This window comes from Arthrobacter sp. NPDC092385 (assembly GCF_044755105.1).
In the GTDB taxonomy this organism is placed as follows: domain Bacteria; phylum Actinomycetota; class Actinomycetes; order Actinomycetales; family Micrococcaceae; genus Arthrobacter_D.
On the sequence record NZ_JBIVQL010000010.1, the window covers coordinates 1 to 115,343 of the forward strand.

Sequence of the window (115,343 nt, forward strand, 5' to 3'; positions counted from 1 at the left end):
CACCCGCTACGACAAGCTCTCGCTCACCTACCGCGGCGCAGCCGTCCTCAGAGCCATCACACTCTGGCTCCAAGCATTGGGAGACACGCCCTAGGCCTGGTGCACCAGCACAGGGGTTGATCCCCTGGCATGCATACGGAGAAGAACCCGCCACGGCGGGTTCTTCTCCGTTTAACGCTCCTGCCCCGTCCTGACCCAGCGGCCTGCCGGGAGGCCGGCTCGTCCGGCTTCCTCCACTTCGCTCCCCGGCGGCCGCAGGTTCGTTCCGCCGCGCCAGCAGTGGACCCGCCTCCCCGGGAACGGACCCGGAAGGGGGCGCGCCACGGCCCGGATGCATTGACCGTGGGGACTTGTGGAGTAAAGTGGGGAATATAAGAGCAAGGCAGCAACGCGCTGGGCTTGGCGGACTCAGAACAGGCGGTCAGGGATGTTCCTCGGAACTCACACCCCCCGCCTGGACGAGAAGGGCAGGCTCATTCTCCCCGCCAAGTTCCGGGAGGAACTGAGCGAGGGGCTGGTCCTCACGAGGGGCCAGGAGCGCTGCATCTACGTGTTCAGCATGAGTGAGTTCGAAAGGGTTCACGAACAGATGCGGGCGGCGCCGATCTCGTCACGCCAGGCGAGGGACTACAACCGCATCTTCCTCTCAGGGGCCTCGGACGAGGTGCCTGACAAGCAGGGCAGGATCACCATCCCGCCGGCACTCAGGACCTACGCGGGACTGGACCGGGACCTCGCGGTCATCGGGGCCGGAAGCCGCGCGGAGATCTGGGCTGCCGAGGCATGGGAGTCCTACCTGACGGAGAAGGAGACGGCCTTCTCCGAGACGGACGAGGATGCCTTCCCGGGCATCATCTGACATCACAGCAGGACCAGCAGGACACAAGCGCAGCAACGACGCGGGTGGGAACGTCTCCTTGGATGAGATCTCCAGCCGCCGGACAGGGTCCGCCACCTGGCTCCACTTCCCCGGAGCCAGGCGACGATCCACCGGCCGGATGGGGGTCTGATTCAAGAAGGCACATTCCTCCATGCAGCCTGCAGAACACCGAGACGAAGTATGACGAGCTGCAGGGAGGAGAGGGTGCATGCGCGGTGACCGGCCGACGGGCGAGCGACACATTCCCGTCCTCCGAGATCGCTGCGTCTCCCTCCTCGCACCGGCCGTCGCCGCGGCCGAAGCCGCTGGGCGCCGCGCCGTCGTCGTGGACGCGACGCTCGGCATGGGCGGACACTCCGAGAGCATGCTGGAACGCTTCCCCGATGCCCACCTCGTGGGGATCGACCGGGACACCGAGGCCCTGCAGCTGGCAGGGGAGCGGCTGGCTCCCTTCGCCGGCCGCACCGACCTCGTCCATGCCGTGTACGACGAGCTGCCCGAGGTGCTGGCGGACCTGGGCATCGACGGCGTCGACGGCGTCCTCTTCGACCTCGGTGTCTCGTCGCTGCAGCTCGACGAGCGCGACCGCGGCTTTGCCTATTCCTACGACGCGCCGCTCGACATGCGCATGGACACGAGCCGGGGCATCACCGCTGCCGAAGTGGTCAATACCTACGCCGCGGAGGACCTGCTGCGCATCATCCGCACGTGGGGCGAGGAGAAGTTCGCCGGACGGATCGCGACGGCGATCGTGCAGGCGCGCCGGACGGAGCCCGTCCGGACCACCGCCCAGCTCGTCGAGGTCATCCGCGGCGTCGTGCCGGCTGCGGCAGCGCGAACCGGGGGACACCCCGCCAAGCGGACGTTCCAGGCGCTGCGGATCGAGGTCAACGAGGAGCTGACCGTCCTCGAGCGGGCCGTACCGGCTGCCATCGACTCGATCCGTGTCGGTGGCCGGGTCGTCGCGATGTCCTACCACTCCCTCGAGGACCGCATCGTGAAGAGCGCCTTCACCGCAGGAACGAAATCCTCGGCGCCCGTCGGGTTCCCTGTGGAACTCGAGGAGCACAAGGCCTACCTCCGTTCGTTGACGCGCGGCACCGAGGCGCCCACCCCGGCGGAGATCGAAGAGAACCCACGCGCTGCCTCCGCCAAATTGAGGGCAGTCGAGCGAATCACGGCACGACCCGTCGACAGGAAAACCAGATGAGCCAGGCACTGACTGTTGAGAAGCGACACGGCGCTGTCACCTTCGCGGGGAGCGGTGCCCTCGCCGTCACTCACGAACGGCTGGCAGGAGGCTCCACCGGCGCGGTGCGGGAGACGGTGCAGAAGCCGCGTACGCCGCTGTCGGTCGTTCCGGCCCGGCCCACGCGCCGGCGCGTGCCGTTCGCGGTCTTCAGCCTCCTCGTGCTGGCTGCCGCCCTGGCTGCCGTCCTCATGCTCAACATCTCCGTGTCCGGAACCCAGTACGAACTGGTGCAGCTCCGGAACCAGCAGGTCGCCCTGAGCCAGCAGAACGAAGCGCTCGTCCTCGAGATCGAGGGCAGGGAAGCCCCGCAGAACCTCGCGGCCTCCGCCACGAAACTCGGCATGGTCTCCTCCCCGACCTTCGGGACCATTGAGTTAGGTTCGAAGAAGGTGACGGGCACTCCGGAACCTGCGAAGGAAGGCCCGAAACCCGAGGTCCTGATCTCCGCGCCCCACCTCGCCACCGGGCAGCCGGGTGCGGTAGCAGTGGAGGCGCCGGCGGAAGCAGGCATCGAAGCCGATGCCGACGCGAACGACGGCGTCGCGGCGGAGAGCGCAGCCGAGGCTGCGGACACCTCGGCGTCGGGAACGATCCCGGGCCCCGAGCAGGTCGGGTCCGACCGGTAGCAGGCAGCTCGCCCGCCGCCCCGCTACCCGCAGCACCCTTTGATCGACAAGGATTCCTCCGTGACCCCTGCACGCACCGGCAGCCCCGACAGCCTCCGCCTGGCCCTCGGATCGACCCGGCTCCGTGTGGGGCTGGCCTTCGTGCTGGTCCTGCTGATGGTCCTGGGCCTCCGCCTGTTCCAGCTCCAGGCCCTCGACCTCAACGGCATGGCGCAGGCCGGTCTGTCCAAACGGCTGACGAGCACCGCGGTACAGCCCATCCGGGGTTCGATCGTCGACATGAACGGCAAGTACTTCGCGCGGAGCGTCGAACGCTACGACATCGTCGTCGACCAGCGGCTGAGCGCCGTCGAGGAGTTCGACCGCACGGCGGCCGGCTCCGACGAACGCGAGACGGACATCCCCATCGATCAGGGATTCGACGAACTCTCGGCGGTCCTCGGGATCGACGCGGAGACCCTGAAGTCATCCATCATGGGGGACAAGAGCTTCAACTACGTGGCGCAGTCGGTGACGCCCGAGGTCAAGGACCGTGCCCTCGCCATCGGTATCCCCGGTGTCTACGCCGACATGACGAGCGTCCGTACCTACCCGGCAGGGCCGGTCGCCGGATCGATCATCGGCTACGTGGGTACCGACGGCGCCGCCCGGTCGGGGCTCGAGGTGTCCCTGGACGACCAGCTGACGGGTGAGGCCGGAAGCCGGACCTTCGAGATCGGTGGGGACGGCATCCGCATCCCGTACGCGACGAACGAGGACGTCCCTGCGGTGGACGGGCAGAGCGTGCGGCTGACCATCGACCAGGACCTGCAGTGGTTCGCCCAGCAGACCATCGCCTCCCAGGTGAAGGACTACGACGCGGAGTGGGGCAACATCGTCGTCGTCGAGGCGAAGACCGGTGCGATCCGAGCGATGGCCGAGTCGACCACCCTCGACCCCAACGACCCCGAGGCGACACCGGGGGACAAGCGCAGCCCGAACTCCGTCAGCGCGTCCTTCGAGCCGGGTTCGACGACGAAGGTCGTCACGATGGCCGCGGCGCTGGAGGAAGGACTGATCGAACCGACCTCGAAGTTCGTCCTCGAGAACCGGTACACGGTCGGCAACCAGACCTTCAAGGATTCGTCCGAGCACGAGACCGAGAAGCGGACCGCCGCCGGCATCCTCGCGAAATCGATGAACACCGGCACCGTGCAGATCGGCGAGAAGCTCACCAAGCAGGAACGCTACGACTGGCTGAAGAAGTTCGGGATCGGCGAGCCGCTCGGAACGGGTCTCGGCGAGGAGAACCAGGGCCTGCTGACGACGCCGGACCAGTGGGACGACCGCCAGCAGTACACCGTCCTGTTCGGGCAGGGCCTGACCCAGACGGCGCTCCACACCGCCATGGTGTACCAGACCATCGCCAACGACGGCGTGCGCCTCGAGCCACGCCTCATCGACGCGTACATCGATCCGGACGGCACGGAGCACGTGGTGCCCCAGGACGAGGGCACCGAGGTGGTGTCCGAAGGGACGGCCGCCGAGATGCGGAAGATGCTCGAGACGGTGACGCAGGAAGGCTCGGGCAAGTCGGGAGAGCTCGAGCAGTACCGCGTCGGTTCCAAGACCGGCACCGCGGAGGCGCCCAGCCCGACCGGCGGATACGACGGCTACACTCTCTCCTACGCCGGGATCGCGCCCATCGAGGACCCCCAGTACGTCGTCGTCGTCACGCTTCAGCGGCCCCAGGGAGACCTGTACTACCTCATTCCCGGCCAGTCCTTCCAGAAGGTCATGAAGCAGGTCCTCAATTCGAACAACGTCCCGGCCTCGACGACCAAGCCGGACATCTACCCGGTCGAATACTGACCCGGAGGCCAGAGCACAGTGCAACCGAACACCACGCAGGGAAGCGCCGCTTCCCTGATGCGACCCCGTGTCCCGCACCCGGTAGGACTGTCGGAGGCCCTCGACGCCATCGGGACGCTCGCCGGCCCCTCGGTCCCGCGGCAGCTGCCGACCGTCTCCGGCATCACGCTCGACTCGCGGTCGGTCCTCCCCGGCGATGTCTACGCCGCCCTGCCGGGGGCAACCCGGCACGGGGCCGAGTTCGCTGCGCAGGCCGTCCTCGCCGGCGCCGTCGCCATCCTCACCGACCCTGCCGGGGCGGAGATCGTGGGACGCCAGGCCACACCGGGTGCGGACGTCCCTCCTGTCGTCGTCGTGCCGGATCCCCGGCGCGCCGTGGGCCCGCTGGCCCGCGCCATCTTCGGTGGCCGACCGGACGACGACGCCTCCGCTCCGACGCTGTTCGGGATCACCGGGACGAACGGCAAGACGACCTCCACCTACTTCCTCAATGCGCTCCTCGAGGCGCTGGGGAAGTCCACGGGCCTGATCGGGACCATCGAGATCCGCGCGGGCGGCGAGGCCATCCCCAGTGCGCTGACCACCCCGGAATCGCCGCAGGTGCATTCCCTCCTCGCCCTGATGCGCGAGCGGGGCCTGGCGGCGGCCTCCATGGAGGTGTCCTCCCACGCGCTCGAGTTCGGTCGCGTGGACGGCGTCCGCTTCGACGTGGCCGGCTTCACGAACCTGACCCAGGACCACCTCGATCTCCACGGCACCATGGAGGACTACTTCGCCGTCAAGGCCGCACTCTTCACCCGCGAGCGCGCCCGCCGCGCGGTGGTGCTGGTCGACGACGCCTGGGGCCGCAGGCTCGCCGGAACCGCGGAGGTACCCGTCCTCACCCTGCGCACCCAGGCGGAGGCACCTGGGGATCCCTACCCTGCCGACTGGACCGTCACCGGCGTCGGGCAGAGCGGGCTCGGGCACGCCTTCGTCCTCCGGTCCGGCACGGGGGACGAGCTCCGGGTGCGCAGCGGCCTGCCCGGGACCTTCAACATCTCGAACGCGGCGCTGGCGACCGTCATGGTCCTTGCGTCGGGAGTTCCCGTCGAGGACGTCCAGGACGCGCTGGACACCCATGACCCGTTCACCACCGAGGTTCCCGGCCGCATGCAGCTCATCGGCGAGGCCCCGGCGGCGATCGTCGACTTCGCCCACAATCCCGATGCGCTCGAGCGCACGCTGGCGTCGGTGCGGCGGCCCGGGGGCCGAGTCATCTCGGTGTTCGGGGCGACCGGCCAGCGTGACGAGACGAAACGCCCGGTCATGGGTGCGGTGGGCGCGCGCCTGTCCGACATCCTCATCGTGACGGACGACGATCCCCACGACGAGGACGACGCCGTGATCCGCCGTGCCGTCCGGGAGGGCGCCGAGGCCGCCGTACGGGACGAAGGACTGGAGTGCGAGGTGCTGGAGGTGTTCCCGCGAGCCGATGCGATCGACCGCGCCGTCTCCCTGGCCACGGCATCGGACACCGTTCTCGTCGCCGGCCGCGGCCACGAGGTGTGGCAGGAAGTGAAGGGCATCAACCTCTCGCTCGACGACCGCGTGGAACTGCGGTCCGCGTTGACAAGGCATGGATTCTCTGGGCTTTCCGCGTCCGGGATAGAGTCCTGAACCGTCATGATTGAATTCAGCGCAGCCGAGATCGCGGCACTCACAGGAGGGGTCCTGGTCGGTACCGACCCCGCCGGTCCTGCCATCACCGTCACCTCCGCGGCCACCGACTCGCGCGAGAGCGTCCCCGGGTCGCTCTTCGTCGCGAAGCCCGGCGCGGAGTCGGACGGGCACCTGTTCGTCGAGTCCGCCTTCCGGCGCGGCGCCGTGCTCGCGCTGGCCGAACGGCCGGTGCCCGACGCCGACGGCGTCCCGTTCCCGTCCGTCGTCGTGCCCGACGCCGTCCTCGCGATGGGCGCGCTGGCCGCCGAGACCGTCCGCCGCCTGCGCGCCGCCGGAGACGTGACGGTCATCGGGATCACCGGCTCGGCCGGGAAGACCACCACCAAGGATCTCCTGGCCGGGATCCTCGCGGCCGAGGCACCCACGGTCGCGCCCCGCGGCTCCTACAACGGCGAGGTCGGCGTGCCGCTGACCGTCTTCGAGGCGGGGTGGGACACGCGGTACCTCGTGATCGAGATGGGCGCCACCAAGCCCCGCCACATCGCCTACCTGGCCTCCCTCGTGCAGCCGGACATCGGCGTCGTCCTCGGTGTCGGCTCCGCCCACGCCGGTGAGTTCGGCGGCGTCGAGAACATCGCCCTGGCCAAGGGAGAACTCTTCGAAGCGCTGGCACCCGCCGGCACGGCCGTGATCAACGCCGACGACGAGCGCGTCCTGGCGATGCAGGGCCGCACCGGGGCACGGAAGGCGTTCTTCACCTCGTCGGCCGATTTCCCGGCGGACGGCCACGACGTGGTGCGCGCGCGGAACAGCACGACGACGGCGGCTGGCAACCCCTCCTTCACCCTCGTCTTCCCGGACGGCAGCGAGCACGACGTCGTCTCCCCGCTCCTCGGCCTGCACCACACCGCGAACCTGCTGGCCGCAGCCACGGTCGCCTACGGGGTCGGCGTCGCCCCCGACCGCATCGCCGCGAGCCTGCGGAACCAGGCGGCCGCGAGCCGCTGGCGCATGGAGCGCACCGAGCGCGCCGACGGCGTGACCGTCATCAACGACGCCTACAACGCGAACCCCGAATCCATGCGGGCCGCCCTGCGGACCCTCGCCGAACTCGGGCGGGAACGGGGACGGCGGACCTGGGCCGTGCTCGGGGAGATGCTCGAACTGGGGGACCGCTCCATCGAGGAGCACGACCTGCTCGGCCGCGTGGTGGTCCGACTGAACATCTCGAAGCTCATCTGCGTGGGACCGAACACGCGGGCGCTGTTCAACGGCGCAGTGCTCGAGGGCTCCTGGGGGAGCGAGGCCGTGCACGTCGACGACGTGGAGGCGGCGGAACGCCTGCTGACGGCCGAACTCGTGCCCGGTGACATCGTCCTCTTCAAATCCTCCAACGGAGCCGGGCTGCGCTTCCTCGGCGACCGCGTGGCACACGCGCTGCCGGACGCGGCGTCCGGCGACCAGGCAGCCCACACGCCAGACCTCCCGAACGCAGACTTCGAGGCGGGCAGTGGACCTGACGCCTCCGGAAAGGCCCACCAGCCGTGATAGCACTCCTCATAGGCTCGGCCTCCGCGCTCTTCTTCGCGTTCGTCGGCACGCCCCTGTTCATCAGGCTCCTGGTGAACAAGGGCTACGGCCAGTTCATCCGCGACGACGGCCCCACCGCCCACCACACCAAGCGCGGTACCCCGACCATGGGCGGGGCCGTGATCGTCGGCTCGGTCCTGCTGGCCTACTTCCTGACCCATCTGCTCATGATGGCCACGGGATCCCCGGTCGGCGGGCCCAGCGCCTCCGGCCTGCTGCTGCTGTTCCTGGCCGCGGGCATGGGGCTGGTCGGTTTCGCCGACGACTACATCAAGATCTCGAAGCAGCGCAGCCTCGGCCTGAGCGCCCCGGCCAAGATCATCGGCCAGAGCGCCGTCGGCATCGTCTTCGGGGTCCTGGCCCTCAAGTTCCCGAACGCGGAGGGCCGCACACCGGCCTCGACGGCCATCTCCTTCATCCGCGACACCCCGATCGACCTGGCGTTCGCCGGGACGCTCGTCGGTGCGATCCTCTTCGTCGTGTGGTCCAACCTCATCATCACGGGGGCGAGCAACGGCGTGAACCTCGCCGACGGGCTGGACGGACTCGCGGCGGGAGCCTCCATCCTCGTCTTCGGCGCCTACATGCTGATCGGCATCTGGCAGAGCAACCAGAGCTGCGGCACACCCGGAGCCGGCAGTGTCTGCTACGAGGTGCGCGATCCGCTGGACCTCGCCCTGATCGCCGGGTCCATGTGCGGAGCGCTCGTCGGGTTCCTCTGGTGGAACACCTCGCCCGCGAAGATCTTCATGGGGGATACCGGATCGCTGGCCATCGGCGGTGCGATCGCGGGCTTCGCCATCCTGTCCCGTACCGAGCTCCTGCTGGTCATCCTGGCCGGACTGTTCGTCATGATCACGCTCTCGGTCATCATCCAGGTCGGCTACTTCAAACTCTCCGGCGGCAAGCGCGTGTTCAAGATGGCGCCGCTGCAGCACCACTTCGAGCTCAAGGGCTGGCAGGAAGTGACGGTCGTGGTGCGGTTCTGGATCCTCGCAGGACTGTTCGTCGCCGGCGCGCTCGGAATCTTCTACGCGGAATGGGTCGTGGGATGAGCCCGGCGGACGGCGTCGCGCCCCCCAATACCTGGGAGAGCCCGCGGCTGAAGGACCTCATCACCTGGGACGCGGACTGGGCCGGCCTCCGGGTCGTCGTCGCCGGTATCGGAGCCTCCGGTTTCTCCGCGGCGGACACCCTGATCGAGCTGGGTGCCGCCGTCGTCGTCGTCGACGGGAGCGCAACCGAGGAGAACGAGGCGAAGGCCGACACGCTGCGCATCGTGGGCGCGCGTGACGTGCTCCTCGGCTCCGAGCACGCCGCCGCACTCCCACGCGTGGACGGCGAGCAGCCCGACCTCGTGGTGACATCACCCGGCTGGCGGCCCACGCAGCCGCTGCTGGTGGACGCCGCAGCCTCCGGTGTCCCCATCTGGGGCGACGTCGAACTGGCCTGGCGCGTGCGGATCCGGGAGGGGCGCCGCACCGCGGAGTGGCTGACCATCACCGGCACCAACGGGAAGACCACGACGGTCGGCCTCACGGAGTGCATGCTCCTCGCCGCCGGGAAGCGGGCCGTCGCAGCAGGCAACGTCGGCACGCCCATCCTCGACGTCATCCGCGACCCGCAGGGCTACGACTTCCTCGCCGTCGAACTGTCGAGCTTCCAGCTGCACTGGGCCCACTCGATCTCGCCGCTCGCCAGCGTGTGCCTCAACATCGCCGAGGACCACGTCGACTGGCACGGCAGCTACGAGGCCTACCTCGCGGCCAAGGCCTCGGTCTACGAGCGGACCAGGATCGCCTGCATCTACAACGTCGAGCAGCGGGAGACGGAGGCGATGGTCGAGGAGGCCGACGTCGTCGAGGGCTGCAGGGCCGTGGGATTCACCACCGGCATGCCCTCCGTCAGCATGATGGGCGTTGTCGAGGACCTGCTGGTGGACCGTGCGTTCATCGAGCAGCGCAAGGACTCCGCCGCCGAACTGGCCTCTGTTGGCGAACTCGGCGAGGTCGTCCCGCGGCACCTGGTCGCCAATGCCCTGGCCGCGGCCGCCCTCGTGCGCGCCGCCGGCATCCCGGCGTCGGCCGTGCGCGACGGCATCCGGGCGTTCCAGCCGGGGGACCACCGCATCCAGGTCGTCGCGAACGAGGACGGCGTGCTCTGGATCAACGATTCCAAGGCCACCAACCCGCACGCCGCCTCCGCGTCCCTCGCCTCGTTCTCCTCCGTCGTCTGGATCGCGGGCGGCCTCTCCAAGGGCGTCTCCTACGACGACCTCGTCGCCGACCACGCGAAGCGCCTCCGCGCCGTCGTCCTGCTCGGAGCGGACCCCACTCCGCTCCAGGGGGCCCTCAGCCGACACGCGCCCGAGGTTCCCGTGTCCCTCCACCCCAGCCTTCACACTGGACGGGGGCCGACGAGCGGCGGGTCACCCGATCCGGTAGCCGGCGAAGCCCTGATGCAGTGGGCTGTTGCCGAAGCAGCGCGCCTCGCCCAGGACGGCGACACGGTGCTGATGGCTCCGGCAGCCGCGTCGATGGACCAGTTCTCCTCCTATGCGCATCGGGGAGCCGCCTTCATGGCGGCCGTCCGTGCGCGTGGCGGTCAGGGGACAACCGCGAAGGAGTCGTAATGGTGTCCACGCCAACCCGTCCCGGAGGACGCAAGCCCTCCGTCCGGCCGGCCCGGGCCAAGGAGGCGGGCCGGCCTGCCACCCCGGCCGGTGCGACCCCGGCGTCCGCCGCGACGAGTGCCGCCGCGAAGGCGCACACCGTCAAGGCCGGCGGGACGACGACGGCGGCGCACCCGGCGGAGACGGCGGAGCAGAAGCCGAAGGGCCTGCGCGCACGCCTGCGGCGCGGCTGGGTGCTCCTCGAGGGATCGGACCGCGCCCCCTCGGGTTCGAGCTACTACCTGATCCTCGGTGCCGCCCTCGCGCTCACGGCCATCGGCCTCATGATGGTGCTCTCGGCATCCTCGGTCGAGGCGATCTCCGAGGGCAAGGACACGTTCGATCTCTTCATCAAGCAGGCCGTCTGGGCCGGCGCCGGGCTCGTGCTGATGCTCGTGCTCTCCCGGCTCGGCCCCCGCGCCTACAAGGCACTGGCCTGGCCGAGCCTCGGCCTCGCCATCGTGTTGCTGGTCCTGGTACTCGCCATCGGCGTCGAGATCAACGGCAACAAGAACTGGATCCGGATCGGCAGCCAGACCTTCCAGCCGTCCGAGCCGACCAAACTGGCGCTGGCGCTGTGGTTCGCGGCCGTGCTGGAACGCAAGAAGGCGCTGATCAGGGACTGGAGGCACGCCCTGATCCCGGCCCTGCCGTTCGGCGGACTCCCGATCGGCCTCGTGCTGATCGGTGGCGACCTCGGGACCGGGCTGGTGCTCATGATGATCGCCGGGGCTGCACTGTTCTTCGCGGGCGCCCCCCTCAAGCTGTTCGCCCTCACGGGGACCGCCGCACTGGCCGGTTCGCTGCTGATGGTCGCGACGAGCTCCAACCGGGGCGGGCGCATCAGCGCCTGGCTCGGCCTCAACTGCGACGACGGGGCGGATCTGTGCCTGCAGTCCGACAACGGGTTGTTCGCCATGGCCTCCGGCGGATGGTTCGGCGTGGGGATCGGCCAGAGCCGGCAGAAGTGGAACTGGATCCCGGAAGCGCACAACGACTTCATCTTCGCCATCATCGGCGAGGAGTTCGGACTGATCGGCACGCTCGTCGTCGTGCTCCTGTTCGGCATCCTCGCGGTGGCCACCATCCGGGTGGCCCTGCGCTACACCGATCCGTTCGTGCGGATCCTCATGGGCTCGATCCTCGTCTGGCTGATCGGACAGGCCTTCGTCAACATCGGCATGGTCACGGGCCTGCTGCCCGTGATCGGGGTGCCGCTGCCCTTCATCTCCTACGGAGGGTCCGCCCTGACCTTCACACTCGCCGCCGTCGGCGTCCTGCTGTCCTTCGCACGCAAGATGCCGCACGCACAGGCACCGGTATCGGCGGACTCCCGAACCGCCACGCCCTCCACCCCAGGAAGAGACCACGCACATTCATGACACACCCCTCCACGCCTGAACGCGCGGTGTCGGTCGTCCTCGCGGGCGGCGGCACGGCCGGCCACATCAGTCCCCTCCTCGCGATCGCTGGGGCGATCGTCGACCAGCGGCCCGGTACCCGCATCACCGCCGTCGGGACGGAGGCCGGCATGGAGACGCGACTCGTCCCCGCCGCCGGCTTCGAGCTGCGCACCATCGACCGCGTGCCCATGCCGCGGCGCCCGTCGATCGACCTCGTCAAGCTCCCTGTCCGCCTCGTCCGCGCCGTCCGGCAGGCCCGCGTGATCGTGAGGGAGGCCGCCGCCGACGTCGTCGTGGGAGTGGGCGGCTATGTCTCCACGCCTGTCTACCTGGCTGCGTGGATGCAGCGCGTGCCCGTGGTGATCCACGAGGCGAACGCGCGTCCCGGCATCGCCAACCGGGTCGGTGCGCGTATCGCCTCACGCGTCGCCGTCGCCTTCGACGGCACCGGCCTCGCCGATGCCGTGCTGGTCGGGATGCCCATGCGGCGGAGCATCGCCGAACTGGACCGCGCCGCGAGCCGTGCTGCGGCCCGCGCCGCCCTCGGGCTGGAGCGGGACCGACCGACCCTCATCGTGACCGGCGGGTCGTCCGGGGCTGCGAGCCTCAACCGGTCCGTCGCCGCCGCCGTGCCCGCGCTGACCGCGGCCGGCGTCCAGGTCCTCCACATCACGGGGCGTGGCAAGGAGGTCCTCGGGGACGACGGCGACCGGCTCGCAGCGCCCGGCTACCACCAGGTCGAATACGTCGACGGCATGGAGCGCGTCTACGCGGCGGCCGACCTCCTGGTCGCCCGCGCCGGGGCTGCCACGGTGAGTGAGATCAGCGCCGTCGGCCTGCCCGCCGTGCTCGTACCGCTACCGCACGGCAACGGGGAGCAGAAGCTCAACGCCGCGGGACTCGTGGAGTCCGGCGGTGCCGTCCTGGTCGAGGACGCGGCCTTCACCGCCGACTGGATCCGGGCGAACGTCCTGACGCTGGTCACCGATCCCGCGCGGCTCGGCGCGATGTCGAGTGCGTCCTACGCGCAGGGCGTGCGGGACGCGGACCGCCGGATGGCCGGCCTGGTCCTCGAGGCTTCGGAGGGAGCACGATGAACGTCCCCCTGCAGGAACCCGTGCACTTCATCGGGCTGGGCGGCGCCGGGATGTCCGCCGTAGCACGCGTCCTCCTCGGCCAGGGACTGCGGGTCTCCGGGTCGGACGCCGCCGACTCCAGGGGCCTCCGCGCCCTGGCGGCCCTCGGTGCCGACGTGCACGTCGGGCACGCGTCCGGTGCCGTGCCGGCCGCAGGGACCGTCGTCGTGTCCTCGGCGATCCGTGCGACGAATCCCGAACTCGTCGAGGCCCGTCGGCGCGGGCTCCCCGTCCTGCACCGATCGCAGGCACTCGCCGCGGCGATGAACGGACGCCAGGCGATCGCCGTCGCCGGGACGCACGGGAAGACCACCACGACGGCGATGATCACCGTCCTGCTGCGGCAGGCAGGGCTCAATCCCTCCTTCGCGATCGGCGGCGACGTCGCGGCGCTCGGCGTGAATGCCGAGTGGACCGGCGGGGACGTCTTCGTGGCGGAAGCGGACGAGTCCGACGGTTCCTTCCTGAACTACACCCCGCGGATCGCCGTGGTCACCAACGCCGAGGCGGACCACCTCGACCACTACGGCACGGCCGACGCGGTGCACGAGGCGTTCCGGCAGTTCGCGCAGCGCGTGCCCGAGGACGGCCTGCTCGTGGCCTGCGGCGACGATCCCGGTGCTGCCGCGCTGGCCACCGGGGTGCCCGAGCCGCGCCGCGTCCGCACCTACGGGTACACCGGGACCGCGGACATCAGGATCAGTGACACCAGGGCCGTCGGCAGCACCACCAACAGCGTGCTCTCGTTCGCCGTCGACGGACTGGACGCCCAGCAGGAGCTGCAGCTGAGCGTGCCGGGACGCCACAACATCCTGAATGCCGCAGCGGCCTTCGCCGTGGCGCTGGAACTCGGCGTGGACCCGGCGGTCGCGGCCACGGGGCTCTCGCTGTTCTCCGGAGCGGCGCGCCGCTTCGAGGCACGCGGGGAGGGCGACGGCGTCCGCGTCTTCGACGACTACGCCCACCACCCGACGGAGGTGCGGGCGGCGCTCACTGCGGCCCGCACGGTCGCCGGGGAGCACCGCGTGCACGTGCTCTTCCAGCCCCACCTGTTCTCCCGCACGCGGGAATTCGCCGGTGGATTCGCCGACGCGCTCTCCCTCGCGGACACCGCGACCGTCCTGCCGGTCTACGCGGCGCGCGAGGATCCCGTCGACGACGTCGGGGGCTGGACGATCACCGACCTCATGCCGGGGTCCGGTGCGGCGTACGTGGAGGACCCGTCCGAGGCCCTGCGGCTCGTTTCCGGGCACGCGCGGGCCGGAGACATCATCCTCACCATCGGTGCCGGAGACGTCACGCAGTACGGCGTCCAGCTGGTTGCGCGGCTCCGGGAACGCGCCGTCGCTGCGGAACCGTCGGAGGGTACGGCGTGACGCCACGGAAGCCGCGCGTCACGACGCGCACGGCACCGGCTCGCGGCAGCGTGTCGCTGCTCGACCGCCAGGACGGAGCCCGGCCGCAGGGGAACGTCCTCGACTTCCCGGCGCGGAGGAGGTCGCACCGGCTGCGGAACGCCCTCCTCTCGGTCGTGGCGGTGGTCCTCGTCCTCGGCGGCGTCGTGGCCTACGTGGTCTTCTCACCCGCCCTCGCCCTGCGGGAAGTGGTGGTCGAGGGCAACTCGCTGGTCACGACGGCGGAGGTCGACGCCGCCCTCGCCCCCCTGATGGGGACATCCCTCACCAGGATCTCGCCCGAGAAGGTGCGCGGGCTGCTGGCCGACAAGGCGCCGATCGAGGACGTCGACATCGCCGCGGAACCGCCCTCGACCCTCGTGGTCACCGTTCGGGAGCGCGTCCCCGTCGCCGTCCTGCAGAACGGCGCCGAGTTCGTCCTCATCGATTCGGAGGGACGCCAGCTCACGAGCGTGGCGCAGCGCGACGACGTCAGGCTGCCGCTGATCGACGGCGGGACCAACGCGGTCAACTCCGAGGTCTTCTCGTCCATCACCGCGGTCCTGGCCGAGCTGCCCGCGTCCGTCCTGTCCCGGCTCAACAACGCCTCGGCGGCGAGTGTGGACTCCATCCGCCTGTCCCTGTCAGGGGACCGGAAGATCTTCTGGGGGAGCGCGGAACGCAGCGCGGAGAAGGCCGACGTGCTCGAGGCGTTGCTGGCGATGCCGGAGACCGACCCGCCGGTCAGGGAGTTCGACGTCAGCACCCCGGACCGGCCGGTCACCAGGTGACGGAAGCGCAGCGCATCCGGGCGACACGCCGCGCCGACACGCCCGACACGCGGTGTCGGGTCGTTGCAACGCCCGACGCATGCACTAGCGTCGGACATAGAAGTTACTTGACATAACGTTAACTCTCAACCTGAACGTTAACGTTATTGCAGGTGAAGGTTGAAGCCGGACCACCGGCAGCCCCCGTACAGCACACAGATTCGAACAAGGGACACAGGACGTGGCAGCACCTCAGAATTACTTGGCCGTCATCAAGGTCGTCGGCATCGGCGGCGGCGGCGTCAACGCCGTCAACCGGATGATCGAGGTCGGGCTCCGCGGCGTGGAGTTCATCGCCATCAACACGGATGCCCAGGCGCTGCTCATGAGTGATGCGGACGTCAAGCTCGACGTCGGACGCGAGCTCACCCGCGGCCTCGGCGCAGGAGCGGATCCGGAAGTGGGCCGCCGCGCCGCCGAGGACCACTCCGAGGAGATCGAGGAAGTCCTGCGCGGGGCCGACATGGTCTTCGTCACGGCAGGGGAGGGCGGTGGCACGGGTACCGGTGGCGCTCCCGTCGTCGCCCGCATCGCGCGGTCCCTCGGCGCCCTGACCATCGGCGTCGTCACGCGTCCCTTCACCTTCGAGGGGCGCCGACGCTCCAACCAGGCGGAGAGCGGTATCGACACCCTGCGCGAGGAGGTCGACACCCTCATCGTCATCCCGAACGACCGCCTGCTGTCCATCAGCGACCGCAACGTCTCGATGCTCGACGCCTTCCGGTCGGCCGACCAGGTCCTGCTGTCCGGTGTCCAGGGCATCACGGACCTCATCACCACCCCGGGCCTGATCAACCTCGACTTCGCCGACGTGAAGTCCGTGATGCAGGGCGCCGGCTCGGCGCTCATGGGTATCGGCTCGGCCCGTGGCGAGGACCGCGCCGTGAAGGCCGCGGAACTGGCCATCGCGTCGCCGCTGCTCGAAGCATCCATCGATGGCGCGCACGGCGTGCTCCTCTCGATCCAGGGTGGTTCCGACCTCGGGCTCTTCGAGATCAACGAGGCCGCCCGCCTCGTGCAGGAGGTCGCCCACCCGGAGGCGAACATCATCTTCGGTGCGGTCATCGACGACGCCCTCGGCGACGAGGCGCGCGTGACGGTCATCGCGGCCGGCTTCGACCAGGTCGACGCCACCTCGCAGCCGGCAGCCGCCGCCGCTCCCGCCAGCCGGCCTGCCGTCGCGCCGAGCGTCGGAACGGACCAGCGCCGTCTGGCCGGTGCCGCGACCGCGGGCCTCGGCGCCTGGTCGCAGCAGCGCGCGCAGAACGTCCAGGCCGTGCCCGCCGACTCGGGCTTCGACGTGGACCTTCCCGCCATCGTGGAGCCGGACCTGTCCGCAGGACGCTCGGACGACCTCGACGTCCCCGACTTCCTGAAGTAGTCCCGCAGTCCATGCACCCAGCCGCCGGTCCCGTACGGACCTCCCCGTTCTACTGGAACGCGGAGGTCCGTCCTGGTCTCCGGGTCGGCTTCACCTCCGCAGCCGCCGGGAACCTCGCCCTCCACGTGGGTCGGGACCCGGACCGGGTCCGGAGCAACCGGCTGGTGCTGGAAGCCTCCATGGGTGTCGCGGCAGGATCGCTGCGGTTCATGAGCCAGACCCACTCCGATCGCGTCGTGCTCGTCGGTGAGGCGGGGACGCGGGTCCCGGACGCCGACGGCATGGTCTCGCGCGACGGAACGGATGCGCTGGCCGTGCTCGTCGCGGACTGCGTGCCGATCGTCCTCGCCGATGCATCCGCCGCGGACGGCGGGACGGGGGCCACAGCCGTCGTCCACGCCGGGCGCGCGGGCGTGGGCAACGGGATCGTTCCGCGAGCCGTCCAGGTGCTGCGGGAGCAGGGTGCGCGGGAGCTCTCCGCGTGGATCGGTCCGTCGGTGTGCGGATCCTGCTACGAGGTACCCGAGGACATGATGCGGGCCCTGGCGGCGGAGTGTCCCGAGGCAGCCTCCCGCACGCGGGCCAATACGCCGGCGCTCGACCTGCCGGCGGCCGTACGCCGTCAGCTCGAAGGATCCGGAGTCGCGGTGGAGCAGGTGTACGGCGCGGGAACGGCCTGCACCCTGGAGAATGACGGGTTGTACTCGCACCGCCGTGAAGCGGGAGCCGGCCGCATCGCCGGACTGGTATGGCGCACGTGAACGGGCGGGGCAGCAGCCGGGAGCATGACGAGCGCGCCCATGACCTCGAGGCCCGCCTCACCTCGGTCCGGGCACGCATCTCCGCGGCAGCAGCCGCGGCGGAGCGTCCCGAGCCGGAACTGATCGTCGTGACGAAGTACTTCCCGGCGTCGGACGTGCGGATCCTCGCCGGACTGGGCGTGAGGGCCGTCGGAGAGAACCGCGACCAGGAAGCGGCCGCCAAGGCGGCCGAACTGGAGGACCTCGGCCTCGACTGGCACTTCATCGGGCAGCTGCAAACCAACAAGGCCCGGTCCGTCGTCCGGTACGCCCGGAGCGTGCACTCCGTGGACCGCGCTCCGCTGGTCGTGTCCCTGGGGAAGGCCGTCGCAGCGGAGCAGGAACGGCGGGCGGCTGCGGGCCTCGCCGCCCGTGCCGACCTCGACTGTTTCCTCCAGTTCGACCTCGACCCGGGAGCCGCATCCGGCGGGAGGGGAGGAGCCCATCCGGAGGAGGCCGCCGACCTCGCCGGAGCCGTGGCGGGGACTGCCGGTCTCCGGCTCGCCGGGGTCATGGCTGTCGCGCCGTTGGGCGCAGACCCGGCAGCGGCCTTCGGTCGCCTGCTGCGGATCGCTGAGACGGTGCGCGCCGTCGCACCCTCGGCTTCGGCCGTTTCGGCCGGTATGAGCGGCGACCTCGAGGAGGCCATCGCCGCCGGGGCGACACACCTGCGGATTGGTTCTGATGTCCTCGGTCCGCGTCCGGCCGTGGGGTAGCGTCTGAGCTAGAACGGCGGCACGACGGGCGGCCGGGTCTGCCGAGTGGGGCATGCCCCGGAACCCACCAATCCACTCTCTCAGAACAGGAGTCACCATGGCTGGCGCACTGCGCAAGACGATGATCTACCTTGGGCTCGCCGATGGTGATGAGCACTACGAGCCCGAAACGAAAAGCGCGCACAGCAGGAACGAGGAGTATTCAGTGGACTACGACCGCGACGAACGCCACCTGGAGCCCGCTCCCGCCGCCCGCGTAGCTCCCGCCGAGGAGTACCGCGCCCCCGTGACGCCGATCAAGCGCGCGCCGTCGTCCCGCGAGGACTCCGCGGCCCTGCGCCAGATCACCACGATCCACCCCCGCTCCTACAACGATGCCAAGCTGATCGGCGAGAGCTTCCGCGACGGCATCCCCGTGATCATGAACGTCACCGACATGGGCGAGGCCGACGCCAAGCGGCTCGTCGACTTCTCGGCAGGGCTGGTCTTCGGCCTCCACGGCAGCATCGAGCGGGTCACCAATAAGGTGTTCCTGCTCTCGCCGTCGTATATTGAAGTCCTCGGCGAGGACCTGAAGGCGAGCGAAGCACAGACCAGCTTCTTCAACCAGAGCTGAGCCCTGCGGCCTCCACGGTCGCGTTCGACCCCCTCAAGGCCCGAAGGACTGGAACCGCTCTGTGAGTTTGGTATTCGCACTGATCTACCTCGTACTGATGCTGTTCCAGCTCGCCCTGATCCTGCGCATCATCTACGACGCCGTCCAGGGCTTCGCGCGCGACTGGCGGCCGCAGAAGTCCGCACTGGTGCTCGCCTCGGGCGTCTACTCGGTCACCGATCCGCCCATCAAGGCACTCCGACGACTCATCCCACCGCTGCGCCTCGGCGGAGTGCAGCTCGATCTCGCTGTCCTGGTGCTCTTCATCGTGGTGCTGATCCTGATGTCCGTGTCTGCGGGTCTCGCGGACTAGCGTCCGAGTCCGTTTCGTGATGCAGTTCGAGAAGATATACGCTGATTCACAGTTCGGCGTGAATCGAGTAATTCATGTCCACAATTCGGTACCCGCAGCCATGTCCGCTTTTCCGGTGGGCGGGCTTCCAAGAGTATGAGGTGACCAGATGGCTTTGACGCCAGAAGACGTTGTCAACAAGAGGTTCCAGCCGACCAAGTTCCGCGAGGGCTACGACCAGGACGAAGTGGATGACTTCCTCGACGAGATCGTCGTCGAACTCCGCCGCCTGAACTCCGAGAACGAGGAACTGCGACGCAGGATCGGCGACGGTTCGTCCGACGCCACGCAGACCACGTCGGTGCCCGCACCGGTCGCGGCGAGCTCGCAGACCGAGGATGTCTCCACGGAGGCCAGGGCATCAGCAGTCACCACGACGGACGAGGAGCCCACGCCGGCTCCCGCGCCGGCCGCTCCTGCAGCGTCCACCGGAAGCGCCGAGTCCGCCGCAGGCGTCCTGGCCATGGCGCAGCGCCTGCACGACGAGTACGTCAACGCCGGTGTCGAGCAGCGCGACAAGATCATCGCCGAGGCGCAGATCGAGGCCAGCGGCCTCGTCAATGACGCCCAGGAGAAGAGCCGCAAGACCCTCGGGGACCTCGAGGAGCAGAAGAGCGTCCTCGAGCGCAAGGTCGAGCAGCTCCGTGGCTTCGAGAGCGACTACCGGGCGCGACTCAAGGCCTACATCGAGGGCCAGCTCCGCGACCTGGATGCCCGCGGTTCGCTCGCGTCCGACGCGACGGCCTCCTAGCAGTACATCCGGCCCGACCGTCGTCGGGCCCGCCATGGAAGGGCCGGTTGCCGGGGGCATGACCCCGGCAACCGGCCCTTCCGCCGTTACGGCCCCCGTAGCGGCACTTCCATCAGCACCGAGACCTTGGATGGACCGTGAACGAGCACCAGCCAGCCGACCCCACGCCCGAGCCGGACGGGGCAGGGGAGGCCGCGGAGGATTCCGTCGCACAGACCCGGCCCGGCGCCGAGCCCGGCGATGCCGGCAGGAACCCGGCGCGCTACGGCGTCGTGATGCTCCTGTGCACCGTCACCGCCTACGTATTCGACCAGCTCACGAAGTGGTGGGTCGTCTCGACCATGAGCGAGGGCCAGGTCACGCCCGTCCTCCCGCCGCTGCTCAACTGGCGCTTCATCCGCAATCCCGGCGCGGCCTTCTCGATCGGCACGGACTACACCTGGGTCTTCACGATCATCATGGTGGTCGTCGCCGCCGCGATCGTGCTGCAGGTGAGGAAGGTGGCGTCGTGGGGCTGGTCGGTGGCTCTGGGCCTGGTCCTCGGTGGTGCGCTCGGCAACCTCACGGACCGGCTCTTCAGGGAACCGTCCTTCGGCCAGGGGCACGTCGTGGACTTCATCGCCCTGCCGAACTTCGCCATCTTCAACATCGCCGATTCCGCCGTGGTCAGCGGGGTGGTGCTCATCTGCATCCTGACCCTGCGGGGGATCGGCATGGACGGCAGGCCCAGCGATGGCGGGCGGTCCGACGCGGCGACCCCGCCCGACGACGCCGCGGGTCCCACGACCGGAGACGGTCATGGCCGCTGAGCACCGGGAGGTCGTGATCGCGGACACGGACGGGGGAAGCCGCGCCGACGCCGCCCTCGCGCGGCTCCTGGAGGTGTCCCGGTCCGCGATCGCGCAGTGGTGCGCCGACGGGAGGGTGCTGCGCGACGGCGTCCGCCTCGCGAAATCCGACCGTGTCCGGAGCGGCGACCGCATCGACGTGGACCTGCCGGATCCCGAGGACAAGCACCGTGTGATCCCGGAGGCCGTCGACGGCATGGGCATCCTGCTCGACGACGAGGACTTCGTCGTCGTGGACAAGCCGGTCGGCGTCGCCGCGCATCCGTCGCCGGGGTGGGTCGGGCCGACCGTCGTCGGAGCCCTCGCAGCGGCCGGCTACCGGATCTCGACGTCCGGAGCACCCGAGCGCGTGGGCATCGTGCACCGTCTCGACGTCGGGACCTCGGGTGCGATGGTGGTCGCCAAGACGGAGCCCGCCTACACCGCTCTGAAGCGCGCCTTCAAGGAGCGGACGGTCGAGAAGGTCTACCACGCCGTCGTGCAGGGCCTCCCGGAGCCGCTGAAGGGCACGATCGACGCCCCCATCGGCCGGCACCCCCACCACGAGTGGCGCTTCGCGGTGATGGAGGGAGGCCGGGACTCGGTGACCCACTACGAGGTCCTCGAGGCCTTCGGCCGCGCGAGCCTCCTGGAGGTGCACCTCGAAACGGGCCGCACACACCAGATCCGGGTGCACTTCTCCGCGTTGCGCCACCCCTGCGCGGGAGACCTCACGTACGGGGCGGATCCGCGGCTCGCCGCCGAGCTCGGCCTCACGCGGCAGTGGCTGCACGCGCACCGCCTGGGCTTCGCACACCCCCGGACCGGGGAGCCGGTCTCGGTCACGAGTCCCTACCCGGTCGACCTCGCGTACGCCCTGACCGCCCTGTCGAACGGACTCGTGTGACACGCCGTAGCCACCTCGGACGATAGGTCCGGCGACGGCCCGTGGGGTGGGGGAGCACTAGACTTGTCCGGTGGCTACTCCTGCATCAACAGACTCGTTCGTCCATCTCCACAACCACACCGAGTACTCCATGCTCGACGGCGCGGCCCGCCTGACGGACCTGTTCAGCCACACCGAGGAACTCGGGATGAAGGCCCTCGCGACCACGGACCACGGGTTCGTCTTCGGGGCCTTCGACTTCTGGAGCAAGGCCAACAGCGCGGGTATCAAGCCCATCATCGGCGTCGAGGCGTACCTGACCCCGGGCACCGCGCGGAACGACCGCACGCGCGTCCAGTGGGGCGGCGGAGGGCGCGACGACGTCTCGGGCGCCGGCGCGTACACCCACATGACCCTCTGGTCCGAGACCACCGGGGGAATGCACAACCTCTTCCGGATGTCCTCGCTGGCGTCCCTCGAGGGATACCTCTACAAGCCGCGCATGGACCGCGACCTCCTGCAGACCTACGGCAAGGGCCTCATCGCGACGACCGGCTGCCCCTCGGGCGAGGTGCAGACCAAGCTCCGGCTCGGCCTCTACGACGAGGCGCGGCAGGCGGCATCGGACTTCCGCGACATCTTCGGTGCGGAGAACTACTTCTGCGAGCTGATGGACCACGGGCTCGACATCGAGCGGAACGTCAAGGCCGACCTGATCCGGCTCGCGAAGGAGCTCGGCCTGCCCCTCGTGGCCACCAACGACCTGCACTACACCCACGCCGAGGACTCCAAGGCGCACGCCGCGCTGCTCTGCGTCCAGTCCGGCTCGACCCTCGCGGATCCCAAGCGCTTCAAGTTCGACGCCGACGAGTTCTACCTCAAGTCTCCCGCCGAGATGCGGGCGATCTTCAGGGACTATCCCGAGGCCTGCGACAACACGCTGCTCATCGCCGAGCGGTGCGACGTCGAGTTCAACACCAAGGCCAACTACATGCCGCGCTTCCCGGTGCCGGAGGGGGAGAACGAACAGTCCTGGTTCGTCAAGGAGGTCGAGACGGGCCTGCAGTTCCGCTACCCCGCCGGCGTGCCCGACGACGTCCGCAAGCAGGCGGAGTTCGAGGTCGGCGTCATCACCCAGATGGGCTTCCCCGGCTACTTCCTGGTGGTCGCGGACTTCATCAACTGGGCCAAGAACAACGGGATCCGGGTGGGGCCGGGCCGCGGCTCGGGTGCGGGCTCGATGGTGGCGTACGCGATGCGCATCACCGACCTCGACCCGCTCAAGCACGGGCTCATCTTCGAGCGGTTCCTGAACCCCGAGCGCGTCTCCATGCCCGACTTCGACGTCGACTTCGATGATCGCCGCCGCTCGGAGGTCATCCGCTATGTCACCGAGAAGTACGGCGACGAGCGCGTGGCCATGATCGTCACGTACGGCACCATCAAGGCCAAGCAGGCCCTCAAGGACTCCTCCCGCGTCATGGGCTACCCGTTCTCCACGGGCGAGCGCCTCACGAAGGCCATGCCGCCGGACGTCATGGGCAAGGGCCTCGCCCTGGCGGACGTGCACAACAAGGACGCCAAGCGTTTCTCGGAGGCCGAGGAACTGCGCGAACTCCTGAAGACCGACGCCGACTCCGCGAAGGTCTTCGAGACGGCGCTCGGCCTCGAAGGGCTGAAGCGCCAGTGGGGCGTGCACGCCGCGGGCGTCATCATGTCCTCGGATCCACTGATCGACATCATCCCGATCATGCGCCGCGAGCAGGACGGCCAGATCATCACGCAGTTCGACTACCCCACGTGCGAGGGGCTCGGACTGATCAAGATGGACTTCCTCGGCCTGAGGAACCTGACGATCATCACGGACGCCGTCGAGAACATCAAGGCCAACAAGGACACCGAGCTCGTGCTCGAGGACCTGGAGCTCGATGACAAGGAGTCCTACGAGCTCCTGGCGCGCGGCGACACGCTGGGCGTCTTCCAGCTCGACGGCGGTCCCATGCGCTCGCTCCTGAAGCTCATGCGCCCCGACAACTTCGAGGACATCTCCGCCGTCCTCGCGCTCTACCGGCCCGGCCCCATGGGCGTGAACTCGCATACGAACTACGCGCTGCGCAAGAACGGGCTGCAGGACATCGAGCCGATCCACCCCGAGCTCGAGGGGCCGCTCGAGGAGATCCTCGGCGGGACGTACGGCCTGATCGTGTACCAGGAGCAGGTCATGTCGGCGGCGCAGAAGCTGGCGAACTTCACCCTCGGCCAGGCGGACATGCTGCGCCGCGCCATGGGTAAGAAGAAGAAGTCCGAGCTGGACAAGCAGCAGGCGGACTTCTTCGCGGGCATGAAGGCCAACGGGTACTCCCAGGCCGCGATGGACAAGCTGTGGACCGTGCTCGAGTCCTTCTCGGACTACGCGTTCAACAAGGCCCACACCGCGGCCTACGGCCTCGTCTCCTACTGGACGGCGTACCTCAAGGCGCACTATCCGGCGGAGTACATGGCGGCGCTGCTCACGAGCGTCGGCGACGACAAGGACAAGCTGGCGATCTACCTCAACGAGTGCCGCCGCATGGGCATCACCGTCCTGCCGCCGGACGTCAACGAGTCGAGCGTGAACTTCACCCCGGTCGGCAAGGACATCCGCTTCGGCATGGGGGCCATCCGCAACGTGGGTGCGAACGTCGTCGGCGCGATGGTCGGCGCGCGGGAGGAGAAGGGCGCCTTCAGCTCCTTCAGCGACTTCCTGCAGAAGGTGCCAGCAGTCGTCTGCAACAAGCGCACCATCGAATCCCTCATCAAGGCCGGAGCCTTCGACTCCCTGCGGCACCCCCGCCGGGCCCTGGCGATGATCCACGAGGAGGCCGTGGACTCCGTGATCGTCCTCAAGCGCAACGAGGCGGCGAACCAGTTCGACCTCTTCAGCGCGTTCGACGACGCCGGGGGCTCCGTGGGCGGCCTCTCCGTGGAGGTGCCCGACCTGCCCGAGTGGGACAAGAAGGACAAGCTCTCCTTCGAACGGGACATGCTCGGGCTCTACGTGTCCGACCACCCGCTGCAGGGCCTGGAGGGCATCCTCAGCCAGCACGCCGATTCCTCCATCCCGTCGATCATCAGTGAGGAAGGACCGGCGGACGGCGCCATCGTCACCATCGCCGGCATGATCACCTCCCTGCAGCGCAGGATCGCGAAGAACAGCGGCAACGCCTACGCCCGGGCCGAGGTCGAGGACCTCGCCGGCTCCATGGAGGTCATGTTCTTCGGCCAGGTCTACGGTCCGATCTCCGGCGTGCTGGCGGAGGACCTCATCGTGGTGGTCCGCGGACGCCTGCAGCGCCGGGACGACGGCGCCGTGATGCTCAACGCCCAGGAACTCTCCGTACCGGACCTCAGCGAGGGACACTCCGGGCCGGTGGTGATCTCGATGCTGCAGCACAAGGCCACCGAGACGGCCGTGACCGCGCTCGGCGACGTGCTGAGGACCCACCCGGGCACGAGCGAGGTGCTGATCCGCCTCAACGGTTCCCGCAAGGTCGAGGTGATGAAACTCGGCGTCGACCTGCGGGTCAATCCGACGCCGGGGCTCTTCGGCGACCTCAAGGTGCTGCTCGGCCCTGCCTGCCTCGACGCCTGAGCCGCGTCGGCGCCGGCTGGACCGCGTCGGCGCCGGCTAGATGACGTAGTCGGTGGCCGCCGGTGTGCCGTAGCTGCCGCCATGGTAGAGCAGGGGAGCGCCGTCCGGCCCGATGCTCGCTGCGACGACCTCGGCGACCACGACGGCGTTGTTCTCGAAGGACAGGCGCATGCTGATCCGCCCCACGAGCCAGCCGGCGACGTCCTTGAGGACGGGGACGCCCTCGGGCCCCGGTTCCCAGTGGTCGCCCCTGAAGCGGTCCTTCGTGCGGGCGAAACGGTTCGCCAGCCCCTCGTTCTCGGTGCTGAGCATGTGCACCCCCACGAAGTTGGTGTTCGCGACCGCCGGCCACGAGGAGGACGTCCTGGCCATGTTGAAGGAGAAGCGCGGCGGTTCGGCGGACAGCGAGGCGACGGACGTCGCGGTGAAGCCGTACGGGGCGCCGTTGTAGGTCGCCGTGATGATGGCGACGCCGGCGGCGTGGCGCCGGAACACCTCGCGGAAGGATTCGCCGTGCAGTTCGGGCGCTGGCTGCAGGACTGCTGGCGCGATGCTGGGGTTGTTCACGTGGTTCCTCCGGGGATCGACGGCGGCGGACAACGCGCTTGCGGACAGGCCCCCTCCGAGCGGAGGCCGTTCACGCTGCCATCACCACCCTAGGCGCGGTGCCCGGACGCAGGGCGGTTTGTTAATGTAGAAGTCATGCGCGCCAGCCAGGAGCCGGACACCGGTTCAAGCAACTATCCGCCTCCTGTCTACGCGGTGGCCGAGGACCGCCGGTCGGTCCCGCCGGCCGGCGTGTTCTGGTGGCTCGGTTCCACGATCCTGCTCGGTGCCGTGATCGGCGCGGCGTGGTGGCTCCTCGCCCCGACCGGGCGCCTCTTCGGGGATCCCGAGGTCGCCACGGAATGGGTGCTCCGCGACCTCACCCTCGCCGGGCTCGAACTCATCGCCGGCATCGCCGTCGGCGCCGTCGTCGCGATCCGCCTGAACCTGCCGGGAGTGGTGGCGCGCATCCTGGCCGCGCTCGGTGGATCGATCCTCGGTTCGCTCCTCGCCCTCGGGGTCGGCGAAGGCTTCGCCTACCTCTTCGGACCGCACGGGCGGGACGACCTGCCCGGTTCGGACTTCCTGCTGCGGTCCTACGGGGCCCTCGCGATCTGGCCGGCCGTCGCCGCCGTGATCATCTTCGCCACCGCCCTCATCGGCCTGGCGCGCCGAAGGACCTGATGCCCTCTCCGGCAGCATCCTTCCTGCAGCGCTCCCGATAGACTTCCAGGGTGACTCCAGCGCCCAGCACCTCCCCGACCGTCGGCTTCCGCACCATCGATCTCCGGGGGCGCAGCCTGTCCCCGGGTGACCTGAAGCGCGCGATGCCGAGGGCGGCGGCCAGTGCCCAGTCCTCGGAGGCCGCCGTCCAGGCGATCATCGACGACGTCCGCGCGCGCGGGTTCGAGGCGCTGGGCGACCTCGCCCGGCGGTTCGACAGCGTGGAGCAGGAACACCCGAGGGTGCCCGCGCACGTCATCGAGGCTGCTGCGGCGGGGCTCGACGACGACGTCCGCGCGGCCCTGCAGGAGGCCATCCGGCGTGCGCGCATCTTCGCGCAGGCACAGGTTCCCGCCGACGTCGAGGTGGAGGTGGCGCCCGGCGCCCTCCTCACGCACAAGTGGATCGCCGTGGACCGCGTGGGTCTCTACGTTCCCGGCGGGCTGGCCGTCTACCCGTCGTCCGTGGTGATGAACGTCGTGCCGGCGCAGGCCGCCGGCGTCGGATCGATCGCCCTCGCCTCGCCGCCCCAAAAGGAGTTCGGCGGCTGGCCGCACCCCGTCATCCTCGCGGCGGCCTCGATGCTCGGGATCACCGAGGTGTATGCCATGGGTGGCGCGCAGGCGGTCGCGGCCCTCGCGTACGGTATCCCGGACCCGTCGGGATCCGGCCGTGGGATCGATCCCGTCAACGTCGTCACGGGGCCGGGCAACGTCTTCGTGGCGACCGCCAAGCGCCTCGTCCGGGGCCGGGTCGGCATCGATTCCGAGGCCGGCACCACCGAGATCGCCGTCCTCGCCGATGCCACGGCGGACGCCGACCTCGTCGCGGCCGATCTCGTGAGCCAGGCCGAGCACGATCCCCAGGCGGCGTCGGTGCTCGTCACCGATTCCGAGGAACTGGCTGCCGCCGTCGTCAAGGTCCTGGAGGTGCGCGCGGGTGCGACGCGCCACGCCGACCGGGTGCGTACGGCACTGTCCGGCCCGCAGTCAGGGGTGATCCTGGTCGACGACATCGACCACGGCATCGCGGTGTGCGATGCCTACGCCGCGGAACACCTCGAGGTCCAGACGGCGGATGCCCGCGCCGTGGCGGGACGGATCCGCAATGCGGGTGCCGTTTTCGTCGGTGCCTACAGTCCCGTCAGCCTCGGGGACTACTGCGCCGGGTCCAACCACGTCCTGCCCACGAGCGGGACCGCGGCCTTCGCATCCGGGCTCAACGTCACCACGTTCCTGCGAGCGGTGCAGCTCGTCGACTACGATCGCGCCGCGCTGCACGAGGTGTCGTCGTCCATCGTCTCCCTCTCGCAGGCGGAGAACCTGCCGGCTCACGGCGAGGCCGTCACGGCACGGTTCCAGGGCCTGCCGCCCGGGGCCCCGGAATGAGCCCGGACACTACATCTGGTAATTACAGTGTTGTTGTTTCACCATATGTAGTCCTAAAATGGGCACGGCAAGTGTTTTCGAGGTGGAGGGGTAGCGATGTACTGTCCGTACTGCCGTAACCCCGACTCCCGCGTCGTCGACAGTCGCCTCGCGGATGACGGGTCCGCGATCCGCCGCCGCCGCCAGTGCCCCCAGTGCGGCCGTCGCTTCAGCACCGTGGAGACCACGAGCCTGAGCGTCGTCAAGCGCTCGGGTGCGGGCGAACCCTTCAGCCGGACGAAGATCATCAACGGCGTCCGCAAGGCCTGCCAGGGCCGGCCGGTGACCGAGGACGACCTCGCGCTCCTGGCGCAGGAGGTCGAGGAAAACGTACGGGCGAGTGGCGTGGCGGAGATCGACGCCCATGAGGTAGGGCTGGCCATCCTCGGACCGCTGCGGAAGCTGGACCAGATCGCCTACCTGCGCTTCGCGAGCGTGTACCAGGGCTTCGAGTCGCTCGAGGACTTCGAGGAGGCCATCGAGACCCTCCGCCGCCAGGCGAAGGACAACGAGCGGGTGCCCACCGGGGCGCAACGGCCGTTGACGGCGCACTAGCGCCCAGAAGACCCCGGTGGTGGCTGCGGAGGGGAAGCCGACGCCACCACCGGTTCCACCGTCCGCAGCGGCGTGGCAGGTGCCGGGGAACGCAGAAGCCCGGTACGGATCCGATCCGTACCGGGCTTCGGCGTTGCGGGCCTCAGGCCTTCGGCGTGAAGAGCAGTGCCGCCTGCAGGGCGGCGCCCACGATACCGGCGTGATTCTTCAGCTGTGCCGGGATGATGGGGGTGCGCAGCTGCAGCGACGGCAGGTACTCGCTGCTCCGCTTCGAGATGCCGCCGCCCACGATGAACAGCTCGGGGGAGAAGAGGAACTCCACGTGCGAGAAGTAGCGCTGGAGGCGGACGGCGTACTCGTCCCAGTCGATGCCGTCGCGTTCGCGGGCGACGGCCGAGGCCTTGGTCTCGGCGTCGTGCCCGTCGATCTCGAGGTGGCCGAGTTCGGCGTTGGGCACGAGCTTGCCGTCGAAGATGAAGGCCGAGCCGATCCCGGTGCCGAGGGTGATGACGAGGACGGTGCCCATCTTCCCCTTGCCGGCGCCGTAGCGGACCTCGGCGAGGCCGGCGGCATCGGCGTCGTTGATCACGTGGACGTCACGACCGAGGACCTTCGTGAACAGGGCATCGACGTCGGTATCGACCCAGCTCTTGTCCACGTTCGCAGCAGAGCGCGCGACCCCGTGCTGGATGATGGCGGGGAACGTGACTCCCACCGGCACTTCGGCGGGGGGGCCTTCGGGGCGCGAGGACAGTTCGGTGACGATCTGCGCGACGACGTCGGCCACGGCTTCCGGCGTCGCGGGCTTCGGCGTCGGGATGCGATACCGCTCGCCGATGATGACGCCCTTGTCCAGGTCGACGATGCCGCCCTTGATGCCGGTGCCGCCGATGTCGATACCGATGACGGTGGTGGGAATCTTCTTCGATTTCTTCTTGTCGGTGTCCTTGGCCATGATTCTCCGTCGAAGTGTGGGCCGGCGTGAGCCGGGATCGGGGTGGTGCGGTGTGCGGGCGCGGGTCCGCGGGCGGCTGCGTCAGGGCAGGGTCAGGATCTCCGCGCCGCGGTCGGTGACAACGAGTGTGTGCTCGAACTGCGCTGTCCTCTTCCGGTCCTTCGTGACGACGGTCCAGTCATCCGCCCACATGGTCCAGTCGATGGTCCCGAGCGTCAGCATCGGTTCGATGGTGAAGACCATCCCCGGCTCGATGACGCGGTTGTAGGCGGGAGCGGCGTCGTAGTGCGGGATGATCAGGCCCGTGTGGAAGGCTTCTCCGACGCCGTGCCCGGTGAAGTCACGGACAACACCATAACCGAAGCGCCTCGCGTAGGACTCGATGGTGCGTCCTATGACGTTGATCTCGCGGCCGGGCGCCACGGCGCGGATGGCGCGGTTCAGGGATTCCTGCGTGCGTTCGACGAGCAGGCGCGACTCCTCGTCGACGTCGCCGATGCAGAACGTGTAGTTCGTGTCGCCGTGGACGCCGTCCTTGTAGGCGGTGATGTCGATGTTCAGGATGTCCCCGTCCTGGATGACCGTCGAGTCGGGGATGCCGTGGCAGATGACCTCGTTGAGCGAGGAGCACAGCGACTTGGGGAAGCCCCGGTAGCCCAGGGTCGAGGGGTAGGCGCCGTGGTCGAGCAGGAATTCGTGGCCGATGCGGTCCAGGTGGTCGGTGGTGACCCCGGGCTCCGCGTGCCTGCCGACCTCCACGATGGCGGAGGCCGCGATCCTGCTGGCGACCCGGATCTTCTCGATCGTCTCCGGGGTCTTCACCTCGGATCCGGTGAACGGCGCCGGCGCCTTCCGGCCCACGTATTCAGGCCGGGTGATGCCCGGGGGAACGGGTCGCTGGGGTGAGACGGTGCCGGGGGTCAGGGTGCCGAGGGGAGCGGTGGCGGAAGACTGGGGCATACCCTTGATCCTATAGCGGGCCCCGGTGGGCGGCCGAAAGGCGGCGACGCCGTGATGGGCCGGTGACACCGGCCCTGCCCCGGATCTAGGAGGTCGACATGACGGAGTACTGGTTCAATGTGCGCACGCACGAGGTCGAAGAGGACCGGCAGTCGGACTGGTCCCAGCTGATCGGTCCGTACGCCACACGGGCCGAGGCGGAGAAAGCCCTCGAGAAGGTCCAGCAGCGCAACGACGCGTGGGACAAGGACGACGACTAGGACCGGTCCGGGCGGGTGCGACCCCGCTAGAAGGTGTGCTCCGGGCCGGGGAACGTGCCGTCCCGCACGTCGTCCGCGTAGGCCCGCGCCGCGTCCGAGAGGACCGTCCGCACATCGGCGTACTGCTTGACGAACGTGGCCTGCCTGCCCCCGCGGAGCCCGGCCATGTCCTGCCAGACGAGGACCTGGCCCGTCGTGCCCGGCCCCGCGCCGATGCCGATGGTGGGTACCCGAACGGCGGCATCCACCGCGTCCGCCGTCTCACCGGGGACCATCTCCATCAGGATGCAGAACGCTCCCGCGTCCGCCAGCGCGACGGCGTCGTCCACGATGCGCCGGGAGGCGTCGCCCCGGCCCTGGACCCGGTAGCCGCCGAGGGCGTGTTCGCTCTGCGGCGTGAAGCCGATGTGCGCCATGACCGGGATCCCGGCACGGACGAGGGCACGCACGGTGTCCGCATAGTCCGCGCCTCCTTCCATCTTGACCGCCTGCACCAGGCCCTCCTTGAGGAGGCGGACCGAGGACTCGACGGCCTGCTGGGGGGAGACCTCGTAGCTGCCGAAGGGCAGGTCCGCCACCACGAGCGCGCGCTTGGCCGCCGTGCTCACCGCCCTACTGAACAGGATCATCTCGTCCAGGGTGATCGGCAGGGTCGTGGCATGTCCCAGCACGTTGTTGGCGGCCGAATCGCCCACGAGGAGCAGCTCGATGCCCGCCTCGTCGAACACCTGGGCCGCGTACTGGTCGTACGCCGTCAGCATCGCGAAGTGCCTGCCCTGGTCCTTGGCCTGCTGCAGGTGGTGGATCCGGATCCGCCCGGGCCGCGCCGGGTGGGCGGCAGCGCCGGACCGGGGGGCCGCGGCCGCTCCCTCTCCGTAGGGTGCAGGCAGTTCGGCGGAAGTCATGGAACGAGACTATCGGACGGCCGGCGCCGCTTCCCGGCCCCGTCACGTCCCTCCCGGTACCCGATGATCGCTTCCTCGGAGGGCGCGTAACCGGGCGTTAACGTCGGCGCGCCAGAATGGACGGGGCCGCCACGCCTGATCCGCCCGTCCGGGTCAGTAGAGTGAGAACGGCAGGCCCACGCGCGCCCGGCGGCACCGTGGGTGCGCCGTGGGTGCCCCGAGCGGGCGCGCCGGACGCGCACGACGTCGGGCATGGACAGCCCGCAGCCCGAGAGGGCGCGGGTGACGAATCAAGGAATGAGGATGGTCATGGACCGGCAGCAGGAGTTCGTACTGCGAACGATCGAGGAGCGCGACGTCCGTTACGTGCGCCTGTGGTTCACCGACGTCGTCGGTTCACTGAAGTCCGTCGCCCTGGCTCCCGCGGAAGTGGAAGGGGCCTTCGAGGAAGGCCTCGGCTTCGACGGATCGTCGATCGAGGGCCTCGCCCGCATCTACGAGTCGGACATGCTGGCCCAGCCCGATCCGACCACGTTCCAGATCCTGCCGTGGCGTGGCGACAAGGAGCAGACGTCGCGCATGTTCTGCGACATCCTCACGCCCGACGGCCAGCCGTCCACCGCTGATCCACGCGGCGTGCTCAAGAAGACCCTGGCGAAGGCCGCCGACATGGGCTTCACCTGCTACACCCACCCGGAGATCGAGTTCTACCTGCTGAAGTCCGCCGAACTCGGCGCTGACGGGCAGCCCGTGCCCGTCGATTCCGCCGGGTACTTCGACCACGTGCCCGGCGGCGTGGCCCAGGACTTCCGCAGGACCGCCGTCGCGATGCTCGAGTCCGTGGGTATCTCCGTCGAGTTCAGCCACCACGAGGCCGGACCGGGCCAGAACGAGATCGACCTGCGGTACGCGGACGCACTGCAGACCGCGGACAACATCATGACGTTCAGGACGATCATCAAGGAGGTCGCGCTGACCTCCGGCAGCTACGCCACCTTCATGCCCAAGCCCTTCTCCGAGCACCCCGGCTCGGGCATGCACACGCACTTCTCGCTGTTCGAGGGCGACACCAACGCGTTCTTCGAGGCCGGCGCCGAATTCCAGTTGTCGACGACGGCGCGCCAGTTCATCGCCGGCATCCTCCGGCATGCCCCCGAGTTCACGGCCGTGACCAACCAGTTCGTGAACTCGTTCAAGCGCCTGTGGGGCGGCGGCGAGGCGCCCAGCTACCTCTCCTGGGGCCACAACAACCGCTCCGCCCTGGTCCGCGTTCCGCTCTACAAGCCCAACAAGGGCCAGTCCGCGCGCATCGAGTACCGCGGCATCGATTCGGCGAGCAACCCCTACCTCGCCTACTCGGTGCTGCTGGGCGCCGGCCTCAAGGGGATCGAGGAGGGCTACGAGCTGCCGCCCGCCGCCGAGGACGACGTCTGGAGCCTGACCCCGGCCGAGCGCCGCGCGATGGGGCACGCCCCGCTGCCCGCGAGCCTCCATGACGCGATCCGCGTCATGGAGGATTCGGAGCTCGTGGCCGACATCCTGGGGGAGCAGGTCTTCGAGAACTTCCTGCGGAACAAGCGGGCGGAGTGGCACGACTACCGGATCGAGGTGACCCCGTACGAGCTGCGCCGGAATCTCAACATCCTGTAGGGCCTGCTGGCAGGCCTGCTGCGATGGCTAGTGTTGGCGCATGAGCCTTAACCGCAAGCTGATCAGTTACGGCTTCACCGACCTCGAGAAGAGCCGGCGCTTCCTGGATGCGCCGGAGCTGCAGGGGCTGAACGACGACGACCTCTTCGACGGACTCGCGGTGGCAGCGAACCCGGACCAGGCGCTGCAGTCCTTCGTGCGGCTGCTGGCCGTGAACCGGAAGGCCGCCTCGGCCGCATTCTCCGACGACGGGCGGCGCGGGCCGTTCTTCCGGCTCCTGGGGGCGTCCGAGGCGCTCGGCGAGTTCCTCATGCGGCATCCCGAGCACCTGGACGTCGTGCGGCCCGGGCCTGCCGCACCGCCCGTCGTGGCACCCGAACAGGTCAGATCGGAGCTGCTCCGCTCCGTCGGTGCCGATCCTGCGGAGGACAACCCGGTGGCCGGCGTCATGGGCGTCGACGCCTACTGCGGGCTGAGGGTGGCCTACCGGCGGCTCCTGACGGACCTGGCCGTGCGGGATCTGTGCCACTGCTCGCCGGTCGACTACCTGCCCGTCGTCGCCCGTGAACTGGCCGACCTCGCCGCCGCGGCGCTGGAGGCCTCCCTCGCCGTCGCGCGGGCGGAGCTGGGCGAGGTGTACGGGCCCGACGCCGTCGCGCGGGTGAAACTGGCGGTCATCGCCATGGGCAAGAGCGGCGCCCGCGAACTGAACTACATCTCCGACGTCGACGTGGTGTACGTGGTGGAGGGCCAGGACCTCGACGACACGACCCTCACGCGGATCGGTACCGGACTGGCGTCCGGCATGTCCCGCGGCGTCTACTCACCGGGGCCGGAACCGGCGCTCTGGGAGGTCGATGCGAACCTGCGCCCGGAAGGCAAGGACGGGCAGCTCGTGCGGACCCTGCAGTCGCACGTGTCCTACTACGAGCGGTGGGCGAAGACCTGGGAGTTCCAGGCGCTCCTGAAGGCCCGGGCAGCCGCGGGCGATCCCGAGCTCGGCCGCCGCTACGAAGAAGCCATCGCTCCCTTCGTGTGGGCGTCGTCGCAGCGGGAAGGGTTCGTCGAGGCCGTCCGCGCCATGCGTCGCCGCGTCACCGACAACATCCCGCGGGACGAGGAGGCCCGACAGCTCAAGCTCGGACCGGGCGGGCTGCGCGACGTCGAGTTCACCGTCCAGCTGCTGCAGCTCGTCCATGGCCGGCTGGACGAGTCGGTGCGGGCCAAGGACACCGTCTCGGCGATCGGAGCGCTCAGCGCCGCCGGGTACATCGGCCGTTCGGACGCCCTGGACCTCGATGACTCCTACCGCTACCTGCGCGTCCTCGAGCACCGGATCCAGCTCATGCAGATGCGGCGGACACACCTCATGCCGGAGGACGAGACCGCGCTGCGCGCTCTGGCGCGATCGTCCGAAGGATGCATGGTCACCGTCCGGCCGAGCGCCCAGAGCCTCCACGACCGGTGGCAGCGCACCCGGCGGCTGGTGAAACGGCTCCACGAGTCGATCTTCTACCGGCCACTGCTCAACAACGCGGCGACGCTCCAGCCCGAGGACATCCAGCTGACGGCCGAGGCGGCCCAGGCCCGGCTCGCCGCCCTCGGCTACCAGGACCCGCGCGGCGCCATGCGCCACATCGAGGCCCTCACCGGCGGCCTGCGGCGGCGGGCGATGCTGCAGAAGCAGCTCCTGCCCATCCTCCTGGGGTGGTTCGCCGACGGCGTCGATCCCGACGCCGGCCTCCTCGGCTTCCGCCGCCTCAGCGAATCCCTCGGCGAGAGCCACTGGTACCTCGGTATGCTGCGCGATTCCAATGCCGCCGCGGAACGGCTCTGCGCGGTCCTCTCGAGCAGCCGCTTCATCACGGACCTGCTCGAGGTCTCGCCGGAGTCGACCCAGTGGCTCGGATCCGACACGGCCCTCGTCCCCGAGAGTTTCGACGACCAGTGGCAGGAAATCCAGTCGAAGATGAGCCGGCACCCCGAGCCGGGCGAGGCCATCCGGCTGATCCGGCTCATACGGCGGCGGGAACTGCTGCGCATCGCCATCGCCGACAGCTCCAACCTCCTGTCCCAGGCGGAGGTGGGGGAGGCGCTGGCCGACGCGGACCGCGCGGCAGTCCTCGGCGCGCTGCACGTCGCGGAGAAACAGGTGTTCGGGCAGGAGGACCAGCTCACCGACGTCGTCGTCATGGCGATGGGGCGGCAGGGCGGCCGCGAGATCACCTACGGCTCGGATGCCGACGTCATCTACGTCCATCGTCCCCTGCCGGGCGTGGACGAGGCGGCCGCCCAGCAGCAGGCCGAAGCGATCGTCGCCCGGTTGTCGGCCCTGCTCACCCAGCCGTGCAAGCCGGCGGTGCTCGCCGAACGGGTCCTGGAGATCGACGCGGCCCTCCGGCCGGAGGGCAAGCAGGGCGCCATGGTGCGCTCCATCGATTCATACCGCGAGTACTACCGGCGCTGGTCCCTCGTCTGGGAGGCGCAGGCGCTCCTGCGCGCACGGCCCCTCGCGGGCGACGACGGGCTGGCGGCCGAGTTCCTCGACCTCATCGACCCCGTGCGCTATCCGCAGCAGCTCGGTGAATCCGACGTCCGGGAGATACGGCGCATCAAGGCCCGCGTCGAGTCCGAGCGGCTCCCGCGCGGAGCCGATCCGTCGCGCCACCTCAAGCTCGGGCGGGGCGCCCTCAGCGACGTCGAATGGCTGGTCCAGCTCCTCCAGCTGCAGCACGCGCGGGCGATACCGGCCCTGCGGGTACAGTCCACGCTCGCGGCCCTGGACGTCATCGCTGCCGAAGGCCTCCTCCCGGTCGAGGATGCGGCTCTGCTGCGCGACAGCTGGAGCCTGGCGACGCGGATCCGCGCAGCGAACGTGATCTGGAGCGGTCGCGGTTCGGATGTGCTGCCCTCCCCGCGGCGGGACCTCGAGGCGGTGGCCCGATGGTGCGGATACGGACCAGGCAGCGGCTCGGAACTGGAGGAGGACTACCTGCGGATGACGCGACGCAGCAGGGCCATCTTCGAGCGGCACTTCTACGGGTACTAGGTCTTCCCGTCCCCGCCCGTCACCCTTCGGCGGCGGCGAGGCGTTCGGCGAGGACCGGCGTCAGGGACCGCATGAAGGTGCTGGTCACATGGTTGGCGTCGAAATAGACGTGAACGCCGCCGATCGCGGAATAGCAACGTCCGTCCGGACAGAACTGGTCCTGCAGGTCGAGGACCTCCACCATGGGCGAATCCAGGGCCAGGGCGGCATCGGCGAGGGGATCGCCCGCGAGTGCCTCCTGTGACGGCAGGGAGCACGCCAGGGGCGAAGAGGCATTGTCGGTCAGGCATGCGGGCCCGATCGTGCCCTGCGTGAGGGGGGTGTCACGCAGGACATAGACGCGGACACCGGCGTCGACCCAGGGGCCGATGCGGGCGGCGAAAGCGTCCCGGTACTGGCTGGCCTGGTCCCGACCCGAGCCGTCGTCGATCACCTCGCGCGCGCCGAAGGCCGAGACGAACACCGTGTCCGGCTTCTCCGCGACGATGCGGTCGGAGACCTCCTGGCTCCAGCCGAGGCACGCGTCCTGCGACGGTGCGTCGGTCGGCTTTCCGTCGAACTCCGTCCGACGCACGCCGACGTAGGGACAACCGCCGACGAGGCTCTCCTGCAGGTGCCATGAGGATTCCCTCGCCAGCGCGTAGAGAGCGGTCTTCCATTGCTCCGCGTGCGAGTCGCCCACGAGCCAGACGTCGGCGGTTGCGGGCTCGCCGCCGGCGAAGTCGCACGTACTCAGGCGGACGCCCCCACTGACCACGATCGGGTCCTCGGCTTCAGCGCATTCCTCACCGGTGAACCAGGGCGCCTCGTCCGGCCCGACGTTCGCGAGCGCCGGTGGACCGAAGGGATCACTGCAGTCCGGGGTGGAAAGGCTCTTCGCGCCGAAGCACGGACCACCCGAGATCGCATCGAGCGCCGCCTGCTGGCGGTTTCCTGCAGCGCCTGCGGAGACTGTCATGGCGATGGCGGTGAGGATCATCGCGAGCATGACCGACAGCAGGACCACCATGACCCTGCGGGTGCCGTAGCGGGCCACCAGTGTCGTCCTCGCGGGGTCCTCGACGAGGACCTTGCTCAGGAAAGCGAGCACGACCGTTCCCACCAGGAGCAGCACCGTGTCGAGCGGCCGGAGCTCCCGTTCGAGGACGGCCGGCACGAGGAGCAGGGCCGGCCAATGCCACAGGTAGAGGGAGTAGGAGATGTCGCCGAGATGCTGCACCGGACGTACCGCGAGGACCGAGTTGGGTGACCAGGAAGGATGCTGGGGGCCCGCGGCGATGATGAGGACCGTACCCACCACGGGGACGAGCGCCAGGTAGCCCGGGAACAGCGTCCGCTCGGTGAAGGAGACCGCCGAGAAGAGGATGAGGCCGTAGCCCACGTACTGCGCCACGCCGGCGAGCGCGAGCGTCGTGGGGACGGGGCGGGTCCTTCCGCTCCTCGGTGCACGGAGGACGATGAGGGCCCCCGCGGCGAACTCCCACGCCCGAGCCGGCGTCACGAAGTAGGCGGCGCTCCTGCTGGTGTACGTGATGTAGACGCAGAAGAGCAGCGAGAGCAGGAACACCAGGGCGAGCACCACCGTGAGCAGCGCGCGTTGCCGAAGGCGCCGGCGGGCGGCGAGGGTGAATGCGACGACGAGGAGGAGGGGCCAGACGAGGTAGAACTGCTCTTCGACGGACAGCGACCAGTAGTGCTGCATCGTCGACGCGGATTCCGTCTGCGCGGAATAGTCCACCGACTTGAGCGCCAGGACCCAGTTCTCGACGTAGAAGTTGGCGGCGAGTGTCTCCTGCGCGATTCCGGCCCAGCGGGTGAAGGGCAACACGATCCACGCAACGACGAGGGAGACGACGGAGACGAGGAGGGCTGTGGGAAGGAGCCGGGCCGCACGGCGGGCATAGAACGAACCGAGACGTATCCGTCCGGTGCGCTCGAGTTCGCCGAGAAGATGCTTGGTGATGAGGTACCCGGAGATGACGAAGAAGATGTCCACGCCCACGTACCCGCCCGGCAGCAGGCCCGGCGCGGCATGGTTGACCACGACGAAGGCGACGGCGAGGGCGCGCAGCGCCTGGATGTCCTTGCGCGGCGCTCCGCCCTTCGTCGCGCCGGTGCGGGCTCCGCCGGCCCGCGGCTGACTCCGTCGTCCGGCAGCGTCGTGGGTAACTGTCATCGGTTCTCCTGAGGGGCCGCAAGAGGAACATTCCGCCCAGGTTCGGTGACGTTGATCAAGGACATTTGCGGCCTCGACGAGTATACGAGCAGCGGCTGCCGTTCATGCCCATGGCGGATCGAAGAGAGCATCGGAGTGTCGGCCCGTCACGAAGGGACGGTCTTCCACCCGGAGACGGCGACGGCGGCCCCCGCACCGGGAGGCCGCCGTCGTCGTGCTGTAGTCAAACACCACGCTGCTGGACGCCGCAGTAGGGCTCGAACACGTGAGGGTGATTGAGCAGTGTTGAGAACCTCTGAGATCCGCGCCAGCACGGGAAATCTACAGGATGTGTCAGTGTCGGACTTGAAGCCTGTTGGTGCAGCGGTCGTCGTGTGGCCCGTTTCATCGACCCCCAGCGGGCTGGTGTCGCGGCTGCACGGTTCCGCCGGGGTAGATGAGCTTTGCCCACACCGGTGGTGCCTTTTCTTCCCCCCACTGCACGCCCTTCGTCGGTTCCGGCAGGGACTCGGGCTCAACGAAGCGATCCCGCGACGGCGGAATCCCATGCCGACCAGGACGAGGCGCTCCTTCCATTCGGCCGAGGCTCGCGGTCTCCTATGGCGAGAGCGCCCCACCCTCCTAGGGTGGGGCGCTACTCCAGGACGGCGCAGCCGTCGGGGTACGCGTCAGCGCACCTTTCCGACCTGGTCACCCCAACTGGGCACTGCGGGCTGGCCCGTCAGGGCATCGAGGACCTTCCTTGCTGTCTTCGTGTAGTCGCGGACGTCGAACTCGTCGCCGCGGTTGTAGGTCCTGCCGAGCGTGAAAGCGATCCGCTCGACCGTCTCGTCGTCCACCGTGACTCGATAGATACCCTGCTGGGCGTCGACGGCATCTGCGGCCGTGATAGCTGCAGCGATACGGTCCAGGGTGCCTGCGTCAGGGGCGCCAGTGAATGCGTCGAGAGCTGATGCCACTCGCGGGTCGAGGGGTGCTCGTTCGGTAGGAAGTTCGATGGTCATCCGGCTACCCTACGTTTGCGAACGGCAGTGAGGAGTGCTGCTCCTCCGTGTCGCCGAGCGCGGTTCGAGCGGATCCGCCGGCGTCGAGTGCGGCCCCACTGCGCTAAGCCGCCCTTCGCGGGGGTGCAGAGTCGCGCTCGAAAGCCAGCTTAATTCGTGACGATCACGGTCAGGAATCGCTTGGATTCCTCGCCTGCCCCGATCCTCTCGCGTTCACGCTCGGGCGCCCAGGTCATGATGCCGTACTCGCCCGTGGCAAGATCGGCGGATACGTCGATGTCGAAGGTGTAGGAGCCGTCTGGTCCGGTGTACACCACGACGGGTTCGGGCCTGGCCCCACCGCCAGGGCTCAGCAGGTTGTAGTCCGTGTTCGGCCTCGCGAAGAGAATGGAGATCATCTCGTCGGGCTCGTACCCGGTGCCGCCGATGCGCAGCAGCCCGGGAGGTACAGCGATGGTGGGTGCGGCCACTTCGGCAGGCTGTGGGTGCGCGACGCTCCGCTGGGCAGGGGATGGGTTCGTTACGTTTTGCGGCGGCAGTATGGCGGGGTCGGAGGGCTCGATCGAAGGTGAATCGATCGGCGCCGCGGGCAGCTCGGCTGCGGAGGATTCCGGCGTCGGAACCTGCACGGTTGGAGCGGTTTCCTGCGTTCCCTCGGACGCTTCGGACACCCTCGGGGATGGTGTTTCGGAAGTCGGCTGGGTCGACGCAGTAGCAGGGGCTGAAGACTCGGTCTCTGCGACGTTTTCTCCCCTGGCGTCCGTATCGGATGTGCAGCCGGACAGGAAGAGTGCCGCTATGGCGAGGGCCGAGACGGCCGTGAGTCTACGCAAGTGAGTCCCCTATGTTTCACCTTCGGGCGGCGCTGGGCCGCGGGGGAGTTGCTCCCCCTGGTTCGGACGCTACCGCCTGAGCAGCACACCGAACAGCACACCGAACAGCACGATCTGGTGACGGATGGGGAAAACCCCTCCCATCGGTGTGACGGGAGGGGTCTTCTCGTACTTTTTCCTGACTGTCAGCGGACTAGCCCGGCTTCTAGCCCGTTGCTTGGCTAGACGCCGTAGTAGAGCTCGAACTCGTAGGGGTTCGGGCGCATCGACAGCGGCAGGATCTCGACCTCGCGCTTGTACGCGATCCAGGTGTCGATCAGGTCCTGCGTGAAGACATCGCCGGCCTGCAGGAACTCGTTGTCGGCTTCGAGGGCCAGCAGGGCTTCCTCGAGGGACCCCGGTGCCTTCTGGATGTGCTTCGCTTCCTCGGCGGGGAGCTCGTAGAGGTCCTTGTCGATGGGCTCGGCAGGCTCGATGCGGTTCTTGATCCCGTCGAGGCCGGCCATCAGCTGGGCAGCGAACGCCAGGTACGGGTTCGACGAGGGGTCCGGCGCGCGGAATTCGATGCGCTTGGCCTTCGGGTTCGATCCCGTGATCGGGATGCGGATGCCGGCGGAGCGGTTGCCCTGCGAGTAGACCATGTTGACCGGGGCTTCGAAGCCCTTGACCAGGCGGCGGTAGGAGTTGACCGTCGGGTTGGTGAAGGCGAGGACGGCGGAGGCGTGCTTCAGCAGGCCGCCGATGTACCAGCGGGCCATGTCCGACAGGCCGGCGTAGCCGCGCTCGTCGTAGAACAAGGGCTGGCCGCCGCTCCACAGCGACTGGTGGCAGTGCATGCCCGAGCCGTTGTCGCCGAAGATCGGCTTCGGCATGAAGGTCGCCGACTTGCCCCACGCGTTCGAGACGTTCTTGACGATGTACTTGAACTTCTGCAGGTCATCCGCAGCGTGCGTCATGGTGGTGAACTTGTAGTTGATCTCCGCCTGGCCTGCGCCGCCGACCTCGTGGTGCGAGCGCTCGACCTCGAGGCCTGCCTTGTCCAGCTCGACGCAGATCGCGTCGCGGAGGTCGGCCTGCTTGTCCACCGGGGACACCGGGAAGTAACCGCCCTTGAAGGGGGTCTTGTTGCCCAGGTTGCCGCCGACTTCCTCGCGTCCGCTGTTCCACGGGGCCTCGATCGAGTCCACCTTGTAGAAGCTGCCCTGCGGCGAGGACTCGTACTGGACGTTGTCGAAGATGAAGAATTCCGCCTCGGGGGCGAAGAACGCGGTGTCCGCGATGCCGGTCGAGGAGAGGTACGCCTCGGCCCGCTCTGCAACGCTGCGCGGGTCGCGGTGGTAGGGGTCACCGGTGCGGGGGTTGACGATGGAGAAGTTGAGGGCGAGCGTCTTCTCCGTCCGGAACGGGTCGATGAACGCGGTCGTCACGTCGGGGATGAGCTGCATGTCCGATTCGGCGATGCCCTGGAAGCCACGGATGGAGGATCCGTCGAAGAGCTGGCCGTGCACGAAGAAGTCCGCGTCGACCGACTTGGCAGGAACGTTGAAGTGCTGCTGCACTCCGGGGAGGTCGGTGAACCGGACATCGACAAACCTGATGTCTTCGTCGGCGATGAACTTGAGGACCTCGTCCGCATTCTTAAACATCGATTCATGCTCCTAACGCATGGCTGGGGGAAACCCGGCGCCAGCGCGTGTCCCTGCACCGCACGGGATGTCACGAGCTCGGGCAGGATGGAACGCTGCCGCCGACTCGTTCCAACTCTAGGAGCGGGCAGTTTCCCGCTGGTGTCGTCTTTGTTTCCGGGACGTTACATGAGGTGAACTGCGCTCCCCACCCTAGCGCCTCCGGCAGTGCCCGGGCATAATGCGGGTGCCTGCTGCCGGGTAGGCTGGAAACGTGGTCAACAGAGAAGACATCGGTTCGTGGATGGAAGGCCCGCCGCCGTCGGGCAACCAGCAGTGGCCCGGTCAGAGGCTCGGGCGGCCGGAGTCCGGCCCCGGCTCGATCGCGCGGTTCGGTCCCAGGGCCGGCGCGCTCCTGATCGACTGGGTGCTGTGCTCGCTGGTCTCCGCCGCGTTCTTCGGCTACGACGGCTTCGCCACGCTCTCCATCTTCCTCGTGGAGCAGATCCTGTTCGTCGGGTTCTTCGGATACAGCATCGGGCATCGCCTGCTCCGCATGCAGGTCCAGACCCTCGACGGAAAGCCGGCCGGATACCTCACGGCGATCATCCGCAGTGTGCTCCTGTGCCTCGTCATCCCTGCGCTCGTCATCGACGTCGACCAGCGCGGACTCCACGACCGGGCCCGTGGAACGGGCCTCTTCCGCATCTAGATCCGAGCCCCGGCATGCGAAGAGCCCCTCCCGGAATCGGGAGGGGCTCTTCGCATGCCGACGGGAACGGGGCCGGTCACCGTCCGCGCATGGCCTTGCGGTCCGGCCGCGCCTTGAAGGGATCGACGCCCTTCGGGACGGGAAGCTTCGTGCCGAGGGCGGTCAGGCGCTTGTCGACCGCGTAGACCTCCTGCTTGGTCAGCGTCTTCTTCAGCTTCTGCACGGTCTTGGGGACCTTCGCGAGTGGAACCTGCCGGTCGCCCCGGCCCGTCTCGATGACATGCACCGGCACGTTCGGGATGATGCGGGCCATCTTGCGCTTCTCGCCGTCGACCAGCTGCTTCACCCGCGTGGAGGGTCCCTCCGAGACGAGGATGACGCCGGGGCGTCCCACCACGCGGAACACCGCGTCCTGGGTCCGTGGGTTCACCGCGACGGGCTGCTCCTGCAGGATCCACCCGCGGCGCAGGACGCTCAGGGCCGCGCCTGCGGCGCCCGGCTTCCCCTCGATCTGGGAGAACGCCGCACGTTCGGCTCGCCGGGACAGGATGAAGATCGCCGCGAGGAACGCGAGCGGGAGGGCGATGATCATCAGGGTGATGACGTTGTCGATCAGCAGGCCGATCAGCAGGCCCACCGCGATGATGCCCACGAACGCCAGCAGCATGAACCAGACGGCACTGGGATCATTGCGCCGCGTCATCTTGAAGACCTCGACGACCTGCTTCATCCGCCCGGTCTTCTTCGGCCCCTTCTCGGCTTTCGGCTTGCGCGAGAAGAGACGGCGTTTGGGCGTGGGTGAGCCGGAAGGATCGATCATGTGCGACATAGTGCTTCGATTCTACGGGATGAGATCGGCGGGGCTGCCGGTTCAGCTATGGCAGTGTGCGCGTGGGCGGCAGGGGATGCGTCAGCCGGCGAGGAGGGAGGAGGCTTCCTGCGATGCCGAACCGGATTCGTCGAGGTGCGCGAGTTCCGGGGGTAGCTCCAGGCCCTTCTTGCGCATGGCCCGCGCCCAGAGGCGGCCGGCGCGGTAGGAGGAGCGCACGAGAGGCCCGCTCATGACGCCGAGGAAACCGATCTCCTCGGCTTCCTCGCTCAGTTCCACGAACTCCCCGGGCTTCACCCAGCGATCGACCGGAAGGTGGCGCTCGCTCGGGCGCAGGTACTGGGTGATCGTGATGAGGTCGCATCCGGCCTCGTGCAGATCCCGCAGGGCTTCGGAGATCTCCTGGCGGGTCTCGCCCATTCCGAGGATGAGGTTCGACTTCGTGACCATCCCGCGGTCGCGACCCTGGGTGATGACGTCGAGCGATCGGTCGTAGCGGAACGCCGGCCGGATGCGCTTGAAGATGCGGGGCACCGTCTCGACGTTGTGGGCGAAGACCTCCGGGGCGGCGTCGCAGATGGCGGCGATGTGCTCGGGGCGGCCTGAGAAGTCGGGGATGAGGATCTCCACGCCCGTACCGGGGTTCATGCTGTGGATCTGCCGGATGGTCTCGGCGTAGAGCCAGACGCCCTCGTCGGCGAGGTCGTCCCGGGCCACGCCGGTGACCGTCGCATAGCGCAGGTTCATGGACTGCACCGACTGGGCGACCTTGAAGGGTTCGCTCCGGTCCAGCGGTTGGGGCTTGCCGGTGTCGATCTGGCAGAAGTCGCAGCGCCTGGTGCACTCGGAGCCGCCGATGAGGAACGTTGCTTCGCGGTCCTCCCAGCACTCGAAGATGTTGGGGCAGCCGGCCTCTTCGCAGACCGTGTGCAATCCCTCCTTCTTGACGAGGTTCTTCATGGAGACGAATTCCGGCCCGATGTTGACCTTGGCCTTCATCCATTCCGGCTTCCGTTCGACCGGCGTCTCGGCGTTCCGCGCCTCGATGCGCAGCATGCGGCGGCCCTCGGGTGCAAGGCTCACAGTGAAGCTCCTTCTGTGTCATGAACGGGACCGGCGGTGACGGCGGCGTCAGCAGGGTGGTCCGGGTGCGCGCCGGCGATGTTCCCGCCCACCAGCACCGCCTCATTGTTGCGCAGTTCGGCCTCGATGTGCGAAACGACCTCGGCGGGCGTGACGGTCCGGCCGCACTCGGCCGAGATGGACGTCACCCCGGCGTCGCTGATCCCGCAGGGAACGATCTGCTGGAAGGGTGCCAGGTCGTTGCTGCAGTTGACCGCGAACCCGTGCATCGTGACCCGGTCCCTGACCCGGATGCCGATCGCCGCGATCTTCCGTGCCGGCCGGTCGTCCGCCGCTGCCAGCCACACGCCGGAGCGTCCGTCGATCCTGATGCCCTCGATACCGAAGGGCCGCAGCGAGGAGATGATGACCTCCTCGAGGACATGGACGTATTCGGCGACCCTGGCGGGATCCCGCAGGGCGAGGATCGGGTAGCCCACGAGTTGCCCCGGACCGTGCCAGGTCAGTTTTCCGCCCCGGTCGACCGGGACCACGGCGGTTCCGTCGAAGGGGCGTTCGTGGTCCTCGGTGCGCTTGCCGGCGGTGTAGACCGGTGTGTGCTCGAGGAGGAGGACGGTGCTGGGTGCAGCGCCGCCGACCACCTGGGCATGGAGGGCCTTCTGCATCTCCCACGCCTGCGTGTACTCGATGTAGTCCGGGGCGAGGCCGACGCGCGACAGCACAAGAGTCATGATGCAAGCGTAATCCCGTGTGCCGACACATTCCTCATGGCGGGATCAGGGCCGGTTCCTCGACGTGCGGTCGTGAGCGGCCGTCCTGCCCGGGACGTCGAAGGTGGCACCGAGACGGACCAGGCGGCAGTCGCTGTCGGTCCGCCGCACCTCGAAGTGGAGCACGGGGGAGGCCGGGCCGGCCTGTGCCCGGAATCTCCAGAAGTCCGTCCTGAAGCCGCGTGCCCGCTGCAGGTCGTCTCCTCGTGGTGGAACGGGCAGCGCGCGCCACGTGGACCAGTGACGGCTCTCCCCGATGACGCGCCACAGCGTCCCTCGCCAGCGCAGGTCGAGGGGCTGTGCATCGCCGTCGATGTCCTGGAGCGTGAGTGCTACGGCCTCGTCGAACAGCCGCCAGGTGCCGACGTATTCGGACGTACTGGAAGTCATGGCATACCTGTTCCGCGAAGGAGGTGGGGGGTTAAAAATAGAACACATGTTCTATCGGATCAACTGGTCGGCGGTCATCCGGTAGAGCGCGCCTGTTGATAACGGAGAACGCGGCGACTCGGTGGCCTAGAACAGATACATGAGCGAAGCAACGCGTCCGGGGCAGGCAGGGCATCACCCAGGGTCCGCTCCGCGCGCTGCCGCGCCTGCACGGACGTCCCAAGAGCGGGGCCGGGAGCGCCCGGACGACGGCGAGGGGCGGCCCACGGTCCCGGGTCTGCGGGTCGGCCGACTGCTCGGACGCGGCGGCTCCTCCTCCGTCTGGCTGGTGACGGACGACGGCGACCAGCGGTTCGCGCTCAAGGTGGCGCAGGGTCGTCCGCCGGAGGAGAGCGCGGGCCGGACCCCGGCAGACGACGGCGGCAGGCGGGGCAGGCGGGCCGCGAGGGCCCCCGGAGAGGCCTCCCCGGGGGCGCCACCGGAACATCCTGAGCTGCATCCGGCAGCACCATCCGGCGCGGGCGCTGCGGACGAGGTAGCCGCGGAGCTGCGGCTGCTGCAGAGGTTCGCCCACGACCACCTCGTCGGGGTGCACCGCATCCTGGAGACCGATCAGGGCCCGGGCCTGCTCATGGATCTCGCTCCGGGGGGTTCACTGCTGGCGCTCGTGACCAGTCGCGGTCCGCTGCCCATCGCGGAAGTCGTCACCGCACTGGTTCCGATCGCGCAGGTGCTCCATCATCTCCATGGCGCCGGTGCCCTGCACGGCGACGTCACGCCGGGAAACATCCTGTTCACGCACGAGGGCAAGCCGCTGCTCGGGGACTTCGGTACCGGCAGGCTCCTCGGATCGGACCACGGGAGGCGGACGGGTACGCCCGGTTTCCTCGACCCGATCCGCAAGGATTCCTTCGACACGGGAGCGGACGTGTTCTCGCTGGCAGCGGTCTCCTGGTTCGCACTCACGGGACGCATCCCCGGGCCCACGGAGCAGAGGCCTCCGCTCGCCCGGATCATCCCCGACGTCCCTCCGCAGCTCATGCAGCTGGTCGAGGACGGACTGAGCTCCGATCGGGACCGCCGGCCCACGGCCGACCACTTCGCCCGCATCCTCATGTCCAGTGCCGCCCCGGAGCCGGTGAACCTGGTGCCCGCCGTCCATCCCAGCGTGCTGCCCGAACTCCTCACCCGGCGCACCGACACCCCGTCAGTCGAACGCGTACCGCGCCGGCGGCGACTGCTGCGTGGTGCGGCAGGTCGGGCACCGGGCAGGACGGCGGCCGCGCGCCGGCCTCCGTCGGCGGGGCGCAGGGCGTCGTCGGGCCGCCCGGGTACCGGTTCCGCCCGGTTCCGTCGGGGAGGGCAGGATGTCCGCGACGAGCCCGTCATGCGGCGGCGGTTCGCCGTCGCCGCCGGGCTTGCCGCCGTCGTCCTCCTCGTCGCAGGGATCGCGCTCACGCTCCGGGACATGCCCGGCCCGGCTGCGGGCGCCGGAAGATCGGCCGGGGAGGAGGCCTCCGGTCCGGCGACCAGCCTGGCCGCGCCTCGTCAGGCAGCACCGCAGGCAGCGGACGATGAGTCAAAAGGACAGGGGGCCGGTCGGCGGCCACCGGCGGAGGCCGCAGTACCTGAAGCAGCCGTCGAGGCCGCCCTGGCACCTGATCCCGTGATCGCCCTCGGCGGGCTGGCAGCGCTCCGCGCGTCGGCTTTTGCTGCGGCTGATCCCGCGGTCCTCGCAAGGGTCGACGTCGAAGACTCGCCTGCCATGACCGCCGACCGGGACGCCGTGGCCGCGCTCGCGGAATCGGGTACGAGCCTTCGCGACCTGTCGATCACCATCCGGGACGCGTCGCTGCTGGCCGAGGCGGATGTCGCGGCCCTGCCCGTCGGCGCCCTCACGGCGGCGTCGGCGCCCCCAGCCTCGACGGAGGTCGCACTGGTGAGGGCGACGGCCGCGCTCTCCTCGTACACCGAGACCGGGACGACGGCGGAAGCGCCGTTGCCGGGTGCCCCGCCCGGCCCGCTGATGGCAGCCGGACAGCAGGAACTGGTCTTCGTCCTCTGGGACGCCGGCGGCGGGTGGCGGATCCACTCCGTCGTCGCACCTCCCGCGTGAGGCCCGGCGATCAGGTGGAGGCCGGGGCAGCCTTGCCGGTGACGGTACTGCGGACCCACCGGGCGAGGGCTTCGGGCGTGGGCTGGTCGAACGCGAAACCCGCTGCGGTCAGGACCCGCGGTTCCATCCGCGCGCTGACCAGCAGGAGCTCGAAGCCGAGTTGCCCGATGACGGCCGTCAGGACGGGCGCGGGCACCCGGAACCACACCGGGCGGTGGAACGCCCTGCCGAGCCGCAGCGTGATCTCGTCCAGGGTCGCCGGTGCCGGGGCGCTCAGGTTGACCGGACCGGACAGGGGAGCGGTGAGGAGGAACTCGAGTGCGCGGACCTCGTCGTCGAGGCTGATCCATGGCCACCATTGACGGCCCGAACCGAGCGACGTCCCGGCGAAGAGCCGGATGGGGGTCAGGAGGTTGGGCAAAGCTCCGCCACCCTTCGCCATCACGATCCCGGTCCGGGCGAGCACCACGCGGACGGAGCCGGGAGCTGCCAGTGCCTCGGCTTCCCAGCGGCGGCAGATGTCGGCCAGAAGCGTTCCGCCCGAGGCCGAGCGCTCCGTCAGGACCTCGTCACCACGGTCTCCGTAGTAGCCGGACGCCGACTGGCTGATGAACACCTCGGGCGGATTCTTCGCCTTCTGCATCGCCTGGACGAGCGTCCTGGTCGGCAGGATACGCGACGAATACAGCGTCTCCTTGTAGCTCCTCGTCCAGAGCCCTCCCGCGATACCGGCGCCGGAGAGGTTGATGACGGCGTCGGCCCGTTCGACGGCGGCGACGTCGAGTTCACCCGCGGAGGGATTCCAGCGGATCTCCCCGGGGCCCTTGGGGGACCTGCGGACGAGGCGCGTCACCTCGTGGTTCTTCTCGAGCTGGCGGGTGAGGGCTGTTCCGATGGTCCCGGACGCGCCGGCGAGGAGGATGCGCATGATCCCATCGAACCACTTGTCAGGAGCGAAAGGTACCGCGCGCCCTGGGCCGCGGACTCCGGCCCGATGCGTCGTGCCTGGAGGCCACAGCGGCGCAAGGCGGTCGGCGACAGTGCGCAGCGGCCGGCCGGGGAACACCGACGCGGTGGCTAAGATCGACCAATGGTCTCCGATTACCTCCGTTATCCGCACGTCCACGGCACGAGAGTCACGTTCGTGGCCGAGAACGACGTGTGGATCGCGCCGCTCGACGGGGGCCGCGCGTGGCGTATCTCCGCGCTGCAGCTGCCGGCCCGAAATCCCCGGTTCTCCCCGGACGGCTCGACCATCGCATGGACCGTCGTCCAGGGCGGGGCGCCGGAGGTCGTGGCAGCGGACACCGACGGCGGAAGCTTCCGGCGGCTCACCTTCTGGGGTCACCAGAGCACCCGGGTGAAGGGCTTCACCGCGGCGGGGGAGGTTCTCGCCACCAGCGCCTTCCGCCACGAGGATTCGCGCCTGAGCTGGGCCTACCGGGTGCCGCTCGACGGTTCGGCGCAGTCCGTCCTGCCGCTCGGGCCGGTGGACGTCGTCGCCGAGGGGCCGGCCGTCGGCGACGGGAAGCCTGTGGTCATCGGCAGCGTCCTGACCCGGGAGCCGGCCTGGTGGAAGCGCTACCGCGGCGGTACGGCAGGCAAGCTCTGGATGGACGCCGCCGGCAGCGGGGAGTTCGTCCGGTTCCTTCCCGAGTTGGACGGCAACATCAGCGATCCGATGTGGGTGTCCGGCCGCCTTGCGTTCCTGTCGGACCACGAGGGCCACGGCAACGTCTACTCGGTCGACGGACGCGGGGGAGACCTGCGGCGCCACACGGACCACGACGAGTTCTACGTACGCCATGCCAGTTCCGACGGCACGGGGATCGTCTTCGAGTCAGCGGGTGCACTCTGGCATCTGCCGTCCCTCGACGGGGAGGCCGTCCGGCTGTCCATCACACTCGGATCCGCCTCCACCGCGCGGCGGCCGTACCCGCTCAAGGTGGAACGCCACCTCGGTGCCGCCGTGCCCACCCGGGACGGGTCGGCATCGATCGTCGAGGCGCACGGGACGCTGCACTGGCTGACGCACAAGGACGGTCCGTCGCGAGTCGTCGAGGCCGCGCCGGGTGTGCGTGCTCGTCTCGGCCGCCCGGTGGGTCGCTCCCGTGTCGCCTACATCGCAGACACCGACGGCGAGGAGGCACTCTACGTCCGTGACGTCTTCCTGCCCTCGACGGAGAGCACCGCGGCTCCGGGGCCGATGCGTGCCTGGACGGAGACCGGGCAGGGGGCAGCCGGCCGGGCCTCGGGAAGCGGCGACGCGGACGCCGATGGCCAGGCGGCGCTGCTCGACGCCCAGGCGTCCACCGCCGGCGGCGCGCTGCAGCGGATCTCCTTCGGAGGGCGTTTCCGTGCCTCCGCGCTCGCCGTCAGCCCGGACGGCACCCGCATAGCCGTGGCATCCGAGACCGGAGTGCTGGAGGTCGTGACGCTGGACGGCGGAGCGCGCCGAAGGATCGCCTCGACCGATCTCGGAGTCATCGAGGCCGTCACGTTCTCCCACGATTCCACGTGGCTGGCCTGGTCCGAGCCGATGGCCCAGGAAGGCGCCCGCAGCCGGATCCGGCTCGTGGCCGCCTCGGGCGGCGGGATCGTCGACGTCACCGATGGGCGCTTCCGCGACTGGTCGCCGACCTTCACCCGCGACGGCCGGTACCTCGCCTTCTTGTCGGACCGCAGCTTCGACCCGGTGTACGACACCCACCGCTTCGACCTGAGCTTCCCCGCGTCGACGAAGCCCTACCTCGTCGCGCTCGCGGCGGGGACGCCGTCGCCGTTCGGCCCGGGTGTCGCGCTCGGGGAGGAAGAGGCCGAGGAAGGGCGGCCGACGGATCCGGCAGCGGACGGCACGGAAGCAGCCCCGGCCGTCGTCGTCGATCCCGGTCTCCTGATGGCGCGCACCATCCCGCTGCCCGTGGCCCAGGGCACCTACGACGACCTGCGGGCGGTGGCCGGCGGACTGCTCTGGACAGCCAGTGACATCGGCGGCGTCACGGGCGACGGACGCGCCTCCTCCTCGGCGGACGGTCCGGCACGCCGGCTGGAGCGCTTCGACCTCGCCCGCAGGACGGTCGAGGTCCTGGCAGCGGACACGGACGCCTTCGAGGTCAGCAGCGACGGCTCGACGGCGGTCCTCACGTCCGCGGGCAAGGTCACGGCGATCCCGACCGACAGCAGGACGGATGCCGACTCGCCCAAGCACGTCGACGTGGCGCTCGGGCGCATCCGGGTCCTGCTCGACCCGGTCAGTGTGTGGAGGCAGGCCTTCGAGGAGGCCTGGCGACTGCAGCGGGACTTCTTCTGGACCGAGGACATGGCGGGGATCGACTGGGCCGCCGTGAGGGCCCGCTACCTGCCGCTGGTCGACCGCCTCGGCACCCAGGACGACCTCGCGGACCTCCTGTGGGAGCTCCACGGGGAGCTCGGCACCTCCCATGCGTACGTCGCCCCACCGCTCATCACGGAGCCGGGCGGCAACCAGGGCTTCCTCGGAGCGGACGTCGCACCCGCGGAGGGTGGATGGGCTGTCACGCGGGTCTTCGACACGGAGTCGTCGGACCCGCAGGCCGTGTCCCCCCTGAGCGCTCCGGGCGTGGCGGTCCGGGCCGGCGACGTGATCGAGGCGGTCGACGGCGTCCCTGTGCCGGCGGCATTCGGTCCCTCGGTACTGCTGACGGGGGCCGCGGGCGTCACGGTCGAGCTGACGGTCCGGTCCGGGGCCGCGAGCGACCCAGGGCGGCGCCGGGTCGCCGTCGTACCCCTCCGCAGCGAAGAGCGGCTGCGCTACCAGAACTGGGTCGCAGCCAACCGGGCGACCGTCCAGCGCGCTTCCGACGGTCGCTTCGGCTACCTGCACATTCCCGACATGGTCGCGAACGGGTGGGGTCAGCTGCATCGCGACCTCGACCGGGAGACGGCCCGCGACGCCCTGGTGATCGACGTCCGGCGCAACAGGGGCGGGCACACCTCGCAGCTCGTCGCCGAGCTGATCGGGCGCCGGGTCACGGCGTGGTCCATGCCGCGCGGGGAGGCGGCCGGCACCTACCCGGCGCACGCTCCCCGCGGGCCGGTGGTCGTCCTCACCGACGAGTTCGCAGGATCCGACGGCGACATCATCACGCAGGTGGCTAAGCTCCGCGGGATCGGGCCGGTGATCGGCACGAGGACCTGGGGTGGCGTGATCGGCATCGACGGCAGGTTCAAGCTCGCGGACGGGACCGGCGTCAACCAGCCGCGGTACGGGTTCCACGTCACCGGCGGAGTGGGGTGGGCCATCGAGAACCATGGCGTGGACCCGGATATCGAGGTGCCGTTCCCACCGCACGCCTACGCCGCGGGCGAGGACCCGCAGCTCGAGCACGGCGTCGATGTGCTGCGCGAGATGCTCGCCGAGATCCCCACCGACGTTCCTCCGGCGAAGGAGGGCTACCCGTCCCGCAGGCCGGCCCCGCTGCCCCCGCGCCCCCAGGACCTCCGGGGCTGACCCCGGCGGAACGGCCGCCGAAGAGCGCGGGAGAGCGCGGACGCAGAAGGACCCCGGGCGGCGCCCGGGGTCCTTCCGCTCGATACGGGAGTGCTCAGCCCTGCAGCGTCGCCGTCAGGGTGATGTCCTTGACGGCGGCGAGGGCCTGCGACACGGGGCAGCCCTCCTTCGCAGCCTGCGCCACGCGCTGGAAGTCCTCCTCCGACAGGCCGGGCACGGTCGCATCGAGCGTGAGGCGGATGGCCGTGATGCCGGTACCCGGCTGGAAGTCCACCTCCGCCTTGGTTTCGACGCGCTCGGGGACCTTGCCCTCCTCGCCCAGGGCATGGCTGAAGGCCATCGAGAAGCATGCGGAGTGCGCGGCGGCGATGAGCTCCTCGGGGCTCGTCTTGCCCTCGGACTGCTCGGCGCGGGCCCGCCAGGTGACATCGTACGTGCCGAGGCCGGATGAGTCGAGCGTGACCTGACCCGAGCCCGTGGGGAGGTCTCCACTCCAGACGGTGTGGGCTGTGCGAACGGTAGCCATGGTTCTCCTTGCTGTCTGACGGACGCGGAGATCGCATCCGGTACTTCACTCCCATCCTAGGGAGCGGCGGTACGGAGTTCCATCGGCACGGACCGTGCTCGCCAGGTGCGCCCCATCAGGGGTAAGGGTAGGTCGTGCGTGGCGAGGACGACAGAAGCCGCCTCCCTTCCGGGAAGCGGCTCCTGTCCGGCCTGGATCAGCCCATGGCCCTACAGGCCGAGGTCGGCCTCGAAGGCGCCGCCTTCGAGGCGTGCCTTGAGCGTCTGCAGGAAGCGGCCCGCATCCGCCCCGTCCACCAGGCGGTGGTCGTACGTCAGGCTGAGGTACATCATCGAACGGATGGCGATCGTGTCGTCACCATCGACCGTGACGACCACGGGACGCTTGACGATGATGCCCGTCCCGAGGATGCCGACCTGCGGCTGGTTGATGATCGGGGTGTCGAAGAGCGCGCCCGCCGACCCGATGTTCGTGATCGTGAAGGTGCCTCCGGAGAGCTCGTCCGGACCGATCTGCCCGTTGCGGGTCCGCGACCCGACATCCGCGATCTTCTTGGCGAGTCCCCCGAGGTTGAGGTTGCCGGCGTCCTTGATCACGGGGACCAGGAGGCCCTTCTCGGTGTCGACCGCGATCGCGAGGTGCTCGGCGTCGTGGTACGTGACTTCCTTCTTCTCCTCGTCGAAGGAGGCGTTCAGCTTCGGGTGGTGCTTGAGTGCCTCGGTGACGGCCTTGGAGATGAAGGGGAGGAAGGTGAGCTTCGCCCCGTTCTGCGCCAGGAAGGTGTCCTTCGAGGCCGCACGCAGCTTGGCGACGCGGGTCATGTCGACCTCGATCACCTGGGTCAGCTGGGCGGAGACCTCGAGCGACTCGCGCATGCGCTTGGCGATGGTCTGCCGGATACGGGGAGCCTTCTCGACGGTCCCGCGGAGCTTCGAGGGCTCGACGGCGGGAGCCGCCGGCCTGGACGGCGCTGCCGGTGCGGCAGCCGCTGGTGAAGCCTGCGGGGCTGCTGCGGGCTCGGCCTGCGGGGCGCTCTGGGCCTTCTGGGCCTCGGCCGCCTCCAGGACGTCCTGCTTCCGGATGCGACCACCGACGCCGGTGCCCTTGACCGCGGAGAGGTCGACGCCGTTCTGGTTGGCGAGGCGGCGTACAAGGGGGGTCACGTAGGCGGAGGCGTCGGACCCCGTGGATTCGTCCGACGCGGCAGGCTTCTCCTCGGCTGCGGCGGGCTCCGCCTCGGCCGCGGCGGACTTCGCCGCGGGGGCTCCGCTGGCGTCGTCGTCGGGCTCGGACGTACCGGAGGCACGTCCTGCCTCCTGGCCGGCGCCGGGCTTCTCGGTGGGGGCGTCGTTGCGCTCCTCTGACGGTGCGGCCACGAGCGGCTCTCCGGATGCGGCTTCGACCTTCTTCGGTGCTGAGGCGCCGGATCCGATGACGGCGAGCACGGCGCCGACCTCGGCGGTCTCGTCCTCGTTGACGCGGATCTCCTGCAGCTTGCCGGCGACGGGCGAGGGGATCTCGGTGTCGACCTTGTCGGTGGAGACCTCGAGCAGGGGCTCGTCGACCTCGACGTCGTCGCCGACGGCCTTGAGCCAGCGCGTCACGGTGCCTTCGGTGACGCTCTCACCCAGGGCGGGGAGGGTGACCTCGGTGCCTTCGGCCGAATCGCCGTCCGCGGGAGCGTCGTCCGTCTGGGGGGCCTCCTGGGCTGCCGCAGGCTCGGCGGCGGGCTGCTCGGGCTCGGCCGGGGCCTCCTCCGCGGCGGGGGCCGCGCTGCCTGAGTCGCCGCTGCCCGAATCACTGCTGCCGGAGCCGTCACCGATGCGCACGAGCGGCGCGCCGACCTCGGCGGTCTCGTCCTCGGCGACGAGGATCTCCTCGATCACGCCGGCGATCGGCGAGGGGATCTCGGTGTCGACCTTGTCGGTGGAGACCTCGAGAAGGGGCTCGTCGACCTCGACGCGGTCACCGACCTGCTTGAGCCAGCGGGTGACAGTGCCTTCGGTGACGCTTTCACCGAGAGCGGGCAAGTTCACGGATTCAGACATAATGCGCCCGTTTCTCCTTTGTAGATCGTTCCTTGGCAGCTGGTCGACGAGCGGGGCCCGTTCAGCTGGACGTGCTTGAAATTCCTGCTTCCGAGCTTAGTCCACGCCCTCGGGGCGTGGACCAAGCCGGATGGTGCTGTGCCTCTCAGCCGTGCAGCGGCTTGCCGGCGAGGGCGAGGTGGGCCTCGCCGAGGGCCTCGTTCTGCGTGGGGTGCGCGTGGATCAGCGGGGCGACGTCCTCGGGGTACGCCTCCCAGTTGACGATCAGCTGGGCCTCGCCGATCTGCTCGCCCATGCGCGAACCGAGCATGTGCACGCCGACGATCGGGCCGTCCTTCTCCCGGACGAGCTTGACGATGCCGCCGGTGCCGATGATCGAGCTCTTGCCGTTGCCGGCGAGGTTGTACTCGTGCGTCTCGACCCGGTCGTCACCGAACTTCTCGCGTGCGGCCTTCTCGGTGTAGCCGACCGAGGCGATCTCGGGATCGCTGTAGGTGACCTTGGGGATGTTGAGGTCGGCGACGACGACGGGCTTCAGGCCGCCGATCTCCTCCGCCACGAAGATGCCCTGCTGGAAGCCGCGGTGGGCCAGCTGCAGGCCGGGGACGATGTCCCCGATCGCGTAGATGTTGCCGACACCGGTGTGGAGACGCTCGTCGGTGATGACGAATCCGCGGTCCATCGTGAGCCCGGCCTCCTCGTACCCGAGGTTCTGCGTCACGGGCCCACGGCCGACGGCGACCAGCATGAGGTCCGCTTCGAAGGTCTTGCCGTCCTCGAGGGAGACGACGACGCCGTCGTCGTTCTGCTCGACGGACTTGAAGCGCGTGCCGGTGTTGAACTTGATGCCGCGCTTCTTGAACGCCCGCTCGAAGTTCTTGACGATCGAGGCGTCCTCGTTGGGGACGAGCGAGGGGAGCGCCTCGATGATGGTGACGTCCACGCCGAAGGACTTCCACACGGACGCGAACTCGCAGCCGATGACGCCGCCGCCGAGGATGATGGCGGTCTTCGGCACGAAGTCCATCTTCAGGGCCTGGTCCGAGGTGATGACCTTGCCGCCGATCTCCAGGCCGGGAAGGCTGCGGGAGAAGGAACCGGTGGCGAGGATGATGTGCTTGCCGGTGTAGGTGGTGCCGTCGACGTCGATGGTGTTCTGTGACGCGAGCTTGCCCGCGCCCTCGATGACGGTGATGCCCTTGGACTTGATGAGGCCCTGCAGGCCGCGGTACTTGCCCGCGATGATGCCGTCCTTGTACGCGTTGACCGCGTTCATGTCGATCGACTCGAAGGTGGCCTTCACCCCGTACTTCTCCGCGTCGCGGGCGCCGTCGGCGATCTCGGCCGAGTGCAGGAGGGCCTTGGTGGGGATGCAGCCGTTGTGGAGGCAGGTGCCGCCCAGCTTGCCCTTCTCGATGAGGCCCACGGTGAAGCCCAACTGCACCGCGCGGAGTGCAGCCGCGTAACCGCCGCTGCCTCCACCGAGTACCAGGATGTCGAATTCTTGCGCAGTTGCCGATCCGGCCACTTGAACGCTCCCTCGCGTGGTCTGTTGACGCGCAGGGCGCGTCGGTTGATAAATCTCTTGCTGATGCGGTCGCGGTGCAGGATGCACGTGCTCGATCTGCTCTCGTTTTTCACCCTATCCCCAGAACAAGCCGGCATCCACTTGAAGTGCATGTCGCATCCGCCGGAGGGCCCCGATGTGCGCAGCGTCACGTGCTGGTGCATACCGGCCGGGGACGGGGGCCAGGGGGCGCCGTGCCGTCACCGGCACGGCGCCCCCCTCGCTGCTAGGCGGTGCGTGCGAGGACGTCCTCGACGTAGGCCAGCAGGGTGCGGACGCCGACACCGGTTCCGGCCTTCGGGGTGTAGCCGTAGGGGGCGCCTTCATTGAAGGCGGGCCCGGCGATGTCGAGGTGCGCCCACGGGATCTTCTCCCCGTCGACCTGGCCGACGAATTCCCGGAGGAAGACGGCGGCGGTCATCATGCCGCCGTGACGCTCGCCGATGTTGGCGATGTCGGCGACCTGCGAGTCGAGGCTCGGGCGGAGTTCCTCGGGCAGGGGCATGGGCCAGAACTGCTCACCCGCGCGGTCGGCTGCGGCCTTCACGGCGTCGCGCACGCCGTCGTCGCCCATGACACCCGAGACGCGCGTGCCGAGGGCGATCATCTGGGCGCCCGTGAGCGTCGCGATGTCGATGATCGCATCGGGCGATTCCTCGCTCGCGGCGGCGAGGCCGTCGGCCATCACGAGGCGGCCCTCGGCGTCGGTGTTGAGGACCTCGACCGTGCGTCCGCCGTAGATCGAGAGGACGTCCTCGGGGCGCTGGGCGGTACCGGACGGCATGTTCTCGGCGAGGCAGAGCCATGCCGTGACCTTGGCGGGGAGGCCCAGTTCGGCGACCGCGAGCAGGGTGGTGAGGACGACGGCGGCGCCGGCCATGTCCAGCTTCATGGTCTGCATGCCGGCGGCCGGCTTGAGCGAGAGTCCGCCGGAGTCGAACGTGATGCCCTTGCCCACGAGGGCGAGGTGGACGGCGGACCGGGCGGGGGAGTACTCGACCTTGACCATGCGGGGCGGCCGTGAGGAGCCCTTCCCGACCCCGAGGATGCCTCCGTAGCCGTCCCGCTCGAGGCGCTTCTCGTCCATGACGGTGATCTTGACCGGAAGCCCGCGCGAGAGGTCCTTCGCGGCCTGCGCGAACGTCTCGGGGTAGAGGTGGCTGGGGGGCTGGTTCACGAGGGAGCGGGTGGCATTGACGTTCTTGCCGAGGATGATGGCGCGTCGGAACGCCGGGGCGAGGTCGGCGTCGTCGGCGGCGGAGGTGTGGACGACGACGTTGCGGACCGCGTCCCTGTCCTTCGCGGGAGCGACCGTGCCGTCCGGCTTCATGCCGGACTTGTGGCCCTCGTAGCTGTACGCGCCGAAGGCGGCGCCCTCGGCGACGGCGGTGGCGGCGGCGACGGTGTCCGCGGGGAAGGCGAGGACCACGGTGTCGAGGCCGGTCAGCTGGCGGACGGCCGCACCTGCGGCGCGACGCAGGGTCTCCGGGGCGAGCACGGAGTCGGGCGCGACGGGCCCGATGCCGGAGAGTACGAGGGAGTCCGCGCCGGTCTCGGGCAGGCCGGGGAGGCGGCGCACCTCGTCTGCGGCACCGCTGATGCCGAGCACCTGGAGGGAGTCGCCGAGGGCGCGCGCGGCCTTCGCGGGCAGCGGGCTGTCGAGCAGGACCGGTCCGTCCGCCCCCTTGGCGACCCCGATCACGAGCGCGTCGCTCGGAATCTTCCTGAGGTCCTTCGCGGAAGCGGTCAGGTGTAGTTCGGTCGTCTTGATCACGGAATCTGTCTCCTCGTGTCCGGATGGGTTGTCCAGATGCAGCAACACTCACGGTCTCCGGTATCTGGTGGTCCGGGAACCGTCCTGACGATCGTAGTCTCTGGCCCGTCGCCCACCGTGGCGCGTCTCCCGCTGTTCGCGGCACCACGGCTCCGGAATGAAGCCGATGCAGCCGGTGTTGGAACAGGCAGGACCCGACCGCCAGGAGAGAACCATGCTGGATCCACGAACCCTGTACAACACCGACGCCGACGTCTTCGACGACCCCGGGAGCAGGGGGCTGCCACTGCTGGTGAGCCTGACCGGCTTCATGGACGCGGGCCAGGTCGTCTCGCAGGTCAGCGAGGAACTCCTCGAGGTCCTCGAGCACGAGACGGTCGCCGAGTTCGACGCCGACCAGCTCATGGACTACCGGGGGCGCCGCCCCAAGATCACCTTCGTCGAGGACCACCTGACGGACTACCAGCCGCACCGGCTCGAGCTGCACCGCCTGCACGACGGCCTGGGCGAGCCGTTCCTGCTCCTCACCGGCGCCGAACCGGACCTGCAGTGGGAGCGGTTCGCGAGTGCCGTCGTCGGACTCGTCGAGGACCTGGAGGTGTCCCTCGTCTCCTGGGTCCACGCGATCCCGATGCCGGTCCCGCACACGCGCCCCATCGGCGTGACGCTGCACGGCAACCGGTCGGACATCATCGACGGCATGAACGCCTGGCGTCCCACCGCCGAGATCCAGGCCTCCATCGGCCATGTCCTGGAACTGCGCCTGATCGAGGCGGGGCACGACGTCGTCGGGCACGTGATCCACGTGCCGCACTACCTCTCCGAGGCCGAGTACCCGCCCGCCGCCGTGGCCGGACTCGAGTACCTGGGCGCCACCGCGCGGCTCGTGCTGCCGACCGATCGGCTGCGTGAGACGGGGCGCGACGTCGAGCGGCAGATCGCCCGGCAGGTCGGCAACTCGGCGGAGGTGCAGTCCGTGGTCGCATCGCTGGAGAAGCGGTACGACGAATACGCCGATGGCGCGGCCCGCCGGTCGCTGCTGGTCAAGGAGAACAGCGAGCTCGCCAGTGCGGACGAGCTCGGTGCCGCCGTCGAGGCCTACCTCGCGAGCCCTCAGGCGGAGGAGGAGTCCACCCTCCTGTGGGATACCGAGTTCCTCGGCACGACCCCGATCGACTACGGCAGCCGCGGCGACCGCGAGGAGCCCACGGCGCCCGAGGGACACGACGACGACGGCCCGTCCGGCCCGGAGCCGCGCTCCCTGGCGTAGTCGTCCCGGGCAGGACGCCGGTCACGCCGGGAGATCGCTGGTGACGCGGAGGAACCTCATCCCGTGGAAGGGGCGTCACGGTGGTCGTGGCCGTGTTCCCCGACCAGCTCGTGAAGCCCGGAAACCGCGTCAGCCAGCACCATGGTGGGGGACTGCACGATGAACGGCATCAGGAGGCGGTTCTCCTTGTCGAGATGCAGGGCGAAGATGCGCCGGATCGCGTCGCCGGCCACGGCGGCAGGAACACCGCGTGAACGGCGCAGCTCCTCGACGAGTGCCACGATGACCTTGTGCTCGCTCAGCATGCCGTCCACCAGGAGTCGTGCCTCGGGATCCGAGCCCGGCCCGCTGTACAGCGGACCCTCCTCCGCCAGCGCATGGGGGACGAGTTCGCCGGCACACCATCCCAGCAGGGCGCTCCGGGCCCTCTCCTCGGCCGCGGAATCCCTGGCTCCGACGGACTCCACCAGCGAGGCCGCCAGCCCGCTGAGCTCTTCCAGCATGGCGGCATGATGTTCCTCGACAGCCCGCATCGCCGCTGTTTCGGCTCCCGCGTCCTTGCGCCGGCTCATGGCCTCTCCCTGCGACAGTGCCTGCTGCCCGGAGGAACCGGCCGGCCGGCGATGTGACGTCTGCTGTCCATCGTAGGCCGGGACCACCGGCCCGCACCGGGTCTTTCGGCCCCTTCAGGGCCAATGGCCCTAACAGCCGTACCGGCGGAGGATCACACTGAGCGCGTCGGCACGGTTGGATGCCGGTTCCCGCGATCGTGCCCGGAAGAGCAGGTGCCAGATGAACAAGCCAATCGTGGTCGGAGTCAACGGGTCGGGCGGCAGTGAGGCAGCTATGCTGTGGGCGCTCCAGCGCGCTGCCCGGAACAAGTTTCCCGTCGTAGCCGTGCATGCGCTCGATGACCGGTGGATCTCGCCGGACTTCGCCTACCAGGACGTGATCAGGGAATCCGGTATGCAGCTGTTGCGGCAGGTCCAGGAGGATGCCGCCAAGAAGGAGCCCGACGTCGACGTCCGGATCAGGCTGGGGGAAGGGAGCCCGGCCTTCGTGCTGAAGGAGCTCTCCCGGGACGCCTCGATGGTGGTCGTCGGATCGCACACCCGCACCTGGGCTGATGGAGGACCCATGACGGATCGGGCGCTGCAGGTGGTCGCTGCATCGGACAATCCGGTGGTCGTCATTCCCGAGGGCCAGGGACCGGCGGGCACCGGAGTGGTGGTCGGGGTGGACGGCTCCGAGGAATCGCTTCAGGCGGTGGCGCTGGCGGCGGCGGAAGCCGACCGCGAGGGGGACGGGCTCACTGCCGTGCTGGCATTCCGGCGCCCGTCCTGGTGGGCTCAGCGCGGGATGCCCGGGAGGGGACTGGCCGAGTCGATCGAGGAAGAGGACAGGATCGTCCTGGCGGAGTCGGTCGCGGGCCTGACCGACATGTATCCGGACCTCGCAGTGCATCAGCGGTTCGAAAGGAACGAGGACCCGGCGAGGGCGCTGGTGGCAGCTGCTGCGCATGCCCGGCTGCTGGTCCTCGGCAGCCGTGGTCGCGGAGGCTTCAGCAGGCTCCTGCTGGGTTCCACCGCGCATGCGGTTCTGCAGCGGGTGCCGTGCCCCACGATCGTGACCCGCGTGCATGCCGTGAAGCATCAGGAATAGCCGCAGAAGAAGGGAGCTCCCGTGGGCTCCCTTCGCCGGGCCCGCCGTGCACAGGGGGTGGGAACGGGGCGTTCCGTGCGCCGCGCGATAATGGGGACGTGAATTCTTCGAGGGCGCTCCTGGTCTGGGCAGCAGGTGTAGCGGCCTACCTCGTCGCAGTCACCCAGCGCACCACCTTCGGGGTGGCCGGACTCGAGGCGACGGACCGCTTCGGCGCCTCCGCGTCCCAGCTGTCGGTCTTCACCGTGGTGCAGCTGCTCGTGTACGCGGGTCTGCAGGTGCCCGTCGGAGTCCTCGTGGACCGGTGGGGCCCCCGGGCGCTCATCGTGACCGGCGGGGTCCTGATGGCGCTCGGGCAGGCGCAGCTGGCCTTCGCGGACTCCGTCGGTGCGGGCATCGTCGGTCGGCTGTTCGTGGGAGCCGGGGACGCCACGACCTTCATCAGCGTGCTGAGGCTGCTGCCCGCGTGGTTCGAGCCGCGGCGGATCCCGGTCCTCACCCAGTGGACCGGCATCATCGGACAACTCGGCCAGGTGGTGTCGGTCGTCCCGTTCGTCGCACTGCTGGCGACCTTCGGGTGGCAACCGGCGTTCCTCTCGGCCGCGGCCCTCTCGGTTCTCGCCGTCGTGCTCTCGGTGGTCGCCATCCGCGACTCGCCCCAGGCGGGCGGCGAGCGTACGGCCCAGACCCTCCGGCAGACGGGAGTCTCCCTCGCGGAGGCGTGGAGACAGCCGGGCACGCGCCTCGGCCTGTGGTCGCACTTCACCATCCAGTTCCCGGGAACGGTCTTCGTGCTGATGTGGGGATACCCCTACCTGGTCCGCGCCGAGAAGGTCGGCGAGGGTGCGGCCTCGGCCCTCATGACGCTGTTCGTCGCGGTGGGCATCGCCTGCGGACCGCTCCTCGGCCGCTATGTCGGGCGCCACCCGCTCCGGCGATCGACGATGGTGCTCGCGATCGCCGCACTCATGGCCGGAGCATGGCTGTCCGTGCTGCTGTACCCGGGGCCCGCGCCCCTGCCGCTGCTGACCCTGCTGGTCATGGCGCTGGCCGTCGGCGGGCCCGGTTCGATGATCGCCTTCGATTTCGCCCGCACCTTCAACCCCGCCGCCCGGATGGGAACGGCGACGGGCATCGTGAACATCGGCGGATTCATGGCGTCCCTGCTGTCGATGTTCGTCATCGGCGTCGTCCTCGATGTCCTCCTCGGCAGCGGTTTCTCGGACGGTGACCTGTATGCGCTGCCGTCCTTCCGCCTCGCGATGGCGGTGCAGCTCGTGGTGCTCGCGACGGGTGTGGTGGCCGTCGTCGTCGCACGGCGAAGGGTGCGACGCCGCATGGCCGAGCAGGGCGTGGTCGTGCCGCCCCTGCGCGATGCCCTGGCCCGCGAGCGGCGCCGTCGGCGTGAACGGAAGAGCGCGCGGTAGCCCCAGGGCGGCGAGGCGGGAGGCTCCGTCGACCGCCGCGGCCCGGTGCGCCGCAGCGTTGTCCACATAGCCGCCCTGCACAGAGCGGACACGGCCCCGGGCTAGCAGGCTGTCCCGCATGTCATCTCCCACGAGCCCCGCGCCGGGCAGCCCCGCATCCCCGTCCTTCGCCGTCTCCTCGCCGGCCGACATCCTGTCCTACGTGCCGCACGCCCTCGGCTTCATGCCGGGTGAGAGCCTGGTCGTCCTGACCATGGCGGGCAAGCGGCTGGGCGCCACGCTGCGCGTGGATCTGCCTGCGCACGGGGCTGATCCCCTCGCATTCGCCGAAGGGGTGATGTCGTTCCTGCAGGGGGACTCCGAAGCAGACGGCGCCCTCGTGATCGTCTATACGCAGGAGGACTGGGAGGCGCTCACGCCACCTCCACGCGCGGCCCTGGTGCGATGCGTCGAAGCCGTCCTCGGCGCTGGGGCCCTTCCCCTCCGCGGCGGATGGTTCGTCTCGCGTTCAGGGTGGCGCGACTACTTCTGCAGCGACGGGGGGGTGCTGCCCATGGCCGGGGCACCCCCTCGACACCGTCGTGCACAGCGCACTCAATGCCGAGCTGATCTTCGGCGGGAGCGCCTTCGACGTGTCGGCTCCGGAGGCGGTCCTGCGTGCCGCTCCTTCGATCGCAGGGCCAGGCGTTGCGTCGCCGGAAGCGCTCAGGGCGGTCGAGGACGCGCAGGCGCACTACGCTGCCTGCTGCTCCGGCCAGTGGACGGCGGTACCCCAGTTCCGTGCCACGTCTGCCCTGTGGGACGCCGTCCTGCTGCAGCCGGAGGGCTTCGGCGTCGAGGTCGAACCGGAGGTGGCGGGCTTCCTGCTGGCGAGCATCGAATCGCGGACCGTCCGGGACTTCCTCCTCGCGAGCGCCTGCCTGGGTTCGGTCGCGGCCCTCGACGGCGCCGCACGCTGCGGCCTGCTCGAACCCGATCCGGCCGCCGTCGGAGCCGCCGGCAGCCCGGGTGGCTCCACGGCGTGGGTGCTGCCCGAGGTCCGCACCGCAGGCGGCCTGCGTAGCCGTGTCCGGGTGGCGCATGGCGGCCCGGCCGCATCGGAGGCTGTGACCGAAGCAGGGACGCGGCCCTCCCTGGAGGGAAGGCCGCACGAGGACGCGGCACTGCTGTACGCCGACGTCCTCGCCGGGCGCTACACGGGGGACATCGCGTGGCACCGCGTCGATGCGATGACCGTCATCCTCGCGCGGATCGCCGCGGTGTCCGACGGCGAGTCGCGCGCCGCGGCGCTGACCATGTCCGCTTGGTTCGAGTACGCGCGTGGACGAGGTTCACGGGCTGCGGTCTTCCTGGCTGCTGCGGAGGAGGCGGTGCCGGGGTACAGGCTCGCGCGCCTGCTCCACGAACTCCTGCGGCGAGGAGGACTGCCGGCCTGGGCGCGACGCCGCTCGACCGCCTGGACCTCCGGGGTGCCGGCCGCACCCCGGAGCGCCGTGCAGCCGTGGCCTGCGGGCGTGAAGCCGGCGTCGCGGGACGGGCTGTGAGCGGCAGTGGGCGGCCCGGTGATAATTTCCGGCGCGGCAGTGATCGTGAGACAATGAAGGTTGAGACCCGGTTGGGTCCGCGCACCAGAACACCGCCGAGTATTCCACGACGGCCGCCGCCCACGGGCGGTGTCCGGGGGAATAGCGAGGGCGACAGGACCGTTCCCTAGGGAACCGCCCCGTCGGTACCGTCTGGAGAAAACCGCGGACTTGACAGGGTCATAGTGGTGTTGTCCCTCTGATGGCACCGCACACCGCCGTACGAAAGGTTCTCTGTGTCGGTCAAGAAGACAGCAGCACCGGTGTCGACAGACGCCGGTACCACCACTACCAAGCGACGGGTAGCGGCCAAGAAGCCCGCCACGAAGGCTGCTTCCACCGCTGCGGCCGCGAAGGCTTCGACCTCTGATGCCCAGGGTTCGGTGGACACACTCGACGGAGCGGATCCCGCCGTCGATGCAGCCGTCGACGTCGATCCCGAGGACCTCAAGCCGGAGGCTGCCGAGGTCGGCACCACCACCGGTTTTGTCTACTCCGACGCCGACGACGACGACGCCCCGGCCCAGCAGGTCGTGTCCGCCGGCGCCACCGCCGACCCCGTCAAGGACTACCTGAAGCAGATCGGCAAGGTGGCCCTGCTCAACGCCGAGCAGGAAGTGGACCTCGCCCTCCGCATCGAGGCCGGCCTCTTCGCCGAAGAGAAGATCGCAGCGGACCCGGACATGGATCCGAAGCTGAAGCGCGAGCTCGAATTCGTCATCCACGACGGCAAGCGGGCGAAGAACCACCTGCTCGAGGCGAACCTCCGCCTCGTCGTCTCCCTCGCGAAGCGGTACACGGGCCGCGGCATGCTCTTCCTCGACCTCATCCAGGAAGGCAACCTCGGGCTCATCCGTGCCGTCGAGAAGTTCGACTACACCAAGGGCTTCAAGTTCTCGACCTACGCCACCTGGTGGATCCGCCAGGCGATCACGCGCGCCATGGCCGACCAGGCGCGGACCATCCGCATCCCCGTGCACATGGTGGAGGTCATCAACAAGCTGGCGCGTGTCCAGCGGCAGATGCTGCAGGACCTCGGCCGGGAACCGACCCCCGAGGAGCTCGCCCTCGAGCTCGACATGACGCCGGAGAAGGTCGTGGAGGTGCAGAAGTACGGCCGCGAGCCCATCTCGCTGCACACTCCCCTCGGCGAGGACGGCGACTCGGAGTTCGGCGACCTCATCGAGGACTCGGAAGCCGTCGTGCCGGCCGACGCCGTGAGCTTCACCCTCCTGCAGGAACAGCTGCACTCCGTGCTCGACACCCTTTCCGAGCGGGAGGCCGGCGTCGTGGCCATGCGCTTCGGGCTGACCGACGGCCAGCCCAAGACGCTGGACGAGATCGGCAAGGTCTACGGTGTGACGCGTGAACGCATCCGGCAGATCGAATCGAAGACCATGTCCAAGCTGCGCCACCCCTCGCGGTCGCAGGTGCTGCGGGACTACCTCGACTGACCACCGAACGCCACGAGGACGTCGGAGCAGGGCCCTTCCTTCGGGAGGGGCCCTGCCCCGTTGGCGGGAAGCAGACGGGACGCAGACGGGACGCAGGGGAGGGATCCGACGGTCCCCTTGCGCCCGCAGCCGCGCGGGGACGGCCAGCAGCCCGGAACGCAGAATGGGCCCCCTCCGAGGAGGGGGCCCATTCTCGTTCTTCAGCGCCTGTACACGGGGCGCTTGTCCTGGACGTGTGGGGTGCGGCGTCCGATGGTCAGTCGACGGCGACGGCCGGCTTCTCGTGAAGCCGCTGCGTCTCGTCCTGCCACTCCGAGGTGAGCGGCTTCAGGTTTGCTTCGACGGCGCGCGCATGGTGGCCGCAGAACAGAAGCTCTCCACCGGAGGACTGAAGGACTGCCCGCACGTAAGCCTGGGCGCCGCATCGGTCGCAGCGGTCCAGGGCAGTGAGTTCGCGAGTTGCTACTGCAGTGGTCATGAATGCCTCCTCATGTGGATCGTCTACTCATATAACCACTATTCGTCACCGTCCCTTCGCAGGCTTGGCCTCCTTTCGCTCCGGGCGTACCAGGGGTATGGGGTCGCTCGCGGTATGCGCCGCAGGGCCTGTCGGGACGAGCCTGCCGACCCGTGTCGGTGGTCCGTAATAAACTGGAGCAACTCTTCCCCGCCATCACCCTCCTGACGCCTGTCCTGGATCGTGCCCGTTCCGCCAAGGAGACCCTCCCGCCGTGACACCCCCCACCTCGGACTACACAGCCCGGCACCTCTCGGTCCTCGAAGGCCTCGAAGCGGTGCGGAAGCGTCCCGGAATGTACATCGGGTCCACGGACTCGCGCGGCCTCATGCACTGTCTCTGGGAGATCATCGACAACTCCGTCGACGAGGCCCTGGCGGGCTACGGCCAGAGCATCACCGTGATCCTGCACGCGGACGGCTCGGTGGAGATCCACGACGACGGCCGGGGCATCCCGGTGGACATCGAACCCAAGACTGGCCTGAGCGGCGTCGAGGTGGTGTTCACCAAACTGCATGCCGGTGGCAAGTTCGGCGGCGGCTCCTACACCGCCTCCGGAGGCCTCCACGGGGTGGGCGCGAGCGTCGTCAACGCGCTGTCCTCCCGCCTGGACGTCTTCGTCGACCGCGGCAGCAAGACCTACGCCATGTCGTTCCGCCGCGGTGAGCCCGGCGTGTTCAAGGACGGCCGGACGCCGTCGCCTGCCTCCGCCTTCGAGCCCTTCCTCGACGGCTCGCGGCTGGAGGTCGTCGGAACGGCCAAGCGTGGCGTGACGGGTACCCGGATCAGGTACTGGGCCGACCGCCAGATCTTCACCCCCGACGCGACGTTCTCCTACGAGGAACTGCAGACCCGTGCGCGGCAGACCTCCTTCCTCGTGCCGGGCCTGCGGATCGCGCTGCGGGACGAGCGGAAGCTGCCGGGCACGCCGGGGGAGACCGGACCGGTGGAGGAGGTCTTCCAGCACGACGGCGGGATCTCGGAATACGCCGAGTTCCTGGCCCTCGACGCGGCCGTGACGGACGTCTGGCGTTTCCAGGGGTCCGGCCGGTTCAAGGAATCGGTGCCGGTCCTCGACGAGCGCGGGCACAGCCAGATGGCCGAGGTGGAGCGGGACTGCGACGTCGACATCGCCCTCCGCTGGGGCATCGGGTACGAGACGACCGTCCGCAGCTACGTCAACATCATCGCCACCCCGAAGGGCGGAACGCACCAGAGCGGCTTCGAGCAGGCGCTGCTGAAGACCTTCCGCAAGGTCATCGAGGCCAATGCTCGCAAGCTCAAGGCAGGCAACGACAAGATCGAGAAGGACGACGTCTTCGCGGGACTGACCGCCGTCCTGACGGTCCGGCTCGCGGAGCCGCAATTCGAAGGCCAGACCAAGGAGATCCTCGGAACGTCCGCGGTCAAGGCCATCGTGGCGAGGGTGGTGGAGAAGGAGCTGCAGGCGCGCCTGTCCTCCTCGGCCCGCAACGACAAGGCGCAGTCGGCCCTCCTGCTGGAGAAGGTCGTGGCGGAGATGAAGTCGCGCATCTCGGCACGGGTGCACAAGGAGACGCAGCGGCGCAAGAACGCCCTCGAGACGTCGACCATGCCTGCCAAACTGGCCGACTGCCGGATCGACGATCCGGAGCGTTCGGAACTGTTCATCGTCGAGGGCGACAGCGCCCTCGGGACCGCCAAGCTCGCCCGGTCCTCCGACTACCAGGCGCTCCTGCCGATCCGGGGCAAGATCCTGAACGTGCAGAAGGCATCCGTGGGGGACATGCTGTCCAACGCCGAGTGCGCCGCCCTCATCCAGGTCGTCGGCGCCGGTTCGGGGCGGAGCTTCCAGCTCGATGCCAGGCGCTACGGCAAGGTGATCCTGATGACCGACGCGGACGTCGACGGAGCCCATATCCGTACCCTGCTCCTCACACTGTTCTTCCGGTACATGCGCCCGCTCGTGGAGGCCGGGCGCGTGTATGCGGCCGTCCCGCCGCTGCACAGGGTGGAGGTGGTCAACGGCGGCTCGAAGGCCAACGAGATGATCTACACCTATTCGGAGGCGGAGCTGACGCGCCTCCTGGCGGCGATGGAGAAGCAGGGCAAGCGGTACAAGTCCCCGATCCAGCGGTACAAGGGGCTGGGGGAGATGGATGCGGGACAGCTCGCCGAGACCACGATGGACCCGAGGCACAGGACGCTCCGTCGCGTCCGTATCCAGGAGGCGGAATCGGCCGAACGCGTCTTCAATCTGCTGATGGGCAGCGACGTCGCTCCGCGCAAGGACTTCATCATCGCGGGAGCCGCGTCGCTCGACAGGGACCGCATCGACGCCTGAGGGCACGGGCCGGCCGGCGCCGGCGGGGGATCACTGCCGCCTCCGGCCGGAGCCCTGCCAGCTCAGCCGAGCAGTTCGGGGGCGACCAGCAGGACGGGCGGCACCACCATCAGCATGCCGGCCGCGGACAGGGCCAGCCCCTGCTGAATGCGGTTCAGGGGCGGCAGGGGCGTGAGCAGGCGGCGGATCCGATGGGCGGTCGATCGGGCGTCGGTGATGCCTCCGGTGACGTCCGCCGCTCCGAGGGCCTTGCTCCGGCCCTCCTCGGCGAGGGGATCCTCGAGCGCATCGGGCGCCGAGGGGAGGGCCCCGGAGCCGACGATGGCGATGGCACGGATCAGCGTGGGTTCGTCGACATGGCGCAGGGCCTCGTCATCGGCCAGCATCTCGATCAGTTCGCTCACGGCCCGCTGCGCGAGCCGGGAGGTGGGGAGCCATGGGAGCGCCGACCGCCAGGCGGCGAAGGCCCACAGCAGGAGGTGGTGGCGCTGGTGGAGGTGCGCGTTCTCGTGCGTGAGGACGGCGTCGAGTTCGGCCTGGCTGAGGAGGTCCATGAGGCCGTCCGACATGACCGTCACCGACCGGGCGCCGCCGGGAAGGCAGTACGCCACCGGTGCGGGGTGGTTGATCACGAGCGTGGCCGGCTGGTCGACGGCGGGGGAGCTCAGCAGGTTGAGCATGTCGCGGTGGCGGCTCCGCTGCCGGCGGATCCGGACGAAGGTCAGCGCCAGGGTGAAGACGAGGTGCCCGAAGAGCAGGGTCGCCGCGCTGATCGCGAAGACATGGATCACGCCGAGGGTCTGCGCCGACTCGTCGTCGATCAGGATGTCGAAGAAGCCCGCTGACGCGGAGACGAGGTTGTCACCGAGGGGTTCCAGCCCCCACACGAGCATCGCGCCGATCATCGACAGGCCTCCCGCGAGGGCGATCGACTGCCAGAGCACCATCGCGGTGAACGGTGCGCGCGCGGGCCACGAAGCGCGCGACAGCGCGATGGGAGCGGGCCACGCGAGGATGATCGCGAGAGCCGCGAGCAGGTAGGAGGCCCAGAACACGGTCCGGTCAGCTGCCGCCGAGCAGCTTGCGCAGGGTCTCCGCCTCTGCCTCGGACACGCTGCCGATGAAGCGGGCGAGGACCGCCTCACGGTCCGGCGCGGTCACGAGCACCTCGTGCATGAGCTCGGCGGTGTGGTCCTCCCGGCTCGTCACCGACCTGTACCGATGGGGGCGGCTGTCGCGCTCCCTCTCGACGAGGCCCTTCTTCTCGAGTCGTGACAGCACGGTGAGGACCGTCGTCACGGCGAGTTCGCGTCCTACTTCTCCCGACGGCGCCTCCGCGATGGCGTCCCGCAGCTCATTGGCGGTCATCGCCTCCGGTGTTGCCCACAGGAGGTCCATCACTGTGCGTTCGAGGTCTCCGAGCGTTGCCATGTTCTTTCCTTCGATCAAAACGTGATCCGCGTCCTTCCGGGCCCGGATCCGCTCCCGCGGGGAGCAGTGAAGCGTGGTGCATCTAACGTACAGCGTTACGCCGGACATTTCTACTCTGTGTAGAAACCGATCCGCACTTGTTCTACGATAGGTAGAAGAACTTCTTCTACGACGCGTAGAAGTTCCGTCGACGCCGACGCCAGGCGCTGCTGAAAGGGCCCGATGGAAGCCTTGGAAATTGCCAGGTGGCAATTCGGAATCACCACTGTGTACCACTTCCTCATGGTCCCGCTGACCATCGGGCTGGGGCTCCTGGTCGCGATGATGCAGACCATGTGGCACCGCACGGGCCAGGAGCACTACCTCCGCATGACGAAGTTCTGGGGGAAGCTCTTCCTCATCAACTTCATCATGGGCGTCGCCACGGGCCTCGTGCAGGAGTTCCAGTTCGGCATGGCCTGGAGCGAGTACAGCCGCTTCGTCGGGGACGTCTTCGGGGCGCCCCTGGCCATGGAGGCGCTCCTCGCCTTCTTCGTCGAATCGACCTTCCTCGGCCTCTGGATCTTCGGGTGGAACCGCCTCCCGCGCGTGATCCACCTGCTGTCCCTCTGGGCCGCCGTCCTGGCGTCCGTCTTCTCCGCCTATTTCATCCTCGTGGCGAACTCGTGGATGCAGCATCCCGTCGGCGTCGAGATGATCGACGGCCGGCCGGTGATGGTCGACGCCTGGGCGGTGTTCACGAACAACACCGCACTCGTCGCCTTCCCGCACACCGTCTTCGGAGCACTCGCGGTGGCCGGCGCGTTCCTGCTGGGCATCAGCTGGTACCACCTGTGGAAGCGGCGCCATGACGGCCTCGACACCGTCGCCGCGGACGGGACCGTCGTCGTCGGTGGCCGGGGTGGCGCCAGGGACACCGTGGACCACACAGTATGGCTGCGCTCCGCGCGGGCCGGCGCCGTGGTCGCCATGATCGCCTTCGCCGGCACCGGGATCACCGGTGACCTGCAGGGCAAGCTCATGTTCGACCAGCAGCCCATGAAGATGGCGGCCGCGGAGGCCGCCTGCCATGACGGCACGGGCTTCTCGATCCTGTCCGTCGGCAACCTCGGCGCCCAGAGCTGCGACGACATCACCGCGGTGATCGAGGTACCGGGCGTGCTGTCCTTTTTGGCCAATGGCGACTTCACCACCGAGGTCAAGGGCGTGAACACCCTGCTGCCCGAGTACCAGGAGAAGTACGGCACCACGCTTCCGGACGACCCGATGTACGGCGAGCGCGCCGGCACGGAGATCGACTACCTGCCCGTCATGGAGGTCACCTACTGGGGCTTCCGCATCATGATCGGCTTCGGCGCGATCGCCGCAGCAGCCGCTGGCGCGGCCCTGTGGGTCCTGCGGAAGGGAACCGTCCCGGAGTCGCGGTGGCTCATGCGGCTCGCGGTGTTCGGGATCCTCGCCCCCTTCGGCGCCAACTCCGCGGGCTGGATCTTCACCGAGATGGGCCGGCAGCCGTTCGTCGTCGCGCCCAATCCCGACCCGTCGGGCATCGACAGCGTCTTCATGTTCACCGCGGCGGCGGTCTCGCCCGGTGTCTCCCTGGCGGAGCTGGTCGCCTCGCTCGTCGTGCTCACCGCCGTGTACGCCGTCCTCCTCGTCGTCGAGGTGAAGCTGCTCTTCACCTATGTCCGCGGCGGCACCGCATCCGCCATGCCCGAGCTGGTCCACGCCGGTGACGACGCGTCCGGGCCGGACGGCGGCAGGAAGGACGACGGCGACGTCCTCGCCTTCGCCTACTGACCGGCCCGCCCGGCTGCCGGCCCTCCGGCCGGGCAGCCGGCGCCGAACCTCCCCTCTTCCTCACCGCTCCGATCGAACGGAAGGCTCTCCCATGACCGAGGCCCTGCCTACCCTCTGGTTCGTCCTGATCGCCGTGCTGTGGGCCGGCTACCTGTTCCTCGAGGGTTTCGACCTCGGGGTCGGGATGCTCATGAAGCTCATGGCGCGCAACGACACGCAGCGCCGTGTCCTCCTCAACACCGTCGGCCCCGTCTGGGACGGCAACGAGGTGTGGCTGGTGACGGCCGTCGGCGCCATGTTCGCCGCCTTCCCGCACTGGTACGCCTCCCTGCTGTCGGCGCTGTACCTGCCGTTCCTCCTCGTGCTCCTGGGCCTCATCTTCCGCGCCGTCGCCTTCGAATGGCGCGGCAAGCGGAACAGCGACGCGTGGCGCAACCGCTGGGACTGGGCGATCGCCCTCGGGTCCTTCATCGCCGCGGCAGGAATCGGCGCGGCCCTCGCACTCACGACGACGGGACTGCCGCTCGACGCCAACGGCGACCGCGTGGGCGGGCCCTTCGCCTGGGCCACCGCCCCCGCACTGCTCGGAGCGGCCGCCGTCGTGCTGTTCTGCCTCGTGCATGCCGCGGCGTTCGTCGCCCTCAAGACGGAGGGCGGGGTGCGCGGCCAGGCGGACCGCCTGTTCCGCCGGCTCCTGCCCGTTGCGATGATCCCCTTCCTGGGGTGGGCGCTCCTCGTCCAGCTCACCACGGGCTCGGTGGTCACGTGGCTGGTCGTCGTCCTCGCCGTGGCGGCGTTCAGCGCCTCCTACCGCTGGTCCCTCGCAGGGCGCGACGGGCGTGCCTTCGCTGCACTCGGAACCGGGATGCTCGCGCTCGTCGGATCGATCTTCGGTGCCGTCTTCCCTGTCGTCCTGCCCTCGACCCTCGACGCGGCGTTCGACCTGACCGTCGCCAATGCCTCGTCCTCGCCCTACACGCTCGGCCTGATGAGCATCGTCGCCTGCTTCGGGGTACCGCTTGTCCTCGCCTACCAGGCGTGGACATACTGGGTCTTCCGTCGGCGCGTCTCGGAGGCCAGCATCCCCGCGGCACACGACGTCCCAGCCCTGTGAGCGGAGCCACCAGGACAGCCATGCCCGAGACACGACAGCTCGCACCGCCCACGGACCACGCTGCCGCCCGGGAGGCCCGGGCCGTCTCCCCGATGGCGGCGCTGAGATCGGGCGGACCGGCGGGAGCGGCAGGTTCGACGTCGGCCGTGTACCTCCTCGGAATCCTCGCCGCCGCACGCGCAGCGGGCCTGGTCCTCATGGCGCAGGCCCTCGCGCTCGGCATCGCCTCCGTGGCCGCGGGATCTCCCGACGTCCGGGCGGTCCTCCTCCAGGGCGCGCTCGGCGCCGGCCTGCGCACGGTCGCGGCCTGGGGGCAGGACGCGACCGCGGCGCGCCTCGCCCTCGGGGTCAAGGAACGCATGCGGGAGGCGGCACTGCTGCGCGTCCTCGATGACGGCGGCACCACGCGCGCGGCCGCCGGCGGCCAGGGATCCCTCGCGGTGCTGCTCACGCGCGGGCTCGACGGACTCGACAGGTACTACACGCAGTACCTGCCCGCGCTCATCACCTGCGCGGTGGTCCCGCTCCTGGTCGGGGCGCGGATCCTGGCCGCCGATTGGGTCAGCGCCCTCATCATCGTCCTCACGGTGCCGCTCGTGCCGGTCTTCATGGCGCTGATCGGCCTCCACACCCAGGAGCGCACACAGGCGGCCGCGGCCGCGCTCGGCCGCCTGTCCGACCACCTGCTCGAACTCGCCAGGGGACTCCCCGTCCTCGTGGGCCTCGGCCGCGCCGCCGAACAGACGCGGGCCCTCCGTGACATCGCCGGCGCCTACAGTGCCCGCACCATGACCACGCTCCGCACGGTCTTCCTCTCGTCCCTGGCACTCGAACTCATCAGCACCATCTCGGTCGCCGTCGTCGCCGTCTTCGCCGGGGTCCGGCTGATCCACGGGGACCTCGGCCTGGAGACGGCCCTGATCGCGCTCATCCTGGCGCCGGAGTGCTACGGGCCCCTGCGCGACGTCGGTGCCGCCCACCACGCCAGCGAGGACGGCGAGGAGTCCGGCGCCCGCGTCCGTGCGGTGATCGACGCTCCCGCGGCTGCCGAAGCCGTCCCCGGACGGGCGCCGTCCCCGGCCCGGTCAGCCGGGGTCCCGGGCAGCATCGCCGTCACGGGACTGACGGCGCGGTACGACGGCGCCCTCCGGCCCGTCGTCGAGGACGTCACGTTCATCCTCGAGCCCGGCTCCGTCACCGCCCTGCGCGGAGCGAGCGGGTCCGGCAAGTCCACGCTCATGCGCGCGCTGGCCGGGGGAGCGGCGGTTCCGGCAGGTCTCCGGCTGGAGGGGCAGGTGACGGGGCTCGAGGAGGGCGTCGTCGCCTGGGTCCCGCAGCACCCCGAGCTCCTGATGCAGACCGTCGGGGCCGAACTCGCCCTGTACGGCGGTCCCGGGACGGACTCCGTGGCCGTCGAGGACCAGCTCGCCGCCGTCGGTGCCGCTGGGCTCGCCGACCGTCGGGCCGGAGAGCTGAGCCCCGGCGAACTGCGGCGCGTCGCCGTCGCCCGCGCGCTGCTCAGGGCGCAGGACCCGTCGGTCCGCCTCCTCCTGCTCGACGAACCGACCGCGCACGTGGACGAGGGTGCCTCCGAGGCGATCCGCTCGGCCATCGGGGCGCGCCGGCCGGGTCTCGCCGTCCTGCTGATAGCGCACGACGACGAGACGGCCGCCCTGGCCTCGGCCGAGGTCCGGCTCGGCGTGGAGGCCGGGACGGAGGCAGGATCGGCCTCCGGCAGCGATGCGCCCTCGCTCCACGCACCCGTAGCGTCCCCGGCGCCGGGCACCGCCGCCGTGAAACCCCTCGACTCGTCCGCCCCGGCACCCGCCGCGGACCGTGCCCCACGACATGCGGACCCCGCCGGTGCGGACGGTCCCGCGCTGCGACCCTCCGCCGTCGGCCCGGTGGCCTGGCTCCGCCCCGCCCGCGACGTGCTGGCCCTCGTCCAGCCGTGGGACCGCCGCTTCCTCGCGGCCGCGGTGCTGGGCCTCGGTGCCTCCGGTTTCGCGGTCGCCCTGACCGCCCTGAGCGGCTGGCTGATCGTCCGGGCCGCTGAGCAGCCCCCGATCCTCTACCTGCTCACCGCCATCGTCGGCGTCCGGTTCTTCGGCATCGGGCGATCGCTCCTGCGCTACGAGGAACGCCTCTGGCTGCATCGGGCCGTCTTCCACCGCGCGGATGACACCCGGCTGCGGCTGTGGACGGGCCTGCTCCGGGCGGGACGCTCGTGGCGCACGATCGCCCGCGGCTCCGGCGGCATCGAGCGGCTCGTGGGCGATATCGACGAGCTGCGGGACCTCTCCTCGCGTGCCCTGCTGCCCTTCGTCACGTCCGTCCTCACCGGGCTCGCCGCACTCGTCGCCACGGCCCTCCTGCATCCTGCCTCCCTCGGCTGGCAGGCTCTCGCCGTGGGTGCGGCCCTCGTCGTCGCCCCCGTGATCGCGGTGGTCCGCGAGCAGGCGGCCGGGGCTGCGGCCGTGCAGGTGCGGGCCGACGCCCTCGAACGCATCACCAGCCTCCTGCGCGCCGCGCCGGATCTCAGGGTGAACGGCGCCCACCGCGCGGCCCTCGACCTGACGAGGCGGCTCGACGAGCGGGCGGCTACGGCAGCCGGACGTTCGGCTGCTGCTGCGGGGGCCTCGACGGCGGTGATCGTCGCCGCCTGCTGTGCTGCCTCCCTCGGCATCCTGGTCACCGCCGCCGGCCTGCCGGCGGACCTCACGGCCGTGCTGGTGCTCATGCAGCTCGCGCTGATCGAACCGTTCGTCGCCGGAGCCTCAGCCGTGCAGCACTGGGGCCCGCTGTCCACGGTCTCGCGTCGCATCCTGCCGAGGCTCGGCCCCTCCCGGGACTGGCGGCAGGACACCGGCACGAGCGGGGACCGGTCGGTCGCCCCCGTGCGGACGATCGAGCTGCAGGGCGCCGCGGTGGGCTACGAGCCGTCCCGGCCGGTCGTCGCCGACGTGGACCTCGCCCTGGTGCCGGGGCGCTGGACCGCCCTCACCGGACCCTCCGGCAGCGGCAAGTCCACCCTGATCGGGGCATTGCTGGGATTCCTGCCGCTCGAGGAGGGCAGGCTCCTCGTGGATGGCGTGCCCGCTGCGCCCGGGAGCGTGCCGCGCATCGCCTGGTGCCCCCAGGAGGGCCATCTTTTCGATTCCAGCCTCCGCTCCAACCTGCAGCTCGCCCGGTCGGCCGGAGACCCCGCGACGGAGGAGGAGCTCGAGTCGGCCGTCCGCGCCGTGGGACTGTCGGGGATGGTGGCCGGCCTCGAGCACGGGCTGGATGCTCCCGCAGGAGCCGGAGGATCACGCCTCTCCGGCGGGCAGCGGCAGCGCCTCGCGGTCGCCCGCGCCCTGCTCACCCGGTCCGGCGTCGTGCTCCTCGACGAGCCCACCGCCCACCTCGATGCCGACGGCGCCCGCTCACTGCTCGAGGACCTGCGGGCCGGGCTGTCCGGGCACGCCGTCCTCCTGGTCACCCACGACCGCGACGAGGCGGCGCTGTGCGATGAGGTGGTGGCGCTGGACGCTTCTCCGCGCGCCACCGTCACCACCGGAGCAGCAGGCCACACCTGATCGCGGCCCGCGGCCCGGAGGCTCGATTCGCAGGAATCAGGGCAGGCGCACCTGCCCTGCCATACGCTGGAGGGATGACGCCCGAGACACCCCGACAGGACGCCGTCCCCGCCAGTGGGCAGGGCCCGGATGCGCCGCCCCTGCCCGGAATCCTGCGGTGGCGGCCGCTCGGCTACGCGGACATCGACCCCTGGCTGGCGCTGATCCGTCGGATCGCCGTGCAGGACGAACCGGACTGGGTGGAGCAGCGCGCCGACCTCGAGCAGGCGCTGCGGGCGTCGAAGAACGATCCGCGCCGGGACACGATCGCCGGGTTCGACGGCGAGGGCGTGCCGCGCGCCTTCGGGCGCCTGTCGATGAACCCCGGCTCCTCCCTCGTGCACGGGGCCGGCGGTGTCGACCCCGCATGGCGCGGGCGCGGGATCGGACGTGCCGTCCTCGCCTGGCAGGCGTGGCGTGCGGCGATGCGGCTGCGGGAGACCGGTCGGACCGACGGGACCTTCCGCAACTATGTCGAGGAGCGCAATGCCTCGCACCTGGCGCTGCTCAGGGCGAGCGGCAGCACCATCGTCCGGTACTTCACCGAGATGACCAGGCCGCTCGATCAGCCGATCCCCGATCTGCCGTTCCCCGCCGAGCTGAGACTCGTGAGCTTCGCCGAGGGTACCGATCGCACCATCGCCGAACTCGTCCGCCTCGCGCACAACGACGCCTTCCAGGACCACTGGGGGAGCGAGCCCCGCGACCAGGAGTCCTGGCAGTTCACCGTCAGCCACCCTGAATTCCGCGCGGACTGGAGCCTCGCGCTCCTCGATCCGGCGAAGGGCGAGGTGGTGGCGTACCAGCTGGCCAGCTACGACCCCGATTCGAAGGAACTGCTCGGGCACTCCGAGGGGTACACCGACCTGCTGGGTGTCCGGCGCAGCTGGCGGGGGCGCGGGCTCGCACCGGCGCTGCTCGCGGAGGCGATGAGGCGCTATCGCGCTTCCGGCATGGAGAACGCGGGACTCGGCGTCGACACCGAGAATCCCTCCGGGGCCCTGGGCCTGTACGAACGCATGGGGTACGTGCCGACCCAGCGTTCGATCGTCTTCGACCTCCCGCTCACGGCGCCGGCCGGGTGACCTGTCCCGGCCGCACGCGCCGGCCCTGCCCCCTCGGGCCGCAGCAGTTACAGCAGCGTCCCCTGGGCGTCGTCGTCCCCGCCCGGTCCTGAGCGCACGGGGTCGGCCGAGCCCTCTCCGGTCCCCCTGCCCACCCCGGATCCGGCGGTGGTGCCCGTGGCGGGGCGCGGTGCCCGGACGAGGCCGAGCAGGCTCGGACCGACGGCATCGATCTGCTGCGTCAGGGGAACGCCCGAGCCGTCGCGCCGCCCGTGTTCCGTGGGCAGCGCCCGGGCCACGCCGTTGGCCGACGCCGCGCGGGCGGGTCCATGGCCCGCCCAGGCGAGCGAGAGGGCTTCCTCGCCGCGGAGGAACCGGTGCGCCCGCACGCCCGCCGTGGCCCGGCCCTTGACGGGGTACTCGGCGAACTCGGTGACCTTCGCCGAGCCGGCGGAGGTGCCCGGCAGCGCGTCGCCCGCCGCGGTGACCGTCACCACCACGCCCTGGTCGTCCTCGGGAGCGACCGCCCCGAAGTGCAGGACCGCGTCACCTGCTGTCAGCTTGATACCGGCCATGCCACCGGCCGTCCGGCCCTGCGGGCGCACCGACGCCGCCGGGAAGCGCAGCAGCTGCGCCAGGCGCGTGATGAAGACGAGGTCCTCGGAGTCCGGGGCGCAGGCGATGCCCACCACCTTGTCCTTCGGCTTGAGGGCGATGACCTCCCAGTCGTCCCGGTTCAGCGGATACTCCGGCTGCACGCGCTTCACCACGCCCTGCGACGTGCCGAGGGCCACCACCGCGTTGAGCGGCGCCAGCCCCACGAGGCTCTCACCCCGTTCGAGGGTGATGAACTCCGACGACGGCACCCCGCCCGCCAGGTTCGGCACGCCGGCGGTGGGCGGCAGGGAGGGCATGTCCAGGACCTGGAGGCGGATCATCCTGCCCGCGGAGGTGACGGCTCCCACTTCGCCGCGGGCCGTCGAGGGGAGCACGGACCGGAAGGCGTCGTGCTTGATCCGCTGACCGTCACCCAGGGGCTGGCGGTCGGAGGTACGGGCGAGCTGTCCGGAGGCGGAGAGCAGGACCCAGCAGGGATCGTCGGCGATCTCGAGCGGCATCAGCGCCTTCGCGCCCTTGCCGGCAGGAGCCGGCAGCACCGACCCCTTGAGCGGAGCGGCGGCCTCCGACTCGAGCAGCACCGTGCGCCGCGGCGTGGCGAACTGCTCCGACAGCTCGCCGAGCTCGTCGGACACGAGCGTGCGGAGCCGTTCCTCGGACCCGAGGACGGCCTCGAGCTCGGCGATGTCGAGCCGGAGTTGCTCCTGCTCCTTCTCGAGCTCGATCCGCGAGTACTTGGTGAGCTGGCGCAGCCGGAGTTCCAGGATGTGGTTCGCCTGGATCTCCGAGAGGTCGTAGATGGACATGAGCCTCGTCCGCGCCTCCGAGGACTCGTCCGAGGACCGGATGATCTGGATGACCTCGTCGATGTCGACGATCGCGATGAGCAGGCCCTCCACGAGGTGCAGGCGGTCGAGCTTGCGCTGCAGCCGATAGGACGTGCGACGGCGCACCACCAGGATCCGGTGGTCGACGTAGACCTTCAGCAGCTCCACGAGTCCGAGCGTGCGCGGCTGCCCGTCCACGAGGGCCACGTTGTTGATGCCGAAGGAATCCTCCATCGGCGTGAAGCGGTAGAGCTGGGCGAGCACCGCGTTGGGGTTGAAGCCGTTCTTGAGCTCGATCACCAGGCGCAGGCCGTGCATGCGGTCCGTCAGGTCGACGATGTCCGAGATGCCCTGGAGCTTCTTGGCGGTGACGGCGTCCTTGATCCGCTCGATCACCTTCTCCGGACCGACGGTGTAGGGGAGTTCCGTGACCACGAGGCCCGTGCGCCGGGCCGACAGCTGCTCGACCGTCACGGTGGCGCGGGTCTTGAAGGAGCCCCGCCCGGTCGCGTAGGCGTCCCGCACGCCGTCGAGGCCCACGATCTTGCCGCCGCTCGGGAGATCGGGTCCGGGAACGAAGCGCGTCAGGTCCTCGAGGGAGGCGTCCGGGTTCGCGATGAGGTGGCGTGCCGCCGCGACGACCTCGCCGAGGTTGTGCGGCGGCATGTTCGTGGCCATGCCCACGGCGATCCCGCTGGCGCCGTTGACGAGGAGGTTGGGGAAGGCCGCGGGCAGCACTTCGGGCTGCGTGAGCTGGTTGTCGTAGTTCGGGACGAAGTCGACGACGTCCTCGTCGAGGTGGTTCGTCATGGTCAGGGCGGCAGCGGCCAGGCGGGCCTCGGTGTACCGCGCCGCCGCCGGGCCGTCGTCGAGCGACCCGAAATTGCCGTGCCCGTCGATGAGGGGGAGCCGGAGGGAGAAATCCTGGGCCATGCGCACCATGGCGTCGTAGATGGCGCTGTCCCCGTGGGGGTGGAGCTTTCCCATGACCTCGCCGACGACGCGCGCGGACTTCACGTGCCCGCGGTCGGGGCGCAGCCCCATGTCGGTCATCATGTAGAGGATGCGCCGCTGGACGGGCTTCAGGCCGTCGCGTGCGTCGGGCAGCGCACGGGAGTAGATCACGGAGTACGCGTACTCCAGGAAGGACTCCTCCATCTCGGCTTCGACGTCGATGTCGATGATCTTCTCGGTGAAATCCTCCGGCGGGGCGGAGTTCTGGCGCCTGGCCATGTGCGTGGCGGTTCCTCAACAACTCGGGTGTGCGAAGCGGGTGGTCGGCGGGCATCCGCGCGCCGCGGACGGTTCCGGCCGCGGTTCGACCCATGGCCGAGGGGATGCCGACTACCCTGAGTCTATGGTGGCGGACGGACAATACCCGGAATATTGGGAGGCTGATGTCGTCCTGCGTGACGGCGGGACGGCTCACCTGCGGCCCATCTCGCCGCTCGACGCCGACGCGGTCCAGGCGTTCCACGTCCGCCAGTCGCAGAATTCGATCTACCTGCGGTTCTTCACGTACAAGGCCAAGCTCAGCGCGAAGGAGCTCAAGCGCTTCACCGAGGTCGACCACCGAGACCGCGTCGCCTTCGTGATCACGCGCGGCGAGGACATCATCGGGATCGGCCGCTACGACCGCCTGGACGATCCGCTCGAGGCCGAGGTCGCGTTCAACGTCTCCGACTACCACCAGGGCCGGGGGGTCGGCTCCATCCTGCTGGAACATCTCGCCGTCGCCGCCCGGGAGAACGGTATCCACCGCTTCTCCGCGGAGGTCCTGCCCGAGAACCGCAAGATGATCACCGTCTTCGCGGAGGCCGGCTACGAGGTCGAACGGCACTTCGACGACGGCGTCGTGATGCTGAGCTTCGACATCGACCCCACGCGCAGGTCGCAGGCCGTGATGGAGGCGCGCGAGCACCGGGCCGAGGCGAGGAGCATGGCGGAGCTCCTGACGCCGTCGTCGGTCGCCGTGATCGGCGCGAGCCGCGAGTGGGGGACGGTGGGGTACGAACTGCTGGAACACCTGATCGACGGCGGCTTCACGGGACGCGTGTACGCCGTCAACCCCGAGGCCTTCGAGCTGAACGGCATGATCTCCCATGCCTCGCTCGCCGAGGTGCCGGAGCCGGTCGACCTCGCCGTCGTCGCCGTGCCCCACGAGCAGGTGGACGCCGTCGTGGACGAGTGCGCGCGCGCAGGGGTGAAGGGACTCCTCGTCGTGACGGCCGGCTACGCGGACGGCGACGGCGACGGGCTCGCGCGGCAGCGCGCCCTCGTGCACAAGGCCAGGGCGCACGGCATGCGCGTGGTCGGGCCGGCGTCGCTCGGCCTCGTGAACACCGACCCCGCGATCCGGCTGAACGCGTCGATGGCGCCCGACCTGCCCCAGCGCGGCGCCCTGTCGCTGTTCAGCCAGTCCGCCGGCCTCGGCGTGCTCCTGTACGCGAGCGCACGGCGCCGCGGCCTCGGGGTCTCCTCGGTGATCTCCGCAGGCAACCGCGCTGACGTCTCGGGCAACGACGCCATGCAGTTCTGGGAGGACGACCACACCACCCGCGCCGTCGGGCTGTACTTCGAATCCATCGGCAATCCGAGGAAGTTCTCGCGCATCGCCCGTCGCCTCGCCAGGACCAAGCCGGTGATCGTCGCGAAGTCCGACGTCACGGGGCTGCAGCTCCCGCCGGGCCACGCCGTGCGCACCACGCAGGCGCCTCCCGGGGCGCTCGACTCGATGCTGCGGCAGTCCGGCGTCATGAGGGTCGAGACGACGGAGCAGCTGATGGACATCGCGCAGATCGTCGCGAGCCAGCCGCTGCCGCAGGGCCCGGGCGTGGCCGTCTTCAGCAACTCCTCCGCGCTGGGCAAGGTGGTGGCCGACGGCGTCGTCTCGCAGGGGATGACGGTCGCCCGGCTGGACGCCGACCTCCAGCTCGACACCGGGCAGTCCGTCGCCCTGCCCGCCCTCGCTGCGACGGTGGCGGATGCCCTCCGCGACCCGGCGGTCCACGCCGCGGTCGTCACCACACTGCCCGCCCGGGGACTGACCGCCGACGCCGTGGCCGCCTGCCTGCAGCAGTGCGCCGAGCAGGCAGGCAAGCCCGTCGTCGCCTCCTTCACCGGGATCCTCGACGCGGGGCTGCAGCTCGACGGACTGGTCGCTGCCACCGCACCGTCGTCGTCCCCGTCCGCGAGTGCGCCCGATCCGGCGGACGAAGGGCCTGAGCCCGTGCGCGTGCCGCTCGACGGCGCAGCGTCGGGGTCCCGATCGCGGCCGGAGTCCGCCGGACCGGCACCCGAGGAGTCCAGCCCGGTCCTTCCCCTGCAGCGCGGACTGCCGTGCTTCCCGAGCCCCGGTGCGGCGCTCGCCGCGCTCGGCGCCGTCGTCCGGTACTCGCAGTGGCGCACGCGCGACCACGGCGAGTTCCTCGACCCCGAGGGCGTCGACGCCGACGAGGCCGTGCGCGTGCTGGCGGCCGTCCGGGAACGCGTCTCGGACGTGGAGCTCACCCGCCTGACGCCGGACGAGTGCGGTGCGCTGCTGGGTGCGTACGGCATCATCCTCCTGCCGTCGGCGCGCTTCACCTCGGTGGACGAGGCCGTCGCCCAGGCCGAACGCCTGGGGTGGCCCGTGGCGCTCAAGACCATGGACGAGCACCTGCGGCACCGGCTCGACCTCGGCGGTGTGCGGCTGAGCATCGACAGCCCCGAGTCGTTGCGGCGCAACATCGCGCAGATGGAGAAGGTGCTCGCACCGTTCGGCAGCTTCGGGATGGAGGTGCAGTCCATGGCGCCGTCCGGCCAGGCCTGCAGCATCCGTGCCATCGAGGACCCCCTCATGGGCCCCGTGGTGTCCTTCGGCCTGGCCGGCGACGCCGTCAACCTGCTCGACGACTGGGCCCACGGGGTACCGCCGCTGAGCACCGGGGACATCGCGGATCTGGTCCGGGCGCCGCGCGCATCGCGCAAGCTCTTCGGCTACCAGGGCCTGCCCCCGGCCGATGTCGCGGCGGTCGAGGACCTCGTGGCCCGCGTTGCCCTCCTGAAGGACAACCATCCCGAGATCGCGAGGCTCGACCTCAACCCGGTCCTCGTCGCGGCGTCCGGCCTCACCGTCCTGAGCGCGGCGATCGACGTCGGCAACCCGCAGCGCCGCACGGACAGCGCCCGCCGCGCCATGCGCGACTGACACCGGGAGACGTCGGCAACCCGCAGCGCCGCACGGACAGTGCCCGCCGCGCCATGCGCGACTGACACCGGGAGACGTCGGCAACCCGCAGCGCCGCACGGACAGTGCCCGCCGCACCATGCGCGACTGACACCGGCTGGTTAGGCACAACGCCGCCCGGTGGGGGAAACTGGGGGCATGACCCCATCGCTTTCCGCGCAGTGGCGTGACCTCGATGCATCGCTCGAGCGGGCAGGCTTCTATCCTCGGCTCGTGGCCGACGTCGTCCACGACGCCCTCGACGGACGCGAGCCGCTGTCCCATGTGGCCCACCTGGAGACGCACTTCGAGCGCACCGAGGTGCACCGGCACATCACCGTCCTGGTGCTCACCGAGGACATGCTGGTGATCACGCACGTGGACGACCAGCAGCTCGACGACGCCGGCGAGCAGGTCATGGCACAGGTCTCGACGGAGTCCGTCCCCGTCAGCCAGATCCGCTCGGTGGTCCTCAGCTACCTGTACGCCCAGCCGCAGGACTACAAGCCCAGCGACCAGGTCCGTGAGATGACGCTCGCCATCGCCTGGTCGGGAGGGCAGCGCCTCGACATCGGGCCCGCCAGCTGCGGCGACCCCCAGTGCGACGCCGACCACGGCCTCACCGGCACGGTGGCACAGGAGGACATCGTGCTGCGCGTCAGTGCCGAGGCCGACGGCGTCCAGGCGGTGCAGAACGCGAAGGGGTTCGCCCGTGCCCTGCGGAAGGTCAACACTGCGAGCCCGGCGTCCGGCGGATATGTCGCCGCTCCCGAGACGACGCCGCGCCGCCAGCCCGGATTCGGCGGACGGTTCAACCGGGCGCACCACCAGCGGTAGCGGTTGATGGCTTTCCTGCACACGGAGCCCCTTCCGGCTCCGCCGGCGTACGGCGTGTCCACCGTCGCCGAGGTGATGACGAGTTCGGCTGCCGCCCTCGGCGTCGACGGCTTCACCAATGCCCTGTCACTGCCCGCTTCCCGTCGCATCGCCGTCGTGATGGTGGACGGCCTCGGCATGGCGCTGCTCCGGAAGTATGCGGCGCACGCGCCGTTCCTGCGGGAGAGCCTCGACTCCGCCCGCATCCTCTCTTCCGCGTTCCCGTCGACCACCGCGGCGTCTCTGGCGAGCCTGGGGACCGGCCTCGAGCCGGGGCAGCACGGCATGGTGGGCTACGACGTCCTCGATCCCGCCCAGGGCCGCGTGGTGAACATGCTCGGCCGGTGGGACGCCGGAGTGGACCCGCTGGCCTGGCAGCCACACCCCACGGTGTTCGAGAGGGTGTCCGACCACCTGCCCGTGGTCACGGTGAGCCAGCCCCGCTTCGCGGAGTCGCCGATGACCCGCGCGGCGCTGCGGGGCGGGAGCTTCGTGGGAGCGAGCACCATCCATGCGCGCATCGACGCCGCCGCGGAGCACCTCGCCAGGGTGCCGGCCATGCTCATGTACTTCTACGTCAACGACCTGGACAAGGCGGGCCACCGGCACGGCATCGACTCCCCGGAGTGGGTGCGCACGCTGGAGGACCTGGACGCCGCACTCAGGCTCCTGGCCCGCCGGGTGCCGTCCGACACGCTCCTGCTTCTGACGGCGGACCACGGCATGGTGGACGTCCCGCCCTCCCAGCGCATCGACTACTCCGAGCGCGCGGACCTGCTGGAGGGCGTGGCCCAGACGGGTGGCGAGCCCCGCATGCTCCACCTGTACCTCGACGCCGGGCTGTCGGCGGACGCCCGCGGGGCGCTGGCCCTGCGCTGGCACGAAGCCTTCGGCTCGCGGGCCTGGATCCTCACGCGCGAGGAAGCGATCGACCACGGGTACTTCGGTGCCGTCAGTGCTGCCGTGCTTCCTCGTATCGGTGACCTCCTCGTCCTGGCCCGCGAAGGGATCGCCCTCATCGACGGGCGGCGCGGGCAACCCGCGGCCTTCGAGATGGTCGGACAGCACGGTTCCCTCACCCGGGCTGAGCGCGACATTCCGCTGTTGACACTGAAGAAACCCGCCGGCGGCCAGCGCCGGGGGAGCAAGGGGACCCGCCGTGGCTGAGCTGTTGTTCTTCTCCGGGACCATGGACTGCGGCAAGTCGACCCTCGCGTTGCAGATGGACCACAACCACAAGGCCCGCGGGCGGCGCGGGATCCTCTTCAGCTCGCACGACCGCGCCGGCGCATCGATGATCTCGAGCCGTCTCGGACTGCAGGTCCCGGCCGTCGAGGTCTTCCCCGACACCGATTTCTGGCTGGAACTGACGCTGCGCCAGACCATGGGTGCGCGGATCGACTATCTCATCTGCGACGAGGCGCAGTTCTACACCACGGACCAGATCGACCAGCTGGCACGCATCGTGGACGAGATGGACATCGACGTCTTCAGCTTCGGCATCACCTCGGACTTCCGCACGCGCCTCTTCCCCGGCTCGCAGCGCCTGATCGAGCTCGCCGACCGCGTGCAGGTGCTGCAGGTCGAGGCCCTGTGCTGGTGCGGCAAGCGGGCCACCCACAACGCCCGGACGGTCGACGGCGTGATGGTGGTCGAGGGCGACCAGATGGTGGTGGGCGACGTCGACCAGCCGCTGGACCAGGATTCCGCCGCGACTCCCGCAGCTGGTGCTGACCTGCCCGGAGACGCGGATCGCGAGCAGGCCGTCGGCTACGAGACACTGTGCCGACGCCACCACATGCGCCGGCAGACCTCGAGGACATCGCCGTCGCTCTACTCCAACGAGGTGCCGCTCCCGTTCGAGGAGCGGACCGCTCGCCAGGTCGGAAGCGGTGCGACGCAGTTGCAGGGAGCCGATCCCGGAGCCGGCGGCGCCTGAGCCCGCTCCGGTCGTGCCGCACACCGCGTAGCCGGGTCGTGGAGCCAGGTGGTGGAGCCGGGTGGCGCCTGGGAGCGCGGGAAGGCCGCGTCCGAAGGGCCTGGTCCCGCGCTAGTCTCCCTTGCGCCCGAAGACGATGTCGTCCCAACTCGGCACGCTGGACCTCTTCGGCTTCACGCGGCGCTCGGGACCCGCCTCGGCGGCGTCCTTGCCGGGCGCCGTCCCCGTGTCCTTCCCTGAGTCCTTCCCTGAGTCCTTGCCCGTGTCCTTGCCCGTGTCCTTGCCCGTGACCTTGTCCCGTCCCCTCCCCGGGGTCCGCCCAGTGGTCCGTGCCGCGTCCCGGGACGCCGCATCCCGGGGTGCGTCGCCCGCGCCCGTGTCCGCCCTGCCTGCAGCGGGGGGCTGCAGCCGGGGCGTGGGCTGCGCGAAGATGCTGATCTCGCGCGTGTCGGTGCTGACGCCGTCGTACAGCTTCGGCGTGCCGTCCTGGTTGTGCGTGGGCTCCGCGCCGTCGTCGAGGAGGTCGTCCTCCGCGGCGCGAGGCGCCAGCGACAGGCCCGGCACGAGCACGTCCTGTTCCTCGGGAGCATCGGTATCCGCGCCGTCGTCGTTCCTCGGGTGCGCTGCGGGGATGCCGCCCCGCGACAGCAGCTCGGCGAGGGCGTCGTCGCCGTCCTCGTCGGCGCCCAGGCGCTGCCCGCGCCGCGACCGCAGGACGTCCAGCAGACCGTCCTGGTCGGCGTCCGTCGGTTCCGGCGCCTCGTCCTCCTTCTCCGCCTCGAAGTCGAAGACGCGGTCCGCCACGGCGCTGAGCCGGCGTGAGGGGAGGGGGCCGTCGAGCGGCTCCAGTTCGCTGAGCACCTGGGCCCACCGGTTGCCGTTCGTGACGGTCTTCCGCGTGGGGTTGTAGGTCCACTGCGCGGGCGGCTGCTCGCCGAGATCGACGGTCGAACCGTCGGGCAGGTCGAAGGAGGCCTCCACGTGCCAGGAGCCGTCCTGGCGGCGCCACGAGTCCCATTCGAGAGAGGCCGGATCGATCCCGTAGCTCTGCACGCGGAAGGCGACCATGTCGCCGAGCAGTGCCGGGCTGTCCCCGAAGGCGGAGCGGTAGCCGTCGTGGCTGGGAAGCGGTGTCGCCACCTCAACGCGCTGCGCGAGGTAGGCGACGTAGTCGCGCTCGGCACGGACGGGGCCCTCGTAGCGCTCCACGTGGGCGAGGTCGAGGCCCGATTCCGCGGCGACCTGCTCCGCCGTCGCCCCGGAGCGGATGCGCGACTGGATGTCGCGCGGCGTCAGGTGGACCGGCGTCTTCGCAGGCTTGTGGCGGGGCTCATCGGGCACGGCGGGCGCAGGTGCCATCGGCGCTCCGGCCGCCCGGGTGCTCGCGGCGCGCAGCGCATCATCGATGGGCAGCCGATAGGGCGCGCCCTGCTCGCCGCTCAACAGCAGATGTTCGCCATCCTCATGGACACCCACCAGGCGTAACTCCTGCATCAGATCCTCCAGCCGACAATAATTCCTAGGGGAAACTTTGCCATTGAATGGCAGCCTTTCCTACTACGCGGTAAGGCGTGGCGGGCGGCGCAGCAGGAGCGGGCACAAATCCGGGCTTCCCAGCGTTGTCGCAGCCGGAAGGGCACTTGCCGGTACGGCCAGACATGATGGAGCGTGAAAAGACAGGTATGGCACGAGATGACCACGCGTCGCGCAGGACGGGCGACGACGGCGCAGACACCCGCAGCGGCGGGCTCCAGGAGCGCAGTCCGGTCCAGCAGACCGCTCCCGGGACGGCATTCACGGATGTGTTGATCGACGACGACGAACTCGAGGCGGCCGATTCCTTCGACCTGCCCGGCGCGGATCTCTCCAGCGAGGAGATCTCGGTGCAGATCCTCGCGGCGCAGGCCGACGAGTTCACCTGCGCCTCGTGCTTCCTGGTCCGCCACCGATCGCAGATCGCCCTCGACCGGGGCGGGCAGCTGTACTGCATGGACTGCGAGGGCTGACGGGCCTCGGTCCCGATCCGTGGGCGGGGACGATCAGCGTGCGAGCGCCGCGACGAGGCGCTCGGGAGTACGGGAGGACGCGAGCCAGTAGGGCGTACGGTCCTCGGGATCGGTGACCTCGATCTTCACCACGGGCGAGATCCAGCCCCGGATGCAGAGGTAGGCGAGCCCGTGGAGGCCGGGGCCGCGCTGGTGGGTGGCGTCCTCCCCGGTGAACCACTCCACCGCCCCGAGGTACTTCCGCTCGATGCTCGCGCGCCCGACCGTCAGGGTCGTGCCCGTGACGGTGATGCGCGGGGTCGACAGGATGAGCAGGGTGAAGACGATGATCGCGACCACGATGGCGGCTCCGTAGCCGACTTCCATCGAGATGGGCGCGAACATCACGATGGTCGCCGAGGAGAAGCCCGCCGCGATGAGCCAGATCCAGGGCGAGGGCCACAGCCGCTCCTCGTACAGGACGGCCTGGTCTGGTGAGTTCTGGGGTGCTTCCCCCGGCGCGCTGGACATGACACCAGCATTCCACCAATTGCGTGCGGTCTCATCCCGGCCGCCACGGCGCAGCGCGCCGGGCAGGGGCACCGACGCGCCCTGGCAGGCACGCGCGAACCTCCGCCGAGGGCGGCCCGAGGGCGGCGGAGGCGAGCCGAGGAACTGTCAGCTGCCGCTCCGCCAAAGGCGCTAAAGTGGGGGGCTGGTAACCGGATAGCTTGCGTGGGAGATGCGGTCAATGGGTACACAGCAGGACCTCCCGGTCCAGATCTTGATGCTCGACGACGGTCTCGAGCCACCTGCCTACGCCACCGACGGCGACGCGGGTGCGGACCTGCGCACCGCCGTCGACGTCGTCCTCGCGCCGGGCGAGCGCGCGCTCGTCCCCACGGGGCTGGCCCTCGCCCTCCCGCGCGGCTACGTGGGCCTCGTCCACCCGCGCTCGGGCCTCGCCGCACGGCACGGCGTCACCATCGTCAACGCCCCCGGCACCATCGACGCCGGGTACCGGGGCGAGGTCAAGGTGTGCCTCCTCAACACCGACCGGAACGAGACCGTCCGCTTCACGCGCGGGGACCGCGTCGCCCAACTCGTCATCCAGCGGGTCGAACACGCGGTGTTCGAGATCGTCGGGGAGCTGCCCGAGAGCGTGCGCGGTGCGGGTGGATTCGGCTCGACCGGGGGTCTCGCCACCGCGGGCCCCCATTCCGCCGCCGCTCCGGCACCGCTGCCCCTCACGGGCGGCTGACGGCGCCCCGGGGCAGGAGGCCCCGGAATGCTCCACCGAAGATCGCACCTACTCGAGCACGAAACCCAGGAAAGGAACCCGGACATGGCTTTTGGGCGCCTCAGGAAGAAGAAGCAGGACGAGGCCGGGGCCTCGGTCACGGAAGACGCGGCGGCGCCAGGCGAGGAAGCGGAACCCGCCCCCGAACCGCAGGAGGCTCCCACCGACGCTGCTGCGGAGGAGGGCACCGGAGACACCGTTCCGGCGCCGCCCGCTCCACCGGCCGGCCACGTCTCGAGCGCGGATTACGACCGCGCCACGCTCGGACCGTTCGACGTCTCGGAGCAGGACACCGGGAGCGGCTACATCGATCTCGGTGCCCTTCGGATCAACGCGACCGAAGGGCTGCAGCTGCGCCTCGAGGTCGAGGAGCGCAGCAAGCGCGTGATCGCCGTGACACTGGACCTAGCGGGCTCAACGCTGCAGCTCCAGGCGTTCGCCGCACCCAAGACGGAGGGGCTCTGGGACGAGATCCGGGAGCAGATCGGCACGTCGGTCGGCTCCCAGGGCGGGACGGTCGAGGAACGGCCCGGCCGCCTCGGGACCGAGCTCCTCGCCAAGCTGCCTGCTCAGACACCGGACGGACAGGCCGGCTACCGCGTGGCCCGATTCGTCGGCGTCAACGGTCCGCGCTGGTTCCTCCGCGGCGTGTTCGGCGGACCGGCCGCCCTCGAGCAGGGCGCCGCGGCACCCATCGAGAAGCTCTTCCGCAGCGTCGTCGTGGTGCGCGGCGACCACCCGCTTCCTCCGCGCGAGCTGCTGCAACTCCGCCTGCCGAAGGACGCCACGGCCGGCCCGCCGGCCGCGGCGACACCCGCGCGTCCGGATCTCAACCCGCTCGAGCGCGGCCCCGAGATCACCGAGACCCGCTAGTCCCCCCATGCCAGCGCGGCAGTACGCACCCGGAGCCACCGGTCCCCAGGGGCCGGTGGGCCGGTCCGTACCCGCGCCGCACCGTGCTGCAGCGCCGTCGAAGCACGCGGCTCCACCGCCGACCGTGCGCACGGTGGTCCCGGAGGCACTGCCCGAGCGTGGCAGGATCAAGGCGCGCGGTGTCATCGACAGGATCACCATCGCACCCGTGACGGCCTCGCCGTCGTTCTCGGTCCTCGCCAGGATCGACTGGAACGGCACGCCGGAGGACGTGCGCATCGTCTGGATGGGCCAGCGGCGCGTCCCGGGCATCGAGGCCGGAGTGGCCCTGCGGTTCGAGGGGATGCTGAGCCGGGTCGGCGGCACCCCCACGGTGTACAACCCCCGTTACGAGATCATCGGCCGCCCCGAGGAGTACGAGTGAGGAACCCGACATGAGCCATCCGACGGACGAGCCCGGAGCCGTTCCGGATCCTGCGGACGGTGCCGGCCCGGCAGCCGGGAACCAGGGTGGGCGGCAGCCGGGACCGACGGCGGCCGAACTCGCGACGCAGTATGCGGCGAGGTCCGGCGTGCGGCGCGACGACGACGGGCGGATCGACGTGTTGTCCTCGATCGGCGGCGTGCAGGGCCTGGCGGAGAGCATCGCGCCGGGGCTGGTCTTCACGGTCCTCTTCACCTTCACCATGGACCTGCGGATCTCCCTGATCGCGGCACTGGCGGTCTCGGCGGTCTTCACGGCCATCCGGCTCGTCTCACGGACACCGGTCACGCAGGCCCTCGCCGGGCTCGTCGGCGTCGCCTTCTGCGCCTTCGTGGCACTGCGTACGGGCAACGCGGAGGACTTCTTCCTCCCCGGTTTCTTCATCAACGGCGCGTACATCGTCGCGATGGCCGCATCGGTCCTCTTCCGCTGGCCCTTCGCGGGCCTGATCTTCGGGTTCATCCGCAACGAGGGCGTGGAGTGGCGGAGGGACCCGGCACGCGTGCGTGCCTATTCCACCGCGACCTGGATCATCGTGTCCGTCCTGGCGCTGCGCCTCGTGGTGCAGGTACCGCTCTACCTCGCGGAGAACGTCGCAGCCCTCGGCTCCACGCGCGTGGCCATGGGGCTGCCGCTGTACGCGCTCGGCCTCTGGCTCGCGTGGATCGTCTCGCGTCCGCGCGTCCGGGCCGATACGTCGGGCTCCGTCGGCACCGGCTCCGGCGGCATCCTGCCGGGGAGCTAGCGGGGGTCTTCGTCGCTGCGTGCGGAGAGGGCCACCCGCAGTTCGTCCTCGGCCGCGATGGCCGCGAGGAAGAACATCTCGTCGCCGCCCTCCACCACGTCGTCCGGGCTCGGGGTGACGGGGGAGTCGTCCCGCAGCACGGCCACGACGGCGCAGTCCTCGGGCAGGAGGATGGAGCCGATCGTCCCGCCGACCAGCGGCGAATCCTGCGGAACCGTGAATTCGACGATCGAGGACACCCCGGTCTGCAGCGTGAGCAGGCGCACCAGGTCGCCGATCTCCACGGCTTCCTCCACGAGCGCCGTCATGAGGCGCGGCGTGTTCACCGCCACGTCCACGCCCCAGGAGTCGTCGAACATCCAGTCGTTCTTCGGGTTGTTGACCCGCCCGACCGTGCGGCCCACGCCGAACTCGCTCTTCGCGAGCAGCGACACCACGAGGTTCACCTTGTCGTCGCCCGTCGCGGACACGACGACGTCGGCCTCGTCGAGGCGTGCGTCCTTGAGGGTCGTGAGCTCGCAGGCGTCGCCGATCAGCCACTTGGCGCCCTTCAGCCCGCTGCGCCCGATCGCCTCCGGTTTCTCGTCGATGAGCAGGATCTCGTGCTTGTTGCCGAGCAGTTCCCGGGCGATCGAGGACCCGACGCTTCCGGCCCCGGCGATGACGACCCTCATGGCTTCTCCTCTTTCGGCGCGGCGGCGAGGATGCGCGTGATCTCGTCCGTCGCCGTCGTCTTCATCATGGCGTGCAGGATGTCGCCCTGCTGGTAGCTGGTCTCCGCCGTCGGCAGGATGCCCTCCCCGAAACGGGTGAGGTAGGCGATCCGCACGCCGCTGGCGGCCTCGATGCTGCGCAGCGAGCGGCCGAGCCAGGCATCGCTCACGGCGAGTTCGGCGAGGATCAGGCGGCCCGAGGTCTCCCGGAAGTCGCCGTTGATGGTCTGTTCGGGCAGGATGCGCCGCAGCACCTGGTCGGCGCTCCACCGCACGGCCGCCACGGTGGGGATGCCGAGGCGCTGGTAGATCTCGGCGCGTCCCGGGTCGTAGATGCGCGCCACGACGTGCGGGACGTGGAAGGTCTCCCTGGCCACGCGCGTGGCCAGGATGTTGGAGTTGTCCCCGCTGGACACCGCCGCGAAGGCGTACGCGTTCTCGATCTCCGCGTACTTGAGGGTCTCCCGGTCGAAGCCGACACCCGTGACCTTGCGCCCGCCGAACGAGGACCGCAGACGGCGGAAGGCGCGGTCGTCCTGGTCGATGATCGCCACCGAGTGACCGGATTCGTCGAGTGTGTGGGCGAGGCTCACGCCCACCCTGCCACATCCCATGATCACAAAATGAGCCACCGGGGGCACCCCTGATTCCTGGTCTAGATCCTGCTGTTCCCTGCTGTTCCCTGCCGTACCAGCACCAAGCCTAGTGGCTGTCGATCCGCGTGGACGCGCTAGTGTTTGGGCTGTGCTGACATTTCTCGAGGCCGTCAAGCGGGTGCTGGTGGGCAAGCCCTTCGCCAGCGACAGGCTGAGGAACAGGAGCCTGCCCAAGCGCCTCGCCATCCCCGTCTTCTCCGCGAGCGCGCTCTCCTCGGTCGCCTACGCCCCGGACGAGATCCTCCTGACCCTCGCCCTGGCGGGAGTGGCATCGGTCGCCATCTCACCGTGGATCGGCCTCGCCGTCATCGCCGTCCTGCTCGTCGTCGTCGCCTCCTACCGCCAGGCCGTGCACGCCTATCCGTCGGGCGGCGGCGACTACGAGATCGCCCGGCGGAACATCGGCCCCCGCGCCGGCATCACCGTCGCGTCCGCCCTCATGATCGACTACCTGCTCACCGTGGCCGTCTCCGTCTCGGCCGCCGCCCAGTACGTCGTCTCGCTCGCCCCGTCTCTGGAGGACGTGCGCGTGCCGCTCGCCGTCGTCGGCGTCGCCCTCCTCGTGCTGCTCAACCTCCGGGGGATCACGCGCGGTGTCCGGGCACGCGCCGTGGTGACCTACGCCTTCCTCGCGGGGATCTTCGCCCTGTGCGCCACGGGGATCGTCCAGGCGCTCACGGGAGACCTCGGCCAGGCGCCGAGCGCGCAGTTCGAGATCGTCCCCGACGCCGCCCTCGATGCGGGCCTCGTCGGCCTGGCCGGTGCTCTCCTGATCCTGCGCGCGTTCTCGGCGGGCGCCGCGGCGCTGACGGGCCTCGAGGGGCCCGGCTCCAACGTGCCGCGCTTCCAGGCCCCCCAGGCCCGGAACGCCGCGACGACGCTCCTGGTCCTCGGCGTCGTCTCCTCCGCGATGCTGGCCGGCGTTCTCTACCTCGCCAACGCCACGCGAGTGCACGTGGTGCAGGATCCATCGGCACAGCTGCTGCTCGACGGGCAGCCCGTACCCGAGGACTACATCCAGGCACCGGTGGTCAGCCAGCTGGCGCGGACCGTCTTCGACGCGGCTCCGCCGGCCTTCTACCTCGTCGTCGCGGCGACGGCGCTCGTGCTGATGCTGGCCGGCCATGCTGCCTTCAACGCGTTCCCCGTCCTGGCCTCCATCCTGGCCAGGGACGGCTACCTGCCGCGGCAGCTGCGGACCAGGGGGGACCGGCTGACCTTCAGCAACGGCATCCTCGCGCTCGGCCTGGGGGCCGTGGTGCTCATCCTGGTCTTCCGGGCGGACGTCACCGCCCTGGTACAGCTGTACATCGTGGGCGTGTTCGTTTCCTTCACCGGGGGCCAGTTCGGGCTGATCCGGCACTGGAACAGGACCCTCCGCAGCACCGTGGGCAAGCAGGAGCGCTGGCGGATCCACAAGTCGCGCGCCATCAACTCGCTGGGTTTCGGCCTCACCGCCGCCGTCCTCGTCGTCGTCCTCGTTACGAAGTTCGAATACGGGGCGTGGATCGCGGTGCTGGCCATGGCCATCCTGTTCGCCGTGATGCGCAGCATCAAGAAGCATTACGACGCGGTGGCGGAGGAACTCGCGATCGACGACGCCGTCCGCCTGCGCGCCCTCCCGTCCCGCGTGCACGCCGTGATCCTCGTCTCACACGTCCGGAAGCCCGTGCTGCGGGCCCTCGCCTTCGCGCGCGCCTCGCGACCGTCCCGCCTGGACGCCATCACCGTGGACGTCGACCCGGAGCAGACCCGCCGCACCCTCGCCGACTGGGAGAAGTACGAGATCCCGGTGCCCATCACCGTCCTCGCCTCGCCCTACCGCGACACCATCACGCCGATCCTCGAGTACATCAAATCCATGCGCCGGGACTCACCGCGGGATCTGATCGTGGTCTACATCCCCGAGTACGTGGTGGGAAGGTGGTGGGAGCAACTGGTGCACAACCAGACCGCCCTGCGCATCAAGGCGCGCCTGCACTACGTGCCGGGGGTCATGGTCGCCAGCGTGCCGTGGCAGCTCGCGTCCTCCGACGCGGCCCAGATCTATCAGGACCTGAAGTAGGAAGACACCATGACCGACCAACCAGCCGCTGACCCGTCCACCGCCAGGCCGGAAGAGGCCCTTCCGGCCGGCACCGTCCACACCGGCGGTCCGGCCGGCACCGCGGAGCTGACCGTCGAGCGGCCGGCACACGGCGGCCACTTCGTGGCCCGGCACGAGGGCCGCGTGGTGTTCGTGCGGCACGCGCTGCCGGGGGAGCGGGTGCGCGTGCGTTTCACCGAGACCGACGACGACGCCAGCTTCTGGCGCGCCGACGTCGTCGAGGTGCTCGAGGCGTCTCCCCACCGGGTGCCCCACCCCTGGCCCCTCGCCGATGCCCTGAAGGCCGCAGCCAAGGGACGGTCCGCCGTCGGCGGCGCCGAGTTCGGGCACATCGGCCTGGACGAGCAGCGGCGCCTGAAGGCCGCGATCTTCGAGGAACAGCTGTCGCGCCTGGCGAAGACCGAACGTCCGGTGGTCGCGGAGCCCGCTCCGGGCGAAGCCGACGACGGCCTGGGCTGGCGCACGCGCGCGGCCTTCGCGGTCGACTCCGCCGGCCGCCTCGCGATGCACCTGCACCGCTCGCACGAGGTGCTCCCGGTCCGGGAGATGCCGCTGGCCGTCGCGGCCGTCAACGACCTGCGCCTGTGGACCCTGGACCTCAGCGGCATCGAGCGGGTCGACGTCGCCGTGCCCTCCGGTGGGGGAGAGCCCCTCGTCCTGCTGGTGCCCGCTGCCGGGACCTCCCCGCGCCGGGTCGCAGCCGTGGCGAACTCGATCGACGGCGCGTCGGTGGGCGTGCTCGAGCCGGAGTCCGGCGCGGTGCAGCGGATGACAGGGCGGACCTGGCTCCAGGAGAGCGTCCTGGGGACCGACTACCGCGTCACGGGGGCCGGTTTCTGGCAGATCCACCGCGGAGCGCCCGAGGCCCTGGTCTCCGCCGTCCTCGACGGCCTCCAGCCCGCGGCCGGGGAGCGCCTCGCCGACCTGTACGCAGGTGCCGGTCTGTTCACCGTGCCGCTCGCCCGCGCCGTGGGGCCGGAGGGTGCCGTGCTGTCGGTCGAGGGGTCCCCCGGGACGAGCCGCGATGCCCGCCGCAACCTGCACGGCCAGGACCAGGTGGCCATCGTGCAGGGCCGGGTGGACGCCGTGCTCCGACGCTGGAGCGAACCCCTCGACGCCGTCCTGCTCGACCCGCCGCGGGCGGGAGCCGGGAAGAAGGTCGTCCGGCAGATCGTGGAGGCCCGCCCGAGGGTCGTGGGCTACGTGTCCTGCGATCCGGCGTCGTTCTCGCGCGACCTCGGCTACTTCCTCGCCGCCGGCTGGTCCCTCGACACGCTGCGGGTGTTCGACCTCTACCCGCACACCCACCACATGGAGTCCTTCGCGCGCCTCCTGCCGCCGCCGGCCTGAGCGAGGACCGGCCCGGTCCGGCGGAGGGTGCCGCCGATGGCACCCCCTCCGGACCCCGAACGTTAGAGTTAATGGAATCGAGGGCGATCTCTCGCCACGCCGAACGAACCGAGGAGGCGCCGATGGGACTCTTGGAGACGATCCACGGCCCGCAGGACCTGAGCAAGCTCAGCGAAGCGCAACTGGCCGCGCTCGCGAAGGAGATCCGGACCTTCCTGGTCAGCAACGTCTCACGCACCGGCGGGCACCTCGGCCCCAACCTCGGGGTCGTCGAGCTCACGCTCGGCATCCACCGCGTCTTCGACTCGCCGCGTGACAGCGTCATCTTCGACACCGGGCACCAGTCCTACGTGCACAAGCTCGTGACCGGACGCCAGGACTTCAGCACCCTGCGCCAGCAGGGCGGGCTGTCCGGCTATCCGTCGCGGGCCGAGTCCGTGCACGACGTCGTCGAGAGCTCCCACGCCTCCTCCTCGCTCTCCTGGGCGGACGGCATCTCCCGCGCGCGGGTGCTCAACGGTGAGGGCGACCGCTACACCGTCGTGCTCGTCGGCGACGGTGCCCTGACAGGCGGGATGGCCTGGGAGGCGATCAACAACATCGCCGCGGACAAGCGTCGGCGGGTCGTGATCGTGGTCAACGACAACGGCCGTTCCTACGCCCCGACCATCGGCGGCGTGGCGGACTACCTCGCCTCCCTGCGTCCCACCCTCGACTCCGTGCGGACGCACCGCCGCTACGAGCGCACCCTCGACTGGTTCAAGCAGCGCATGCTGAACGGCGGCACGGTCGGCGAGTTCAGCTACAAGAGCCTGCACGCCATGAAGAAGGGCATCAAGGACTGGTGGGCGCCGCAGGGGCTCTTCGAGGACCTCGGCATGAAGTACGTGGGTCCCGTGGACGGCCACGACCCGTCCGCCGTGGAGCAGGCTTTGCAGCTCGCCAAGAACTACGAGGGGCCCGTGATCGTCCACGCGATCACGGAGAAGGGCCACGGTTACGCCCCGGCCCGTGCGCACGAGGCCGACCAGTTCCACGCCGTCGGCATCATCGACCCCGAGACGGGTGAGCCCGTCGGCGCCGGCGGCCAGCAGTCCTGGACCTCCGTCTTCGCGAACGAGATCGCCGACATCGCCGACGAGCGCCCCGATATCGTGGGCATCACCGGCGCCATGCTCATCCCGGTCGGCCTGCACCGCTTCGCCGCCCGGCACCCCGACCGCGTGTTCGACGTCGGCATCGCCGAGCAGCACGCGCTGACCAGTGCCGCCGGCATGGCCTTCGGCGGCCTGCACCCGGTGATCGCCCTCTACGCGACCTTCCTGAACCGCGCGTTCGATCAGCTCCTGATGGACGTCGCCCTGCACAGGGCGGGCGTGACGGTGGTCCTCGACCGCTCCGGCGTCACCGGGCCCGACGGCGCGAGCCACCACGGCATGTGGGACCTGGCCATGCTGCAGGCCGTCCCCGGGCTGCATCTCGCCGCTCCGCGCGACGCCTCCCGGCTGCGTGAGGAACTGCGCGAGGCCGTCGCCATCTCCGACGCCCCCAGCGTGGTCCGCTACTCCAAGGGGTCCGTCGGCGCGGAGGTCGAGGCGATCGAGCGCCTCGACGACGGCGTCGACGTACTCTCCCGCAGGCCTGCCGGCTCGAGCTCCAACGACGTCCTCATCGTCAGCGTGGGGGCGATGAGCGAACTCGCGCTCGATGTGTCCAACAGGCTCGGGGCGCAGGGCATCAGCTCCACCGTGATCGATCCCCGCTGGCTCCTGCCGGTCCGCCGATCGGTGATCGACCTGGCCGCCGAGCACCGCATCGTGATCGTCATCGAGGACGGCGTGCGCGCCGGCGGTGTCGGCTCGAGGATCCGCCAGGAGATGCGCTCGGCCGGCGTCGACACGGCGCTCAACGAGGTGGGCCTCCCGGTCGAGTTCCTCGACCACGGTTCGCGGAACCAGGTCCTCGAGCGCGTGGGCCTGACCGCCCAGAAGATCACGCACGACGTCGTCGCGCAGGTCCTGGGCACGAAGGTCCCGGTCGCCCGGCCGCTCGCCGGCGACCATGCACCCGCCACGGGGCAACTCCCGAAGCACTGATCGTCGGTACCGTCCACGGCGGGAACCGCGGACGGTACTGCGCGTGCGTGGTCGTCGGCCCGTTCCCGGCGGGTCCGGCCCGACCGGGGCCCCTTCCGGAAGGCGATGTGAGACAATGGCGAAGGCTGGCGGGGGAACCACATTCTCGCGCCGGTCCAGTGACAGGCTTCCGTTCCACGAGCGATGCTTCCGTCCTACCGAGTCCGCCACGTCGGCGGAAGGAGGCGGAATCCGCTGGCGGGACCCACCGTCCATACGGGCGGCTGAGTTGGAAAAGCGCCACTGGTCGCCGAGTGATTCCGCACCCCAATGCCGGTGTGACCTCGGACGACATGACAACGACTTCCGGTCAGCCGCCGGGCGAAGGGCCCGCGGCCGGCCGACATACCGCCCTGAAGGGCGCTGGAATGTGGACGGTGCCGCAGGGGCTTGGAGCGAGTACCCATGGATCAGTCAGAACAGCAGGGGAACGAACAGAACGTCGCGGAAGCATCCGCTGCCGTGCAGGAACCCCAGGAGCAGGTTGCTCCGGTGAAGGCGCCGCGGAAGCGCCGCACCGCCAGCGCACCGGCCGGAGCGCCACCCAGGGTGCCGGAGCCGTCGCCCGAGGCGGCGGCCGCCGCCGAGCCCGTCCGCAAGAGGGCCACCAGGGTCCGTAAGCCGGTCGTCGTCACCGACGAGACCGCCGCCGAGGCTCCCGCCGGATCCTCCTCCCCGTCCGACGACGTGCCGACAGGTGTCACGGCTGGTTCGCCGGCCGGGTCCGACGCCGCGCCGGCCGCTCCCGCCCGCGCGCCCCGCACCCGCCGTCGTGCCGCCACGGCCGAAGCCGGCCCCGCCCGCCCGGTCGAGCAGCCCGCCGTCGCAGAGCCCGCCGTCGCAGAGACCGCCGCCGGTGCACCAGTCCCCGTCCCCGCCCCCGAAGCGGCGACCACCGAGGCCCTGCCTGCACCAGGAGACGCTGCGACCACGGACAGCACGGAGGCCGATGCATCCTCCGCCGAGAAGCCGGCACGGACTCGCCGCACCTCGACCAGGACCCGCACCCGCAGGGCGTCGGAGCCCGTGCAGGCCGAAGGCGCCGTCCAGACCGATGGCGCCGTCCAGGCCGACGGGACACGCTCCGCCGCCGCCGTCGACGCCGCCGCAGCACCCGATGCCGCTGCCCCTGCCGACCGCACCGCACGACCGGCCTCCGAACCCGCCGCCGGCTCCACCTCGGCCGCCGCCGAGGAACCCCAGGAATCGCCCGGTGCCGCGCCCGAGGACGCCGCTCAGGACGAATCGGAGCCGGAGAACCGCTTCGACCCGTTCGCCGTCCCCGAGTCACCGCTCTCCCTGCTGTTCCACGCCCCGGACCTCACCGCCGTCGCCGTGCCGTCCGTCAGGATCGCGCCGTCCCCGGAGGAGGACACGGAGGAGGAGGAATCCGAGGAGTCCGGCCGCCGGTCGCGTCGGAGCCGCCGCAGCAGGAACCGCACCCGCGGCGACGCGGGCCAGGCTGAAGCGGGCCGGGTGGAAGCAGAGACGGACGAGGCCGACGCCGAGGGCTCCGACGAGCGCCCGCGCTCCAGCGGACCGGAGGACAGCGCGGGAGTGACCTCACGCCGTCGCCGCCGTCGTCGTCGCGGCGACCAGGATCTCGAGCTGTCCGGCGGCGAGGACGACGACCCGCCCAACACCGTCACCCGCGTGCGCGCTCCGCGGCAGGCCAGCGAGCCCGTCTCCGACCGCGTGACCAGCGTCCGCGGCTCCACGCGGCTCGAGGCCAAGAAGCAGCGCCGTCGCGAGTCACGGGACACCGGCCGCCGCCGCCAGGTCATCACCGAGGCGGAGTTCCTTGCGCGCCGCGAGTCCGTGGACCGCCAGATGATCGTGCGCCAGCGCGACGACAGGATCCAGATCGGCGTGCTCGAGGACGGCATCCTGGCCGAGCACTTCGTGTCGAAGACGCAGCAGGACTCGCTGATCGGCAACGTGTACGTGGGCAAGGTGCAGAACGTGCTGCCCAGCATGGAAGCGGCGTTCGTGGACATCGGACGCGGCCGCAACGCCGTGCTCTACGCCGGTGAGGTCAACTGGGACGCTGCGCGCCTCGAAGGCCAGCCGCGCCGCATCGAGCTCGCGCTGAAGTCCGGCGACCCCGTGCTCGTGCAGGTCACCAAGGACCCGGTGGGCCACAAGGGCGCCCGGCTGACGAGCCAGATCTCGCTGCCCGGCCGCTACCTCGTGTACGTGCCCGGCGGCTCCATGACCGGCATCTCGCGCAAGCTGCCCGACGTCGAGCGCAACCGCCTCAAGCGGATCCTCAAGGACCGCCTGCCCGAGAACGCGGGCGTGATCGTCCGGACCGCGGCCGAGGGTGCCAGCGAGGAGGAGCTCACGCACGACATCAACCGGCTGCGGGCTCAGTGGGAGGAGATCGAGCGCAAGGCGGGCTCGACCAAGACCCTGGCGCCCGAGCTGCTGTACGGCGAGCCCGACCTCACCATCAAGGTCGTCCGCGACGTCTTCAACGAGGACTTCTCCAAGCTCGTCGTCTCCGGCGAGGAGGCCTGGGACACCATCGAGGCCTACGTCATGTACGTGGCGCCGGACCTCGTCGGCAGGCTCGAGAAGTGGACGAGCGACGAGGACATCTTCGCGGCCTCACGCATCGACGAGCAGATCTCGAAGGCACTGGAGCGCAAGGTCTTCCTGCCCTCGGGCGGTTCGCTCGTGATCGACCGCACCGAGGCCATGACCGTGGTCGACGTCAACACCGGCAAGTTCACCGGCAGCGGCGGCAACCTCGAGGAGACCGTCACCAAGAACAACCTGGAGGCGGCCGAGGAGGTCGTCCGCCAGCTGCGGCTCCGCGACATCGGCGGGATCATCGTGATCGACTTCATCGACATGGTCCTCGAGGCGAACCGCGACCTCGTGCTGCGCCGCCTCGTCGAGTGCCTCGGCCGGGACAGGACCAAGCACCAGGTCGCCGAGGTGACCTCGCTCGGGCTCGTGCAGATGACGCGCAAGCGCATGGGCACCGGCCTGCTCGAGGTCTTCGGGGAGGACTGCGAGCACTGTGCGGGCCGCGGTGTGGTCACGCACATGGAACCCGTGGAGCACCGCAGCCACACGCCTGTGCAGGACCAGCAGCAGGCGCGCCAGGAGAAGATGTCCCGGAGCGAACGCAAGCGGAACCGGGGCCGGGGCGGACAGCAGGAGGACGCCGCCGTCGTCCAGCCCGCAGCGCCCGTCGCGGAGAGCGCCGACCGTGCAGCGAAGGCGGAGGCAGCCCGTGCGGCACTCGCGACCATCGCGGCCGCCACGCACCACGCCCACGAGGAGCCGGCCGGGGAACCGGACGCTCCAGCGGACATCCAGGTGACCGAAGCCGTCCTGACCATCAACGGCGAGACGGTGACGCTGCCCCGTGCGGACAACCGCCGCCAGGAGGTGCAGGACTCCCAGGAGGCGCCGTCGACACGCCTGACGCTGGACAGCCTCAGCGAGGCGTTCAACAGGAAGCCGGCAGCCGATGGCGCCGGTGCAGGTGCCGATGCGCCCGCGCCCGCCCCCGCGCCGCAGTCTGTCGGGTCCGTGCCGCAGGCAGGCGAGCCCGCGCCGGAGGCAGGCGAGTCCGACGGCGGGAAGGCGCCGGAGCTTCCGGTGGCCGCACCCGCTGCGGAACCGGCCGCAGGACCGGCCCGCCGCACGCGTCCGCGCCGGCGGGTGGCGCGCAGCGCCCAGGGTGCAGCGGACACGACGATCGAGACGCAGGCTCCCGAGGCGCCCGCCGAGCACTCGGGGACGCGGCACGTCGCCAAGGCTCCGGCCCTCGCGCGGAGGCCTGAGCCGTCCGCAGCCGAGCCCCTGATCTTCGGCGTGGGTGTGCCCGCCTCGGAGCTGTAGGAACACCGGGACCGCCCCGTCCCGTACGGGCCGCGAAGGCCGGAGTCCGAGAGGACTCCGGCCTTCGCCGTCTGCAGCCGGGCCGTGCCCGCTGCTATAGGCTGGATCCCGACACGGGGTGCCCTGCCGGATGCAGGGCTGAGATCAAACCCGTCGAACCTGATCTAGTGGGCGCGCGGCGCCCGAGGCCTAGCGGAGGGATGTCGCCATGGAAACTGCCCGTGCATCGAGGAGCTCACGCTCCAGGATTCCCAATATCCTCAGCATCGCCGGTTCGGATCCCAGCGGCGGCGCCGGTATCCAGGCGGACATCAAGAGCATCAGCGCCGGCGGTGGCTATGCGATGGCCGTCGTGACGGCGCTGACCGCGCAGAACACCCTCGGCGTCACCGGAGTGCACACCCCGCCCGTGGCATTCCTGCGGCAGCAACTCGACGCGGTGGCCGGCGACGTCGCCATCGACGCCGTGAAGATCGGCATGCTCGGCAGCGCCGGCATCGCCCGCTGCGTCGCCGAGTGGCTCGACGACGCCCGTCCTCCCGTCGTGGTGCTCGATCCCGTCATGGTCGCCACGAGCGGCGCCCGGCTACTCGACGACGACGCCGTGCGCGCCGTCGTCGACCTCGCCCGCCGTGCCTCGCTCGTCACCCCCAATATCGCGGAACTCGCAGTGCTCGTCGGAGCCGGGCAGGCGCGGTCCTGGCCCGAGGCACTGGAGCAGGGCAGCGCCCTCGCGGAGCAGCTCGGCACGAGCGTGCTGGTGAAGGGCGGGCATCTGCCGGGGGAGCGGTGCCCGGACGCGCTCCTCGTCCCCGGGACGGACGCCGCGGACGCCCTGGTCTTCGACGGCCGGCGGGTCGGGACGACGAACACGCACGGGACGGGATGCTCCCTGTCGTCGGCCATCGCGACGAGGCAGGCCGTGGGAGGGGACTGGTCCCAGGCGGTGCGGGAGGCCAAGTTCTGGCTCGAGGGGGCACTCGAGGCCGCCGACCTGCTCGACGTCGGGAACGGCAGCGGGCCCGTCCACCATTTCCACTCCGCCCAGGATCCGCGCATGCTGCAGCGCTTCACCGATCTCGCCTGGCGGGACACCGCCGCGATCCGCGGGGAGATCCTCGGGCTCGGATTCGTCGCCGGGATGATTCGGGGCAGCCTGCCGGCAGCGGACTTCGCCTACTACCTGCAGCAGGACGCCCTCTACCTCAGGGAGTACTCGGGCGTGCTCGCCCGGGCGGCAGCCATGGCCCCCTCCGAGGACGAGCAGCTGTTCTGGCTGGCCTCCGCGACGTCGTGCCTGCGGACCGAGGCCGAGCTCCACAGGACGTGGCTGGCGCGGGAGACGGGCTTCCGCTTCGGCGAGGGAGCAGCCGGTCCCGTCACGCGCGCCTACTGCGACCACCTGGCGGCCGTCGCCGCCCGCGGCTCGTACGCCGAGCTCGTCGCGGCCGTGCTGCCGTGCTTCTGGCTCTACGCCGCCGTGGGCGACCACGTGCAGGAGAAAGTCCGTGAAGGCGACCATCAGGAGCCCGGCCACCACGGCGGAGACCACCCCTATGCGGAGTGGATCGCCACCTACGCGGACCCCGCCTTCGCGGCGGCGACGGCGCAGGCGAAGCAGATCGTGGACCGCGCGCACAGGAGTGCCTCGGCAGCCGGCAAGGATGCCATGCTGAGGGCGTTCCGATGGTCCGCCGTGTACGAGCGCGATTTCTTCGACGCTCCTCGGGTCCACGGCCCGGGCGCCGCGCCCCGGCCCGCTGATTTGCGGGAAGACGCCGTACTGGCGTAATCTGGACCCTCGGTGCACTCGCCTGTTAACCGGCATGTCCGGCGGCAGCAGCGCAGGCCTTGCAGACTGTGCAGTCAGCAGACCGTGCAGGTTGTCCATCAGGCACGAGCAGCTCCCGGGCTGCGGTGTCGAGGATACGCGGCGCGGGCTCGGCACGAGGAGCAACCTCCCGGATTGCTGCCGAGGCGCACCCAGGTTTTTTCATCAGAAGTCAAGAATGTCGAGAGAAGTGAGTTCCCAAGTGGTGTACGCGATTGTCCGCGCAGGCGGCCGCCAAGAAAAGGTTTCTGTAGGAGACCTCGTTACCCTTGACCGCGTCACCGGTCAGGCAGGAAGCACGTTCAAGCTCCCCGCCCTCCTTCTGGTAGACGGCGCCAAGATCACCTCCGCAGCGGAGGACCTCGAGAAGATCACCGTCACTGCCGAGATCGTCGAGAATCTTCGTGGACCGAAGATTGTCATCCAGAAGTTCAAGAACAAGACCGGCTACAAGAAGCGCCAGGGTCACCGTTCGGAACTGACCCGCGTCAAAATCACAGGCATCGCGTAGTCCCTTCGGGCTACCGATCGGTTCCGCAAGACACTTCAGCGAAGGCAGGCATAACTCATGGCACATAAGAAGGGCGCAAGCTCCACTCGCAACGGTCGCGACTCGAACGCTCAGTTCCTCGGCGTGAAGCGCTTCGGCGGCCAGGTCGTCAAGGCCGGCGAGATCATCGTCCGCCAGCGCGGCACCCACTTCCACCCGGGCGCCAACGTCGGCCGCGGCGGCGACGACACCCTGTTCGCGCTCGAGGCAGGTGCCGTCGAATTCGGTACCCGTCGCGGACGCAAGGTCGTCAACATCGTAGGCGCCGCAGCAGAGTAATTCTGCCGGCGCACGATGCACCAAAGCATTCGGGTGGGGTGAGCCTCTACGGCTCGCCCCACCTTCTTTTAAGCCGGCCAGACCCGGCACAGTGAAGCATTTGTAGAAGGAGACCAACGTGGCGAGCTTCGTTGACCGCGTAGTCCTGCACGTATCCGGAGGCACGGGTGGCCACGGCTGCGTGTCCGTCCACCGCGAGAAGTTCAAGCCCCTCGGTGGGCCCGACGGCGGCAACGGCGGCGACGGCGGCGACGTCATCCTCCGGGTCGACCACCAGACGACGACCCTCCTCGACTACCACCACGCCCCCCACCGGCATGCCACGAACGGCGGCAACGGGATGGGCGACTGGCGCGGCGGCAAGAGCGGCGAGACCTTGATCCTCTCCGTCCCCGACGGCACCGTCGTCAAGACGAAGGACGGGGAGGTCCTCGCGGACCTCGTCGGTGAAGGTACCGAGTTCGTGGCGGCAGCAGGCGGCCAGGGCGGTCTCGGCAACGCGGCGCTGTCCTCCCAGAAGCGCAAGGCCCCCGGCTTCGCGCTGCTCGGCATCCCCGGCGACGAGCGGGACGTCGTCCTCGAGCTGAAGTCCATCGCGGACATCGCCCTCGTCGGCTTCCCATCGGCCGGCAAGTCGAGCCTCATCGCAGCGATGTCGGCCGCGCGCCCCAAGATCGCCGACTATCCCTTCACCACGCTCGTGCCCAACCTCGGCGTCGTCGAAGCCGGTTCCACCCGCTTCACCATCGCGGATGTCCCCGGACTGATCGAGGGTGCCAGCGAGGGCAAGGGCCTCGGGCACCACTTCCTGCGCCATGTGGAGCGCTGCGCGGCCCTCGTGCACGTCCTGGACTGCGCCGCCCTCGAGACGGACCGCGATCCCCTGAAGGACCTCGCGATCATCGAGGGCGAGCTGGAGAAGTACTCGGTCGACATGAGCTTCGCGGGTCCCGACGGCGACGTCGTGCCCCTGAACGAGCGGCCCCGGCTGGTCGCCCTCAACAAGGTGGACGTCCCCGACGGCAAGGACATGGCGGAGTTCGTCCGCCCCGAGCTCGAGGCGCGCGGCTACCGGGTCTTCGAGGTGTCCGCCTCGAGCCACGAGGGACTGCGCCAGCTCGGCTTCGCCATGGCGGAGATCGTCGAGGCTGCGCGCAAGGCCGTGGCCACCGCGCCTCCGAAGGTCGAACCTCCGGTCCTGCGGCCCCGCGGAGTCAACGCGGCCCCGTTCCGGATCCGCCACGAGGAGAAGGACGCCCTGCCGCTCTTTCGCGTCCTCGGTGAGAAGCCCGAGCGCTGGGTCAAGCAGACCGACTTCACCAATGACGAGGCCGTCGGCTACCTCGCGGACCGCCTCGCCAAGGTCGGCGTCGAGGAGCAGCTCTTCAAGTCGGGTGCCAAGCCCGGCGACACCGTGGTGATCGGCGAGGGCGACGGCGTCGTCTTCGATTGGGAGCCGACCATGATGGGCGGGGCCGAGCTCCTTGCCGGGCCGCGCGGCAGCGACCTGCGCCTGGCCGAGTACGTTCGGCCCACGCGCGAGCAGAAGCGTGAGGAGTACCAGGAGCGCAAGGAGGCGAAGGCCGCGGCCCGAGCCGATCTCGAAGCGGACCGCAAGGCCGGCGTCTGGACCGAATCGGTGCAGAACCGCACGCAGACTGCCCCTGCCCGGCAGGAAGCAGACGCCGAGTCCGGGGAGTAGGCGCGCGTGGTTGCGGACCAGCCCCGGCAGCCCCTCGCGTCCCGGTCGGGGCTCGCCACGGCGGGGCGGATCGTCGTCAAGGTCGGTTCGTCGTCGCTGACCTCCGTCACCGGGGGGATCTCGGGTGACGCCCTCGTCGGGCTCGCCGATGTCCTCGCCCGACGGCGCACGGGTGGCACGGAGGTCATCCTGGTGTCCTCCGGGGCGATCGCCGCGGGACTGGCGCCGCTCGGCCTCGCGCGCCGTCCGTCGCAGCTGTCCACCCAGCAGGCGGCGGCGAGCGTGGGACAGGGCCTGCTCATGGCCCAGTACTCGCAGGCCTTCGCGGCCCACGGCGTCACCGTGAGCCAGATCCTGCTGACCGCCGAGGACCTCGTCCGCCGCTCCCACTACGCCAACGCGCACCGTGCGATGGAGAGGCTGCTGAACTTCGGCGTCGTGCCCATCGTCAACGAGAACGACACCGTGGCGAGCCACGAGATCCGCTTCGGCGACAACGACCGCCTCGCGGCCCTCGTCGCCCACCTCGTCAAGGCGGAGGCCCTCGTGCTGCTGTCCGACGTCGACGCGCTCTACGACGGGCCGCCGAGTGCCGGGGCCAGCCGTATTCCGCTCGTCGGCTCGGCGGCCGACCTCGAGGGCGTCACGATCGGACGCGCGGGCAGGGCGGGGGTCGGCACGGGCGGCATGGTCACGAAGGTCGAGGCGGCCACGATCGCCGCGGCGTCCGGTATCCCCGCCCTCGTGACCTCGACCGCGAACGCCGCGGCGGCGCTGCGGGGGGACGACGTCGGCACCTGGTTCACGGCGACCGGCAAGCGCCAGCCGATCCGCCTGCTGTGGCTGGCCCACCTCGCGCGGGTGCTCGGCACGCTCGTGCTCGACGACGGCGCGGTGCGTGCCGTGGGCGAGCGCCGCCGTTCGCTGCTCCCGGCGGGCGTGGTCGACGTCTCGGGCGCCTTCGAGGCCGGGGATCCCGTGCAGCTCGTCAGCGGCGACGGGACCGTCGTGGCGAGGGGCCTCGTGAACTACAGCTCCGCGGAGCTGCCCCGGATGCTCGGCCGCTCCACGCACGACCTCGCGGACGAGCTGGGCGCCGAGTACGAACGCTCCGTCGTGCACGTCAACGACCTCGTGGTGCTCCGCGCTTCCGGCGCGTCATGAAACGACCTCCGGGAACCCTGTCCACCGCTCCTCGATAGAATGGCGGGATGACCGACCTGCAGGCTGAGACCACCACCCGGACCGACGACGCCGCGGCACTGTCGCCGGAGGAGCTCACCGGGGCCGTCCACGGCATCGCGGACAGGGCACGCGTCGCATCGCGCACCCTGGGTCGCGCGAACCGCGCCCGCAAGGACCGCGTGCTGCTCGCCATCGCCGATGCGCTCGTCGCGCGACGCGACCTAGTCCTCGAAGCCAACCGCGCCGACGTCGAGCGCGGGCGTGCGTCCGGCACCTCCGAATACCTGCTGGACCGGCTGAGCCTGGACCCCGAGCGCATCGGACGGCTGGCCGACGCCCTCGCCGCACTGGCGGCACTGCCCGATCCCGTCGGCACGGCCGTCCGCGCGGAGACCCTGCCCAACGGTCTCCGGATGCGGCAGGTCCGCGTGCCCCTCGGCGTCGTGGCGGCGATCTACGAGGCACGTCCCAACGTGACCGTCGATATCGCCGGCCTCGCCCTCAAGAGCGGCAACGCCGTGATCCTGCGCGGCGGCAGTGCGGCCGCTGCCACGAATGCGGCGCTCGTCGGGATCATCCGAGACACCCTCGAGGACCACGGACTGCCCGACGACGCCGTCCTCACCATCGACGAGTTCGGCAGGGACGGCGCACGCGTGCTCATGGAGGCCCGCGGACGCGTCGACGTGCTGATCCCGCGCGGCGGACGCGAGCTCATCCAGTCGGTCGTCACCAATGCACGCGTGCCCGTGATCGAGACCGGGGAGGGCAACGTGCACATCCTCCTCGACGAGAGCGCGGACGAGGACATGGCCATCGACATCCTGCTCAACGCCAAGACCCAGCGTCCCAGCGTCTGCAACACCGTGGAGACCCTCCTCGTGCACAGCCGTTCGACGGCCGCTCCCGCCGTCCTCGCCGCACTCGCGCGCGCCGGCGTGACGCTCCACGTCGACGACCGCTCGCGCGCGCTGCTCCCGGAGGGGACGGACGCGGTGCCGGCCACGGAGGAGGACTGGGGCCGCGAGTACATGCAGCTCGACCTCGCCGTGCGGACGGTCGACACCGTGGACGAGGCGCTGCAGCACATCCGTCGGTGGAGCACCGGCCACAGCGAGGCCATCATCACCAACAGCCTCGCCTCGTCCGAGGAGTTCGTCGCGGGAGTCGATTCCGCTGCCGTCCTGGTCAACGCCTCCACGCGCTTCGTCGACGGCGGCGAACTCGGGCTCGGCGCCGAAGTGGGTATCTCCACCCAGAAGATGCACGCCCGCGGACCCATGGGCCTGGCGGAGCTGACGACGACGAAGTGGATCGTGCAGGGCGAGGGGCAGATCCGCCGCTGACGGCGCATCCGCCGACCGTGCATCCGCCGCCGGGGGAGGAGCCTGCCCCTTTGCGCGTACCATTGGAGAAATGCCCAGGCCGGGCTGAATGACCGGCAGAACCTGACGTACAGAGGAACCACGATGCTCTACTCCCTCGGCAGCGCACTGCTGGCGAACGAAGCCATGGAACACCACACCGAGCTGCCGATGCCGGCCATCGCGTACGGGCTGATCGCCATGGGCATCCTGCTCACCCTGATGATCGTCACGGTCTCCTTCTCCAACGTGCGGAACCGCCACGAGGCCGTCGAGGAGCACATCGACCCGCACAGGCAGCACGCCAACAATCACGACCACGGCGAAGCGAACCGGCACTAGCAGTCCTGGTGGCAGCAGACGGTATCGAGCGGGACGTCATGGGTGGCCTGCAGCAACGGCATCGCGACGGCTCGCCCTGGCGCCTGGGCGTGATGGGTGGGACCTTCGATCCGATCCACCACGGGCACCTCGTGGCTGCGAGCGAGGTCGCCTCCGTGTTCGACCTGGACGAGGTGGTCTTCGTCCCCACGGGCCAGCCGTGGCAGAAGGCGGACAAGGACGTCACCGCGGCCGAGCACCGCTACCTGATGACCGTCATCGCGACGGCGTCGAACCCCAGTTTCACGGTCAGCCGCGTCGACATCGAACGCCCCGGACCGACGTTCACGATCGACACGCTGCGCGACCTGAAGGTGGAGCGGCCCGACGCCCAGCTGTTCTTCATCACGGGCGCGGACGCGATGGCCCAGATCCTCACCTGGAAGAACGCGGAGGAGCTCTGGTCCCTCGCGCACTTCATCGGCGTCACCCGGCCGGGCCACGAACTGGACGGACGGGGTCGCGACGTCAGCCTGCTGGAGGTGCCCGCGATGGCGATCTCGAGCACCGACTGCCGACGGCGCGTGGGGGAGGGCAAGCCGGTCTGGTACCTGGTGCCGGACGGCGTCGTGCAGTACATCGCCAAGCACCGCCTGTACCGGCGGATCGCTCGGCCGGGCGACGGGCCGTCCTCGGGCCTCGAGGACGCGGGCGCCTTTCAGACGGAAGGAAAGCACGGGGGCAACCCCAGCTCCGTACAACAACCAACTGGGTGAATCAGCGATGAGCAAGGCAAACGACGACGCACGGGTCTCCGGGTCTCTCCAAGCGGACCGTGACGCGTCAGGGGGGCCGGACACGCCGGCCGGCGACAACCCGGGTTCCGTCGACGGCGCCGGTCCGGCGACCACCGACAGCGTGTCCCCGCGCAGCAGCAGGCGGGCCGCCGAGGCTCCGGTCGACGCCGTGCCCGAGCCGAACGCGGAGCGTGAATTGCTGGCGCGCGCCCGTAACCGGGAAGCGCTGCGTGCCTTCCGTGCGCTGGTCGAGGCGCAGGCGACGCCGGGCGACGGTCACACGAGGATCGAGACGCCCACCCGCCGCCAGATGAGGTTGCAGCAATCACAGGGCCGCGCTGTCGCGCCGGCCGCCGACGGGACGGCCGCCGACGGGACGGCCGCCGACGGGACGGCGACGGGCGTACCGCGGTCGCCCGTGCCGGGTGGGCGCAGGGACCGTCGACGCCAGCAGGCGTCTCGGACACCTGCGGTGGGAACGGCCGAGGACGTCGCTACCGACGCGGCCCCCGGCATGAGCGTCGAGGAAGCACTCTCTGCGCGGAAGGCCATCGCCGAGGAGGCCGGCGAACACCTCGCCGCCCTGCAGGCGGCCGGTCCCGACGATCCTTTCAGCGTGGACCTCGAGGTGCTGGCGCAGCAGAAGGCCCTGGCCGAGCGGGCCGCCGTCCTCAACTCGCGGGCGCGGCGGATGCAGGAGCTCTCGGAGCAGAACCAGCAGCGCAGGCCCGTGTCGAACGATCCGGGCGCGGCTGACAACCTGTCCATCATCACTCCGCCCGAGTTCGTCCAGGTGCCGGGTGGATCCCAGTCCGTCCTGCGCGCACCGGCCACGTCCCACATCCCGGTGGTGCTGGCTCGTCCGCAGGAGCCGCCGGCCGCCCCGCCGTCGGAGACCGGGACGGACACCGGCACGGAGGGCGAGGAGACCGCGCCGGAACACGCTGTCATCGCCGATGCCGACGCCGGGACGCAGCCCGTCCAGGCCCGGAGTGCCTTCGGTCTCGAGCCGCTCGATGCCATGACCGCGGGCCTCGGAAGGCTGCGCCGACTGCGCTATATCCAGTATTCGTTGCTCGGTGTGGGCGCAGCCGCGCTCGTAACCGGGATAATAATGACCGTCAGCTCCCTCAATGGGTGAAATTGCTGGCTACACACAAGGAGATCAGTGAGCGCTACCGAACAGTCCATTGGCATTGCCCGCACCGCGGCGCACGCGGCCGTGGACAAGATTGCCCAGGACATCGTTGCCATCGACGTCAGTGACCGGCTGGCCATCACGGATATCTTCGTGATCGCCTCCGCGCCGAGCGAGCGGCAGGTCAACGCGATCGTGGACGGCATCGAGGAGGAGTTGTCGAAGCAGGGCCTCAAGCCGGTGCGGCGCGAAGGTCGCAGCGAGGGCCGTTGGGTCCTCCTCGATTACGCCCAGGTCGTCGTCCACGTCCAGCACGAGGAAGACCGCGTGTTCTACGCCCTCGACAGGCTCTGGAAGGACTGCCCCTCTGTGGACCTCCAGCTCGAGGGAGCACTGCAGAGCTCCCCGCAGGTCGCAGCGTCCGACGACGTCGCGGAGTGACGCGGTACCCCCACGCCGATCCTGAGGCTCGCCGTGTGATCTTCTGGCGTCATGGACGCACGGAGTGGAACCGCTCCGGGCTGTTCCAGGGCCAGGAGGACATCGACCTGGACGAGACGGGTCGTGAGCAGGCGCTGCGAGCGGCAGAGGTGCTCGTCACGCGACAGCCGGCGATGATCGTCTCGTCCGATCTCCGGCGTGCTGCCGATACAGCCGCTGCCCTGGCTGGGCTCAGCGGCGTCGAGGTCACCTTCGACAAGCGGCTGCGCGAGACGGACGCCGGGCAGTGGCAGGGCCTGTCCTTCGCGGAGATCGACGAGCAGTTCGCGGACGACAACGCCGCATGGCGGGGCGGCGACCCCGTGGTGCGCGCGGGCGGCGCGGAGAACCGGCTCGATGTGGGAGAGCGCATGCTGGCTGCGGTCAATGACGCGGTGTCCCGCATCGCGCCGTCGGAGACCCTCGTCATCGTGAGCCATGGCGGGGCCATCAGGGCGGCCCTCGCCGCACTGATGGGACTCCCGCCGGAGCGCTGGGGCACCCTGGCCGGGGTGTCCAACTGCCACTGGTCAGAGGTGCACGAGGTCGTGGGCAGGGCCGGGGCGCTGTTCTCGTGGCAATTGACGGAACACAACGTCGGCCTCGGCTCGCTGCCCGTCGAGCCTCTCGAGGGCTGAGCGGGCCCCGGCCGGCCGATTTGGTGAAGCCGCCAGAATTTACTACACTAATCAAGTTGCTTCGGCGGGGTGAGAACCTCCGGAAGCAGCCGAGTGAGGGGCTATGGCGCAGCTGGTAGCGCACCTGCATGGCATGCAGGGGGTCAGGGGTTCGAATCCCCTTAGCTCCACAACGAACCGCTGGAACGCAGGGCGAAAGCCCTGGTCCGGCGGTTTTTTGTTGCCTCGTCCTGATCCGGCCCTGCAGCTTCTAAGCTCGCTTCATGGGCGATGAGCGAATGGTGATCGAGTGGGATGCTGCACGCGCGAGCAACCGGGAGAACTGGGAAGACCGTGTCCCCCTGCATGAGAAGGCGTACGGGATCGAGGAGCTCGACGAGCCCGACCAGCTGAGCTCCGTCGTCCGGACGGACCTGGAAGCCCTGGAGCCGTTCCTCCCCGGAGGTGTGGTTGCAGGCCTGGACGTGTGCCACCTCCAGTGCCACATCGGCACGGACACGGCGTCGCTGGCCAGGGCAGGAGCGAGGGTGACCGGCGTCGATTTCTCTGCCGCAGCATTGGCATCCGCTGCCGGCCTCGCGAAGCGGTTGGGCCTCGATGCGACGTGGGTGGAGACCGATGTCCTCGATGCTCGCGCCGCAGTGGACGGTGACTTCGACCTCGTCTACACCAGCATCGGGACCATCAACTGGCTGCCGGACCTGGACCGCTGGGCAGCACAGGTAGCCGGACTCCTCCGGCCCGGCGGGACGCTCTACATCCGCGACGGACACCCCGTGCTTTATGCACTCGATGAGCATGCCGACGGCCTGCGCCTTCGGTACCCGTACTTCACCACCGGTCAGGCGCAGGTGTGGGACGAGGAATCGACCTACGCAGGAGAGGGTACGGTCGCCCACGCCCGGACGTACCAGTGGGCGCACCCCTTGTCCGACATCATCAATTCCCTCCTCGGCGCCGATCTGCGGATACTCCGCGTCGACGAGGGGACAACGCTCCCCTGGAAGTTCTCACCCCGCATGGTCGAGGTACCCGGGGGTTTCGCATGGCCGGAATCCGAGCGGGACCTCGTTCCCTGCACCTACACGATCGTCGCCCGGAAACCATGAATACCACGGTGCTCGATCCCGATCCGACCACGCCGGAGATCTCTCACAGCGTCTGAGTCGGCGCTATCGGGGCCATGGTCGTCGTCGTTGTGCCATCGGCCGAAACGCTCAGGCTCCTGCACGTGGTGAAGAACTCGCGAAGCCCGGCCCCGTCGCCTGTCCTGGCCGGCGAGTGCGACGTCGACCGTGCCTGCCTCGAGGACGTCCAGGCGGGCGAAGCTCGAAGGACTGCTCCGACTGTCCTGCCCGCGCCCTTCCGCGCCTTGTCCTCCAGCAGGCAGCGCGGCACACCCACCCGTTACAGCGGCCGCCGCCAGAAAGATGATTGTCCTCGTTCTTCTCATACCTGAGTTCCCCATGGGTAGGAGAATAGCTTCGCCGCCCCCTTTCCCAGCGGATCGCCCAGCACCGGGACCAGCCGCACCGGACAGCCCACTGCCCGCAGGTGGACCGAGTCCTTCACGGGTGTAGGCGGATCAGGACGTTGCCCCGGTACCGGCCCTGAAGGAGCCCGTCCAGGGCGTCCGGCGCCGCTTCCAGTCCGCCGTCGATGATGGTGTGCGGGAAGACGATCTTTCCCTCAGCGAGCCATTGCCCGTAGTGGGATCCCCAGGCTGCGAGCTGCTCCGGGGTGTGGTGGGTGGAGAACGGGCGGATGACCAGTTGCTTGACGATCGCGGTCATGAGGTCCAACCGCGGGGACCCTTCGTTGCCGCCGTCGATCTGCCCGGCAAGCGCCCCACAGAGTGCGAACCTCGCGCCCGGTGCTGCCGCCTGCACGGCGACCTCGAACTGGTCACCACCGACGGTGTCGAAGAAGACATCGATGCCTTCAGGGGCGAGGTGCGCGAGCTGCTCCTGCACGGAGGAGTCCTTGTAGTTGATCCCGGCGTCGAAGCCAAGTCCATCGACGAGGTAGCGGACCTTTCCCGCGCTGCCCGCACTACCGATGACCTTGGCCGCTCCTCGTGCCTTCGCGATCTGCCCCGCCAGGGACCCGACCCCACCGGCCGCTCCGCTGACGAACACCACATCGCCCTCGCGGACACCCGCTATGTCCACCATTCCGTGGTAGGCGGTCACGCCCTGATTCAGGACGTACTCCCGGCCCGGCAGGTACTCCACGGGCACCGGGTAGAACGCTGCGGCCTGATCCACGCATTCCTCCTGCCACCCCGACATGTGCTGCACCACGGTGCCGACCGGGAGATCCGCGCTGGACTCGGAGACCGTACCCACAGCGGCTCCCCACAACGGTTCGTTCAAGGAGTAGGCGGGCATGGGCAGCCCTGGATCCTCACTCATGAGATCAGCCATCACAGCGGCGATCTGCATGAACTCGTTGCGGACCCTCACCTGTCCCGCCTGCAACGGGACTCGGGCAGACTCCCGGATGCTCACGCAGCTCGACGGGAGGATATCCGGACCCGGACGGTGTCTTGACAGGACAGCTTCGCGGGTAGTTGCGGATGGGACAGACGACATGAGGTTCACCCTTGCTGGAGGAGGCGTGCCCGGTTCGCAACCGGATGACAGCCACGGTAGGAGGGGTACCGGACAGGTCTTGTCCTATAGGGCAGGCAGGATGAGGTGTATGTGGGACACCTCCGAACGGCTGCTGAAACTCCTGTCCCTGCTGCAACAAGCGGACACATGGACCTCGAACGCGCTCTGCGATGAACTATCGGTGACAGCCCGCACGGTCAGCAGGGATATTGTCCGGCTCAGGAATCTCGGCTACCCCGTCA

94 protein-coding genes, 1 tRNA gene and 1 riboswitch (1 of these 96 running past the window's edge) are annotated in these 115,343 nt (G+C 70.0%); of the genes, 68 read left to right on the top strand and 27 right to left on the bottom strand.

Annotated features, from left to right (window positions below; all coding sequences use genetic code 11):
* Nucleotides 1-427 precede the first annotated feature (427 nt).
* From mraZ to dnaE, 21 genes are all read left to right on the top strand, one after another.
* The gene (gene mraZ, locus ACIQCY_RS13350) at nucleotides 428-859 is read left to right on the top strand and encodes a division/cell wall cluster transcriptional repressor MraZ (protein ID WP_400484381.1); all 432 of its coding nucleotides are present in this window, start codon (nucleotides 428-430) and stop codon (nucleotides 857-859) included.
* Nucleotides 860-1,088: 229 nt separating this feature from the next.
* Nucleotides 1,089-2,090 (top strand): 16S rRNA (cytosine(1402)-N(4))-methyltransferase RsmH, encoded by a 1,002-nt coding sequence (gene rsmH, locus ACIQCY_RS13355; RefSeq protein ID WP_400484382.1) that lies wholly within the window; start codon nucleotides 1,089-1,091, stop codon nucleotides 2,088-2,090.
* Nucleotides 2,087-2,758, top strand: a complete 672-nt coding sequence (locus ACIQCY_RS13360) for a hypothetical protein (protein ID WP_400484383.1) — start codon at nucleotides 2,087-2,089, stop codon at nucleotides 2,756-2,758. Before rsmH ends, ACIQCY_RS13360 begins: the two co-directional genes overlap by 4 nt.
* Nucleotides 2,759-2,818: 60 nt before the next feature.
* Nucleotides 2,819-4,609 (top strand): peptidoglycan D,D-transpeptidase FtsI family protein, encoded by a 1,791-nt coding sequence (locus ACIQCY_RS13365; protein WP_400484384.1) that lies wholly within the window; start codon nucleotides 2,819-2,821, stop codon nucleotides 4,607-4,609.
* Between the two features lie 57 nt (nucleotides 4,610-4,666).
* Nucleotides 4,667-6,268: a UDP-N-acetylmuramoyl-L-alanyl-D-glutamate--2,6-diaminopimelate ligase gene (locus ACIQCY_RS13370; protein ID WP_400484475.1), complete on the top strand. Its 1,602-nt coding sequence runs from the start codon at nucleotides 4,667-4,669 to the stop codon at nucleotides 6,266-6,268.
* 6 nt (nucleotides 6,269-6,274) lie between these two features.
* A complete protein-coding gene (murF, locus tag ACIQCY_RS13375) occupies nucleotides 6,275-7,819 on the top strand; it encodes a UDP-N-acetylmuramoyl-tripeptide--D-alanyl-D-alanine ligase (RefSeq protein WP_400484385.1) in 1,545 nt (514 codons plus the stop codon).
* Entirely contained in the window at nucleotides 7,816-8,916 is a 1,101-nt protein-coding gene (mraY, locus tag ACIQCY_RS13380) for a phospho-N-acetylmuramoyl-pentapeptide-transferase (RefSeq protein WP_400484386.1), read from the top strand. The genes murF and mraY overlap by 4 nt, the downstream gene beginning before the upstream one ends.
* Nucleotides 8,913-10,493 carry a UDP-N-acetylmuramoyl-L-alanine--D-glutamate ligase gene (murD, locus tag ACIQCY_RS13385; RefSeq protein ID WP_400484387.1) on the top strand — a complete coding sequence of 527 codons (1,581 nt, stop codon included), beginning with the start codon at nucleotides 8,913-8,915 and terminating at the stop codon, nucleotides 10,491-10,493. The genes mraY and murD overlap by 4 nt, the downstream gene beginning before the upstream one ends.
* On the top strand, nucleotides 10,493-11,914 hold the full coding sequence (gene ftsW, locus ACIQCY_RS13390) for a putative lipid II flippase FtsW (protein WP_400484388.1): 1,422 nt from the start codon (nucleotides 10,493-10,495) through the stop codon (nucleotides 11,912-11,914). Before murD ends, ftsW begins: the two co-directional genes overlap by 1 nt.
* Nucleotides 11,911-13,032 (top strand): undecaprenyldiphospho-muramoylpentapeptide beta-N-acetylglucosaminyltransferase, encoded by a 1,122-nt coding sequence (gene murG / locus ACIQCY_RS13395; RefSeq protein ID WP_400484389.1) that lies wholly within the window; start codon nucleotides 11,911-11,913, stop codon nucleotides 13,030-13,032. Before ftsW ends, murG begins: the two co-directional genes overlap by 4 nt.
* Nucleotides 13,029-14,447, top strand: coding sequence for a UDP-N-acetylmuramate--L-alanine ligase (murC, locus tag ACIQCY_RS13400; RefSeq protein WP_400484390.1), 1,419 nt, complete (start codon nucleotides 13,029-13,031; stop codon nucleotides 14,445-14,447). Before murG ends, murC begins: the two co-directional genes overlap by 4 nt.
* Nucleotides 14,444-15,256, top strand: coding sequence for a cell division protein FtsQ/DivIB (locus tag ACIQCY_RS13405; RefSeq protein ID WP_400484391.1), 813 nt, complete (start codon nucleotides 14,444-14,446; stop codon nucleotides 15,254-15,256). The genes murC and ACIQCY_RS13405 overlap by 4 nt, the downstream gene beginning before the upstream one ends.
* A 220-nt stretch (nucleotides 15,257-15,476) precedes the next feature.
* A complete protein-coding gene (ftsZ, locus tag ACIQCY_RS13410; protein WP_400484392.1) occupies nucleotides 15,477-16,676 on the top strand; it encodes a cell division protein FtsZ in 1,200 nt (399 codons plus the stop codon).
* A gap of 11 nt (nucleotides 16,677-16,687) precedes the next feature.
* The gene (locus ACIQCY_RS13415) at nucleotides 16,688-17,437 is read left to right on the top strand and encodes a polyphenol oxidase family protein (RefSeq protein WP_400484393.1); all 750 of its coding nucleotides are present in this window, start codon (nucleotides 16,688-16,690) and stop codon (nucleotides 17,435-17,437) included.
* On the top strand, nucleotides 17,425-18,192 hold the full coding sequence (locus ACIQCY_RS13420) for a YggS family pyridoxal phosphate-dependent enzyme (RefSeq protein ID WP_400484394.1): 768 nt from the start codon (nucleotides 17,425-17,427) through the stop codon (nucleotides 18,190-18,192). Before ACIQCY_RS13415 ends, ACIQCY_RS13420 begins: the two co-directional genes overlap by 13 nt.
* A gap of 97 nt (nucleotides 18,193-18,289) precedes the next feature.
* Entirely contained in the window at nucleotides 18,290-18,808 is a 519-nt protein-coding gene (locus ACIQCY_RS13425) for a cell division protein SepF (protein WP_400484395.1), read from the top strand.
* A 61-nt stretch (nucleotides 18,809-18,869) separates the two neighbouring features.
* Nucleotides 18,870-19,160, top strand: coding sequence for a YggT family protein (locus tag ACIQCY_RS13430; RefSeq protein ID WP_400484396.1), 291 nt, complete (start codon nucleotides 18,870-18,872; stop codon nucleotides 19,158-19,160).
* 148 nt (nucleotides 19,161-19,308) lie between these two features.
* Nucleotides 19,309-19,950, top strand: a complete 642-nt coding sequence (locus ACIQCY_RS13435; protein WP_400484397.1) for a DivIVA domain-containing protein — start codon at nucleotides 19,309-19,311, stop codon at nucleotides 19,948-19,950.
* Between the two features lie 137 nt (nucleotides 19,951-20,087).
* Complete coding sequence (gene lspA, locus ACIQCY_RS13440) at nucleotides 20,088-20,759, top strand: signal peptidase II (protein WP_400484398.1); 672 nt, start codon at nucleotides 20,088-20,090, stop codon at nucleotides 20,757-20,759.
* Nucleotides 20,749-21,684, top strand: coding sequence for an RluA family pseudouridine synthase (locus ACIQCY_RS13445; RefSeq protein ID WP_400484399.1), 936 nt, complete (start codon nucleotides 20,749-20,751; stop codon nucleotides 21,682-21,684). The genes lspA and ACIQCY_RS13445 overlap by 11 nt, the downstream gene beginning before the upstream one ends.
* Before the next feature lie 70 nt (nucleotides 21,685-21,754).
* Entirely contained in the window at nucleotides 21,755-25,294 is a 3,540-nt protein-coding gene (gene dnaE / locus ACIQCY_RS13450) for a DNA polymerase III subunit alpha (protein ID WP_400484400.1), read from the top strand.
* Nucleotides 25,295-25,330: 36 nt separating this feature from the next.
* Here dnaE and ACIQCY_RS13455 read toward each other — a convergent pair whose 3' ends face one another.
* Nucleotides 25,331-25,831 (bottom strand): flavin reductase family protein, encoded by a 501-nt coding sequence (locus ACIQCY_RS13455; protein ID WP_400484476.1) that lies wholly within the window; start codon nucleotides 25,829-25,831, stop codon nucleotides 25,331-25,333.
* A gap of 165 nt (nucleotides 25,832-25,996) precedes the next feature.
* Between ACIQCY_RS13455 and ACIQCY_RS13460 the strand changes: the two genes are divergently transcribed.
* The 3 genes from ACIQCY_RS13460 (at nucleotide 25,997) to nrdR (ending at nucleotide 28,545) form a co-directional block, all read left to right on the top strand.
* Nucleotides 25,997-26,524 (top strand): hypothetical protein, encoded by a 528-nt coding sequence (locus tag ACIQCY_RS13460; RefSeq protein WP_400484401.1) that lies wholly within the window; start codon nucleotides 25,997-25,999, stop codon nucleotides 26,522-26,524.
* A gap of 50 nt (nucleotides 26,525-26,574) precedes the next feature.
* Nucleotides 26,575-27,951, top strand: a complete 1,377-nt coding sequence (gene hisD / locus ACIQCY_RS13465) for a histidinol dehydrogenase (RefSeq protein ID WP_400484402.1) — start codon at nucleotides 26,575-26,577, stop codon at nucleotides 27,949-27,951.
* Between the two features lie 96 nt (nucleotides 27,952-28,047).
* Nucleotides 28,048-28,545 carry a transcriptional regulator NrdR gene (gene nrdR, locus ACIQCY_RS13470; RefSeq protein WP_400484403.1) on the top strand — a complete coding sequence of 166 codons (498 nt, stop codon included), beginning with the start codon at nucleotides 28,048-28,050 and terminating at the stop codon, nucleotides 28,543-28,545.
* A 142-nt stretch (nucleotides 28,546-28,687) separates the two neighbouring features.
* Here the strand turns inward: nrdR and ppgK are convergent, their stop codons facing one another.
* Both ppgK and map read right to left on the bottom strand, forming a co-directional pair.
* Nucleotides 28,688-29,500: a polyphosphate--glucose phosphotransferase gene (ppgK, locus tag ACIQCY_RS13475; protein WP_400484404.1), complete on the bottom strand. Its 813-nt coding sequence runs from the start codon at nucleotides 29,498-29,500 to the stop codon at nucleotides 28,688-28,690.
* A gap of 81 nt (nucleotides 29,501-29,581) precedes the next feature.
* Nucleotides 29,582-30,460 (bottom strand): type I methionyl aminopeptidase, encoded by an 879-nt coding sequence (map, locus tag ACIQCY_RS13480; RefSeq protein WP_400484405.1) that lies wholly within the window; start codon nucleotides 30,458-30,460, stop codon nucleotides 29,582-29,584.
* 98 nt (nucleotides 30,461-30,558) lie between these two features.
* Between map and ACIQCY_RS13485 the strand changes: the two genes are divergently transcribed.
* Nucleotides 30,559-30,720, top strand: coding sequence for an SPOR domain-containing protein (locus tag ACIQCY_RS13485; protein WP_140395032.1), 162 nt, complete (start codon nucleotides 30,559-30,561; stop codon nucleotides 30,718-30,720).
* A gap of 26 nt (nucleotides 30,721-30,746) precedes the next feature.
* Here ACIQCY_RS13485 and panB read toward each other — a convergent pair whose 3' ends face one another.
* Nucleotides 30,747-31,625 carry a 3-methyl-2-oxobutanoate hydroxymethyltransferase gene (panB, locus tag ACIQCY_RS13490; protein WP_400484406.1) on the bottom strand — a complete coding sequence of 293 codons (879 nt, stop codon included), beginning with the start codon at nucleotides 31,623-31,625 and terminating at the stop codon, nucleotides 30,747-30,749.
* A 309-nt stretch (nucleotides 31,626-31,934) separates the two neighbouring features.
* On the opposite strand from panB, the gene glnA (ACIQCY_RS13495) reads away from it, so the two are divergent.
* Together glnA (ACIQCY_RS13495) and ACIQCY_RS13500 are read left to right on the top strand one after the other, a co-directional pair.
* A complete protein-coding gene (gene glnA / locus ACIQCY_RS13495) occupies nucleotides 31,935-33,275 on the top strand; it encodes a type I glutamate--ammonia ligase (RefSeq protein ID WP_400484477.1) in 1,341 nt (446 codons plus the stop codon).
* Between the two features lie 40 nt (nucleotides 33,276-33,315).
* Nucleotides 33,316-36,324: a bifunctional [glutamine synthetase] adenylyltransferase/[glutamine synthetase]-adenylyl-L-tyrosine phosphorylase gene (locus ACIQCY_RS13500; protein ID WP_400484407.1), complete on the top strand. Its 3,009-nt coding sequence runs from the start codon at nucleotides 33,316-33,318 to the stop codon at nucleotides 36,322-36,324.
* Between the two features lie 19 nt (nucleotides 36,325-36,343).
* Here ACIQCY_RS13500 and ACIQCY_RS13505 read toward each other — a convergent pair whose 3' ends face one another.
* From ACIQCY_RS13505 to glnA (ACIQCY_RS13520), 4 genes are all read right to left on the bottom strand, one after another.
* The gene (locus ACIQCY_RS13505; RefSeq protein WP_400484408.1) at nucleotides 36,344-38,500 is read right to left on the bottom strand and encodes an acyltransferase family protein; all 2,157 of its coding nucleotides are present in this window, start codon (nucleotides 38,498-38,500) and stop codon (nucleotides 36,344-36,346) included.
* A 668-nt stretch (nucleotides 38,501-39,168) separates the two neighbouring features.
* The gene (locus ACIQCY_RS13510; RefSeq protein WP_400484409.1) at nucleotides 39,169-39,504 is read right to left on the bottom strand and encodes a hypothetical protein; all 336 of its coding nucleotides are present in this window, start codon (nucleotides 39,502-39,504) and stop codon (nucleotides 39,169-39,171) included.
* 149 nt (nucleotides 39,505-39,653) lie between these two features.
* On the bottom strand, nucleotides 39,654-39,974 hold the full coding sequence (locus tag ACIQCY_RS13515; RefSeq protein WP_400484410.1) for a hypothetical protein: 321 nt from the start codon (nucleotides 39,972-39,974) through the stop codon (nucleotides 39,654-39,656).
* 584 nt (nucleotides 39,975-40,558) lie between these two features.
* Nucleotides 40,559-41,983, bottom strand: coding sequence for a type I glutamate--ammonia ligase (glnA, locus tag ACIQCY_RS13520; RefSeq protein ID WP_400484411.1), 1,425 nt, complete (start codon nucleotides 41,981-41,983; stop codon nucleotides 40,559-40,561).
* Between the two features lie 253 nt (nucleotides 41,984-42,236).
* Between glnA (ACIQCY_RS13520) and ACIQCY_RS13525 the strand changes: the two genes are divergently transcribed.
* On the top strand, nucleotides 42,237-42,674 hold the full coding sequence (locus tag ACIQCY_RS13525) for an RDD family protein (RefSeq protein WP_400484412.1): 438 nt from the start codon (nucleotides 42,237-42,239) through the stop codon (nucleotides 42,672-42,674).
* Between the two features lie 76 nt (nucleotides 42,675-42,750).
* Here the strand turns inward: ACIQCY_RS13525 and ACIQCY_RS13530 are convergent, their stop codons facing one another.
* From ACIQCY_RS13530 to ACIQCY_RS13545, 4 genes are all read right to left on the bottom strand, one after another.
* Entirely contained in the window at nucleotides 42,751-43,503 is a 753-nt protein-coding gene (locus ACIQCY_RS13530) for a DUF4191 domain-containing protein (RefSeq protein WP_400484413.1), read from the bottom strand.
* Nucleotides 43,504-43,584: 81 nt separating this feature from the next.
* Nucleotides 43,585-44,586, bottom strand: coding sequence for a lipoyl synthase (lipA, locus tag ACIQCY_RS13535; protein WP_400484414.1), 1,002 nt, complete (start codon nucleotides 44,584-44,586; stop codon nucleotides 43,585-43,587).
* The gene (lipB, locus tag ACIQCY_RS13540) at nucleotides 44,583-45,317 is read right to left on the bottom strand and encodes a lipoyl(octanoyl) transferase LipB (RefSeq protein WP_400484415.1); all 735 of its coding nucleotides are present in this window, start codon (nucleotides 45,315-45,317) and stop codon (nucleotides 44,583-44,585) included. The genes lipA and lipB overlap by 4 nt, the downstream gene beginning before the upstream one ends.
* A gap of 45 nt (nucleotides 45,318-45,362) precedes the next feature.
* Nucleotides 45,363-45,746, bottom strand: coding sequence for a hypothetical protein (locus tag ACIQCY_RS13545; protein ID WP_400484416.1), 384 nt, complete (start codon nucleotides 45,744-45,746; stop codon nucleotides 45,363-45,365).
* A gap of 139 nt (nucleotides 45,747-45,885) precedes the next feature.
* On the opposite strand from ACIQCY_RS13545, the gene ACIQCY_RS13550 reads away from it, so the two are divergent.
* Nucleotides 45,886-47,862, top strand: coding sequence for a serine/threonine-protein kinase (locus tag ACIQCY_RS13550; protein ID WP_400484417.1), 1,977 nt, complete (start codon nucleotides 45,886-45,888; stop codon nucleotides 47,860-47,862).
* 10 nt (nucleotides 47,863-47,872) lie between these two features.
* Here the strand turns inward: ACIQCY_RS13550 and ACIQCY_RS13555 are convergent, their stop codons facing one another.
* Nucleotides 47,873-48,790: a TIGR01777 family oxidoreductase gene (locus ACIQCY_RS13555; RefSeq protein WP_400484418.1), complete on the bottom strand. Its 918-nt coding sequence runs from the start codon at nucleotides 48,788-48,790 to the stop codon at nucleotides 47,873-47,875.
* Between the two features lie 162 nt (nucleotides 48,791-48,952).
* On the opposite strand from ACIQCY_RS13555, the gene ACIQCY_RS13560 reads away from it, so the two are divergent.
* Nucleotides 48,953-52,351: a S41 family peptidase gene (locus ACIQCY_RS13560; protein WP_400484419.1), complete on the top strand. Its 3,399-nt coding sequence runs from the start codon at nucleotides 48,953-48,955 to the stop codon at nucleotides 52,349-52,351.
* Between the two features lie 94 nt (nucleotides 52,352-52,445).
* Here the strand turns inward: ACIQCY_RS13560 and ACIQCY_RS13565 are convergent, their stop codons facing one another.
* The 4 genes from ACIQCY_RS13565 to ACIQCY_RS13580 form a co-directional block, all read right to left on the bottom strand.
* Nucleotides 52,446-52,877: an OsmC family protein gene (locus ACIQCY_RS13565; RefSeq protein ID WP_400484420.1), complete on the bottom strand. Its 432-nt coding sequence runs from the start codon at nucleotides 52,875-52,877 to the stop codon at nucleotides 52,446-52,448.
* 209 nt (nucleotides 52,878-53,086) lie between these two features.
* Nucleotides 53,087-54,925: a 2-oxoglutarate dehydrogenase, E2 component, dihydrolipoamide succinyltransferase gene (gene sucB, locus ACIQCY_RS13570; protein ID WP_400484421.1), complete on the bottom strand. Its 1,839-nt coding sequence runs from the start codon at nucleotides 54,923-54,925 to the stop codon at nucleotides 53,087-53,089.
* Between the two features lie 145 nt (nucleotides 54,926-55,070).
* Nucleotides 55,071-56,453 carry a dihydrolipoyl dehydrogenase gene (lpdA, locus tag ACIQCY_RS13575; RefSeq protein ID WP_400484422.1) on the bottom strand — a complete coding sequence of 461 codons (1,383 nt, stop codon included), beginning with the start codon at nucleotides 56,451-56,453 and terminating at the stop codon, nucleotides 55,071-55,073.
* 265 nt (nucleotides 56,454-56,718) lie between these two features.
* Nucleotides 56,719-58,266: a leucyl aminopeptidase gene (locus tag ACIQCY_RS13580; protein WP_400484423.1), complete on the bottom strand. Its 1,548-nt coding sequence runs from the start codon at nucleotides 58,264-58,266 to the stop codon at nucleotides 56,719-56,721.
* Nucleotides 58,267-58,480: 214 nt separating this feature from the next.
* Between ACIQCY_RS13580 and ACIQCY_RS13585 the strand changes: the two genes are divergently transcribed.
* The gene (locus tag ACIQCY_RS13585; protein ID WP_400484424.1) at nucleotides 58,481-59,536 is read left to right on the top strand and encodes a proteasome assembly chaperone family protein; all 1,056 of its coding nucleotides are present in this window, start codon (nucleotides 58,481-58,483) and stop codon (nucleotides 59,534-59,536) included.
* Between the two features lie 56 nt (nucleotides 59,537-59,592).
* Here ACIQCY_RS13585 and ACIQCY_RS13590 read toward each other — a convergent pair whose 3' ends face one another.
* Nucleotides 59,593-60,108 (bottom strand): hemerythrin domain-containing protein, encoded by a 516-nt coding sequence (locus tag ACIQCY_RS13590; RefSeq protein ID WP_400484425.1) that lies wholly within the window; start codon nucleotides 60,106-60,108, stop codon nucleotides 59,593-59,595.
* A gap of 220 nt (nucleotides 60,109-60,328) precedes the next feature.
* Here ACIQCY_RS13590 and ACIQCY_RS13595 point away from each other — a divergent pair, with 220 nt between their 5' ends.
* The 5 genes from ACIQCY_RS13595 to ACIQCY_RS13615 all read left to right on the top strand — a co-directional run bounded on the left by ACIQCY_RS13595 (nucleotide 60,329) and on the right by ACIQCY_RS13615 (nucleotide 65,662).
* The gene (locus ACIQCY_RS13595; protein ID WP_400484426.1) at nucleotides 60,329-61,198 is read left to right on the top strand and encodes a universal stress protein; all 870 of its coding nucleotides are present in this window, start codon (nucleotides 60,329-60,331) and stop codon (nucleotides 61,196-61,198) included.
* 98 nt (nucleotides 61,199-61,296) lie between these two features.
* The gene (locus ACIQCY_RS13600) at nucleotides 61,297-62,625 is read left to right on the top strand and encodes a nitrate/nitrite transporter (RefSeq protein ID WP_400484427.1); all 1,329 of its coding nucleotides are present in this window, start codon (nucleotides 61,297-61,299) and stop codon (nucleotides 62,623-62,625) included.
* 223 nt (nucleotides 62,626-62,848) lie between these two features.
* Complete coding sequence (locus ACIQCY_RS13605) at nucleotides 62,849-63,688, top strand: hypothetical protein (RefSeq protein WP_400484478.1); 840 nt, start codon at nucleotides 62,849-62,851, stop codon at nucleotides 63,686-63,688.
* A gap of 10 nt (nucleotides 63,689-63,698) precedes the next feature.
* Nucleotides 63,699-64,169 (top strand): DUF4192 family protein, encoded by a 471-nt coding sequence (locus ACIQCY_RS13610; RefSeq protein ID WP_400484428.1) that lies wholly within the window; start codon nucleotides 63,699-63,701, stop codon nucleotides 64,167-64,169.
* A 302-nt stretch (nucleotides 64,170-64,471) separates the two neighbouring features.
* Complete coding sequence (locus ACIQCY_RS13615; RefSeq protein ID WP_400484479.1) at nucleotides 64,472-65,662, top strand: RNA polymerase sigma factor; 1,191 nt, start codon at nucleotides 64,472-64,474, stop codon at nucleotides 65,660-65,662.
* A gap of 256 nt (nucleotides 65,663-65,918) precedes the next feature.
* Here the strand turns inward: ACIQCY_RS13615 and ACIQCY_RS13620 are convergent, their stop codons facing one another.
* Entirely contained in the window at nucleotides 65,919-66,140 is a 222-nt protein-coding gene (locus ACIQCY_RS13620) for a hypothetical protein (protein ID WP_400484429.1), read from the bottom strand.
* Nucleotides 66,141-66,393: 253 nt separating this feature from the next.
* Between ACIQCY_RS13620 and ACIQCY_RS13625 the strand changes: the two genes are divergently transcribed.
* Entirely contained in the window at nucleotides 66,394-68,502 is a 2,109-nt protein-coding gene (locus ACIQCY_RS13625) for a type IIA DNA topoisomerase subunit B (protein ID WP_400484430.1), read from the top strand.
* A 62-nt stretch (nucleotides 68,503-68,564) separates the two neighbouring features.
* On the opposite strand, the gene ACIQCY_RS13630 is transcribed toward ACIQCY_RS13625, so the two are convergent.
* The gene (locus tag ACIQCY_RS13630) at nucleotides 68,565-69,557 is read right to left on the bottom strand and encodes a M56 family metallopeptidase (protein ID WP_400484431.1); all 993 of its coding nucleotides are present in this window, start codon (nucleotides 69,555-69,557) and stop codon (nucleotides 68,565-68,567) included.
* Nucleotides 69,558-69,564: 7 nt separating this feature from the next.
* Entirely contained in the window at nucleotides 69,565-69,933 is a 369-nt protein-coding gene (locus ACIQCY_RS13635; protein WP_400484432.1) for a BlaI/MecI/CopY family transcriptional regulator, read from the bottom strand.
* A gap of 222 nt (nucleotides 69,934-70,155) precedes the next feature.
* Here ACIQCY_RS13635 and ACIQCY_RS13640 point away from each other — a divergent pair, with 222 nt between their 5' ends.
* The 4 genes from ACIQCY_RS13640 to ACIQCY_RS13655 all read left to right on the top strand — a co-directional run bounded on the left by ACIQCY_RS13640 (nucleotide 70,156) and on the right by ACIQCY_RS13655 (nucleotide 77,549).
* Nucleotides 70,156-71,733 (top strand): cytochrome ubiquinol oxidase subunit I, encoded by a 1,578-nt coding sequence (locus tag ACIQCY_RS13640; RefSeq protein WP_400484433.1) that lies wholly within the window; start codon nucleotides 70,156-70,158, stop codon nucleotides 71,731-71,733.
* 91 nt (nucleotides 71,734-71,824) lie between these two features.
* A complete protein-coding gene (gene cydB / locus ACIQCY_RS13645; protein WP_400484434.1) occupies nucleotides 71,825-72,847 on the top strand; it encodes a cytochrome d ubiquinol oxidase subunit II in 1,023 nt (340 codons plus the stop codon).
* Between the two features lie 20 nt (nucleotides 72,848-72,867).
* Nucleotides 72,868-76,425 carry a thiol reductant ABC exporter subunit CydC gene (gene cydC / locus ACIQCY_RS13650; protein WP_400484435.1) on the top strand — a complete coding sequence of 1,186 codons (3,558 nt, stop codon included), beginning with the start codon at nucleotides 72,868-72,870 and terminating at the stop codon, nucleotides 76,423-76,425.
* A 74-nt stretch (nucleotides 76,426-76,499) separates the two neighbouring features.
* Nucleotides 76,500-77,549 (top strand): GNAT family N-acetyltransferase, encoded by a 1,050-nt coding sequence (locus ACIQCY_RS13655; protein WP_400484436.1) that lies wholly within the window; start codon nucleotides 76,500-76,502, stop codon nucleotides 77,547-77,549.
* 47 nt (nucleotides 77,550-77,596) lie between these two features.
* On the opposite strand, the gene ACIQCY_RS13660 is transcribed toward ACIQCY_RS13655, so the two are convergent.
* Nucleotides 77,597-80,206, bottom strand: coding sequence for a DNA topoisomerase (ATP-hydrolyzing) subunit A (locus ACIQCY_RS13660; RefSeq protein WP_400484437.1), 2,610 nt, complete (start codon nucleotides 80,204-80,206; stop codon nucleotides 77,597-77,599).
* Between the two features lie 124 nt (nucleotides 80,207-80,330).
* Here ACIQCY_RS13660 and ACIQCY_RS13665 point away from each other — a divergent pair, with 124 nt between their 5' ends.
* The 4 genes from ACIQCY_RS13665 (at nucleotide 80,331) to ACIQCY_RS13680 (ending at nucleotide 85,995) form a co-directional block, all read left to right on the top strand.
* Nucleotides 80,331-83,162 carry a GNAT family N-acetyltransferase gene (locus ACIQCY_RS13665; protein WP_400484438.1) on the top strand — a complete coding sequence of 944 codons (2,832 nt, stop codon included), beginning with the start codon at nucleotides 80,331-80,333 and terminating at the stop codon, nucleotides 83,160-83,162.
* Between the two features lie 177 nt (nucleotides 83,163-83,339).
* A complete protein-coding gene (locus ACIQCY_RS13670) occupies nucleotides 83,340-84,017 on the top strand; it encodes a DUF5998 family protein (RefSeq protein ID WP_400484439.1) in 678 nt (225 codons plus the stop codon).
* 6 nt (nucleotides 84,018-84,023) lie between these two features.
* Entirely contained in the window at nucleotides 84,024-85,223 is a 1,200-nt protein-coding gene (locus tag ACIQCY_RS13675) for an alkaline phosphatase family protein (protein ID WP_400484440.1), read from the top strand.
* Entirely contained in the window at nucleotides 85,216-85,995 is a 780-nt protein-coding gene (locus ACIQCY_RS13680; protein ID WP_400484441.1) for a thymidine kinase, read from the top strand. The genes ACIQCY_RS13675 and ACIQCY_RS13680 overlap by 8 nt, the downstream gene beginning before the upstream one ends.
* A 111-nt stretch (nucleotides 85,996-86,106) precedes the next feature.
* Here ACIQCY_RS13680 and sepH read toward each other — a convergent pair whose 3' ends face one another.
* Nucleotides 86,107-87,489, bottom strand: coding sequence for a septation protein SepH (sepH, locus tag ACIQCY_RS13685; RefSeq protein ID WP_400484442.1), 1,383 nt, complete (start codon nucleotides 87,487-87,489; stop codon nucleotides 86,107-86,109).
* A 188-nt stretch (nucleotides 87,490-87,677) separates the two neighbouring features.
* Here sepH and ACIQCY_RS13690 point away from each other — a divergent pair, with 188 nt between their 5' ends.
* The gene (locus ACIQCY_RS13690) at nucleotides 87,678-88,001 is read left to right on the top strand and encodes a DUF4193 domain-containing protein (protein ID WP_400484443.1); all 324 of its coding nucleotides are present in this window, start codon (nucleotides 87,678-87,680) and stop codon (nucleotides 87,999-88,001) included.
* Between the two features lie 33 nt (nucleotides 88,002-88,034).
* Here the strand turns inward: ACIQCY_RS13690 and ACIQCY_RS13695 are convergent, their stop codons facing one another.
* Nucleotides 88,035-88,511 (bottom strand): DUF3093 domain-containing protein, encoded by a 477-nt coding sequence (locus tag ACIQCY_RS13695; protein WP_400484444.1) that lies wholly within the window; start codon nucleotides 88,509-88,511, stop codon nucleotides 88,035-88,037.
* 211 nt (nucleotides 88,512-88,722) lie between these two features.
* On the opposite strand from ACIQCY_RS13695, the gene dut reads away from it, so the two are divergent.
* The 4 genes from dut (at nucleotide 88,723) to ACIQCY_RS13715 (ending at nucleotide 91,382) form a co-directional block, all read left to right on the top strand.
* Complete coding sequence (gene dut / locus ACIQCY_RS13700; protein WP_400484445.1) at nucleotides 88,723-89,241, top strand: dUTP diphosphatase; 519 nt, start codon at nucleotides 88,723-88,725, stop codon at nucleotides 89,239-89,241.
* An 84-nt stretch (nucleotides 89,242-89,325) separates the two neighbouring features.
* Nucleotides 89,326-90,153, top strand: coding sequence for a DUF3710 domain-containing protein (locus ACIQCY_RS13705; protein WP_400484446.1), 828 nt, complete (start codon nucleotides 89,326-89,328; stop codon nucleotides 90,151-90,153).
* A gap of 7 nt (nucleotides 90,154-90,160) precedes the next feature.
* Nucleotides 90,161-90,577 carry a hypothetical protein gene (locus ACIQCY_RS13710; protein ID WP_400484447.1) on the top strand — a complete coding sequence of 139 codons (417 nt, stop codon included), beginning with the start codon at nucleotides 90,161-90,163 and terminating at the stop codon, nucleotides 90,575-90,577.
* A 10-nt stretch (nucleotides 90,578-90,587) separates the two neighbouring features.
* Entirely contained in the window at nucleotides 90,588-91,382 is a 795-nt protein-coding gene (locus ACIQCY_RS13715) for a DUF3159 domain-containing protein (RefSeq protein ID WP_400484448.1), read from the top strand.
* On the opposite strand, the gene ACIQCY_RS13720 is transcribed toward ACIQCY_RS13715, so the two are convergent.
* Together ACIQCY_RS13720 and ACIQCY_RS13725 are read right to left on the bottom strand one after the other, a co-directional pair.
* Nucleotides 91,379-92,056, bottom strand: a complete 678-nt coding sequence (locus ACIQCY_RS13720) for a potassium channel family protein (protein ID WP_400484449.1) — start codon at nucleotides 92,054-92,056, stop codon at nucleotides 91,379-91,381. The two genes, ACIQCY_RS13715 and ACIQCY_RS13720, sit on opposite strands and share 4 nt — an antisense overlap.
* Nucleotides 92,053-92,727: a potassium channel family protein gene (locus ACIQCY_RS13725; RefSeq protein ID WP_400484450.1), complete on the bottom strand. Its 675-nt coding sequence runs from the start codon at nucleotides 92,725-92,727 to the stop codon at nucleotides 92,053-92,055. Before ACIQCY_RS13725 ends, ACIQCY_RS13720 begins: the two co-directional genes overlap by 4 nt.
* 112 nt (nucleotides 92,728-92,839) lie before the next feature.
* Between ACIQCY_RS13725 and ACIQCY_RS13730 the strand changes: the two genes are divergently transcribed.
* From ACIQCY_RS13730 to ACIQCY_RS13810, 17 genes are all read left to right on the top strand, one after another.
* The gene (locus ACIQCY_RS13730; RefSeq protein ID WP_400484451.1) at nucleotides 92,840-94,816 is read left to right on the top strand and encodes an APC family permease; all 1,977 of its coding nucleotides are present in this window, start codon (nucleotides 92,840-92,842) and stop codon (nucleotides 94,814-94,816) included.
* Nucleotides 94,817-94,825: 9 nt separating this feature from the next.
* Entirely contained in the window at nucleotides 94,826-96,208 is a 1,383-nt protein-coding gene (locus ACIQCY_RS13735; RefSeq protein ID WP_400484452.1) for a class I SAM-dependent RNA methyltransferase, read from the top strand.
* 122 nt (nucleotides 96,209-96,330) lie between these two features.
* A complete protein-coding gene (gene dxs, locus ACIQCY_RS13740) occupies nucleotides 96,331-98,304 on the top strand; it encodes a 1-deoxy-D-xylulose-5-phosphate synthase (RefSeq protein WP_400484453.1) in 1,974 nt (657 codons plus the stop codon).
* A gap of 444 nt (nucleotides 98,305-98,748) precedes the next feature.
* Nucleotides 98,749-102,201: an Rne/Rng family ribonuclease gene (locus tag ACIQCY_RS13745; protein ID WP_400484454.1), complete on the top strand. Its 3,453-nt coding sequence runs from the start codon at nucleotides 98,749-98,751 to the stop codon at nucleotides 102,199-102,201.
* A gap of 104 nt (nucleotides 102,202-102,305) precedes the next feature.
* Nucleotides 102,306-102,419, top strand: a riboswitch (TPP riboswitch).
* Entirely contained in the window at nucleotides 102,410-103,993 is a 1,584-nt protein-coding gene (thiD, locus tag ACIQCY_RS13750; RefSeq protein ID WP_400484455.1) for a bifunctional hydroxymethylpyrimidine kinase/phosphomethylpyrimidine kinase, read from the top strand. Its footprint overlaps the riboswitch before it by 10 nt.
* A gap of 241 nt (nucleotides 103,994-104,234) precedes the next feature.
* Entirely contained in the window at nucleotides 104,235-104,543 is a 309-nt protein-coding gene (gene rplU, locus ACIQCY_RS13755) for a 50S ribosomal protein L21 (RefSeq protein ID WP_400484480.1), read from the top strand.
* Between the two features lie 57 nt (nucleotides 104,544-104,600).
* On the top strand, nucleotides 104,601-104,861 hold the full coding sequence (gene rpmA / locus ACIQCY_RS13760; protein WP_087073579.1) for a 50S ribosomal protein L27: 261 nt from the start codon (nucleotides 104,601-104,603) through the stop codon (nucleotides 104,859-104,861).
* Between the two features lie 118 nt (nucleotides 104,862-104,979).
* Complete coding sequence (gene obgE / locus ACIQCY_RS13765) at nucleotides 104,980-106,563, top strand: GTPase ObgE (RefSeq protein WP_400484456.1); 1,584 nt, start codon at nucleotides 104,980-104,982, stop codon at nucleotides 106,561-106,563.
* Between the two features lie 6 nt (nucleotides 106,564-106,569).
* Complete coding sequence (gene proB / locus ACIQCY_RS13770; RefSeq protein ID WP_400484457.1) at nucleotides 106,570-107,727, top strand: glutamate 5-kinase; 1,158 nt, start codon at nucleotides 106,570-106,572, stop codon at nucleotides 107,725-107,727.
* Nucleotides 107,728-107,774: 47 nt separating this feature from the next.
* Nucleotides 107,775-109,094 (top strand): glutamate-5-semialdehyde dehydrogenase, encoded by a 1,320-nt coding sequence (locus ACIQCY_RS13775; RefSeq protein ID WP_400484458.1) that lies wholly within the window; start codon nucleotides 107,775-107,777, stop codon nucleotides 109,092-109,094.
* Nucleotides 109,095-109,217: 123 nt separating this feature from the next.
* The gene (locus ACIQCY_RS13780) at nucleotides 109,218-109,454 is read left to right on the top strand and encodes a hypothetical protein (RefSeq protein ID WP_400484459.1); all 237 of its coding nucleotides are present in this window, start codon (nucleotides 109,218-109,220) and stop codon (nucleotides 109,452-109,454) included.
* A 38-nt stretch (nucleotides 109,455-109,492) separates the two neighbouring features.
* Nucleotides 109,493-110,209, top strand: a complete 717-nt coding sequence (nadD, locus tag ACIQCY_RS13785) for a nicotinate-nucleotide adenylyltransferase (protein ID WP_400484481.1) — start codon at nucleotides 109,493-109,495, stop codon at nucleotides 110,207-110,209.
* Between the two features lie 7 nt (nucleotides 110,210-110,216).
* Complete coding sequence (locus ACIQCY_RS13790) at nucleotides 110,217-111,371, top strand: hypothetical protein (RefSeq protein ID WP_400484460.1); 1,155 nt, start codon at nucleotides 110,217-110,219, stop codon at nucleotides 111,369-111,371.
* Nucleotides 111,372-111,398: 27 nt separating this feature from the next.
* Nucleotides 111,399-111,809 carry a ribosome silencing factor gene (gene rsfS / locus ACIQCY_RS13795; protein ID WP_400484461.1) on the top strand — a complete coding sequence of 137 codons (411 nt, stop codon included), beginning with the start codon at nucleotides 111,399-111,401 and terminating at the stop codon, nucleotides 111,807-111,809.
* Between the two features lie 35 nt (nucleotides 111,810-111,844).
* A complete protein-coding gene (locus tag ACIQCY_RS13800) occupies nucleotides 111,845-112,486 on the top strand; it encodes a histidine phosphatase family protein (protein ID WP_400484462.1) in 642 nt (213 codons plus the stop codon).
* Nucleotides 112,487-112,583: 97 nt separating this feature from the next.
* Nucleotides 112,584-112,656 (top strand) — tRNA-Ala (locus ACIQCY_RS13805).
* Between the two features lie 93 nt (nucleotides 112,657-112,749).
* Nucleotides 112,750-113,595: a class I SAM-dependent methyltransferase gene (locus ACIQCY_RS13810; RefSeq protein ID WP_400484463.1), complete on the top strand. Its 846-nt coding sequence runs from the start codon at nucleotides 112,750-112,752 to the stop codon at nucleotides 113,593-113,595.
* Nucleotides 113,596-114,054: 459 nt separating this feature from the next.
* On the opposite strand, the gene ACIQCY_RS13815 is transcribed toward ACIQCY_RS13810, so the two are convergent.
* Nucleotides 114,055-115,080 carry an MDR family NADP-dependent oxidoreductase gene (locus ACIQCY_RS13815; protein ID WP_400484464.1) on the bottom strand — a complete coding sequence of 342 codons (1,026 nt, stop codon included), beginning with the start codon at nucleotides 115,078-115,080 and terminating at the stop codon, nucleotides 114,055-114,057.
* Between ACIQCY_RS13815 and ACIQCY_RS13820 the strand changes: the two genes are divergently transcribed.
* On the top strand, nucleotides 114,989-115,343 hold the 5' portion of the coding sequence (locus ACIQCY_RS13820) for a helix-turn-helix transcriptional regulator (RefSeq protein ID WP_400484465.1). 848 nt of this gene lie beyond the right edge of the window; only the first 355 of its 1,203 coding nucleotides appear in the window; the start codon lies at nucleotides 114,989-114,991; its stop codon lies beyond the right edge, outside the window. The two genes, ACIQCY_RS13815 and ACIQCY_RS13820, sit on opposite strands and share 92 nt — an antisense overlap.

Bases quoted from the DNA above. Each gene is read 5' to 3' on its own strand.
- mraZ (WP_400484381.1), top strand. From the start codon at position 428: ATGTTCCTCGGAACTCACACCCCCCGCCTGGACGAGAAGGGCAGGCTC.
- rsmH (WP_400484382.1), top strand. From the start codon at position 1,089: ATGCGCGGTGACCGGCCGACGGGCGAGCGACACATTCCCGTCCTCCGA.
- ACIQCY_RS13360 (WP_400484383.1), top strand. From the start codon at position 2,087: ATGAGCCAGGCACTGACTGTTGAGAAGCGACACGGCGCTGTCACCTTC.
- ACIQCY_RS13370 (WP_400484475.1), top strand. From the start codon at position 4,667: ATGCGACCCCGTGTCCCGCACCCGGTAGGACTGTCGGAGGCCCTCGAC.
- murF (WP_400484385.1), top strand. From the start codon at position 6,275: ATGATTGAATTCAGCGCAGCCGAGATCGCGGCACTCACAGGAGGGGTC.
- murD (WP_400484387.1), top strand. From the start codon at position 8,913: ATGAGCCCGGCGGACGGCGTCGCGCCCCCCAATACCTGGGAGAGCCCG.
- ftsW (WP_400484388.1), top strand. From the start codon at position 10,493: ATGGTGTCCACGCCAACCCGTCCCGGAGGACGCAAGCCCTCCGTCCGG.
- murG (WP_400484389.1), top strand. From the start codon at position 11,911: ATGACACACCCCTCCACGCCTGAACGCGCGGTGTCGGTCGTCCTCGCG.
- murC (WP_400484390.1), top strand. From the start codon at position 13,029: ATGAACGTCCCCCTGCAGGAACCCGTGCACTTCATCGGGCTGGGCGGC.
- ACIQCY_RS13415 (WP_400484393.1), top strand. From the start codon at position 16,688: ATGCACCCAGCCGCCGGTCCCGTACGGACCTCCCCGTTCTACTGGAAC.
- ACIQCY_RS13420 (WP_400484394.1), top strand. From the start codon at position 17,425: ATGGCGCACGTGAACGGGCGGGGCAGCAGCCGGGAGCATGACGAGCGC.
- ACIQCY_RS13425 (WP_400484395.1), top strand. From the start codon at position 18,290: ATGGCTGGCGCACTGCGCAAGACGATGATCTACCTTGGGCTCGCCGAT.
- ACIQCY_RS13435 (WP_400484397.1), top strand. From the start codon at position 19,309: ATGGCTTTGACGCCAGAAGACGTTGTCAACAAGAGGTTCCAGCCGACC.
- ACIQCY_RS13445 (WP_400484399.1), top strand. From the start codon at position 20,749: ATGGCCGCTGAGCACCGGGAGGTCGTGATCGCGGACACGGACGGGGGA.
- ACIQCY_RS13460 (WP_400484401.1), top strand. From the start codon at position 25,997: ATGCGCGCCAGCCAGGAGCCGGACACCGGTTCAAGCAACTATCCGCCT.
- nrdR (WP_400484403.1), top strand. From the start codon at position 28,048: ATGTACTGTCCGTACTGCCGTAACCCCGACTCCCGCGTCGTCGACAGT.
- ppgK (WP_400484404.1), bottom strand. From the start codon at position 29,500: ATGGCCAAGGACACCGACAAGAAGAAATCGAAGAAGATTCCCACCACC.
- map (WP_400484405.1), bottom strand. From the start codon at position 30,460: ATGCCCCAGTCTTCCGCCACCGCTCCCCTCGGCACCCTGACCCCCGGC.
- ACIQCY_RS13485 (WP_140395032.1), top strand. From the start codon at position 30,559: ATGACGGAGTACTGGTTCAATGTGCGCACGCACGAGGTCGAAGAGGAC.
- panB (WP_400484406.1), bottom strand. From the start codon at position 31,625: ATGACTTCCGCCGAACTGCCTGCACCCTACGGAGAGGGAGCGGCCGCG.
- glnA (WP_400484477.1), top strand. From the start codon at position 31,935: ATGGACCGGCAGCAGGAGTTCGTACTGCGAACGATCGAGGAGCGCGAC.
- ACIQCY_RS13500 (WP_400484407.1), top strand. From the start codon at position 33,316: ATGAGCCTTAACCGCAAGCTGATCAGTTACGGCTTCACCGACCTCGAG.
- ACIQCY_RS13505 (WP_400484408.1), bottom strand. From the start codon at position 38,500: ATGACAGTTACCCACGACGCTGCCGGACGACGGAGTCAGCCGCGGGCC.
- ACIQCY_RS13510 (WP_400484409.1), bottom strand. From the start codon at position 39,504: ATGACCATCGAACTTCCTACCGAACGAGCACCCCTCGACCCGCGAGTG.
- glnA (WP_400484411.1), bottom strand. From the start codon at position 41,983: ATGTTTAAGAATGCGGACGAGGTCCTCAAGTTCATCGCCGACGAAGAC.
- ACIQCY_RS13530 (WP_400484413.1), bottom strand. From the start codon at position 43,503: ATGTCGCACATGATCGATCCTTCCGGCTCACCCACGCCCAAACGCCGT.
- lipB (WP_400484415.1), bottom strand. From the start codon at position 45,317: ATGACTCTTGTGCTGTCGCGCGTCGGCCTCGCCCCGGACTACATCGAG.
- ACIQCY_RS13545 (WP_400484416.1), bottom strand. From the start codon at position 45,746: ATGACTTCCAGTACGTCCGAATACGTCGGCACCTGGCGGCTGTTCGAC.
- ACIQCY_RS13550 (WP_400484417.1), top strand. From the start codon at position 45,886: ATGAGCGAAGCAACGCGTCCGGGGCAGGCAGGGCATCACCCAGGGTCC.
- ACIQCY_RS13555 (WP_400484418.1), bottom strand. From the start codon at position 48,790: ATGCGCATCCTCCTCGCCGGCGCGTCCGGGACCATCGGAACAGCCCTC.
- ACIQCY_RS13560 (WP_400484419.1), top strand. From the start codon at position 48,953: ATGGTCTCCGATTACCTCCGTTATCCGCACGTCCACGGCACGAGAGTC.
- ACIQCY_RS13565 (WP_400484420.1), bottom strand. From the start codon at position 52,877: ATGGCTACCGTTCGCACAGCCCACACCGTCTGGAGTGGAGACCTCCCC.
- sucB (WP_400484421.1), bottom strand. From the start codon at position 54,925: ATGTCTGAATCCGTGAACTTGCCCGCTCTCGGTGAAAGCGTCACCGAA.
- ACIQCY_RS13585 (WP_400484424.1), top strand. From the start codon at position 58,481: ATGCTGGATCCACGAACCCTGTACAACACCGACGCCGACGTCTTCGAC.
- ACIQCY_RS13590 (WP_400484425.1), bottom strand. From the start codon at position 60,108: ATGAGCCGGCGCAAGGACGCGGGAGCCGAAACAGCGGCGATGCGGGCT.
- ACIQCY_RS13595 (WP_400484426.1), top strand. From the start codon at position 60,329: ATGAACAAGCCAATCGTGGTCGGAGTCAACGGGTCGGGCGGCAGTGAG.
- ACIQCY_RS13605 (WP_400484478.1), top strand. From the start codon at position 62,849: ATGCCGGGTGAGAGCCTGGTCGTCCTGACCATGGCGGGCAAGCGGCTG.
- ACIQCY_RS13620 (WP_400484429.1), bottom strand. From the start codon at position 66,140: ATGACCACTGCAGTAGCAACTCGCGAACTCACTGCCCTGGACCGCTGC.
- ACIQCY_RS13635 (WP_400484432.1), bottom strand. From the start codon at position 69,933: ATGGCAACGCTCGGAGACCTCGAACGCACAGTGATGGACCTCCTGTGG.
- ACIQCY_RS13640 (WP_400484433.1), top strand. From the start codon at position 70,156: ATGGAAGCCTTGGAAATTGCCAGGTGGCAATTCGGAATCACCACTGTG.
- cydB (WP_400484434.1), top strand. From the start codon at position 71,825: ATGACCGAGGCCCTGCCTACCCTCTGGTTCGTCCTGATCGCCGTGCTG.
- cydC (WP_400484435.1), top strand. From the start codon at position 72,868: ATGCCCGAGACACGACAGCTCGCACCGCCCACGGACCACGCTGCCGCC.
- ACIQCY_RS13655 (WP_400484436.1), top strand. From the start codon at position 76,500: ATGACGCCCGAGACACCCCGACAGGACGCCGTCCCCGCCAGTGGGCAG.
- ACIQCY_RS13660 (WP_400484437.1), bottom strand. From the start codon at position 80,206: ATGGCCAGGCGCCAGAACTCCGCCCCGCCGGAGGATTTCACCGAGAAG.
- ACIQCY_RS13665 (WP_400484438.1), top strand. From the start codon at position 80,331: ATGGTGGCGGACGGACAATACCCGGAATATTGGGAGGCTGATGTCGTC.
- ACIQCY_RS13670 (WP_400484439.1), top strand. From the start codon at position 83,340: ATGACCCCATCGCTTTCCGCGCAGTGGCGTGACCTCGATGCATCGCTC.
- ACIQCY_RS13675 (WP_400484440.1), top strand. From the start codon at position 84,024: ATGGCTTTCCTGCACACGGAGCCCCTTCCGGCTCCGCCGGCGTACGGC.
- sepH (WP_400484442.1), bottom strand. From the start codon at position 87,489: ATGCAGGAGTTACGCCTGGTGGGTGTCCATGAGGATGGCGAACATCTG.
- ACIQCY_RS13690 (WP_400484443.1), top strand. From the start codon at position 87,678: ATGGCACGAGATGACCACGCGTCGCGCAGGACGGGCGACGACGGCGCA.
- ACIQCY_RS13695 (WP_400484444.1), bottom strand. From the start codon at position 88,511: ATGTCCAGCGCGCCGGGGGAAGCACCCCAGAACTCACCAGACCAGGCC.
- dut (WP_400484445.1), top strand. From the start codon at position 88,723: ATGCGGTCAATGGGTACACAGCAGGACCTCCCGGTCCAGATCTTGATG.
- ACIQCY_RS13705 (WP_400484446.1), top strand. From the start codon at position 89,326: ATGGCTTTTGGGCGCCTCAGGAAGAAGAAGCAGGACGAGGCCGGGGCC.
- ACIQCY_RS13710 (WP_400484447.1), top strand. From the start codon at position 90,161: ATGCCAGCGCGGCAGTACGCACCCGGAGCCACCGGTCCCCAGGGGCCG.
- ACIQCY_RS13715 (WP_400484448.1), top strand. From the start codon at position 90,588: ATGAGCCATCCGACGGACGAGCCCGGAGCCGTTCCGGATCCTGCGGAC.
- ACIQCY_RS13720 (WP_400484449.1), bottom strand. From the start codon at position 92,056: ATGAGGGTCGTCATCGCCGGGGCCGGAAGCGTCGGGTCCTCGATCGCC.
- ACIQCY_RS13735 (WP_400484452.1), top strand. From the start codon at position 94,826: ATGACCGACCAACCAGCCGCTGACCCGTCCACCGCCAGGCCGGAAGAG.
- dxs (WP_400484453.1), top strand. From the start codon at position 96,331: ATGGGACTCTTGGAGACGATCCACGGCCCGCAGGACCTGAGCAAGCTC.
- ACIQCY_RS13745 (WP_400484454.1), top strand. From the start codon at position 98,749: ATGGATCAGTCAGAACAGCAGGGGAACGAACAGAACGTCGCGGAAGCA.
- thiD (WP_400484455.1), top strand. From the start codon at position 102,410: ATGGAAACTGCCCGTGCATCGAGGAGCTCACGCTCCAGGATTCCCAAT.
- rpmA (WP_087073579.1), top strand. From the start codon at position 104,601: ATGGCACATAAGAAGGGCGCAAGCTCCACTCGCAACGGTCGCGACTCG.
- ACIQCY_RS13775 (WP_400484458.1), top strand. From the start codon at position 107,775: ATGACCGACCTGCAGGCTGAGACCACCACCCGGACCGACGACGCCGCG.
- ACIQCY_RS13780 (WP_400484459.1), top strand. From the start codon at position 109,218: ATGCTCTACTCCCTCGGCAGCGCACTGCTGGCGAACGAAGCCATGGAA.
- nadD (WP_400484481.1), top strand. From the start codon at position 109,493: ATGGGTGGCCTGCAGCAACGGCATCGCGACGGCTCGCCCTGGCGCCTG.
- ACIQCY_RS13790 (WP_400484460.1), top strand. From the start codon at position 110,217: ATGAGCAAGGCAAACGACGACGCACGGGTCTCCGGGTCTCTCCAAGCG.
- ACIQCY_RS13810 (WP_400484463.1), top strand. From the start codon at position 112,750: ATGGGCGATGAGCGAATGGTGATCGAGTGGGATGCTGCACGCGCGAGC.
- ACIQCY_RS13815 (WP_400484464.1), bottom strand. From the start codon at position 115,080: ATGTCGTCTGTCCCATCCGCAACTACCCGCGAAGCTGTCCTGTCAAGA.